We start from the raw sequence: 100,864 nt of genomic DNA on the forward strand, positions 1-100,864 counted from the left end.
GGCGCCACCGTCGCCGGCCGGATGGCCATCCCGACCAGCTGCCGCCGCTCGAGCCCGACCCCCAGGGCCGCCGCCCGGGCGGCCAGATCCGGCGGCGGTACGGCCTGACCGAGCAGCTGCGCGAGCAGCATCCGGTGCGTCTGCCGCTCCAGGCTGTCCCGGTCCCGGGCCACGAGCCGGTGCACTGCCAGCGCCGACGCGGCCCGCTCGGCGACCACCACGTGCCGGTGCGGTGGCGGGTCCGGCGAGAGCAGGACCAACCGTCCCCAGTCGGCGCCCTGCGCGCCGACCATGGTGACCAGCCAGCCGGCCTCCTCGTCGTACGCGGTCCGCTCCGGCGCGGCCACGGACCGGGACCGCTGCGCCCAGTCGGTCAGCAGCTCCGTGGGATCCCGGCCGGCCGCGTCGTACGCGAGCACCTCGTGCCCCAGCGTCTCCAGCACCACCGGCAGCCCGGAGATCCGGGCCACCTCGCGCAGCACCTCCGCCGGCTCCGCACCGGCCACAGTGAGCGAGGTGAACGTCTCGTGCACCTGCTCGGCCGCCCGCAGCTCGGCGAGCTGCGCGTCGACGATCAGGGCCACCACCGCCTCGGTGACGGACACGAACGGCGTCTCCTGCGCCAGCGTGATCAAGGGCAGCCGGTGCCGGTTGGCCGCCGCCACGAGCGCCTCCGGCAGCTGGTCGCTCCACCGCCGGACCAGCTCGATCACCAGCCCCGCCGCGTGGACCGCGGCCAGATCGTCCACGTACCGCGTCAGCGCCGCGGGCTCGTCGGGCAGCGCGATGCCGGTGGTGAGCACCAGCTCCCCGCCGCGCAGCAGGTGCGCGATGTCGGCCACCTCCGCCACGTGGACCCAGCGCACCCGGCCGTCCATGCCGGCCGAACCGGCCACCACCTGCGGCTTCGCGCGCCGGATCACCGGCAGGGCGATGGCTTCTGCGACGGAGGGATACATCGCTGCCTCCCAAGGTGGGAATGCACACAACGTAACGGCACGGCGACCACACCGGTACAGGTTGTCCATAGCGGTTGGACAACGATTCCCGCCACACTCGCCCTGGGGACGAGATACGGGAGGACGCCATGGCGCACCGCGAGCTGCTGGCCAGACACCGATCCGTGATGCCGAACTGGCTGGCGTTGTACTACGAGCAGCCCATCGAGATCGCCAGCGCGCAGGGCCGCCGGGTCACCGACCGCGAGGGGCGGACCTACCTCGACTTCTTCGCCGGCATCCTCACCAACGCCATCGGCTACGACGTGGCCGAGATCAGCGACGCCGTCCGGGCGCAGGTCGACACCGGCGTGCTGCACTCTTCCACCCTGTACCTGATCAAGTCGCAGGTCGAGCTCGCCGAGAAGATCGCGCAGCTGTCCGGCATCCCGGACGCCAAGGTGTTCTTCACCAACTCGGGCACCGAGGCGAACGAGACGGCGCTCATGCTCGCCACCCAGCACCGTCGCAGCGAACAGGTGCTCGCCCTGCGCAACTCGTACCACGGCCGCGCCTTCGCCACCATCGCGGTCACCGGCATCCGCGGCTGGTCGGCCAGCGCGCTCAGCCCGGTCAAGGTGAGCTGGGTGCACGGCGGCTACCGCTACCGCAGCCCGTTCCGGGAGCTGTCCGACGCGGACTACATCAGGGCCTGCGTCGCTGATCTGCGCGAGGTCATCGAGACGACCACGGCCGGCGACGTCGCCTGCATGATCGTCGAGCCGATCCAGGGGGTCGGCGGTTTCGCGACCCCGCCGGACGGGTTGTTCGGCGAGTTCAAGAAGGTGCTCGACGAGTACGGCATCCTGCTCGTCTCCGACGAGGTACAGACCGGCTGGGGCCGCACCGGCGAGCACTTCTGGGGCATCCAGGCGCACGGCGTCGTGCCCGATGCGATCACCTTCGCCAAGGGCCTGGGCAACGGCCTCGCGATCGGCGGCGTGATCGCCCGCGCCGACCTGATGGACTGCCTGCGGGCCAACTCGATCTCCACCTTCGGCGGCAACCCGCTGGCCACCGCCGGCGCACTGGCGTCGCTGACCTATCTGCTGGAGCACGACCTCCAGGCCAACGCCGCGCAACTCGGCGCCCGCCTGCTCGACGGCCTGCGCGCGGTCGCCGCGGCGCACCCGGTGCTCGGCGACGTACGCGGCAAGGGCCTGATGATCGCGCTGGAGTTCGTCGGACCCGACGGCGAACCCCACCCGGCGGCCGCGACCGCCCTGCTCGAGGAGACCCGAGCACGGGGCCTGCTCGTCGGCAAGGGCGGCCTGCACGGCAACGTCATCCGGCTGGCACCACCGATGACCCTGACCCGGGCCGAGGCGGAGGAGGCCCTGGAGATCCTCACCCAGTCGATCGAGGCGGTGGCCAAGGAGGTGCAGGCTCGATGAGGACCACCCACTGGATCGGCGGCAAGCCGTGGCACGGCGTCGCCGAGCGCACCGGGGACATCTACGACCCCGCCACCGGCCGGGTCGCCGGACAGGTCGACTTCGCCACGGCCGCGGTCGTCGACGAGGCGGTCGCCGCCGCCCGCGAGGCGTTCACCCGGTGGCGCAGCGCCTCCCTCGCCCAGCGGACCAGCGTGCTGTTCGCCTTCCGGGAACTGCTGAACGCCCGCCGGACCGACCTGGCCGCCATCATCACCGCCGAGCACGGCAAGGTGCTCTCCGACGCGGCGGGAGAGATCCAACGCGGACTGGAGAACGTCGAGTTCGCCTGCGGGATCCCGCAGCTGCTCAAGGGCGGATACAGCGAGAACGCCTCGACCCAGGTGGACGTGTACTCGATCCGGCAGCCACTCGGCGTGGTCGGGGTGATCTCCCCGTTCAACTTCCCGGCCATGGTGCCGCTGTGGTTCGTGCCGAACGCCATCGCCTGCGGCAACACGGTGGTGCTCAAGCCGAGCGAGAAGGACCCGTCCGCGGCGAACTTCCTGGCGGAGCTGCTCGCCGAGGCCGGGCTGCCGGACGGGGTGTGCAACGTGGTGCACGGCGACAAGGAGGCGGTCGACCGGATCCTCGAGCATCCGCAGGTCAAGGCCGTCTCGTTCGTCGGCTCCACCCCGATCGCCCGCTACGTCCACCAGACCGGCAGTCGGCACGGGAAGCGGGTACAGGCGCTCGGCGGCGCGAAGAACCACATGGTCGTGCTGCCCGACGCCGACCTCGACCTCGCCGCCGACGCTGCCGTCTCCGCCGGCTTCGGGTCGGCCGGCGAACGCTGCATGGCCATCTCCGCTGTCGTGGCCGTCGACCCGATCGGCGACGAACTCGTCGCCAAGATCAGCGAGCGGATGGCCGACCTGCACGTCGGCGACGGCCGCCGCCCCGGCTGCGAGATGGGACCCCTCGTCACCGGCGCCCACCGGGACCGGGTGACGGCGTACCTGGACGCCGGGCGGGCCGAGGGGGCGCAGCTCGTGGTCGACGGGCGGAGCCACCCGATCGACGGCGAGCCGGGCGGCTTCTGGCTCGGGCCGACCCTGTTCGACCACGTCGGCACCGACATGTCCGTCTACACCGACGAGATCTTCGGGCCGGTGCTGTCGGTGCTCCGGGTGCCCAGCTACGACGCGGCCGTCGAGCTGGTCAACGCCAACCCGTGGGGCAACGGCACCGCTATCTTCACCAACGACGGCGGCGCGGCCCGGCGCTATCAGAACGAGATCGAGGTCGGCATGGTCGGGGTGAACGTCCCGATCCCGGTCCCGGTGTCGTACTACTCCTTCGGCGGCTGGAAGGACTCCCTGTTCGGCGACGCCCACGCCTACGGACCGGAGGGGGTGAACTTCTTCGTCAGGTCCAAGGTGGTCACCAGCCGCTGGCCCGACCCCTCCCACGGCGGCGTCAACCTCGGCTTCCCGCAGAACCGCTGAGCGGTCCGACGGCCGGCGCGGCGGCGACCGGCCGTCAGGCCACCCCGAAACGGGCCGCGAACGCGCCGTGCACCGGCCCGCCGGCCCGGTCCAGCACCGCGAAGGTGACCTGGTCGAACCAGCCCGCCGCGTCGGCCAGGGCCAGCGCGAACGCGTCCGCCACCGTCGCCGGGTCGTTGCGGAACACGCCGCAGCCCCACGCGCCGAGCACCAACCGCCGGTGGCCGTACGTGGCGGCGACGGCCAGCACTCGACGGGCCCGGGTACGCAGCGCCGGCCCGACCCGCTCGGCGTCGGCGGGCTGGTTGCGCAGCAGCGCGCCGCGGTTGGGCGCGGCGGCGGTCAGGAACGACACCTCGTGGGCGGCATCGAGCAGCCGCCCCTTGTCGTCGCGGAACACCGGCACTCGGGGCGAGTGGATGACCCGGTCGCTGTAGAGCAGGTCCCGCTGCTCGCGATGGAAGTCGTAGAACTCGGGGACCACGGCCAGGCAGGGGAAGAGCGCCGACGCCCGGGCGACGCTCTCCTCCTGCGCCTGCGCCCCGGTGCGGAACCCGCCGCCCGGGTTCTTCGCCGAGGCGAACACCAGCGCGGCCACGTCCCCGGAAAAGGCGAGGCGCCGGGCGGCCAGCAGGGTGCTCTCCCCGGTCACCTCCACCGCCGGGGCGGCGCCACCGGTCGGCGGGGTGGGCGGCGGGTCGTCGGGCAGGTGCAGGCGGGTGCCGGCGACGGCGGCGCGTACCGGGCCGGTGAGCTCGACGGTCTCGCCGTGAGCGTTGACGTATCGGCCGGCGTCGAGGATCTCCAGGGTGTCGCGGGCGATGGCCCGCAGGCGCGTACTCATGATCCGCTGATTCTGCGGCAGCGGCCCGCGGCGCGGCGACCGGTTAACCGCTCGCCCCTCGTTCCTTGTTGTCGCCCTCCCTTCTGCGCGCTCACTCAGGATTGGGAAGTGCCGCGGCTGCGGGCGCGTTTGACGCTCGCGATCTCGCCCTTGATCGGCAACCAATAGAAGGGGATGAAGGCAGCAACCACGGCCACGCCGAGGAAGGGATGCAGTAGGCCCAGCACGATCCCCACGGCAATCCAGATGGGCGCCGGACGGAAGCGTCTACTGATCGCTCTCGCGCCGGCCGAGTCAGTCGTCTGAGCAAGCAGGCGGCGGCCGTGCCTCGCGTATTCCCAGATCACGTTGAACAGGATGGCCGCCACCTCGTAGGAGATTCCGTAGAAGACGACGGCGGTTCGCTCTCCGTGGCCGGACCTGAGCGCGCTGGCGAGGACGGCTGAGGCGAACGGTAGAAACGCGATTTGCATCAGCAGCAGCGTGTTGAACAGGAGCACCAGGCGGTCGGCGGAGCGGATGTGGTCGAACATGACGTGGTGGTTCACCCACATCTGCCCGATGAGCAGAAATGTGATGGCGTAGGTCAGGTACGAGGGCCAGAGCTTACCGAGGCCCTCCAGCAGGTGTTGAGTGTCCTCCGGAGGGCGGATCTCCAGGACGAGCAGGGTGACGGCGATGGCGATGACCCCGTCACTGAACATGACGACCCGCCGTGGGTCTCGCTCCGCACCGACTGGGTTACTGGACCGGGCTTCGTCCTCTGCGGTGGTGGGGGTGTCGCTGGTTGGGCGAAACCGGGGCATGAGCCCGCACCTAACGGGTCAGGCCGCGTACGTCGCGCAGCGACGGCAAGGCGAGACGGAACCCGGCGCACCCTTGGCCCTGCCCGCACAGATTTGGCCGTTTTCTCTTGCGAGCCATCTCGGACCTCCTCCTCGAGACTGGGACGCGGTGCCCAACCGGGCGGACTTTCCCGCCGGTGGCCGAAGCAAACGGCGTCTCGTCCCGCCCACGTGTAGGCGCTCGCCCGAGTGCCCTGCTCGCCTACCTTGCGGTTTCTGGCGGCGGCCGTCGGCGCCGGATGACGCTCGCCGCGCCATGGCCGATGGCAGCACGGCCAGCGGTGGAGGCAATCACCACTACTGATCCCCAGGTTGTTGTCCGGCTGGCAGGTGCTGGACGAGCTGGATCGGGTTGCCGTCCGGGTCGGCAGTCCAGGCGATCAACAGCCGGTCGAGCCAAACGTGCGGGGCGGCCAGCGCGGGCGCACCGTCGGCGGTGAGCTTCGCGTACGCGGCGGCGGTGTCGTCGGTCCAGAGCACGACCGCCGCGCGCTGACCCGACGGCACCGGGTCGAGGCCGTGGTCGTCGCGGGTGGACGCGACCGACGCGATGCCGATGCGGTAGCCGTCGAGGGTCAGGTCCACGTGGATCGGCTCGCCCTCGGCGGGCACCCGGAAGGTCTCGGTGAACCCGAGCCGGGTGTAGAAGGCGGCGGCGCGGGTGACGTCCTCGCTGAACAGGATTATCTGCGGCGTCCGGAACATCCGGGCACCCTAGCGTCAGTCCGGCAGGCGGGGCATCTCCAGGCCGGGATCCCGGCCGAGCAGCACGCCCCGGGTCAGCGCGGAGGACCCGAACCGGTCCCGGACCGCGTCCACCGCCGCGTCCAGCTCCGCGCCCGGGTCGCGGGTGAACGGCAGCGTCAGCTGCACGTGCCCGTTGTCGAGGTTGCCGACGGACACTCCGATCAGCGTGATGCCCCGGGCGTCGATCTCCGGCAGCGCCGCCCGCAGCAGCGCGCGGGCGGCCTCCAGCAGCGGTCGGGTCTGCGCGGTCGCCTTATCGATGGTGTGCGAGCGGGTCGCCCGGGTGTAGTCGGCGAAGCGCAGCCGCAGGGTGACGGTGCGGCCGGTGCGTCGGGCCGCGCGCATCCGCCCGGTCACCCGGTCGACCAGGCCGGCCAGCACGGCGTCGAGCTCGGCGGGGGAGTGCGGCTCCCGACCCAGCGCGTGCTGGGCGCCCATCGACGACCGTCGTCGCCCGACCTGCACGCGGCGGGGGTCGCGGTTGTGGGCGAGGGCGTGCAGGTGGTGGCCGGCGCCCCCGCCGAGCAGCGACACCAGGGCCGCCTCGCCCAGCCGCGCCACCTGCCCCACGGTACGGATGCCCCGCTCGCGCAGCTTCGCCGCGGTCACCGGGCCGACGCCCCACAGCCGCTCCACCGGCAGCGGATGCAGGAACGCCAGCTCCCGATCCGGCTGGACGACCAGCAGCCCGTCCGGCTTGGCCACCCCGCTGGCCACCTTGGCGAGGAACTTCGTCCGGGCCACGCCGACGGTGATCGGCAGGCCGACGCGCTCGCGTACCTCCCGGCGCAGCCGGACGGCGATGTCGGCGGGCGGCCCGACCAGCCGGCGCAGCCCGCCCACGTCCAGGAACGCCTCGTCGATGGAGAGCCCCTCCACCAGCGGGGTGGTCTGCCGGAAGATCTCGAACACCGCTCGGCTCGCCGCCGTGTAGGCGGACATCCGCGGCCGCACCACGATCGCCTCCGGGCACAGCCGCCGCGCCTGCCGCCCGCCCATCGCGCTGCGTACGCCGCGGGCCTTGGCCTCGTAGCTGGCTGCCAGCACCACCCCGCCGCCGACGATCACCGGCCGCCCGCGCAGCCGGGGGTCGTCGCGCTGCTCGACCGACGCGTAGAAGGCGTCCAGGTCGGCATGCAGGATGGTGGCCTCGCCCGACACGAACCCATGTTCGCACACGTGTTCGACAGTGCTGCGGTGAACTGCCGAAACGGCTCCCCTCAGCCGACCACGCCGGGGTGGGTTCAGCGGGGGTGCGTCACGGCAGCGCGAGCACGGCGGCGTGCCCGAGGTGGTCAGACGCCCATCGGCCGCCGGGGGTCTGCCGCTCGGTGCCGAACACCTCGCTGCTCAGCGGCGTGACCGCGCCCCTGACCAGGACCATGTCGATGCGGTGCTCGACGTCGCCGGCCGGTTGGTTCAGGTCGTCACCCAGCCCGGAGGTGTAGCCGGGGTCGCCCGGGTGCAGCACGGGCCAGGTGTCGATCATCCCGCCGGCCACCAGCGCGGCGTACGCGAGCCGGTTGTTCTCCTCGGGCAGTTCCGGTCCGGAGTTGAGGTCGCCGACCAGGATCAGCCGGCCGGAGGTGCGCAGCGGTCCCTGCAGCAGCTCCTGGGCCTGCAGCACGCGGACGCCTGGGTGGAACGCCTCCAGGTGGGTGTTGACGAACCGGTACGTCCGGCTGCCCTGCGCCACGTCCACCGCCGTCCAGCCGCGGGTGCTGGTGGCGCTGCTGTTGACCGGCGGAAGTGGGGTCACCAGGTTGTGCACGAAGTTCCCCGACGACGTCCCGGTCACCTTCACCCGGCCGCCGTGCCGCACCAGGATCACGTCGCGCATGGTGAGCCGGGCGTCCACGTTGTGCGGTGCCCCCGCCGGGGCCTCCAGATCCGCCTCGTTCTGCGCCACCGCCACGTCGTACGGGTGGCCGGAGCGGGCCAGTTCGGCCATCAGCAGGGCGAGGTAGTCGTAGCGGACCGTGGTGGCCGGCGCCGGGTCGCCGAGCGGCCCGGTGCGCCAGAGCGCCACCTCCTGCAGGCCGACCAGGTCGGGCTTGCGCTCCCGGATCTCCGCGGCGACCAGCCGGGCCCGGGCCGGGAAGTCCACCAGGTCGACGTGACTGAGCAGGGCCGCGTTCGCGGCCAGGAATCCGGGCAGGGTCGTCGCGGTCATCGACGGGGTGAGGTCGCCGCCGAGATAGAGGTTGCGGGTCAGCACCGTCACCTTGGGACCGGCCTGCGCGTGGGCCGGTGCCGGGAGGAGCCCCAGGCTGGCCGCCACGAGGGCGGCGGCGGTGACCAGCCGGGTCAGTCGGAAACGTGCTCTGCCGTCCATACGCCCCGGTCCTCTCTGCGGCGGATGATCCGCGTCGGGTGCCAGGGCGTACGGTAGCGCCGCGGTGACCATCGTGGACACCGCCGTTCGGGCGGTTCCGGCAGGTCCGAGGGCAGCGGCGAGGGGGCCGGACGACAAGGCCACCAGGGCACGGGTAGCAAACCGGCGGCCGCCCTGGTCCAGGGCGGCCGCCGGCCGTCGTGCTGCTGCGCGCGTCAGGGCACGGTGATGGCGAGCTTGCCCAGCGCGCCCGCGAAGTCGTCCAGTGCCTTGGGTACCTCGGCCAGGTCGTAGCGGCGGGTGACCGGGACCTGCAGCCGACCGGCCGTGACGTCCTCGGCGAGCCGGACGAGGGTCTCGGGGCTCGGGCTGCCCATGATCGAGGTGGCGGCCGGGTGCTGGTCCGGGCCGAAGCCGATGGTCGACGCGAGCCGCCCGTCGGAGGCGAGCAGCCCGGCGAGTTCGGTGCCGTCGCCGGCCAGGTGCACCACCGCGGACACCCCGTCGGGGGCGACCGCGCGGACCTGGGCAGTCAGGTCGCCGGTGTAGTCCACCACCTCGGCGGCACCCAGTTGCCGCACGAAGTCCGTGGCGGCGCCGGGGCGGGCGGTGGCGATGACCCGCGCGCCGGCCGCGGTGGCGTACTGGACGGCGAGCGCGCCGACGCCGCCGGTCGCGCCGGCGACCAGGACGGTGTCTCCCTGCCCGGGCGCGACGGCGTCCACCATGTCGACCGCGGTCGCGCCGGCCAGTCCGAGCGCGCCCGCGGTCGACGGGTCCAGGCCTGCGGGAAGGCGGGTGATGCCGAACTGGTCGCCGACCGCCACGTGCTCGGCCCACGAACCGTCACCCAGGTAGGACCGCATGACGACGCCGAACACCGGGTCGCCGACGCGGAAACGGGTCGCGCCGTCGCCGATCGCCGCGACCTCGCCGGCGAAGTCCTTGCCGAGCACGACCGGGTAGCGGTATTCGAGCATCCCGGTCATCATCCCGGCGGCCGCCTTCTTGTCGAAGCCGTTGACCGAGGACGCCCGGACCCGGACGAGCACCTCGCCCGGGCCCGGGCTGGGCTGGGGCAGGTCGTCGCGGAGACCGGGCCCCGCGCCCTCCTTGTCCAGGGTGATCGCCCGCATGCGCCGTTCCCTTCCGTCGCCACGGCCGGTCAGGCGCCCCTGGCGCGGGGGCGGGCGCCGCGGCGCGACAGCGAACTCGGTGCGTTCACGCCCGCCTCGTCGCTGACGCTGATGCCGAGCCGCTCGACCAGTTCGCCGCCAAGCCAACCCGTGAAGCCGGCCAGCACGATCCCCACGAAGCTGCAGGCCAGGGCCGCAGCGGGGGGTTCCCAGTTGGTCGCGGACAGCCGCAGGAACCAGCTCGCCGCGAACAGCAGCACCACCACCAGGTTGCCGAGGCCGTGGATCGCGCCGACCCGCTTTGCGCGGGTGCCGGACGGGATGGCCCGCCAGTCGATCAGACCGAAAACCGCGGCGAGCAAGCCCCCGATGATCCCAATGCCGATCGTGTACGCCGCTGAGATCTGGAAGCCGGTGCGATCGGTAATCAGGTAGAGAATGTCGAAGATCACCCCTGTGGCGAGCAGACCCAGCGGAAACACGATCAGGATGGGGTGGATCCCGTGCCCCATCGCCTTGGCGCGACTCTCCATGCCAGCCCTCCTGTCTGTGTAGGCGAGGCCGCATTCCCCGCCCACGCGGGGCTACACGTGCCGCGCGCACGGGGACCGACCGGTCAGGCCCGGCGCCGGTGGAGGGAGATGGCCTGCCGCGGGGGACGGCGGATCACGGCCAGCCGGTCCCCGCGGGCGCTGATCGAGGTCCGCCCGCCACGCCGGCGGCGCACCGTCAGGTCGACGGTGGCGCCCCCCACCTGTACGCCCTCCAGCCGCAGGTCGGGCAGCCACTCGGGCAGGTGCGGGTCCACGATGATCGTCCGCAGCGGTGCGACCGGGCGCAGCGCCAGCAGCGCCTGCACCAGCGCCACGATGGCGCTGGCCGACCAGGCCTGCGGCGCGCAGGAGTTCGGGTACACGCCGGGGTGCGGGTGATCGGGGTCGCGGGGGAGACCGCTGAGCGCCTCGGGCAGGCGGTGCTCCTCGAACAGTGCCGCCGCGGCGAACATTCCCTCGGCCAACCGGTGCAGGTGGTCCCAGCACCCGTACCGGGCCAGCCCCAGGCTGATCGTGCCGGCCTCCACCGGCCAGACGCTGCCCCGGTGGTAGCTGAACGGGTTGTACGCCGGGTGGTCCGCCGACAGCGTCCGCACCCCCCAGCCGCTGAACATGTCGGGCGCGAACAGCCGGTCCACCACCCGGACGGCGGCCCGGGTCGGCACGATGCCGGTGGTGAGCAGGTGCCCGTCGTTGGAGTTCGTCGACCGCACCGGCCGCCGGTCCGGCCCGAGCGCCATCGTGTAGCAGCCCCGGTCCGGCAGCCAGTACGCCTCGTGGAAGCGGCGCCGCAGCGCCCGAGCCCGGGACAGCAGCGCCGCGCCCCGGGCCGGATGGCCGGTCACGGTGAACACCGCCGCGGCGTGCCGCAGCGCCGCGTACCAGTAGCCCTGCAACTCGCTGGTCGCGATCGGGTTGGGCACCACCTTCCCGTCCTCGTCGACGATGGCGGTGTCCGAGTCCTTCCACCCCTGGTTCTTCAGCCCCGCCCGGGAGCGGCGGTGGTACTCGAGGAAGCCGTCGCCGTCCGGATCGCCGTACCGCTCGATCCAGTTCAGTGCCTGCCGGGCGGTCGGCAGCAGGTCCCGCACGGTGTCCAGGTCCCCGGTCCAGGCCAGGTACTGGCCGAGGAAGACCAGGAAGTCCGGTGCGGTCGACCAGTCGCCGTAGTAGCCGGTGAACGGGTCCAGGCCGAGCACCGAGACCGGACCCTGGCGGGCCTCGTGCAGCGGCTTGCCGGGTTCCTCGTCCCGCCAGTCGTCGAACCGCCGCCCGAGATGCTGGGCGTTGAGCCGCAGGCTGTCGGCCAGCATGGTCGGCCCGGCCAGCAGCGCCTGCCAGGAGGCGGTCATCGTGTCCCGGCCGAAGATCTCCTGGTACATGGGCAGCCCGGCCATCGGCGCGGTCGGCCCGGCCGGTTCGCCGAGCGGCAGCACGGCCAGCTCCTCCACCGCGTTCCGCCAGGCCGCTGCGACGTCGAAGTTGCTGCTGGTGAGCCCGGCGAATTCGTCCACCAGCCGGGCGCGGGCGCGGGCGGCGGCGTCGGGGGCACCGGTGAACGTGGCCGGGGGCGCGGGCAGCCGGACGCCGTCGAAGATCGGCTCCACGACCAGGTCCACCCGGGCACTGCCGCGCGGCGCCACCTCGACCTCGAGCGTGAACGCGCCGTCGGCGCACCGCACCGGGGTGTCGGCGTGGACCCCGACGGCGACCGCACGGTCGATGTCGTCACGCAGGTAGGTCAGGCGCAGCTCCTGCGTCGCGGCGTCCCAGTCCGCGCCGACGTCGCCGGTCTGCAGCCGGCGGCCTTTCTCCGCCTCGACGCTGTCGGCGAAGTCCGCCTCGACCCGGATCGTCAGTGTCATCCGCAGCGGCTGCTGGGCGTAGCTGACCACGGTGAGCCTGGTCCGCAGCCCCGGGCCGACGAACCGTTCCGTCAGCAGGTAGGCCGCCCGCGACGGCAGCTCCTCCCCGTCACCCAGCGCGGCGTACGACAGTTGGGCGTTGCCCAGCACGTTCGCGGCGCTGAACGGGATCGGCTCCCGGCCGTCGACCGTGACCCGCTCGACGCTGAGCACCCGGGTGTTGCGGGCGAAGAACCCCTGCGGGTCGGTGCCGGTGACCCGGCACCGTACGTCGGTGACCAGCGTGCTCCACCCACTCGCCACGTAGAGCAGGTCGGGCCGGACGCGGAGGTTGCGCACCCTGGTCATCGGGCACGCGGGTACCCCGTCACGTCCGGGGTACACCCGGCGGCCCTACGGCCGGATCCGCCCCTGGTGGCGGACGAGCAGCTCGACGGCGAGGGCGATCGCCACCGCCTCGACGGCGAGCAGGGTGAGCAGGATGAGCAGCTGGGTCGCGCCGGCCTGGAGCGGCCCCGCCCCGCCGAGCAGCACACCGACGAATGCGCCCGGCAGGGTGACCAGCCCGACCGTGCGGGTCTGGTCCAGCGCCGGGATGAGGGCCTGCCCGGCGGCCGGCCGGCAGATCTCCAGCGCGGCGTCGCGGGGGAGCAGGCCCAGGGCCAGCCCAGCCTCGTACTCGCCGTGCCGGGTGCGCAGCTCGTCGAGGGTCCGCCGGCCGGCAAGGCTCGTCGCGGTCATCGCGCCGCCGATCAGGATGCCTGCCGTCGGCAGCACCACCAGCGGCGTGGCGGGCAGGGCCCGGCTGCCCAGGAGTACGGCGAGACTCGGCACCACCCCGACCGCGATGGCCAGCGGCGCGACCCGACGCGGGCCCGCCGGACCGATCCGTCGGGCCGCGGTGAAGCTGGCGACCGCGTACATGAGCAGGATGAACGCCACGGTGCTCCACCAGGCCCGCAGCACCGCGACGATGACCAGCGAGACGGCGCCGAGCTGGACGGTGGCCCGGCCCGCCGCGGCCAGCACGGCTCGGGCCCGGCCGAGCCCGGATAGCCGCAGCACGGCGGCGCCGGCCAGGGTGAGCCCGGCGAGGGCGACCACCAGGGTCGGCCCGATCGGCACGGTGCCGCTGCTCACCGCCCCGCCGCTCATCGGCCGGCCTGGGGCTCGTCGCGGGGGAGGTCGTCAGCGCCGGCCACGTGATGATCGTATTCGGGCCACCCGGCCGGCGCACGTGACCGGCTCGCCGCCGGGCGGTGGCCCGACCTCCCGGCGGCGGGCTGGATCAGCGCGCGTCGGCCGGGGCAGGCCCGCGCGTTCGGTGCCGCCCGGTCAGGCCTGCGGCTGCGCGATGTTGACCATCCAGCCGATGCCGAACCGGTCCACGCACATGCCGAACTCGTCGCCCCACATCTGCTTCTCCAGCGGCACCGCGATGGTCCCGCCCTCGGCGAGCTGCTTCCAGTAGCCGCGCAGCTCGTCGGCGTCGTCGCCGCTCAGGCTGATCGAGATGTTGTTCCCGGGGCTGTATTCCATCTCCGGCGGGGTGTCGGAGGCCATCAGGGTGAACCCCCGGTCGGTCTCCAACATGGCGTGCATGACCTGGTCGGCCACCGCCGGATCCGGGTTGCCGAACTCGCCGAACGTGCTCAGCGTCAGGTTGCCGCCGAACACCTGCTGGTAGAACTCCATGGCCTGCCGCGCGTTGTCGCGGAAGCTGAGGTACGGGTTGAGCCGAGACGCCATTGTGCGACCCTCCTTCGTCCTTGACGAGGGTCATCGTCGCAGCCGGGTCCGACAGTGACAACAACACGTGCCGGGCGAGTCGGATCGAAACGGACGCGGTGGGGGTGGCGCCGTTGCCACCCCCACCGCTCTCCCCGCCGGCGCGTCAGTCCTCCTGGAAGGACTGCCGCACCACACCCCCCACCAGGGCGCACCAGGTGGTGGTGCTGACCTTGCCGTTCGGGTCCAGACCGTGCAGGTGCTGCAGGTCCTTCAGCGCCTTCTTGGTCACGTAGTCGTACTCGCCGGTGATCGCCACGTCGGCGTAGCCCTTGGAGTTGAGCATGAACTGCACCGCGCTCACCGGGATCCCGGTCGCGTCCTTGTCCAGCTCGGGCGCCAGGGTCTCCCAGGTCGGCGCGGTGAGGGTGGCGTCGATGTCGACCGGGATGCCGTTGCGGGCCTGCCAGTCCTGCACTGCGGCGACGGTGGCGGCGTCGAAGACGCCGTTGACCGGCACGGTGTAGCCGCGGAAGGTGAGCAGGTACTGGGCGACGCGGACCACCGGGCCGCCGACGAACCGCCAGATGTCCGGCCACCGGCGGGCCGGCACGTCGGCCAGGTGCGTGCCGAGCTTGGCGAAGACCCGGCGGCGCAGGGTGGGGAACTCCCGGTAGAACATCGCGCCGGGGCACAGCGTGGCCCGGAAGTCCCAGTGGCCGAAGATGTCGTGCGCGTGCAGGCCGTACTGCTGGCAGATGGTGGTGCAGAGCTTGACCAGCGAGTCGAGCAGTTCCTGCGGCGGCGTGTCGGTGACGTACGTGCCCTCGTTCTCGATGCCGATGGCCCGGCCGTTCTCGCCCGGACAGTGCGCCGAGATCATCTGCCGGTCGCCGGCCTGGAGCCGCTCCAGGCTGCCGTGCCGGCCCTCCAGGACGTGCCCGCCCCGGCTGACCGTGAAGTGCTGCCCGGTGTCCGACCACCGGTTGCCGTCCATGTGCAGGTCCTGGCAGTCACGGGCCAACTGCTTGGCGTGCTCCTCGGAGTAGTCCGTGACGTTCGGGAACGCCATGTGGTGCACGATGATCTTGTTGGTGGCGATGGCGCTGATCGACAGCGGGTCCGCCGGCGGGCGCGCGCCCCACTCGTCGCAGCTGATGATCCAGTCGAGGTTCGCGCCGGGCGCGGCCTGCGCGGCGGCCGGGAAGGCGAGTTCGCTCCCGACGACCGCGACCGCGGCGGCGCCGAATCCGGCCCGCAGCAGGGTACGGCGGTCGAGCTCAGGGTGGTTGAAATGCATGTCGTCTCCTCCGCGGCCGGGCAAGGACCAGGGCATGAAAAGGAACTTCAAGAGCCGCGCGTGGCACGGAGGATATTGCCAACGGTGTGCCTCGCGCTAGAGGTTGACGCCGACCAGAATCGATCCGCAGGCGACTGCGGACGGTCGAATGTGGGCCAGCCCGCGCAACTCGGGCGGGCACCGGAGCGGCGCGCACGGCTGCGCGCCGGTCCCCATCGGACCTCCCCGCCCGCCCGCGCCCCCGACCCTCGCCGACCACCGCCCGGGCCGGATCGTGTCGGGTGAACCGCGCGTCAGGTCGGCGGGCCTGCCGGTCGGACGGACCGTCAGGCTCCGCGGTGCCGGTGCCCGACCCCCAGGTCATCGCGGTTGGAAACGTTTTCGTAACGAGCTCTTGACCTGACCGTCGGATCAGGCGCAGACTCCCGGAAACGTTTACAGCAGGCAGGTGGAGGTGCAGGGCGTGGGTCGTAAACGTTTACCGGAGTCGGCCGACGGCCGGCCCACCGTCCACACCGTCGCCGCCCGCGCCGGTGTCTCCATCGCGTCCGCCTCCCGCGTGCTCAACGGCGTCGGCGGCAGCCCGGAGACCGTCCGCAAGGTCCGCGCGGCGGCGGCCGAGGTCGGGTACGTGCCCAACGCCATCGCCCGCTCGCTCCAGTCGCAGCGCACCGGCCTGGTCGCGCTCGCCGTCGAAGACATCGGCAACCCGGTCTACGTCGAGATGATGCGGGCCATCGAGTCGGTGGTCGCCGCCTCCGGTCGGCAACTGCTCGTGCACGCCACCGGCGGGCAGATCGCCAACGAGACCGCGCTGCTGCGCCGGCTCGCCCACCGCTACGTCGACGGGATGATCGTCTCGCCGATCCGGGTCACCGACGACCATCTCGCCGCCCTGGTGGACAGCCCGGTGCCGGTGGTCGTGGTCGGGCAGCTCGGCGCCGACGCGCCGGTGGACAACGTGCGCACCGACTCGCGTACCGGCGTGGCGCTGGCCGTCGACCACCTGGTCGCGGCCGGGCGGCGGCGGATCGGGTTCGTCAACGGCCCGCTCGACACCGTCCCTGGCGCCGCCCGCGACGCCGGCTTCCGGGCCGCCCTGGCCGCGCACGGCATCGACCTCGACGAGCGGCTCGTCGAGGTCGGCGACTTCCGGTACGCCGCCGGCCGCGCCGCCACCGAACGGCTGCTCGCCCGGGCCTGCCCCGACGCCCTGGTCTGCGCCAACGACCTGATCGCCGTCGGCGCCCTGCACGCCCTGCTCGCCGCCGGCCACCGCGTCCCGCAGGACGTCGCGCTGGTCGGCATGGACGACACCGAGCTGGCCCGGATGATGTTCCCGCAGCTGTCCAGCGTCTCCCTCGGCTCCGCCGAGCGTGGTCGGCGCGCCGCCGAACTGCTGCTGCAACGCATCGCCGACCCCACCCTGCCGCCCCGGCGGGAGCAGGTCGCGCCCAGCCTCGCCGTCCGCGCCTCCAGCGCCACGGTCGCCACGACCGGCGCGGAGCTGCCCGCGCCGCGTACCCCGGAGGTGACGGCATGACGACCCTGGCCGAACGTCCCGACGTCGCCCGCGGCGACGGGCCGCGCGTGGCCCGGTCCCGGTCCGACCGGCTGGGCATCTACCTGCTGCTGCTCCCGTCGCTGCTGCCGATCGTGGTGCTGTCGGTCTTCCCGCTGGTGCGGGGCATCTACCTGGGCTTCACCGACGCCCGCGCCGGACGCCACGTCGAGATCAGCTTCACCGGGCTGGCCAACTACCGGGAACTCCTCGGCGACGAGCTGTTCTGGAACTCGTTCAAGATCGGCCTGCTCTGGGCGGTCGGGGTGACCGTGCTGCAGTTCCTGCTCGCCCTCGGCCTGGCCCTGCTGCTCAACCAGCAACTGCGCTTCCGCGGCCTGGCCCGGGTGCTGGCCGTGGTGCCCTGGGCGATGCCGCCGGTCGTGGTCGGCATCCTGTGGAAGCTCGTCTACCACCCCGACGCCGGCCTGCTCAACGAGTTCTTCCACCGGGTCGGCGCCGACGCGCTGCGCACCAACTGGCTCGGCGACTTCAGCACCGCCCTGCCCGCGGTGATCCTGGTGGGCGTCTGGGCCGGCATGCCGCAGACCACCGTCGTACTCCTGGCGGGGTTGCAGGGCGTGCCGCGCGAGCTGCACGAGGCGGCCGCGGTCGACGGCGCCAGCACCTGGCACCGGTTCCGCAGCGTCACGCTGCCCGCGATCACCCCGGTGATCGTGGCGATCACCTCGCTCGACTTCATCTGGAACTTCAACTCGTTCGGCCTGGTCTACGTGCTCACCGCGGGCGGGCCGGGCGGCAAGACAATGCTGCCGATGCTCTTCGCCTACGAGGAGGCGTTCCGCTACGGCAACTACGGCTACGCCGCCGCCCTCGGCAACGTCATGGTCGTGATCATCGTCGCGCTGCTCGCGGTCTACCTGCGACGCCGACTGAGGGAGGCGAACTGACATGTTCGGAAAGCCGACCCGCACCGGGCGGGCCCTGCAGTACGTCGCGCTGACCGGCTACCTGATCTTCCTCGGGTTCCCGCTGGTCTGGTTGCTGTCCACCGCGTTCAAACCGCCCCGGGAACTGGTCCAGCTGCACCCCACGCTGATCCCCAGCAACCCGACCGTGCAGAACTTCGTGCAGGCCTTCACCGAGCAGCAGCTCGGCCGCGCCGCGCTGAACAGCCTCCAGGTGTCGCTCGCCTCGGCGGTGCTCACCGTGCTGGTCGCGCTGCCCGCCTCGTACGCCCTCGCCCGGTTCCGCACGAAGCTCGGCACCGTCGCGCTCGGCTGGGTGCTGCTGTCGCAGCTGTTCCCCTTCGTGCTGCTGATCATCCCGATCTTCCTGATCCTGCGGCAGGTCGGGCTGGCCAACACGCACGCCGGGCTGGTGCTGATCTACGTGGTCTGGGCGCTGCCGTTCGCCCTGTGGATGCTGCAGGGCTTCGTCCGCAACATCCCGCGCGACCTGGAAGAGGCCGCCGCCGTCGACGGCGCCAGCCGGCTGCAGGTGCTGCGCCGGGTGGTCTTCCCGCTGCTCGCGCCGGGCATCGTGGCGACCGCGCTGTTCTCCTTCATCTCCGCCTGGAACGAGTTCTTCTTCGCCCTGGTGCTGGTCAAGACGCCCGAGCTGGCGACCCTGCCGGTCGCGCTGGCCCGGTTCGTCGGCATCGAGGGCACCGCCCGGCTCGGCCCCCTGGCGGCCGGATCCCTGCTCGCCACCCTGCCCAGCCTGATCTTCTTCGCGTTCATGCAACGCCGGCTCTCGTCCGGGTCGCTCGCTGGCGCGGTCAAGGGCTGAACCGCATCCCCCACCCACCACCAAGGAGGAAACCCCCATGCACCGTCGTAGATTCGGCCGACTCGTCGCGGCCGCCGCGGTCGCGGCCGTCGGCCTCGGCTCCCTCACCGCGTGCGGTGACGGCGGCGGCGAGGACGACCCGTCGTCGTCCGGCCCGGTCAAGCTGCGCTTCCTGAGCCTGGCCTGGCAGAAGGAGTCGCTGCAGGCCAACAAGGACCTGGTCGCCAAGTGGAACAGCGAACACCCGGACATCCAGGTGGAGTACGTCCAGGGCGACTGGAACTCGATCCACGACCAGCTGGTCACCTCGTTCGAGGGCGGCGACGCCGCCGACATCGTGCACTACGAGGCCTCGGCGATCGGCGAGTTCAGCAAGCAGGGCTACCTGACCGACGTCTCCAAGCTGCTCAGCGACGACTTCAAGAGCCAGATCGATCCGGGCGTCTGGGACACCGTCACCTTCGACGGCAAGGTCACCGGCGTGCCGTTCCTGCTGGAGTCGCAGGTCGTCATCGCCAACAAGAAGCTGCTCGACGCCGCCGGCGTCGCCGTCCCGCCCGCCGACGGTGGCTGGACCTGGGACGAGTTCCAGGCCAACGCGCAGAAGCTCACCAAGCCCGGCCAGTACGGCGTGGCCTGGGCGCTCAAGTCGCCGACCAACCGGGTGATGAACCTGGCGCTGAACTACGACGGCAAGTTCTTCTACACCGACGGCGGCAAGACCGAGGTGAAGGTCGGCGACGCGGAGAAGGAGGTGCCGAAGCGGATCCACGACATGCTCTACACCACCAAGTCCGCCTCCCCGGAGGCGCTCGGCATGAGCGGCGCGGACACCCTGCCCGGCTTCTTCGGCGGCAAGTACGCCATGCTCCCCGGCTCGGTCTCGCTGCGCCAGCAGATGGTCGAGCAGGCCCCCGCCGGCTTCGAGTGGGTGACCCTCCCGCCGATCAAGGGGCTGTCCAGCAAGCAGGCCGCCAACCCGCAGACGCTGTCCATCTCCGAGGACAGCAAGCACAAGAAGCAGGCCGCGCAGTTCCTGGAGTGGTTCCTCAACCCGACCAACATGGCCACCCTTGCCAAGGGTGACTGGCTGGTGCCCACCGGCAAGCAGGCCAACCAGGAGCTGGTCAAGCTCACCGAGGGCAAGCAGGGCTGGGACGTCGCCGCCGACAGCGCCGCCGACCTGACCGTTGCCCCGTTCCAGAAGGCCGACGGCTACCCGGAGTGGAAGACCAAGTACGCCACCCCGGCGCTGCAGCAGTACTTCGCCAACAAGATCACCCTGGACCAGCTCGGCACGCAGCTGGTCGACGGGGGCAAGCAGGTGCTGAGGTAACCATGTCACTCTTGCTCGACAAGTCGGTCGGCTGCCTGGTCGGCGCCGCGGTGGGCGACGCCCTCGGCGGGGCCACCGAGACGGCCCTGCCGGAGCAGATCCGCGCCCGCTTCGGCGGCTGGGTCGAGGGGATCGTGCCCCCGTACCACGCCGACTGGGCCACCGCGCGGCCACTCGCGCCGTACCACAAGGGCGACGGGCACATCACCGACGACACGCTGATGACCCACGCCCTGGTCCGCGCGTACGCGGCCAAACGGGACCACCTCGACGCGTACGACGTGGTGGAACTGCTCGTTCCCGACCTGATCGAGCGGGTGGTGTACATCCCGGACCTGGAGCGGGAGGGGGTGACCTTCCACCGGCTGGCCGCGGCCGAACGGTGGTTGGTCACCCGCCTGCACCACGCGCACGCCGACCCCCGGGAGGCCGGCGTGGGCAACATCGTCAACTGCGGCGCCGCCATGTACATGGCCCCGGTCGGCATCGTCAACGCCGGCGACCCGGCGGGGGCGTACGCGGAGGCGGTGGAGCTCACCGGGGCGCACCAGCACAGCTACGGACGGGAGGCCGCGGCGGTGTTCGCCGCCGCGGTCGCCGCCGCCGCGGCACCCGGCGCGGGCGTCGACGACGTCATCGCCGCGGCCCTCGACCTGGCCCGCGACGGCACCCGCGCCGCCGTCGACGCGGTGGTCAAGGAGGCCCGCGGGCACGACGACTGGAAGGCCGCCATCCCCGCGCTGCGCGCCGCCGTCGCCCCCTACGACACGGTGGGGGAGGAGTACCGCAGCCCGGGCCTGGGCGCCCGCCGGCCCAGCCGGCTGCACGCCATCGAGGAACTGCCGGTGGCGCTGGGCATGCTGGTGGTGGCCCGCGGCGACTACCGGTCGGCGGTGCTCGGCTCGGTGAACTACGGCCGCGACGCCGACTCCACCGCCACCATGGCCGGCGCGATCGCCGGGGCGCTCGGCGGCGCGGCGGCCGTCCCGGCCGAGTGGTCGCAGGCGGTCGCCGCCGCGTCCCGCACCGACCTGGTCGAGCCCGCCCGGGTCCTCGCCCAGGTGGCCACCGAGGTCTTCGACCGCGACCGGGAGCGGTTCGCCCGCCGCGCCGAACGCTTCGGCGGGCTGGCATGACCGCTGCGGACGCGAGCGGCGGCGCGACGGCCGGCCCGGCGCGCGGGCTGCGGCTGACCTGGGTGCAGCCCGAGGACCTGCTGCCGCACGAGCTGGCCGCGAGCCGCGACGAGGGCCGCGACGTCACCGCCCTCGCCGACCGCTGGACGGCGGCCAGCGGCGACGTCACCGCCCCGGTCAGCGGAGCCTCACCCGTGCCGGCGTCACCGCGGCTGCGCGCCCTCGCCGTCGACCTGCTCGACGCCGCCGACGCGCTGCCCGGCCCCGGCACCGCGCACGAGCCCGACGACCTCGACGCGGTCCGCGCGACCTGGCCGAGCACCTGGCACCTGCCGACCAGCGTCGAGCGGGACCGGCTGCACGGCGCCTGGCTCGGCCGGGCGGCCGGCTGCCTGCTCGGCAAGCCGGTGGAGAAGATCCCCCGCCACGGGATCCGGGAGATCCTCACCGCCACCGGCCGTTGGCCGCTGCGCGGGTGGTTCACCGCGCAAGGGCTGCCGGCCGAGGTGGCCGACCGCTGGCCGTGGAACCGGCGCAGCGCCCCCACCAGCCTCGCCGAGAACATCGCCGGCATGCCCGAGGACGACGACCTCAACTTCGCGCTGCTCGCGCTGCGCATCCTGGAGACGTACGGGCCGGACTTCACCAGCGCCGACGTGGCCCAGGCCTGGCTGGACTGGCTGCCCGCCGGGCGGGTCTTCACCGCCGAACGGGTCGCCTACCGCAATCTGCTGCTCGGCCTCACCCCGCCGGCCACCGCCCGCCGGCACAACCCGTTCCGGGAGTGGATAGGCGCGCAGATCCGCACCGACGTGTACGGCTGGACCAACCCCGGCCGCCCCGACCGGGCCGCCGAGGCGGCCTGGCGGGACGCCGCCGTCAGCCACGTCCGGGCCGGGGCGTACGGGGCGATCTGGGTGGCCGCCCTCGCCGCGGCGGCACCGGTCGCCGCCAGCATCGACGAGGTGCTGGACGTGGGCGAGTCGGTGCTGCCCCCGGACAGCCGGTTCACCGCCGCGATCCGGGAGGCGCGCGCCCTCGGCGCCGGCACCGACGACTGGGAGAGCATCGTGGACACCCTCTACGCCCGGCACGGGCACCTGCACTGGGTGCACGTCCGCAACAACGCCGCCCTGGTCGCCGCGGCCCTCGCGTACGGGCGCGGCGAGCTGGAGCGGTCCATCTGCGCGGTCGTCTCCGGCGGCTGGGACACCGACTCGACCGGCGCCACCGTCGGGGCGGTCACCGGGGCGCTCAACGGCGCGTCCCGCCTGCCCGGGCGCTGGGTCGCCCCGTTGCGCAACCGGCTGGCCAGCAGCATCGCCGGCTTCGACGGCATCGGGTTCGACGAGCTGGCCGGCCGCACGCTCGCCCTGGCCCGGCGGGAGGCGCCGTGAGCGAGCGGAGCGAGCGAACCATCAGGCTCAGAAGCGGGGCGGCGGCGTGAGCGCACGGGTGATCGTGGTCGGCAGCGCCAACCTGGACCTGGTGGTGACCACACCGCAGCTGCCCAAGCCCGGCGAGACGGTGCTCGGTGACCACTTCCGCACCGTGCCCGGCGGCAAGGGCGCCAACCAGGCGGTCGCCGCCGCCCGGGCCGGCGCGGACTGCGCCTTCATCGGCGCGGTCGGCGCCGACGACTTCGGGGTGCAGCTGCGGGACAACCTGACCGCCGCCGGCGTGGACGTGCGCGGCCTGCGCACCGTCGACGGACCCTCCGGCGTCGCGCTGATCGCCGTCGACCACGCGGCGGAGAACTGCATCGTCGTCGCCCCCGGCGCTAACGCCGCCCTGACCGACCTGCACGCCGCCGACCGGGCGGCGGTCGGCGCGGCCGACGTGCTGCTGCTCCAGCTCGAGGTGCCGCTGGCGGCCGTCACCCAGGCCGCCGACCGGGCCCGCGCCGAGGCCACCACCGTGGTGCTCAACGCCGCCCCGGCCCGCCCGCTCCCCGACGACCTGCTCAACCTCGTCGACGTGCTGGTGGTCAACGAACACGAGGCGGCCGTCGTCGCCGGGATGTTCGTCGACGAGCCCGCCGCCCTGCTCGACGCGCTGGTGACGCTGGTGCCCCGGGTGGTGCTGACGCTCGGCGCCCGCGGCGCCGCCTACGCCGACCGGCACGGCACCCGCCTTCAGGTGCCCCCGCCGGCGATCGACGCGGTGGACACCACCGCGGCCGGCGACGCGTTCACCGGCGCCCTCGCGGTCGCCCTCGCCGAACGCGGCGGCACCCTCACCGCCACCACCGCGCCGGCCGTGCTGCGCTGGGCCTGCGCCGCCGGGGCGGCCTGCGCCCAACGTCCCGGCGCGTCCACCGCGCTGCCCGACCGGGCCGCCATCGACGCCCTGTACGCCGCGACCTACGGAGCGGAAGAGTGAACGAGCGTAGCGAGCGAACCAGCAAGCCCAGCACGGTCGAGCCGCCTGCCGGCGCCGACCGCGGGGCAGGCGGCGGCGTGAGCTTCAATCCGTACGTCCCGCGCCCCATCGACCGGCCCACTGAGGTGCCGCTCGGGGGGCACGCCGACCTGACCACCCTGGACGAGGCGAAGATCTTCGCCGCCCCGGAGGACCCGGCCGACTGGCCCGCCTGGCGCGACCAGCTCACCCGCTGGCGGGCCGACGCCCGGGCCCGGCTCGCCTACACCGGCGAGCACTACGACGAGATCAGCGGGGACTGCTTCACCGTCTGCCTCGCCTGGCTGTGGGACGAGACCCTCTACGACCACGACCGGGGCGTGTTCACCGTCGACGCGTTCCTCGACGCGGCCCGCCGCGACTTCGGCGGCTTCGACGGGGTGGTGCTCTGGCACGCGTACCCGGTGATCGGGCTGGACGCGCGCAACCAGTTCGACTGGTACCGGGACGTCCCCGAGCTGCCCGACGTGGTCCGCGCGTTCCAGGCCCACGGGGTGCGGGTGTTCGTCGACTACAACCCGTGGGACACCGGCACCCGACGGCAGCCCGGAACCGACGCGGAGGAGGTCGCCGCGCTGGCCGCCACCCTCGGCGTCGACGGGGTCTTCCTGGACACCCTCAAGGAGGGTGCCGGCGAGCTGCGCAAGACCCTCGACGCCGTCCGCCCCGGCCTGGTCCTCGAGGGCGAGAGCCGGGTGCCGTTGGCCCGGATCGCCGACCACGCCATGTCCTGGGCGCAGTGGTTCGCCGACTCCGACGTGCCCGGCGTGCTGCGGGCCAAGTGGTTCGAGCGGCGGCACGTCCTGCACCACACCCGCCGCTGGCACCGCAGCCACCTCGATGAGCTGCACTCCGCCTGGCTCAACGGCTGCGGCGTGCTGGTCTGGGAGAGCGTCTTCGGTGTCTGGGTCGGCTGGAACGACCGGGACAAGGCCGTGCTGCGCGCCATGCGGCGGGTGCAGGCCAGCCACGCGGCGTGGCTGCGGGCCGAGGACTGGGTCCCGCTCGCCGACCACCCCGGCACCGGCCAGGTGTACGCCTCCCGCTGGACCCGCGACGGCCGGCCGCTGTGGACGGTGGTCAACCGGGGCGCGGACCACGACGGCCCCTGGCTGCTCACCGACGCCCGGCCCGGCCGCTTCGTCGACCTGGTCACCGGCGCCGAGCTGACCGTCACCGAACTCGAGGACGGGCGGGTCGCCGTCGGCGGGCCGCTGCCCGCCGGGGCGATCGCCGCCGTGACCGCCACCGACACGCCCGTGCCGCGGCACGAGCCACCGACCGGTGACCCGTCCTTCCCGGCCCGCGCCGCCGTGCGCGCCCGCACCCCGTGGTCGCCCCTCGCGGCCCTGCCCGCCAGCATGGTCACCGTCGACGGCGGCCACCACGAGCTGACCGTCCGCCACCGGGTCCGGGAGACTGGCCTGTACGGCGAGGCGCCCTACGTCGACGAGTGGAAGCCGCTGCCGCCGCGCCTGCACCACACCGGCGCCCTGCGTCGCCCAGTCCGGCTCGGCCGCTTCGCCATCGACACCCACGAGGTCACCCACGGCCAGTACGCCCGCTTCCTCGCCGCCACCGGCTACCGGCCGGTCCGGCCGGAACGGTTCACCGCCGGGCAGGGACCCGCCGACGCCCCGGTCACCGGCGTCGACCTGGCCGACGCCCGGGCGTATGCCGACTGGGCCGGGCTGCGGCTGCCCACCGAGGACGAGTGGCAGGTCGCCGCCGAGGCGGGACTGCTCGCGCGCCGGGAACCGCTGGTGTGGAACCTGACCGAGAGCGAACACTCCGACGGGCGTACCCGGTTCGTCATCCTCAAGGGCGGCTGCGCGTACCGGGCGGAGGGCTCGGACTGGTACCTCGACGGCGGCCCGCAACCGCCCGAGGTGTCGGTGAAGCTGCTGCTCACCGGCGCCGGCCTCACCCGCTCCGACTCGATCGGCTTCCGCTGCGCCGCCGACCTGCCCGCCGAAGGAACCCACCGATGAGCAGACCCTGGCGCACCGGCGCCGTCCTCGTCGCCCTGCTGACCGCCGTCGGGCTCACCGGCCTGGCGCCCGAGACCGCCGTCGCGGCCAAGGATCCCGCCGGCACGCTCCGCACCGCCACCGCCCCCTCACCGGCCCTCGGCGGCAGCATCGACTACACCGTCTACCTCCCGTACGGCTACACCGACCCCGCGCAGGCCGCCACCCGCTACCCGGTGCTGTACCTGCTGCACGGGCGCGGCGACACCATGCAGGCGTGGACCCGGATCAAGGCGGACCTCGACCGGCTGATCGCCGACCGGCAGGTGCCACCGGTAATCGTCGTGCTGCCCGACGCACCGTGGAGCAGCCGCGGCAGCTGGTACGTCGACTCCGCGTACACCGGCGCCGACAACCCGGGCCGCCCCGTGGAGACCGCACTCACCCGCGACCTCGTCACCCACGTCGACGCCACCTACCGCACCGCCGCGCACCGGAACGCCCGGCTCATCGGCGGCTACTCGATGGGCGGCGCGGGCGCGCTGCGCTACGCCCTCGCCCACCAGGACCTCTTCGCCAACGCGCTGGTGCTCAGCCCCGCCGTCTACCAGCCGCTGCCGCCGGCCGACTCCTCGGCCCGCGAGTTAGGCGCCTTCGGCGACGGCGACCAGCTCTTCGCCGACGACGTCTACCGGCGGCTGAACTACCCGGCCCTGCTCCCCGGCGTCGACCCGGAGTCCCCGGTCCGGATGTTCCTCGCCGTCGGCGACGACGAATGGGCCAACCCGGACCCGGCCGACGCCGTCCACGACCTCGACTACGAGGCCGCCACCCTCTACAACACCATTCGGCGCACGGACGGCATCGCCGCCGAGTTCCGCGTCCTCGACGGGGGACACGACTGGGACGTCTGGCGCCCCGCCTTCGTCGCCGGCCTCACCCACCTCGCCGCCACCCTGAGCGTCACCCCGCCGGCCGGGCTGCCCGCCCCGCTGCACGGCACCGGCGGCGCGGACTGGGCCGGCGGGGTCGCCGCCCACCCCGACGGCGACGTCACCCTCGGCTACGCGGCGTCCGGCAGTATCGCCGGCCAGCCGTACGCCGGCGGCCTCGACGCCGTGGTCACCCGGCTCGCCGCCGACCGCACCACCGCCCGCTGGACCACCCAGTTCGGCACCGCCGCCAACGACCGGCTCTACGGGACGGTGCCGCTGTCCGACGGGAGTGTGCTCACCGCCGGCTACACCCGCGGCGACCTCGACGGCCGACACCCGGGCAGCCCGGCGGACGACGGGTTCGTGGCGAAGCTGACCGCCACCGGGCAGCGCGCCTGGCTCACCCAGGCCGGTGACCCGGCCAAGGCCGACCGCTTCTACGCCCTCGCCGCCGCCCCGGACGGTGGCGCGTACGTCGCCGGCTACACCAGCGGCGCGTTCGGCGGCACCAGCGCCGGAGACAAGGACGCCGTGCTCGCCCGGATCGCCCCGGACGGCACGCTCGCCTGGACCCGCCAGTTCGGCGGCCCCGGCGAGGACAAGGCGTACGCCGTCGCCGTCGGCCCCGACGGCGTCTACGTCGCCGGCGGCACCTCCGCCGCCCTGCCCGGCACCACCCCGCTCGGCGGCGCCGACGGCTGGCTCGCCCGGTTCACCCCCGACGGCACCCGCGACTGGCTCACGGTCGCCGGCGGCGACGGGGACGACCTGCTCGGCGGCGTCACCGTCACCGGCGCCGGCCAGATCGTGGCCACCGGCACCACCTCCGGCGACGTGCTGACCGTGGCGTACACCAGCAAGGGCGCGCAGCGCTGGCGGACGGTCACCGGCGGGCGCGGCGCGGACGCCGGCACCGACGTCCTGGCCCTGGCCGACGGCTCGCTCGCGGTGGTCGGCTTCACCGGCAGCACGCTCGGCGTGCCGGCCGGCGGGGCGGACGTGCTCACCCTGCGCCTCGACGCCCGGGGCCGGCAGCTCGCCGTCGCCCAGTACGGCACGGCCCGCGACGACGCGGCCGACCCATTCGGCGAGGAGAACGTCTACGCCACCCTGGCCCCCGACGGCCGGCTGCTGGTCAGCGGCCGCACCGCCGGCACGCCCACGGGCGGCGCCGCCCTCGGCAACGGCGACGTGTTCCTCGCCGCCGTCGACCCGGCGAAGGGAACACCATGACCGCGCCCGCCCCGCTGCACGGCATCAAGGTGGTCGACCTGGCCACCCTCTTCGCCGGCCCGCTCGCCGCCGCGTTCCTCGGCGACTTCGGCGCCGACGTGGTCAAGGTCGAGCACCCGGCCAAACCCGACCCGTCGCGCGGGCACGGCCCCGCCAAGGACGGCGTCGGCCTCTGGTGGAAGGTGCTCGGCCGCAACAAGCGGACCGTCACGCTCAACCTGTCGGATCCGCAGGGCGCGGAGCTGCTGCGCCGGCTGCTCGCCGACGCCGACGTGCTGGTGGAGAACTTCCGCCCGGGCACCCTGGAACGCTGGGGCCTCGGCCCGGACGAGCTGTACGCGGTCAACCCGCGCCTGGTGATCGCCCGGATCAGCGGCTTCGGCCAGGTCGGCCCGTACGCGCCCCGGCCCGGGTTCGGCACCCTCGCCGAGGCGATGAGCGGCTTCGCCGCCGCCACCGGGGAACCGGACGGGCCGCCCACCCTGCCCCCGTTCGGGCTGGCCGACTCGGTCACCGCGCTCGCCGCCGCGTACGCGGTCATGCTGGCCCTGCGCGGCCGCGACCTGACCGGCCGGGGCCAGGTGGTCGACCTGGCCATCATCGAACCGATCATGGCGATGCTCGGCCCGCAGATCACCTGGTACGACCAGCTCGGCTACGTGCAGCCCCGGCTCGGCAACCGGTCCAACAACAACGCCCCGCGCAACACCTACCGCTGCGCCGACGGCCGCTGGGTGGCCGTGTCCACCAGCGCGCAGAGCATCGCCGAGCGGGTCATGCGCCTCGTCGGCCGCCCCGAACTGGTCGACGAGCCCTGGTTCGCCACCGGCACCGGCCGGGCCGCGCACGCCGACGAACTCGACGCCGCACTCGGCGCCTGGGTGGCCCAGCGGGACCGGGACGAGGTGGTGGCCGCCTTCGAGGCGGCCCAGGCGGCCGTCGCGCCCGTCTACGACGTCCGCGACATCCTCACCGACCCGCAGTACGCGGCGCTCGGCACCGTCCTCACCGTCCCCGACGAGGAACTCGGCGAGGTACGGATGCAGAACGTCCCGTTCCGGATGTCGGCCACCCCCGGCGAGATCCGGCACGCCGGTCGACGCCACGGCCAGGACACCGACGAGGTGTTCCGGACGCTCGGCCTGACCGACGCGGAACTGGCCGCGCTGCGCGAGCGCGGGGTGATCTGATGCTGCTGACCTGGCTCTACGTGCCCGGGGACCGGCCGGACCGGTTCGCCAAGGCGGTCGCCTCCGGCGCCGACGCGGTCATCCTCGACCTGGAGGACGCCGTCGTCGCCGGTCGCAAAGCGTACGCCCGCGACGCCGTCGCCGAGTTCCTCACCGAACCGTCGCCGGTGCCGATCCAGGTCCGCGTCAACGAGCTGACCGGCCCGGACGTCGACGCCGACCTGGCCGCCGTCGCCGGCAGGCCGGGCCTGGCCGGGCTGCGCCTGCCCAAGGTGGAGTCCCCGGCGACCGTCGCGGCCGTCGCCGCCCGGGTCGACACCCCGCTGCACCCGCTGATCGAGTCCGCCGTCGGGCTGGAGTCCGCGTACCCGATCGCCGCCGCCCACCCGGCGGTGGCCTCGCTCGGCCTGGGCGAGGCCGACCTCCGCTCCGACCTGGGCGTCGCCGACGACGACGGCCTGCTCTGGGCCCGCGGCCGGATCGTCGTCGCGGCCCGCGCGGCCGGCCTGCCGCCGCCGGCCATGTCGGTGTACGCGAACGTCACCGACCTCGACGGGCTGGCCGCCTCCTGCGCGGTCGGCCGGCGGCTCGGCTTCCTCGGCCGGTCGGCCATCCACCCGCGACAGCTCCCGGTGATCGCCGCCGCGTTCCGCCCGGCCGAGCACGAGGTGGCCCGAGCCCGGGAACTGCTCACCGCCGTCGCCGAGGCGCAGACCCGCGACTCCGGCACCGTGGTGCTGCCCGACGGGCGGTTCGCCGACCGGGCGATGGTGGCCGCCGCCCGCCGGGTCGTCGACCTCGCCGCCCGCTACGCCACCTGACCGCCGGCGGGTGCCGGTACGAGATCGAACACGGCGAGCCCCGTGCTCGTGCCGTCGCCGGTACGGTGGCAGCCCCACGGTGCCCAGGTCCAGGCAGTCGCCGGACCGTCCAAGGTGGACCGTGCGGCACCTGCGAACCGAGATCCAGACGCGATCGAGGGGAGGCTCCCGGTGTCCATTGACGTTCACCCGGTTTCGGTGGGTACGGTGTACCGGATGATCACTCCCGCGCAGACGACGAACCGGCTGAACAAGGAGATCGGCGCCGTTGTGCGGCCGCTGGGCTTCCACGGCACTCGCGGGACCTGGTCGGTCGTCACGACCGGCGGCGTCGCACAGGTCAACGCCGGCCGGAGTGTGATGCGCAGCGTCGGCGGCGGCACGATCTTCGTCAACGTGAGCATCGGTGTGGTGCCGATTGCGTGGTGGGAGTACCTGAACTGGCGTGCCGCCCGCTGGGGCCAGCCTCCGATTCCGTTGGACAAGAAAGCTACGTCCTACCGGATCGGGTTCGTCGAGACCCGCCAATGCCCGGAGGGCAGTTACCACCACCTGCGCCTGGACCCTGACAAGTATCCGGCGACCGTGACGACGACTGAGGAGTTGGACCACGCTGCGGCGCTGCTGGTCGGTGCGGCCGACAAGCTCGCCCACACCGCGCTCGACCTGCTCCGGCCGGGCCGTTACCTCGAGGCGCTGCGCGGCATACCCGATTTCGGCGGCGCGATGTGGGAGCCGCTGGTGGTGCTGCTCGCCGAGGGCGGCCCGTCGGCCGAGCTTGATGCCGCGATCGAGGACATGCGTGCCGACTACGCCAACTACGGCTTCGGCCCACCCGACATGGAGGTCGAGTACGCCCGCCTGCGGGCCGCGGCGGCGGTGTGAGCGGCAAGGTCTGCGAGGAGACCAGCTAGTGCGGTAACCGCGGTGGCTGGGACTCTCTCGGCGGTGCGACTCACCCCTGCTTCTCCGCACGGGGCGTCCGGGTGAGCTGGTCGATGCGGCGGAGCCGGCCGTCCGGTGCCAGTTGGCCGAACATGTGGATCTCGGTGACGATGGCGCGGCCGCGTGCCTGCGCGTGCATGGTGTAGCGGGCCGCCACCCGGTCCCCGCAGACCAGCGCGTCGTGGATGTCGAGGTCGCACCCGGTCACCGTCCGGCGGGCCGGACGAGCGTGCGCCATCAGGCGATCCCGGTCGAGGTGCAGCCCGTCGGTGTACCAGGCGATGTCGGGGGTGTGGTAGCGGTCCATGACCACGCCTGGATCTTCGTCGCCGAAGGCCATCTCCCGCACGTACGACCGCAGGTAACCGGCCAGGTCTCGGCCCGGAACGGGGCCGGCTTCGCTCACCATGGGATCCTTCGATCGATTTATCTCTGACGTTCGTGTCAAGGCTAGGGGAGTTGGGTAGCCTTGACAACCGTGTCTGAGCAAAGTTCCCCCGAGCGGCGGCGACGCGTCCGCGCGGAGGCCCGGCGCAGCATCGCCGCGATCCTCGACGCCGCGATCCAGGTGCTCGGGGTACGGCCGCAGGCCACCGTGGAGGACATCGCCGCCGCGGCCGGGCTGTCCCGGCAGACCGTCTACGCGCACTTCCCGTCCCGCGACGCGCTCCTCACCGCCGTCTACCAGCGAATGACCGACGAGGTCCTCGCCGCCATGGACGCGGCGAAGCTCGACGAGGGGCCGGCGTCCGCCGCGCTGCGGCGCCTGCTGGCGGTGAGCTGGCGGACCGTCGACCGGTACCCGCCGCTTCCGGCGCCTCCCGGCGCGGCGGACGTCGAACTGCACCAACCGGTCTGCGACCGGCTCACCCGCCTGATCATTCGCGGCCAGCAAGCCGGCGAGTTCGACCCGGACGCGTCCCCGGACTGGCTCTTCGCCGCCACCGTCGCCCTCGGCCACGCCGGCTGGGCGGAGGTCACCGCCGGCCGGATGCCTGCCGACGAGGCGGCCGCCGCGGTGCAGGCCGCCGTCCTGCGGCTGTACGGCGCCGCCGGCTGATGGTCCGTAAGCCGACAGACGCGATCAGCGGATCCCGCCCGTCCGATGCCGCCCGTACGCTGGCGCGGCCGGCATGGGACAGGGGGAGTGGGATGGGTGATCGGCCACGGCTCGACCGGCGGAGTCTGCTCCTCGCCGCCGGCGGCCTCGCGGTCGCCGGGGTGGGGGTGCCCGTCGGCCTCGCCGCCACCTCCGCCACCACGCCGGGCAGCCCGAGTCGGGGCCGGCGTCCGATCAGCATGGCCATGCACATCCACGCCTCGTTCAGCGAGGGCATCGCCAGCTACGCCGCCCACCTCGACCAGGCCCGCCGCAACGACGTCGACGTCATCTGGTGGACCGACCACGACTTCCGCGTCGCCGCCCACGACCACCGGCGCACCGTCCACTTCGACGGCGTCGAGGAGGCCGAGGGCGGGCTCGCCTGGACCTGGCAGGCGTCCACCGAGGGCGGGCTCACCGCCTCCGCCGCCGACCACGTCGACCGCCCACGCAGCCCCGACGACCCCGGCAGGGCGCTGCGCCTCACCGCCACCGGCGACGGCATCCTCTGGTACACCGGCAAGGCGTGGAACTGGACGCACACCGGCAACATCTCGGACACCACGCTGCACCTCGACGTGCTGCCCGAGGCGTCCGGGCCGCAGGCGGCGCTGATCGTCGAGATCGCCCTCTCCCACCACCCGTCCGGCCCCGGCCGACCCGCCGGCCAACTCGTCCTGCGCTACCGCATCGGCGCCGGCCGGCGCGCGGCGCACACCACCGACGGGCTGTTCGGCACCGTCGACCTGCCTGCCAGGCCAGGGGAGTGGCAGCGGCACACCCTGCCCCTGCTGGCGGACGTCCGGCGACTCTGGCCCGGTCTGGTCGCCGGGGACAACTCGCTGCGCGGGCTACGCCTCGGGGTCAGCGTGCACGCCGGCGCGCAGGGCACGTTCGTCGTCGACCGGCTGGTCTTCGACCGCGCCCGCCGCGCCGGCCAGGCCGGCGAGGAGCTGCGCGCCGAGGTGCTGCGGGCGTACGAGGGGGCGTTCCCGGAGGTCACCCACCATCGGGCGTACGAGGTATCGCTGGTCCGGCACCTCAACTGGTTCGGCGGTGACCAGACGCTGCCGGAGTTCCCGTCGCCGCCGTACCGCGACAACGACTTGGCGAAGACCGAGCGGATGGTCGAGTTCCTGCACGCGCACGGCGGTGTGGTCTGCTGGAACCATCCGCTCGACGTGGAGCGGCGGGACTCGCTGGCGCGGCTGCTGGTGGACCGGAACGCGCTCGGCGTCGACCTGATCGAAATCGGTCGCGCGCCGCTGGACGATCACCTCTGGGCGTACGACGTGGCGGCCCGCAACGCGGTCCCGGTCACCGCGGTCGGGGTCACCGACGACCACGACGGCACCGACTGGCGGGCGGGGAAGGAGCGTCACCTCACGTACGTCTGGGCGTCCGCCACCGACCGGGACGCCCTGGTGGCGGCGCTGCGCGCCGGGCAGGCCTGGTTCACCGACCTGGCCCGTTACCGCGGTGCCCTCGACATCGAGGTCGGCGGCCGGACCGCGATGGGCGGCGTGCTGCTCACCGACGCCGCCGAGCTGACACTGCGCCTGCGTGCCAGCGACCTGCCGGCCGGCGGTTCGCTGGAGGTGGTCACCGGCACGGCGGACCTGGCCGGCCTCGCCGACCCGACCCCGGCGACCCGCACCAGCACGGTCCCTGCCCGCCAGCTCCGATCGGGCTGGCACGATCTGCGGGTCGAGCCGGGCGTCGGAGCGTACGTCCGCACCCAGGTCCGGGGGCGGGACGGGGCGATCGTCGGCGTCAGCAACCCGACCTGGCTGCTGCGCCAGGCGCCGCCGCGGGGCGTCCCCGCGGCCCGCCGCCTCCGGACCTGACTCAGGCCACGTCCACCGGGACCTTCTCCGCGCCGATGCGGCGGATCCGTTCGGTCCCCCACTCCCCGAGCGAGGCCAGCGCGGTGTTGAGGGTGACGCCGTGCTCGGTCAGGGAATATTCGACCTTCGGCGGGACCTCCCGGTACACCTCACGGTGCACGAGCCCGTCCTCCTCCATCTCCCGCAGATGCTGGATCAGCATCTTCTCGCTCACGCCGGGCAGCCCGCGCCGGAGTTCGGCGAACCGGCGGGTCCCGTGGTGGTGCAGCTCCCAGAGGATCAGGGCCTTCCACTTGCCGGACACCACATCCATCGCCGCGTCGATGCCGCACACGTAGGGGCCACGTCGCGCTGACGTTGCCATCCGCCCTCCTGCTTACCTAAAGGTAAGTACCTGACTAATTAGTCGGTACTGGCCAAACACTACCGGCAGCGGCAAGGTTCTTCCTGCACGACGAACACGAGGGAGTTCCCGAAACATGACGACGAACGACAGCGTCCAGGTGAGCGTGCTCGGGCTGGGCGCGATGGGTAGCGTGCTCGCCGCCACTCTGCTGAAGGCCGGACAACCGACGACGGTCTGGAACCGCTCAGCGGGAAAGGCGGACGGCCTCGTCGGGCTGGGGGCGCAGGCGTCAGCCACGGCGGGCGACGCGGTCCGGGCCAGCGGGCTGGTGATCGCCTGCCTGTTGGACCACGCGTCGGTCCACAAGGTGCTCGATCCGCTGACCGGAGACCTGGCCGGACGCACGTTGATCAACCTGACCACGACCTCACCGGAGCAGTCGCGCGAGCTGGCTGCCTGGGCCGCCGACGCCGGGATCGCCTTCCTGGACGGCGGCATCATGGCGGTGCCGTCCATGATCGGCCAGCCCGGGTCGTCGATCCTCTACAGCGGATCCGCCGACGTCTTCCACCGGTACCAGCCGCTGCTCGACGGGTGGGGCGCCAGCAGCTACCTGGGTGCGGACGCCGGGCTGGCGTCCCTGTACGACCTCGCCCTGCTCGCGGGCATGTACGTCATGTTCGCCGGGTTTCTGCACGGCGCCGCCATGGTCGCGCCGGCCGGTGTGACGGCGGGCGAGTTCGCCGCCCTGGCCGCACCCTGGCTCACCGCCATGACCGGCGCCTTCCACGGGTACGCCGCGGTCATCGACGGCGGGGACTACACGGTCGAAGGGAGGCAGAGTCTGGAATTCACCGCCCCCGCCCTCGGTGGCATCGTGGCCGCCAGCGCCGACCAGGGCATCAGCACAGAGGTGGTCGCCATGGTCCAGCGCCTCCTCGAACGGCAGGTCGACGCCGGCCACGGCAAGGAAGCCTTCGAACGAATCATCGAGAGCATCAGACTGCCGGCTTGATCCGTCGGTCGGCAGGTGACGCCGGGAGGTGGGGGTCCGGCGCCGGGTTTGCGTCCCGGTGATCCGCGGTATCCGTGGCCCATGCGTATCACCTCGTCAGTCCTGCACTCCTGGCCCGGGGCCCGGGGCCCGGGCCGTGCCGTGACACCGCGCCGGCAGGCCCGCCGTGCGGGGTGACTCCGCGGTCGACCAAGTGACCGCCGGGGCGTACCGGGTCCCCACCGACGCACCGGAGGCGGACGGAACCGCGGCCTGGGGCGCCACCACCCTGGTGCTGGTCCAGGTCCGGGCGGGCGGCGAGGTGGGCACCGGCTGGACGTACGCGGCGGCCGCCGCCGGCGAGCTGGTCAACGAACTGCTGGCCGGGGTGGTGACCGGGCGCGACGCGCTCGACGTCCCCGGCAGCTACCAGGCCATGCAGGCGGCGGTCCGCAACGTGGGCCGCCCCGGCGTCGCCGCCTACGCCATCTCCGCCGTCGACGTGGCGTTGTGGGACCTCAAGGCCCGCCTGCTCGGGATCCGCCTGGCCCGACTGCTCGGCCTGGTCCGGGAGGCGGTGCCGGTCTACGGCAGCGGCGGCTTCACCACCTACGACGAGGCGCAGCTGCGCGCCCAGTTCACCCACTGGGTGCACGAGCTGGGCATCCCGCGGGTGAAGATGAAGATCGGCGAGTCGTGGGGGACCCGCGTCGAGCGCGACCTGGCCCGGGTCGCCCGGGCGCGGGAGATCATCGGCCCGGACGCCGAGCTGTACGTCGACGCAAACGGTGGCTACCAGCGCAAACAGGCGATCCGGGTGGGGCGGGCGCTGGCCGACCAGGACGTACGGTGGTACGAGGAGCCGGTCTCCTCCGACGACCTGGCCGGCCTGCGGCAGGTGCGCGACGCCGTACTCCCCGACGTCGCCGCCGGGGAGTACGGCTACCACCTGCCCTACTTTGCCGCGATGGTCCGGGCGGGCGCGGTGGACTGCCTGCAGGCGGACGTCTCCCGGTGCGGCGGCATCACCGAGTGGCAACGGGTGGCCGCGGTGACCGCTGCGGACAACCTCCAGCTCTCCGGCCACTGCGCCCCGCACCTGCACCTCGACGTCGCCGCCGCGACGCCCAACTTGCGGCACCTGGAGTGGTTCCACGACCACGTCCGCATCGAGTCGATGTTCTTCCAGGGCACCGTCACGCCCGAGCCGGGCGGCCTGCTCCGGCCCGACCTCTCGGTGCCCGGGCACGGGCTGCGGTTCGACGAGTCCGCCGCGGCGTCGTACCGGATCGGGTGACGTCCGCCCGTCCGCACCCCGATCGGGCAGGACTGAACGGCGGCGGAACGGGTAGCCGCGGCGCCGGGAGGCGGGCGCCTCCGGGATCGAGGGGGACCATGGCAGTCGCCGCCATCGTCGCAGTGGTGATCGTCGTCGTGCTCGCGCTGATCGTGCTGTCGCTGAGCGTCCGGCTGGTGCAGCAGTACCAGCGCGGCGTGGTGTTCCGCTTCGGTCGCGTGCTGGAGCGGATCCGGCAGCCCGGTTTCCACCTGATCGTTCCGATCGCGGACCGGATGGTGCGGGTCAGCATGCAGACCACGGTGATTGGGGTGCCCGCGCAGGGTGTCATCACCCGCGACAACGTCACGCTCACCGTCGACGCGGTCGTCTACTACCGGGTGGTCGACCCGGTGAAGGTCCTGGTCAACGTGCGGGACTATCCCTCAGCCGTGCTCCAGGTGGCGCAGACCGCGCTGCGTTCGGTGATCGGCAAGGCCGACCTCGACACCCTGCTGCGCGACCGGGACAAGATCAACGCCGAGCTGAAGGCCGTCATCGACGCGCCCACCGAGAAGCCGTGGGGCCTGCTCATCGAGCGGGTCGAGGTCAAGGACGTGTCGCTGCCGGAGGGGATGAAGCGGTCGATGTCCCGGCAGGCCGAGGCGGAGCGGGAACGGCGGGCGCGGGTGATCGCCGCCGACGGCGAGTTCCAGGCTTCCCGCCGGCTCGCCGACGCCTCCCGGGCGATGGCGAACACGCCCGGGGCTTACCAGCTGCGCTTGCTGCAGACCGTGGTGGACGTGGCGGCGGAGAAGAACAGCACCCTGGTCATGCCGTTCCCGGTGGAGCTGCTGCAGTTCTTCCAGGAGTACGGGCGGCGGGGCCGCGAGCAGGTGGCCCAAGGCGGGTCGGGAGCGACCGAGCAGCCCCCGGCGCTCGGCCCGACCACGGAACGCGTCGCCGCGGCCGCCGAGGGGGACGGGCACCGGCCGCAGCCTTGACCGCGGACCGCCGCCGGTGGCCCCGCGCTGTCCCACCGGGGCCACCGGCAGGCGCGGGCCGGCCACCCCGGCTCCGCAGTCAGTCCAGCAGCGTGGGCAGGGGCAGCCCGGGCAGCAGCGGTGACAGGCTGGGCGAGGGCGGCGGCGGCAGCTTGGGCAGCGGCAGCAGTGGCTTGCCGGTGTCGCTCGCGGAGCCGCCCGGCGAGGTCGAGGTGGAGGTCGGTGGCCGGGACGGCTGGGGCTGCGGGGCCGGCGCGCCGGTGCCCGGGCGAGCGGCGGGGGTCGTCGGTCGGCCGCCGGGCGCGGGGGAGGTCGGCACCGCGGTCGGCCGGACTTCGGCCCGGACCGCGGTCAGCTCCCGCGTCAGGGCGTCGAGCCCGGCGCGCAGCCGGGCCACGATTGCCGGGTCGGTGATCTTCTCGAGGTCGCCGCGCGCCCGGTCGACGAGCTGCTGGGCCTCGTCGAAGCGGCCGTCGGCCAGCGCCGCGCGGGCCCGGTCGATGCTGTCCTCGATGTCCCGCACCTCGGCCTGCTGCGGATAGAGCAGCTTGGTCAGCGACCACAGCGGGCTGTCCGGCGCCGCGTTGCGGCTGCCGATCCCGAGCCCGGACCCCAGGGCGAGCAGCGCGACCGCGGCCGCCGCGAGGCGTACGGTCCAGGGGCGCGGTCGCCGGGTCCGGGCCGGACGTGCCGGCGGCGACGTGGGCTCGGCGGGCTCGGCGGTCGGCGCGGGCGGACGGATTTCGGCGGGAGCGCCGTCGACGACGTCGGCGTGCCAGGCGGCGAGCAGTGCGGCCAGTTCGTCGTCGGCCGGGGCCGGCTCACCCCGACCCAGCGCGTCGAGCAGCGCGTCGTCGCGGGCGAGGACCTCCAGGTCCATCGCCTCGCCGCCGCCCGGCGTCCGCCCGCTCATCCCGTCACCTCGCTCCGCTCGGCGCCGGTATGAGGCAATTCCGCGCTGAGCTGACGATTCGCTCGCTGCCGCTCGCTCATGCCGCCACCTCGTCCAGGGAACCTCCGGCAAGGGTACGGAGCCGGGCGAGGGCGCGGGACTGGGCCATCCGGACGGCGGCGGCCGTCATGCCGACGATCGTGCCCACCTCGTCGGCGGACAGGCCGACCGCGACGCGCAGCAGGATGATCTCGCGCTGGACGTCGGGCAGCCGGTCCAGCAGCGCGGACAGCCGCCGGGCCAGATCGCTCGCCATCGCCTGCTGCTCCGGCCCGGGCGCGGCGTCGGGCTGCTCCAGCGGTGCGTCGGTGGGCGTGACCGCCGAATCCCGGATTGCCGCGCGTTGCGCGTCGGCCACCTTGTGCGCGGCGATCCCGTAGACGAACGCGGCGAAGGGGGCGCCCTGTTCGCGGTAGCGGGGAAGGGCGCGCAGCACCGCCACGCACACCTCCTGGGCGACGTCGTCGGCGGTGGTGTACGCCCCGCCGACCCGGCCCAGCCGGGCCCGACAGTATCGGACCAGGCCGGGGCGCACGTCGGTGAGCAGCGTCGCGGTGGCCGCCGGGTCGCCCGCGGCGGCCCGGCGGACGAGTTCTGGCTGCTGGATCACTGTCATCTCGGTCGCGACGCACCTTCGTTACCGGCGGGTTACCGGCACGGTATCGAGCATCGCTCAAATTTCCTAGCTCACGGTTTGTGACGAAGACGCACCGGAAAGAAGTTGTTGCGTTCTCCACTGTCGCGCCGATGTGTCAGGCAGCGACAGAGAGGGGAGGGATCAGTGGGCGTCGAGGTGGCCGTGCAGGGGCTGACCAAGTCGTTCGGCGGCCAGCCGGTCTGGTCGGACATCACGCTGAACCTGCCCGCCGGGGAGATCTCCGTCCTGCTGGGACCCTCCGGCACCGGGAAGTCCGTGTTCCTCAAGACGCTGGTCGGGCTGCTGCGACCCGACCGGGGCTCCATCCTGATCGAGGGCAGGGACCTGCCGCGGCTGTCCGAACGCGACCTGTACGAGGTGCGCAAGCTGTTCGGCGTGCTGTTCCAGGACGGCGCCCTGTTCGGCTCGATGAACATCTACGACAACGTGGCGTTCCCCCTGCGCGAGCACACCCGCAAGTCCGAGTCGCAGATCCGCGCCGTCGTCAGCGAGAAGCTGGAGATGGTGGGCCTGGTCGGGGCGGAGAAGAAGCTGCCCGGCGAGATCTCCGGCGGCATGCGCAAGCGGGCCGGCCTGGCCCGGGCGCTCGTCCTCGACCCGCAGATCATCCTCTTCGACGAGCCGGACTCCGGGCTGGACCCGGTGCGCACCGCCTACCTCAACCAGCTCATCATCGACCTCAACCAGAGCACCGACGCGACCTTCCTGATCGTCACCCACGACATCAACACGGCCCGCACGGTGCCCGACAACATCGGCCTGATCTACCACGGGCACCTGGCCATGTTCGGGCCGCGGGAGATGCTGCTGTCCAGCACCGAGCCGGTGGTCCGGCAGTTCCTCAACGCCCAGCGGATCGGCCCGATCGGCATGGCGGAGGAGAAGGACGCCGACGAACTGGCCGCCGAGGCGGAGTCCGGGGTGGAGCTGCCGCCGCTGCCGCCCATTCCGCTGCAGCTGCCGCCCTCGGACGGGCTACCCCGCCGCGCCGAACGCCGACCCGGCCAGTGGTGCCGTGAGCACGGCGTCACCCCGCCCCCGGGTTCCTTCGAGGGCCGCCGCTGGGACGAGGACCGACCCACCATCGAGCTGGGCCGGCACCTCGCCGCCGACGAGCGGCACCGGGAGGTGGCCGGATGAGCGAGCGAATCAGCGGGCTCGGTGCGCCTTGGCCTCATGCCGATGCCGACCGAAGGGAGGCGGTGGCATGAGCGCCCCGGTGACCGCCGTCCGCCGCTCCGGCGAGTTCTTCGCGTTCTGCCTGGACACCCTGCGCGGGCTCGGCCGGCGGCCGGTGCAGGTACGCGAGTTCGTCCAGCAGGCCTGGTTCATCAGCTCGGTGTCGATCCTGCCGGCCGCCCTGGTCTCCATCCCGTTCGGCGCGGTCATCGCCCTCCAGCTCGGCTCGCTGGTCCGCCAGCTCGGCGCGCAGTCGTTCACCGGCGCCGCCTCGGTGCTCGCCGTGGTCCGCGAGGCCGGCCCGATCGTCACCGCCCTGATCATCGCCGGCGCCGGCGGCTCGGCGATCTGCGCCGATTTGGGCTCGCGCAAGATCCGCGAGGAGCTGGACGCGATGCAGGTGCTTGGCATCGACCCGATCCAGCGCCTCGTCGTGCCCCGGGTGCTCGCCTCGATGCTGGTCGCCGTGCTCCTCAACGGGCTGGTCAGTGTCGTCGGCGTGACCGGCGGCTACGCGTTCAACGTCCTGCTCCAGGGCGGCACCCCCGGGGCGTACCTGGCCAGCTTCCAGGCGCTCGGGCAGCTACCCGACCTGCTGGTCGGCGAGGTCAAGGCGGTGCTGTTCGGGGCCGCCGCGGCGCTGGTCGCCTCCTACAAGGGGATGACCGCCAAGGGCGGCCCGAAGGGCGTCGGCGACGCGGTCAACCAGAGCGTGGTCATCACCTTCATGCTGCTGTTCGCGCTGAACTTCATCGTCACGGCCGTGTACTTCCAGGTCGTACCGCAGAAGGGAAGCTGACGTGGCCGTGCTGCGCTACCTGGACGACCTCGGCGGGCAGCTCGCCTTCTACCTGCGCGCCTTCGCCTGGACGCCGCGCACGGTGAGCCGCTACAAGCGCGAGGTGGTCCGGCTGCTGGCCGAGGTCAGCTTCGGCACCGGCGCGCTCGCCGTGCTCGGCGGCACCGTCGGCGTGATCTGCTTCCTCACCTTCTTCACCGGCACCGAGGTCGGGCTCCAGGGCTACCAGGCGCTCGACCAGATCGGCAGCAGCGCCTTCACCGGATTCGTCTCGGCCTACTTCAACACCCGGGAGATCTCGCCGCTGGTGGCGGCGCTGGCCCTGTCCGCCACCGTCGGCTGCGGGTTCACCGCCCAACTCGGTGCGATGCGGATCTCCGAGGAGGTCGACGCGCTCGAGGTGATGGGCGTGCCCTCACTGCCGTTCCTGGTCACCACCCGGATGATCGCCGGCTTCATCGCGGTCATCCCGCTGTACGTGATCGGCCTGCTCTCCAGCTACCTCGCCACCCGCACCATCGCGGTCGTCTACTTCGACCAGTCCGCCGGCACCTACGACTACTACTTCCACCTCTTCCTGCCGCCAGAGGACGTGCTCTGGTCCTTCGGCAAGGTGCTGGTGTTCAGCGTGATCGTGGTGCTGGTCCACTGCTGGTACGGCTACACCGCCAAGGGCGGGCCGGCGGGCGTGGGCATCGCCGTCGGGCGAGCCGTCCGGTTGGCCATCGTCGCGGTCAACGTCGTCGACTTCTTCCTGTCGCTGGCCATCTGGGGCGCCACGACCACGGTGCGGATCGCGGGGTGAACATGAGACATCGCGTCCTCGGCATCGTCTTCATCGCCGTGCTGGCCGTGGCGCTGACCGCCTCGGTGCTGCAGTACCGCAAGGCGTTCACCCCGGTCGACTGGGTCACCCTGCACGCCGACCGCGCCGGCCTGCAACTCCTCGAGGGCGCCGACGTCAAGGTACGCGGCGTCGTGGTCGGGGAGGTCCGTTCGATCCGCAGCGACGGTGACGGCGCCGTCATCCGGCTGGCCCTCGACCCCGCCACCACCGACCGCATCCCCGCCGACGTGACCGCTCGGCTGCTGCCCAAGACCCTCTTCGGCGAGCGGTACGTCGAACTCGTTCCACCGTCCGCCGGGAGCGCCGCGCCGATTCGCGACGGCGCGGTCATCAGCCAGGACCGCAGCCGCACCGCGGTGGAGCTGGAACGGGTGCTCGACCAGGCGTTGCCGCTGCTGCAGGCCATCCGCCCCGACCAGCTCGCCGCCACCCTCGGCGCGATCTCCACCGCGCTGGAGGGACGCGGCGACCGGCTCGGGGCGAACCTCGCCCGGCTCGACGCCTACCTGCGCCAGCTCAACCCCGAGCTACCCACCATCGCCGAGGACGTCCGCAAGCTCGCCGTCGTGCTGGACAGCTACGACGCCGCGCTGCCGGACCTGCTCTCCCTGCTGCGCGACGTCACCGTCACCGCCGGCACGGTCACCGACCAGCGGACCCAGCTGGCCGCGTTGCTCGCCGACACCACCGACACCGCGGACGTCACCCGGACCTTCCTCGACCGCCACGGCGACCAGCTCATCCGGCTCGGGCAGGTCAGCCGCCCGGTGCTGGAGCTGTTCGCCACCTACGCCCCCGAGTACCCGTGCCTGGTCGACGGGCTGGTCGCCCTGCAGCCCCGGGTCGAGCAGGCCTTCTCCGGCGGGCGGATGCGCATCACCCTCGAGGTGACCCGCGACGGTGGCCCGTACGAGCGGGGCCGCGACGAACCGGTCTACGCCGCCCACGACGGCCCCGACTGCCGGGGCCTGCCCGACCCGCACGTGCCCGCGCCCGAGGTGCCCGTCGCCGACGGATACGACCACGGTGGCACCCGGAGCCGTCCGCTCCTGCCGGTCGGCGTCGCGGGCGTACCGGCCGGGGCGGCGCCCGCCCCGGCCGCGATGGGGCGGGCCGGCACCAGTGAGGAGAGCGCGCTGGTCAAGCCTCTCGTCGGCGGGCTGACCGGCACCCCACCGGTGGAGGTGCCCGACATCGCGGTCCTGCTCTGGGGGCCGCTGCTGCGCGGAGCGGTGGTGAACGCACGATGACCGGGAAGACGACCTCCTCGCTGGTCAAGCTGGTGATCTTCGCCGTGGTGACGCTGCTGGCCACCGCGCTGCTCGCGCAGACCCTGGGCGCGTTCCCGCCCGACGGCGTCACCTACCGGGCGCGGTTCACCGACGTCACCGGGCTGCTGCCCGGCGACGACGTCCGGATCGCCGGCGTCCGGGTCGGCAAGGTCAGCGACATCGCGGTGGTCGACGACACGGTCGCCGAGGTGACGTTCACCGTGGACCGCGACGTGCCGGTGGCGACCAGCGTCCGCGCCAAGATCCGGTACCGGAACCTGGTCGGCCAGCGGTACGTCGCGCTGACCGAGGGACCGGGCGACGGCCGCCCGCTGCGCGCCGACGGCCTCATCCCGCTCGCGCAGACCACCCCCGCGCTGGACCTGACCGTCCTGTTCAACGGATTCCGGCCACTGTTCACCGCGCTGAACCCGGAGGATGTCAACAAGCTCGCCTACGAGATCATCCAGGTCCTGCAGGGCGAGGGCGGCACCGTCGCGAGCCTGCTGCAACGCACCGCCTCGCTGACCAACACCCTCGCCGACCGGGACGCGGTCATCGGTCGGGTGGTCACCAACCTCAACAGCGTCCTCGGGACGCTGGCGAGCCGGGACCGGGAACTGGACCAGAGCATCGCCCAGTTGCAGCAGTTCATCTCCGGCCTGTCCGCCGACCGCACCCCGATCGGCGACGCGCTGGCCAACCTCGGCGAGCTGACCAGCACCACCTCCTCGCTGCTGCAGGATGTGCGGCCGCCGCTGGCCGCCGACGTGCGCGCCCTGAACGAGTTGGCCGGCACGCTGGACCGCAACTCCGCCGTCATCGACGGCACCCTGGGCCGGCTGCCCCAGCGCTACGCGTCGCTGACCCGGGTGGCGTCCTACGGCTCCTGGTTCAACTACTACCTCTGCGACTTCGACGGGCGGGTGGCCGTCGCCGGGCAGGCGCCGCTCAACCCGGCCACCGTCAACGCCACCGCGGCCCGCTGCGCCACCGGAGGCAGCCGATGAAACCCTTCCGTGAACGCAATCCCGTGGTCGTCGGCGCGGTCGGGCTAGCCGTGATCCTCGCCGCCCTGCTCGGCGCCTTCCAGTTCGACCGGCTGGCCGCACTCACCGGTCGGGGCTACCAGGCCGCCTTCCACGACGCCAGCGGCCTCGCCACCGGCAACGAGGTCCGGGTGGCCGGCGTCCGGGTCGGCGTGGTGACCGGAGTGGACCTGGCCCACGGCACCCAGCCGTACGTGCGGGTGCGCTTCCGGGTCGACGACGACGGCGTACGGCTCGGCCGGGACACCGGCGCCACCATCCGCATCAAGACGGTGCTCGGGCAGAAGTACCTCGCCCTGTCCCCGGCCGGCCCCGGGAAGCTGCCCGAGGGCGCCCAGATCCCCCTGGACCGCACCGCCGCGCCGTTCGACGTGGTGCAGGCCGTCACCGGGCTCGCCGACACCCTCGACAAGGTGGACACCGATCAGCTCGCGAAGGCGTTCACCACGCTGTCGGAGACCTTCGCCGACACCCCGGCCAGCGTCAGCACCTCGCTGACCGGGTTGTCCCGGCTGTCGCGCACCGTCGCCAGCCGGGACGCCGAACTGCGTACGCTGCTCGCCCGGGCCCGGGAGGTCACCGGCGTGCTCGCGCAGCGCGACGAGGAGTTCCGCAAGCTCGTCGCCGACGGCGAGAAGCTGCTCGCCGAGGTCAGCCGCCGCCGCGACGCCATCCACCAGCTTCTGGTCGGCACCGACGAGCTCGCCACCCAGCTCTCCGGGCTGGTCGCCGACAACCGCGCCCAACTCGAACCAGCCCTGCGCAAGCTGCGCGACGTGGTCGCCGTCCTGCAACGCAACCGCGACGACCTGGAGCAGACCATCCGGCGGATGGGACCGTTCGTCACCACCTTCGCCAACGTGGTCGGCAACGGCCGGTGGTTCGACTCGTACGTCGACGGTCTGCTCCAGCCGTACCTGCCCTCGACGGGAGGACGCTGATGCCCGGTCCGATCCAGCGCTGGCGGCGTCCCCTGGCCGCCGCCACCGTGCTGCTGACCGCCGTTGCCGTCGGTGTCGTGCTGTGGCGCCATGAGGCACCCCAGCGGCGGGTGGTCGCCTATTTCACCAGGGCGGTGGGCGTCTATCCCGGCTCCGACGTGCGGGTGCTCGGCGTCCGCGTCGGTGAGGTCGAGTCCGTCACCCCCCAGGGTCGCACCGTCCGCGTCGAGATGCGCTACGACCCCGAGGTGGACATCCCGGCCGACGCGCAGGCGGTGATCGTTCCGCCCAGCGTGGTCAGCGACCGGTACGTGCAGCTCACGCCGGCCTTCACCGGCGGCCCCGTACTCGCCGACGGGGCCGAGATCACGCTCGCGCGGACCGCGGCCCCGATGGAGATCGACGACATCTACCAGGCGCTGGACGAGTTCAACCGCACCCTCGGCCCGGAGGGCGCCAACGCCGACGGCGCCCTGTCCGGCCTGGTGGCCACCGGCCGGGCCAATCTGGAGGGCAACGGCACCAACCTGCACGACACCCTCGACGGCCTCTCCCGCGCGCTGACCACCCTCTCCGACGGCCGCGGCGACCTGTTCGGCTCGGTGGCAAACCTGCAACGCTTCACCACCGCACTGGCCCGTAGCGACCAGCAGGTCCGCGGCTTCAACCAGCAGCTCGCGGACGTGGCCGGGCAGCTCGCGGGGGAGAAGGAGGAACTGGCCGCCGCGCTGCGCAACCTCGCGGCCGCGTTGGCCGAGGTGACCACGTTCGTGAAGCAGAACCGAGCGGCGCTGACCGACAACGTCGCCGGGCTGGCCGACGTCACCCGCGTCCTGGTCCGCCAGCAGCAGGCGCTCATCGACATCCTCGACGTGACGCCGCTCGCCGTGAGCAACCTCAGCCTCGCCTACAACCCGCGCTCCGGCACCCTCGACACCCGCGACAACGCCCTGGGCCCCTACGACCCGGCCACGTTCGTCTGCTCCCTGATGGCGGGCCAGCTCCCCGCCTCCGAGGTGCCGGCGAAGTGCACCGCCCTGGCGCAGACGCTGCACTCCCGCGGCCTGCCCATGACCGACCAGCTGCGCAAGCTGATCAAGCTGCCGCCCGGCGCCCCGGCGACCGGCGGGTCCTCACCGGGAAACCCTCCAATCAGCTCCCCCGGTGCGCCGATCCCCGACGAGGCGCCGGGCGGCCTCCCCACCACCACGAGCGACCCCACGCTCGGCGGCATCCTGCGAGGGCCGGCATGAGCGAGCGTCAGCGAGCGAATCGTCAGCACAGCGCGGTGGTGCCTCATGACGGCACGGAGCGAAGCGGAGTGCAGGCATGAGCGAGCGTCAGCGAGCGAGTCATCAAAGCAGCAGACTGCTCCGCCTGCTGACCGGCGCGCTCGCGGTGGCCCTGCTGCCCGCCGGCTGCGGCCTCCCCGAGGTCGCCGACCTGCCGTTGCCCGGCGGCAAGCCGGCCGGCGGTGGCTACACGGTCACCGCCGAGTTCACCGACGTGCTCGACCTCGTGCCGCAGGCCGCCGTGAAGGTCGACGACGTCACCGTCGGCAGTGTGGAGAAGATCTCCCTGTCCGGCTGGCACGCCCGGGTCCGGCTGCGCATCGACCGCGGGGTGCGGCTGCCCGCCAACGCCACCGCGGCCGTACGCCAGAGCAGCCTGCTCGGCGAGAAGTACGTGACCGTGGCGCCGCCGCCCACCGAGCCGGCCCGCGGCCAGCTGGCCGACGGCGACCTCATCCCGCTGTCCCGCACCACCCGCGGCACGGAGGTGGAGGAGGTCCTCGCCGCCCTCGGCCTGCTGCTCAACGGCGGTGGCCTGGCCCAACTCCGGACCATCAACCAGGAACTGGCCAAAGCCCTCGACGGTCGCGAGCCCGTGCTCCGAGACACCCTGCAGCAGCTCGACACCTTCATCGGCGGCCTGGACCGGCAGAAGACGGACATCGTCCGCGCCATCGAGGCGCTCGACCGGCTGACCGGCCGGCTCAACCGGCAACGGCAGGTCGTCGGCGATGCCCTCGACTCCCTCGCTCCCGGTCTGACCGTGCTGGCCGAGCAGCGCGAGCAGCTCACCAAGGCGCTGACCGCCCTCGGGGAACTCGGCAAGGTCGGCACGCGGGTGGTCAACCGCAGCCGGCAGGACACCGTGGCCAGCGTACGGGCGCTGCAGCCGATCCTCGAGCAGCTCGCCCGGGCCGGCGACAACCTGCCGAAGTCGCTGGAGTTCATGCTGACGTACCCGTTCCCGCCCAACGTGGAGGGCGCGATCGTCGGCGACTTCGTCAACCTGGCGATCACCGCGGACCTGGACGCGGCCAACATCCTGTCCAACCTGGTCGCCGCCGCGCCGGCACTGGCCCGGCCGGCCACCCGGCCGACCGTTCCCGCCGCGCCTCGGCCGCCCGCCACCGGCGGTTCCCCGGCCCTCCCGGGCGGCCTCCCCGGCCTGCCCGCCCTCCCCGGCCTCCCCGAGCTACCGCTGACCAAGTGCCTGCCGGATCTGAAGAACTTCCCGGCGACCTGGACCCCACCCAAGGAGTGCGGGCTGCCGGAGGGCTGCCTCCTGCTCAAACCCGGCTCTACGGTGCCCATCGGCGGGCTGCTCGTGCCCACGGGGATCGTGCCGGCCGGCACGGCGTTCCCCGCCGGCACGAAACTGCCGCCCGACACCGTGCTGACGGCCGACTGCGTGCTGCCGCTGACCGGCGCCATCACCGGCCAGATCGGCGGCCTGACCGACATCCTGGGAGGAGGGCTGATCCCGTGATCGGACGCACGGCGAAACTGCAGGTCCTCGCCTTCCTCCTGGTGAGCGCGCTCGGCATCGGCTACGTCGGGATCCGCTACGTCGGCATCGGGGACCGGCTGCTCGGCAACGGCTACGTCGTCCACGTCGACCTCGCCCGGGCCGGTGGCATCTTCGCCAACGCCCCCGTCACCTACCGTGGCGTACCCGTCGGCCGGGTCACCGGCGTCCACCTGCGCTCCGACGGCGTGCGCGCCGACCTGCGGATCGACCGCGGGGTACGAGTGCCCGACGCGCTGCGCGCCGTCGTCACTCAACGCTCCGCGGTCGGCGAGCAGTACCTCGACCTGCGGCCCGAACGCGACGGGGGCCCCTTCCTCGCCGACGGGGCGGTGATCCCGGTCGACCGCACCGGCGTCCCACTCGCCCCGGAGACGCTGCTGACCAACCTCGACGCCCTGGTCCGCTCGGTCAACCCGGACGACCTGACCGTGCTGATCACCGAACTCGGCACCGCCTTCGAAGGCAACGAGCAGGCCCTGGCCCGGATCCTCGACGCGGGCGACGCGCTGCTCGCCGACGCCGACGCCCGGCTGCCCGAGACGCTGGCGCTGATCCGCGACGGCCGGACCGTGCTCACCACCCAGGCGGAGTCCGCCGAGGCGCTGCGCCGGTGGTCGGCGGGGCTCGCCGAGCTGGCCGCCACCCTCCGCGCCGCCGACCCCGACCTGCGGCGGCTGCTCGCGAACGGGCCGCCGGCCGGTGCCGAGTTGCGGGCGCTGCTCCGCGGGCTGGACCCGACCATCGGCACCCTGCTCGGCAACCTGGTCACCGTCAACGGGATCGCCGCCCGTCGGCTGCCCGGCATCGAACAGCTGCTGGTGGAATACCCGGTCGTCGTGGCGGGCGGCTTCACCGTCACCCCGGGCGACGGCACCGCGCACCTCGGGCTCGTGCTCAACGTGAGCGATCCGCCGTCCTGCGTCTACCGGGGAGGCAGCACCCGGTGCAGCGGCAAGGAACGCGCGTCGGGGGCGAGCGTACGCGGAGCCCAGAACGCGCCGCGACCGTCCGGCCGGGAGCCGGCGCCACCGCCCGACCAGGGGGCGAACGCCGGCTACGACCCGGCGACCGGACTGGTGCTCGGCTCCGACGGGCGACCGCTGCAGTTCGGCGGGACCGGCGGCCAGTACCGGACGGCCGGTGACCAGTCCTGGAAACAGCTGTTGCTCGCCGGGTTGACCCCGTGACCGGCGTACCGGAGGAGGTGGCGGTGACCAGCCGCAGGAACACCACGCTGAAAGTCATCAAGGGAGCCCTGGCCGGTGGCCCCGCCCCGGCGCGCCGCCGCCTGGTCAGCCGTCCCGTGCCCCAGTCGGCCGAGCCGATCGAAGAGGTCCTGGAACGCCTGGACCAGGAGCCGGTCGAGGACCCCGCCGAGGCCGCCGGCCTGACCGTCGTCGGCGATCCCGCACAGCTCGAAGACCCGCCCGAGACCGACGGGAAGCCGACCGACGCCGACGCCGGGTCCGAGGCCGGCAGCGACACCCCGGCCACGCCGGACCGCGGTCGACGGGCCGATGCCGGGACGAGGGCGGAGCGACGGGACGCCGACCCCGCACCGGGCACGCCGGGCCGCGGCCGGGCGCTGACCGCGCTGCTCGTCGTGTTGCTCGCCGCCGCCCTCGCCGGCGCCGCCGTCTACGGCCACCGCTGGTACGTCGACCGGGCCACCGACCAGGCCCGCAGCGACGCCGTCGCCGCCGCCCGGCAGGCCGCCGTCAACTTCGTCTCGGTCAGCGCCGCCAGCGTCGACCGGGACCTGCAGCGGGTCATCGCCGGGGCGACCGGCGACTTCAAGGACGAGTTCACCCGGGGCCAGGCGCAGGTCCGCGCGGCGGTGGTGGAGAACAAGGTCCACTCGCAGGGCACCGTGCTGCGCGCCGGACTGGTCTCCGGGGACCGCCGGCACGCCGTGGTGCTGGTGGCGGTCGACGCCACGGTGAAGAACGTGAAGGCACCCGACGGGCGGCCGTCGCACTACCGGATCCAGCTCGACCTCGTCCGGGACAAGGACTCGGGCGACTGGCTGGTGGCCAAGCTCCAGTTCGTCGGCTGACCGGAGGAGGAGAGCCCGATGCGTGTTCCGATCGCCCTGCGCCGCCTGCCGCGGCTGCGCCCCGTGCCCGTCCTGGTCGTCGCGATCGTCCTGGTGGCGGCGGTGGCGCTCGCCGCCTGGTACGGCGACCGCCGCGCCGGCCAGCGCGACCAGGCCGTACGCCAGGCCCTGGCCACCGCACCCGCCGCGGCCAAGGCCCTCTTCTCGTACGACTACCGGACCTTCGACGAGAGCATCGCCAACGGCCGCACCTTCGCCACCGGCGGGTTCGCTGACGAGTACGCGCAGACCACCGCCGCGCTCAAGCCGACCGCCACGAAACAGCAGGCGGTGGTGCTGGCCGAGGTCTCCGCCACCGGCGTGGTCAGCGCCGACACCGACCGGGTGGAGCTGCTGCTCTACCTCAACCAGTACCGGCGCAACGTGACCACCGCGGGGGAGAAGGTCGACCAGAACCGGGTCGTGCTCACCATGGTCCCGGTCGACGGGGAGTGGAAGGTCGTCAAGGCCACCGCCATCTGACCGGCGGGCTCGCGTGACGATCCCGCTGTCGGCGGGGCTGTCCGCGTTTTCCGCCCGGGCGCTCCGGGTACGTCCTCACGGGACTGAGACCTGACCCAGATCCGTGGAGGCCCTTCGATGAGAGACAACTTCGGCGACGCGGTGGGAGACGCGTTCCGTTCGGTGATGCTGTTCCTGCCCAAGGCGGTCGCCTTCATCGCCATCCTGGTGGTGGGCTGGCTGGTCGCCAAGGCGGTGCTGAAGCTCGTGGACAAGGTCCTCGAGCGGGTGCACTTCGACCGGGCCGTCGAGCGCGGCGGCATCAAGTCGGCCCTGGCCCGCTCGAAGTACGACGCCAGCGACATCGTCGCCAGGCTGGCCTACTACGCCGTGCTGCTGGTTACCCTCCAGCTCGCGTTCGGCATCTGGGGCCCGAACCCGATCTCGGACCTTATCCACGGCGTGGTGGCGTGGCTGCCCAAGGCGTTCGTCGCCATCGTGATCGTGGTGGTGGCCGCGGCTATCGCCAAGGCGGTGAAGGACATCGTCTCCGGCGCCCTCGGCGGCCTCTCCTACGGCCGGGTGCTCGCCACCATCGCCTCGGTGTTCATCCTCGGCCTGGGCGTGATCGCCGCGCTCAACCAGATCGGCGTCGCCACCACGGTGACCACTCCGGTGCTGATCGCCGTCCTCGCCACGATCGGCGGCATCCTGGTCGTCGGGGTCGGCGGCGGTCTAGTCCGGCCGATGCAGAGCCGCTGGGAGCACTGGCTGGCCCGCGCCGAGGAGGAGCGCCGGACCATCGCCGAGCACGCCCGGGCGTACCAGGCCGGGCGGCGGGACGTCGACGCGCAGCTGGGCAGCCCGTACGCCGAGGCGGAGCTGACCCAGCCGGTCGCCCCGCACGGCGCGGCGGAGCCCACCCAGCCCATGCCGCGCGCCGGCACGGCGGCCACGCCGCGGCAGCCCGCGGCCGAGCAGGCGGTGGACAACGAGGCGACGATGGTCATCCCGCAGGCGGACGTGCAGAAGTTCCGCCGCTGACCACCCGCGTCGTGACCGGGGTGGGGCCTAGCCGGGTCCCACCCCGGTTCCGCGTGCGACGGGGCGGCGCAGCGGACCGGCGGCGACTACCATCGGCGCATGACCTGGCGATGTTGATCCCATCCTGAGGGCCGAGGCCGCGGGCCGCCGCGGACACCGCACGTCCGGTGTCCGTCACGTCCCCGTGGGAAGGCCTCCATGCTCATCGTCTCCGCGCGCCGCTCCGGCGCCCGCCCGTTGGCGGCGACGCTCTACGCGTACGCGTTCCTCACCGACCTCGTCCTGCTCTACCCGGTGTACGCGCTGCTCTTCGCCGACACCGGCCTGTCGGTCGGGCAGATCTCCTCGCTGTTCGTCATCTGGTCGGCCACCGGCATCCTGCTGGAGGTGCCCTCCGGCGCCTGGGCCGACGCGGTCTCCCGGCGGCTGCTGCTCTGCCTCGCGCCGCTGCTGCCCGCCGCCGGCTTCGCCCTCTGGGTGCTGGTCCCGTCCTACCCGGCGTTCGCCGCTGGCTTCCTGCTCTGGGGTGCGGGCGGGGCGCTGCGCTCCGGCGCCCTGGAGGCGCTGGTCTTCACCGAGCTGGAGCGGCTCGACGACACCGGCCGGTACGCCCGCCTCATGGGCCGGGCGAAGACCGCCGAGATCCTCGGTGTGCTCGCCGCGATGGGCCTCGCCGCCCCGGTCCTCGCCCTCGGCGGCTACCCGGCCGTCGGCGCGGCCAGCGTCGCCGCCTGCCTGCTCGCCGCGGCCGTCGCGATCCGCTTCCCGGAGCATCGCACGGCCGGCGGTGCCGTCCCGGTCGACGACGGGTCGGGCGATGCCGACCCGGGGTTTCTGGCGAGCCTGCGCGACGGGCTGGCCGAGGCCCGCGCCGACCGATCCGTGCGGGCCGCGTTGCTGCTGGTCCCGGCCGTCGCCGCGATCTGGGGCGCGCTGGAGGAGTACGCGCCGCTGCTGGCCCGGGACACCGGTGTCGCGCTGGACCGGGTGCCGCTGCTGCTCGTACTGGTCTGGGCGGGGACGACCCTCGGCGGGCTGCTGACGCCGGTGGGGGAGCGGCTGACCAGCCGCGGGTACGCGGCCCTGCTCGTGGTCGCGGCGCTGGCCCTGGCCGCCGGTGCCCTGTCCCGCCACCCCGCCGGGTTCGTGCTGATCGGGGGCGCGTTCGGCGCGTTCCAGCTCGCCACGGTGCTCGCCGACGTCCGGCTGCAGTCCCGGATCACCGGGCCGAGCCGGGCGACGGTCACCTCCGTCGCGGGGATGGCCACCGACCTGAGCATCATCGCGGTCTACGCCGGCTACGGCGCGATCGCCACCGTCGCCGGCAATGCGGTGGCGTTCGCGGTGGCCCTGGTGCCGTACCTGGTGGTGGCGCTCTGGCTGGTCGCCCGCCGGACCTGACCGTCCGGGCGGGGGCCGGATGGCCCGGTCCCCGCCCGTGCCCGTCCGGGCGGGATGGGTCGAGATCGGGCATCGGGATGTGGGAAACGGGCGGGTCAAAAGAGCGTTTTGCCGGATGCGACACGATCTCCGCTGCCCGTTCGGGCCACGTTCCGGGCAGAAAACTCAACTATTTACCCGAGATGTGACCGTCGTCACGCCCGTTTGGCGGTGTTAGAAACAGAGGCACGAGCGGGCGGGAGGTGCCAGATGGACGCAGCGCAACGCAGGCACCACATCCTCACCTTGGCCCGCCATCATGGCGAGGTCGACGTGCAGAAGCTGGCAGCCGACCTGGGCGTCGCACCCGAGACCATCCGGCGCGACCTGAGCCTGCTGGCCCAGCACGGCCTGGTGCGGCGCACCCACGGTGGCGCGTACCCGGTGGAGACGGCCCGCTTCGAGACCACCCTGGAGACCCGCACCACGCGGATGGTGGCGGAGAAGCGGCGGATCGCCGCCGCCGCGGTCGAACATCTCGGCGACGCGGAGTCGATCTTCATCGACGAGGGCTACACCCCGCAGTTGATCGCCGAGGCGCTACCCACCCACCGGCCGCTGACCGTGGTCACCGCCTCACTGCACACCGCCGCGGCGCTGGCCCACTCACCCACCGTCACGGTCCTCCTGCTCGGTGGCCGGGTCCGCGGCCGTACGCTCGCCACCGTCGACCACTGGGCCACCGCCATGCTCGCCGGCTTCGTCATCGACCTCGCCTTCGTCGGCGCGAACGGGATCTCCCGGGAACACGGGCTGACCACGCCCGACCCGGCCGTGGCCGCGGTCAAGGCGCAGGCGGTCGGGGTGGCTCGGCGGGTCGTCTTCGCCGGCGTGCACACCAAGTTCGGCGGCCACAGCTTCTGCCGCTTCGCCGATGTCCCCGACGTCGACACCATCGTCACGGACACCGCGCTGCCGGCGTCCGAGGCACACCGCTACTCGTTGCTCGGCCCCGTGGTGCTGCGCGTCTGAGCGCCCGGCCGACCCACCTCCACCACCACCACCATCCCACCACCCACGGAGGTCCACTGTGTCCAGAACCCGGTCTCCTCGCCGATGGCACGGCGCGTTCGCGGCCGCCGTCGCGGCCGGCCTGACGCTGACCGCCTGCTCCGGAGCCGGCGGCGGCTCCTCATCCGAAGGCGGCGGCAAGACCATCACCGTGCTGATGGTCGGCAACCCGCAGATGGAGGACCTGGCGAAGGTCACCGCCGACAACTTCACCAAGCAGACCGGGATCGCCGTGCGGTTCACGATCCTGCCGGAGAACGAACTGCGCGACAAGGTCACCCAGGACGTCGCCACCCAGGGCGGACAGTACGACGTGGCGACGATCGGCGCGTACGAGGCACCGATCTGGGCCAAAAACGGGTGGTTGCACGAACTGAGCTCGTACGCCGACGCCGACGGCGGCTATGACGAGGGTGACCTGCTCAAGCCGATGGTCGCCTCACTCTCCGGCGAGGACGGCAAGCTCTACGCGGCGCCGTTCTACGGCGAGTCGTCCTTCCTCATGTACAACAAGGAGCTCTTCGCGGCCAAGGGCCTGACCATGCCGCAGCGGCCGACCTGGCAGCAGGTGGCGCAGTTCGCCGCGAAACTGGACGACAAGAAGGCCGGCGTCGCCGGCATCTGCCTGCGCGGCCTGCCCGGCTGGGGTGAGCTCTTCGCCCCGCTGACCACCGTCGTCAACACCTTCGGCGGCACCTGGTTCGAGAAGGACTGGACGCCGAAGGTGAACGCGCCCGAGTTCACCCGGGCGACGAAGTTCTACGTCGACCTGATCCGCGCCCACGGCGAGGCGGGCGCCCCGCAGGCCGGCTTCACCGAGTGCCTGAACACCTTCGGCCAGGGCAAGGCGGCGATGTGGTACGACGCCACCTCCGCCGCGGGCACGCTGGAGGACAAGAGCGCGAGCAAGGTCGCCGGCAAGGTCGGCTACGCGTACGCGCCGGTCGACCGGACGAAGTCGTCGGGCTGGCTGTGGGCCTGGGCGCTGGCGATGCCGAAGACCACCAAGAACGCCGACGCCGCCTGGAAGTTCATTTCCTGGGCCACCGGCAAGGAGTACGAGAAGCTGATCGGCTCCTCGCTCGGCTGGTCCCGGGTGCCGGCCGGCAAACGCCAGTCCACCTACGAGATCCCGGAGTACCGGCAGTCCGCCGCCGCCTTCGCCGACCTCACCCTGAAGTCGATCCAGGAGGCCGACCCGGTCAATCCCGGCCTGCAGCCCCGCCCCGCGCTCGGGGTGCAGTTCGTCGGCATCCCCGAATTCGCCGACCTCGGCACCAAGGTCTCGCAGGAGGTCTCCGCCGCCATCGCCGGCAGCACCACCGTCGAGAAGGCGCTCGCCGACGGCCAGCGACTGGCCGAGGACGTCGCCAAGGAATACCGGTAGCCGCCATCCGGGGCCGGTCGACCGCCGACCGGCCCCGGCCCTGTCCCGAGGTGGTTCCATGACCCAGACCGTCACCGCCGGCCCGGGCGCGGCACGCCGGCACACTGTCCGACCTGTCCCCGCCGCCGCGCGGCAGCGCTGGACCCGCCGCGCCCCGCTGCTGCCCGCCCTGATCTTCGCCATCGTGGTGACCCAGATCCCGTTCCTGGTCACCCTCTACCTGTCGACCCTGGACTGGAACGCGCTGCGACCCGGCCGCCGCGCGTTCGTCGGCCTCGCCAACTACGGCCAGGTCCTCACCGACGGGCGGCTGCGCGCCGCCCTGCTGAACACGGTGGTGCTCACCGCCGCCTCCGTCGTCATCTCGGTGCTGCTCGGCCTCGGCCTGGCCATCCTGCTGGATCGCCGGTTCCCCGGCCGCGGCGTCGTCCGTACCCTGCTCATCACCCCGTTCCTGGTGATGCCCATGGCCGCGGCGCTGCTCTGGAAGCACGCCATCTACAACCCGTCGTACGGCCTGATCAACGGTGTCGTGGGCGGCAGCACCGACTGGGTGTCCCGGTATCCGATGCTGTCGGTGGTCACCACCCTGGTCTGGCAGTGGACCCCGTTCATGATGCTGATCATCCTGGCCGGGCTGCAGAGCCAGTCGCTGGAGACCCTGGAGGCCGCCCGCGTCGACGGGGCCGGGCCGTGGCAGACCTTCACCCGCATCACCCTGCCCTACCTGCGCCCCTACCTGGAACTGGGCGCCCTGCTCGGCTCCATCTACCTGGTGCAGACCTTCGACGCCGTCTTCACCATCACCCAGGGCGGTCCCGGCACCGCCACCACCAACCTGCCGTACGAGATCTACCTGACCACCTTCCGCAAGTTCGAGTACGGCGAGGCCGCCGCGGCCGGCGTCGTGGTGGTGATCGGCACGATCATCGTCGCCACCTTCGCGCTGCGAGTGATCTCCAGCCTGTTCCGGATGGAGGACACGCGATGACGACGACACCCACCCGACGCGCCTCCCGGCCGACAGGCCCGGCCCGGCGGACCAGCGGCGTACGCGGGGCGGCCTGGACGGTGCTGGCCTGGCTCGCCGGATTGCTGTTCTTCCTGCCGGTGCTGTGGATGGTGCTCACCGGGTTCAAGCGGGAGGTCGACGCGGCCAGCAACCCGCCGGCCTGGTTGTTCACCCCTGTGCTCGACGGCTACCGGCAGGTCTTCGACCGGGACCTCACGCCGTACCTGCTCAACTCGTTGATGGCCAGCCTGCTGTCCACCCTGCTGGTGCTGCTGCTGGCCACTCCCGCGGCGTACGCCTTGTCGATCCGGCCGGTCGCCAAATGGCGCGACGTGCTGTTCTTCTTCATCAGCACCAAGATGCTGCCGGCCGTCGCCGCGCTGCTGCCGATCTACCTGCTGGTCAAGCAGTTCGGCATGCTCGACAACATCTGGACCATGATCCTCCTCTACACGTCGATGAACCTGCCGCTCGCGGTGTGGATGATGCGCTCGTTCCTGCTGGAGGTCCCGTCGGCGCTGATCGAAGCGGCGGCGATGGACGGGGCCAGCCTGACCGTCACGATCCGGCGGATCCTCCTGCCGATCGTCGCGCCGGGCCTGGCCGCCACCGCGCTGATCTGCTTCATCTTCAGCTGGAACGAGTTCTTCTTCGCGGTCAACCTCACCGCGACCCGCGCCGGCACCTCACCGATCTTCCTGGTCGGTTTCATCACCTCCGAAGGGCTGTTCCTCGCCCGGCTCTGCGCGGCCGCGACCATCGTGTCGCTGCCGGTCGTGCTGGCCGGCTGGATCGCCCAGAAGCAGCTCGTCCGAGGACTCTCCATGGGGGCGGTCAAATGAAGGCAGCGGTCATCGTCACGCCGGGACAGATCTCGCTGGAATCCGTGCCGGATCCCACGCCGGGGCCACGGGACGTGGTCGTCGAGGTCGCCGGGTGCGGGATCTGCGGCACGGACCTGCACATCATGGACGGCGAGTTCGCGCCCGCGTACCCGATCGTGCCCGGGCACGAGTTCGCCGGCACGGTGGTCGCCACCGGGCGGGACGTCACCGAGGTGCGCCCGGGCGACGCGGTCGCCGTCGACCCGTCGCTGCACTGCGGCGAGTGCTACCAGTGCCGGCGAGGCCGGGGCAACCTCTGCGAACGCTGGGCCGCCATCGGCGTCACCGTCTCCGGCGGCGCCGCCGAGTACGCGGTGGCGCCGGTGCGGAACTGCTTCCCGCTCCCCGAGGCCATCGCGCCGGCGGACGCCGCGCTGATCGAACCGCTCTCCTGCGCGGTACGCGGCTTCGACGTGCTGCCCCGCCGGCTCGCCGACCACTACCTGATCTACGGCGCCGGCACCATGGGCCTGATGATGCTGGAGCTGGCGAAGCGGTGCGGCGCGGCGAGCGTCAGCGTGGTGGACCCGAACCCGGACCGGCTCGCCACCGCGGTGCGGTTGGGCTGCTCGGCCAGTGGCGCGAGCGCCGACGAGCTGCTCCGCCCCCGAGGGTGGGACGTCGTGATCGACTGCACGGGCGTGCGGGCGGCGATCGACGACGGGCTGAGCCGGGTCGCCCCGGCCGGGACGTTCCTCCAGTTCGGCGTCTCCGAGTACCGCACCCGGGCGGCGGTCGAGCCGTACCGGATCTACAACCAGGAGATCACCATCACCGGCTCGATGGCGGTGCTGCACAGTTTCGAACGGGCCGGAGAGCTGTTCGCCGCCGGCGTGCTCGACCCGGAGGTGTTCATCAGCCACCGCTTCCCGCTCGACCGGTACGCCGAGGCGATGGCCCAGTTCCGGGCCGGCGTGGGCCGCAAGATCCAGGTCACGGGCCCGAGGGCGACGCCGACGGCCGGACTGACAAATCAGGTGTTAACGGTTGATGAGCCGCCTTCCGGTCTACGGTGAACGGGGAGGCGGCCAGCGGCCGTGCGGGCCGGGCCGGGTGGACCTCGGGAGGCGATACCGGTGACGATGGAAGCCGAGCGCACCTTGCGCGAGGACGAGATCAGCCAGCTCAGTGAACTCGCCGCCCAGCTACGGGTGGACTCGATCCGCTGCAGCACCCAGGCCGGCTCCGGGCACCCCACCTCCAGCCTGTCCGCCGCCGACCTGATGGCGGTGCTGATCGCCCGGCACCTGCGCTACGACTGGGTGAACGCCGGCAATCGCGCCAACGACCACCTGATCTTCTCCAAGGGCCACGCCTCCCCGCTGCTGTACGCGGTCCTCAAGGCGGTCGGCGCGATCAGCGACCAGGAACTGATGGACACCTACCGGCAGCTCGGGTCGCGCCTGCAGGGCCACCCCACCCCGGCCCTGCCCTGGGTGGACGTCGCCACCGGTTCGCTCGGCCAGGGCCTGCCGGTCGGCGTCGGCATCGCGCTGGCCGGCCAGTACCTCGACCAGCTGCCGTTCCACGTCTGGGTGCTCTGCGGCGACAGCGAGACCGCCGAGGGCTCGATCTGGGAGGCCCTGGACAAGGCGAGCCACTACGGGCTGCGCAACCTCACCGCGATCGTGGACGTGAACCGGTTCGGGCAGCGGGGGCCGACCGAGCTGGAGTGGGACCTGGACACCTACCGGCGGCGGGTCGAGGCGTTCGGCTGCCACCCGATCGTCGTCGACGGGCACGACCTCGCCGCGATCGACGAGGCGTTCGGCCGGGCCCGGCAGGCCACCGGCCCGACGGTGGTGCTCGCCCGCACGGTCAAGGGCAAGGGTGTGGCCGAGGTCGAGAACAAGCCGGGGTGGCACGGCAAGCCCCTGAAACCCGACATGGCCGAGCGGGCCGTCCAAGCGCTCGGCGGCGTCCGGCAGATCCGCGTCACCGGCCCGAAGCCCGAGCCCGCCAAGCCCGCCGCCAAGCCCGAAGCCAAACCGCCGGAACTTCCCCGCTACGACAAGGGAGCGAAGGTGGCCACCCGGAACGCGTACGGTGACGCGCTGCGCGCGCTCGGCTCGCGGCCGGACGTGGTCGCCCTCGACGGCGAGGTGAGCGACTCCACCCGGGCCGACAAGTTCGGCGAGGCGTACCCCGACCGGTTCTTCGAGATGTTCATCTCCGAACAGCAACTGGTCGCCGCCGCGGTCGGCCTGCAGGTACGCGGCTACCGTCCGTTCGCCGCGACCTTCGCGGCGTTCCTGTCCCGCGCCTACGACTTCATCCGGATGGCCGCCATCTCCCGGGCCGACATCGCGTTGTCCGGCTCCCACGCCGGGGTGGAGATCGGGGCGGACGGCCCCTCGCAGATGGGGCTGGAGGACCTGGCCGCCCTGCGCGCCGTGCAGGGCTCGACCGTCCTCTATCCCAGTGACGCCGTGTCCTGTGCCGCCCTCGTCGCCCAGATGGTCGACCGGAAGGGCATCTGCTATCTGCGCACCACCCGCGGGAAGTACCCGGTGCTCTACGACAACGGCGACGAGTTCCCCGTCGGGGGCAGCAAACTGCTCCGCGGCGGTGGCGACGTCGCGCTGATCGGCGCCGGGGTCACGGTGCACAACTGCCTCGCCGCCGCCGACGAACTGGCGCGCGAGGGGATCGACGCCCGGGTCATCGACCTCTACTCGGTCAAGCCACTGGACCGGCAGCGGCTGCTCGACGCGGTCCGGGACACCGCAGGCCGGCTGGTCGTGGTCGAGGACCACTACCCGGAGGGCGGGCTCGGGTCGGCGGTGCTCGAGTCGCTGGCCGACCTCGCCGGACCGGTGCGGGTGAACCACCTGGCGGTACGCGGGCTGCCCACCTCCGGGACGTCGACCCAGCTGATGGACCAGGCAGGGATCGGGGTGACCGCCATCGTCTCGGCGGCGCGCGCCCTGGCCTGACGGCCGCAGCCGCACCGACCCCGTCGTTTCACCCCCGCCGGCGCGGGTACCCGCAGGTCCGGTCCGAGAGGGGGTCCAGGTGAACTACACGGAGTTCATCCAGTCGGTGGCCGCGAAACCGAAGGCGCCGACGCAGGCCGAGCCGATCGCGCGTGCCACGCTCGTGACGCTGGCGGAACGGATCACCGGCGGGCAGGCGCAGGACCTCGCCTCCCAGCTTCCCGAGGAACTGCGGTCGTGCGTCGACAAGCCCGACGAGCACCCCGAGCCGTTCGGGCTGACGGAGTTCCTCGAGCGGGTGCAGAACCGGGCCGGGGTGGACCGGCAGGCGGCGACCGACGGGGCGCGCGCCGTGCTGGACACCCTGCGGGAGAAGATCAGCGCGAAGGAGTACGGGGACGTCGTCGACCAGCTGCCGCAGGAGTTCTGGCAGCTGACCGGGCCGTCGGTCAACCGGTTCGAAACCCGCCGGGTCGGCACCTAGGCGGGCCGGCCGGAGCGGGGTTACCCCTGCAGCCGGATCTCCGCCGACTCGCGGTCGCTGCGCAGCCCCTTCCAGGAGGGGTGGCGCAGCCGGCGGTCGGGCGTCCAGGAACGGAAGGTGACGTCCCCGACCAGGGCCGGGTCGACCCAGACGGCGTGGCGGGCGTGCTCGCGCGGCACGGGGGAGTCGAACGGCGAGTCCGGCCGGCTCAACGGCTTCAGGCGCTGCTGCAGGTCGCGCAGCACGGTCTGGGTGAAGCCCGTGCCGACATGGCCGATGTAGACCAGCTTGTCGGCCGCGTCGTACATGCCGAGCAGCAGGGAGCCGATGGTGCCGGCCCGCCGGCCGGACCCCGGCTTCCAGCCGCCCACGATCACCTCCACCGTGTCGTTGAGCGGCACCTTCACCCAGGCCGGCGCCCGCCGGCCGGGCTGGTACGGCGCGCCCAGCTGCTTGGCAACGACCCCTTCCAGGCCGAGTTCGGCCGCCGCCGTGGCCAGGTCCCGGCCGGCCTCGCCGGTCCAGTACGGCGGCGTGTCGACACTGTCGCCGCTGAGCCCCAACTCCTCCAGCGCCGCCCGGCGCTCGGTGTACGGCAGGGCGGTGAGGTCCCGTCCGTCCAGGTACAGGAGATCGAACAGGTACAGCCGTACCGGGGTCGCCTCGACCAGCGCGGCGGCCGGCGCCCGCACGTGCATCCGATGCTGCAGCGCCGAGAAGCTGGGCCGCCTGTGGCCGTCGAGGGCCACGATCTCCCCGTCGAGTACCGCCCGCCGCCCGGCCAGCAGCCGTGCCAGCTCGCCCAGCTCCGGATACGCCCGGGTGACGTCCCGGTCGTTGCGGCTGAGCAGCCGGAACCCGTCGTCGACGTAGGCGATCGCGCGGACCCCGTCCCACTTGAACTCGTAGCCCCAACCGGACCCGGTGGGCAGCGCGCCACTGGAGGCCAGCATCGGCGGCACGAGCTTCGGCATCCGGGCACCCACGCCTCGATCATGGCCAACTCCGCGCCCGGGCAACGCCGGTTTCCGGCCTTTCGTCCGGGGACCGGACCGGCATCGTTTGTGGCTGGCAGCCGCGGGTAGCCACGCGGTGTCCGGGACGGGAAGGACGGGGCATGGCTGAGCTGGAGTTCTTCGAGAAGGTGGCCGCGGGGGCCCAGGTCCCGGCGGAGACGGCGCGCGCGCTGACCGAGGCCACCCTGCGGACCCTCGCGGAGCGGATCAGCGGCGGTGAGGCGGCCGACCTGGCCGACCACGTGGCGCACGAGCTGCGCCCGCTCCTGGCCCGGGCCCGCCCCGAGGAGCCGGAGGCGTTCGGGTACGACGAGTTCCTGCGGCGGGTGGCGGAGCGCGCGGGGGTGGCACCCGAGGTCGCCGAGCAGGGCGCGCGGGCCGTCCTGCGGACCCTGGACCCGGTGGTCGGGCACCAGCAGTTCACCCAGGCGTTGTCGCAGCTGCCGGCGGAGATCCGCGGCCTGGCCCAGCCGGTGCCGCGCGGGCGCTGACCGGCCCTGGCCTACGCGACCTGCCGCTGGTCCCGGCGGCCACCCGTGACCGCCGGGTCAGCCGGGTCAGCCGGGCAGGTGCAGGAACGACCACTGGTGGCCGTCGGGGTCCCGGAACCCGCGCATGTACATGTACCCGAGGTCCTGGCCCGGTCCGAGCGACTGCCCGCCCGCGACGACCGCCAGGTCGACCAGCTCGTCGACGCGTTCCCGCCGGTCGACACCGAGGCCGACGATGACCTCCCGGCTGGTCTCGGGGTTGCACACCGCGGTCCCGGCGAACGCGGCGAAGGCCGCCGGGGTGTGCAGGATCAGGTGGGTGCTGTCGCCGAGGGTGAGTTGGGCGCTCTCCCCGCCCGGCGGCCGGGGCCCGGCGGTGAAGCCGAGGGCGGCGAAGAACTCGACCGCCCGGTCCAGGTCGCGTACCGGCAGGTTGACGAAGGTTCCGCTGCTCATCGGGCCTCCTCCGGCGACTCCAGGAGCTGTTTGAGGGCGGCCAGCCGGTCCCGCCAGTACGCCCTGAGCCGGTCGGCCTCGTCGGCGTCGGCCAGCTTCTCGTGCAGGACGGCCACCCGCGCCTTGGCCTCGCCGACCGGGGTGAAGCCGACGGCGATCCGGGTGGGCCCGTCCGCCCAGTCCGCCCGGAAGGTCTTCGGTGCGGTGGCGGTCCGGACCCGGACCGGCGCGTCGGGCAGCCACCGCCCGCGCACCGTCTCGTCGGCGAACGCGGCGAACAGCACCGCCACCGGCACCGCCACGGTTCGGCTGCCGGTGGCCTCGAAGCCGCCGCCCCGTCGCTGCCCCGGCTCGCGCAGCCCGCGGGCCTGCTCGTATCCGACGGTGATGGTCTGCGCCCACCAGCCGGGCACGTCGTGCGCCGTGACCAGCCAGCGGGCGATCTCGGTGTGGCCGTGGTCGGCGGCGCCCCACTCGTCGAGCAGCCGGAACCAGGCGTCCCAGTCGCGTCCGGTCCGCTCGCGCAGCAGCGCGTCCGAGATCCGGTCCCGCTGCCCCCGGCCGGCGGCGGCCGGGGCGGGCTCGGGCGTGCCGGCCGGCGTGATGGCCGGGGCGTCGGTGGTGGCCTTGGCGAGCAGCTGGCGGCGGGCGGTCGTGTAGCTCTCGCCGGTCTTCGCCATCCGGGCTCGCACCCGGGTCTTGAACGACTTCTGAGTCGTCATCACATGCTCCCTCGACGGCGCGGTCGTAGGGACTCACGCTCCCGTCGACCTCGCCGCACCGGAGTGCATGTGGCGTGTCGATGTGGGCCAGTCGGCACCGCGCCCCGAGGACCCGAGGTCCCCTTTGCCTCCGCGAGGCCGGCGGCGTGAGCACCGGGAAGGAGGTGAGGCGCGGGACTGCGCCGGCGCCAGTCTACGCCTCGACCGGCCCGCCCTGGGGGAGGTCGGGCTCAGGAACCCGCGACGGGTTCGGCGGCCTGCTCCCACATCGACTTCATCTCGTCGAACGCCTGCTCCATGATCTGCACCATGGCCCGGCGGGCCTGCTCGCCGTCGCGCCGCTGGATCGCCTGGGCCACGTCGGCGTGCAACTGCAACGCCTGCTCGTCCGGGTAGTGCGGCATCAGGTGGTAGTGGTGCCGGCCGGTCAGCACCTCGGCGACGATCTGCTGCAGTTTCACGAACATCTCGTTGCCGGAGGCGGCCAGCACCTGCCGGTGGAACTCGATGTCCAGGCTGAGGAAGCGGGCCTCGTCGCCGGCCTTCCCGGCGGCCCACATCTTGGCGGCGAGCCCGACCAGTTCGCTCGCTTCGTCGTGATCGATCCGGCTGGCGGCGAGCCAGGCGGCGTGCGGCTCGATCGCGGTCCGCAGCTCGGTGATCGAGCGCATCTGCGCCATCCGGCCGGCCGAGGCGAGCCGCCAGCGGATCACCTGCGGATCGAAGACGTTCCACGCCTCGGCGGGGCGGATCAGGACCCCGACCCGGCGGCGGGTCTCGATGAGCCCCATCGACGCGAGCACCCGCAGCACCTCGCGGATCACCGAGCGGGAGACCGCGTACCGGTCGACGAGATCGTCGATGTTCAGGACAGAGCCGGCGGGCACCTCGCCCCCGCAGATGGCGGTGCCGAGGTGGTCGAGAACGCGCGCGTGCAGCCCGGCCTCGGCAGGGGCCTGCTGAACGGGGGCGACCCCTGGGGAGGAGTGATCCACGCGACGGAGCATATCAGTTCGAACTCAACCCTTGAATAAGTCAGCTTTATCGGCCTAGCATCCGGTCGTTAAGCAGACGTTACAGCGTTGTGGCGCTCTTCCCCCGGGGCGGCGACCACGAGAAATGGAGAGATGACGTGCGACGTCGATCGATAATCGGTACGTCTCTGGCCGTGGTTGCCGCCATGGGCCTGTCCGCCTGCGGCGGCGGTGGTGGCGACGACAGCGGCGCGTCCAAGACGGTCCGGGTGACCCTGGCGAACCACGTCTGGACGGAGAACATCAAGGCGGCCCTGCCCGAGTTCGAGAAGCAGACCGGCCTCAAGGTCGAGATCACCCAGCTCGGCGAGGACCAGCTCTCCGACCAGTACAACGTCAAGCTCAACGCCGGCTCGTCCGACATCGACGTGATGATGTACCGCCCCCTGCAGGAGGGGAAGCTCTTCGCCAAGAACAAGTACCTCGCCGACCTGTCGGACCAGGTCAAGTCGAACAAGGACTGGGACTTCAGCGACTTCCAGTCCGGCCCGGTGGAGGCCACCTCGTACGAGGGCAAGCCGGTGGGTGTCCCGATCATCACCGAGCAGGAGGTCCTGTACTACCGCAAGGACCTGCTCGCCAAGGCCGGCCTGACCGCCCCGCCGAAGACCCTCGACGAGCTCAAGACCGCGGCCGCCAAGATCAAGGCCAGCGAGCCCGGCGTCGCCGGCTTCGTCGCCCGCACCGGCAAGTCGCCCGCGGTCACCCAGTTCTCCAGCTTCCTGTACAGCTTCGGCGGTGACTTCGTCGACGGCAGCGGCAAGGCCGCCGTCAACAGCGACGCCGCCAAGCAGGCGTACGCGCTCTACGGCGGGCTGATCAAGGACTCCGGCCCGGCCAACGTCAGCACCGACATGAGCTGGCCCGAGGCGATGGCCATCTTCACCCAGGGCAAGGCCGCCTTCTACACCGAGGCCGACTCGCTCTACAAGAACGCCACCGACCCGGCCAAGTCCAAGGTGGCCGACAAGGTCGGCTTCGCGCCGTTCCCGGCCGGCCCGGCCGGCTCCAAGCCGTACAACATCCCCTCCTGGGCGCTGGGCGTCAACGACAGTTCCAAGAACAAGAGCAACGCCTGGAAGTTCATCGAGTGGGCGACCGGCAAGGAGCAGACGCTCGCCCAGCAGAAGTCCGGCGTGCCGGGCGCCCGTACCTCCGTCTGGACCAACCCGGAGGGCACCGCGACCTACCCGAAGGACCTGGTCGAGGCCATCGCGGCCAGCACCAAGGACGGCGTGGGCCACGACCGGCCGCTGGTGGTGAAGGTCGCCCAGGCCCGCGAGATCGTCGGCCAGCCGATCGTCGACGCCATCGCCGGCAAGGACGTCGCCGCCGCCGCCGACACGGCCAACGAGGCGTTCCAGAAGTTCCTGGACGACGAGGCCAAGTAAGCCGAGCGCGGGGTGGTGGAGCCGGGCGGCTCCACCACCCCGCCACCCCGTCCGGTCCGCCCACCCCGGAGATCTCATGGCAACCGTCACCCCCACCGAGGCGCCCCGCCGCGCCACGGCCATCCCCGACACGCCCGGCTGGGCGCGTTGGGCCAACGACCACCGCAAGTGGCTCTTCGCCGCGCCGGCGATGATCTTCGTCGCCGCGCTGATCGTGTTCCCACTGGCCTGGACCGGGTACCTCAGCCTCACCGACGCCGAGGGGTCGGTCCGCGCCGAGAGCGAGTTCGTGGGCTTCCAGAACTACCTCGACGTCCTCTCGGACACCGAGCGGTTCTGGCCGGCCGTCGGACGGACCGCCACCTTCACCCTCGTCGCGCTGCTGTTCGAGGTCGTCCTCGGCATGGCGATCGCGCTGCTGCTCTGGCGCCCGTTCCGCGGCCAGAAGTGGGTCCGGGTCGCCATCCTCATGCCGCTGGTCGCCACCCCGGTCGCGGTCGGCATGATGTGGCGGCTCATCTTCGACCCGAACATCGGCCTGGCCAACCAGCTGCTCGGCTGGGTGGGTATCGGCCCGCAGCCGTGGCTCGCCGGCCAGCACTCTGCGCTGCCCACCACCATCTTCATCGACGTCTGGCAGTGGACGCCGATGGTCGTGCTGATCCTGCTCGCCGGACTGACCTCGCTGTCCGAGGAGCCGCAGGAGGCGGCCCGGATCGACGGCGCCAGCACCTGGCAGCGGTTCCGGCACGTCACCCTGCCGCTGCTGATGCCCACGGTGATCGTGGCGATCCTGCTGCGCGGCATCGACGCGCTGAAGACCTTCGACATCCTCTACGCCACCAAGGGCCGCGGCGGCGGTTCCTTCCACGAGGTGGAGACCCTCAACGTGTACGCCTACGGGCTGAGCTTCGACTACAACGAGTACGGCGTCTCCTCCACCGTCCTCATCCTCTTCTTCCTGATCATCATCGGGGCGATGTGGGCCCTGACCGCGCGGCGCAAGGAGGCCAAGCGATGAAGGCTGGTCCCGCGTACCGGGTCTTCCGGGTGGTGGCGCTCGCCGTCGTGGTGCTGGCGTTGATCGCCCCGCTGCTCTGGATGGTCGCCGCCTCGTTCAAGACCAACGTCGACATCTACGACACCGCCAAGGCGCTGGTCTTCTCGCCCACCCTGGACAACTACACCAACGTGCTCAAGCAGGCGCACTACGCCCAGTTCATCGGCAACAGCCTCTGGGTGGCGTTCGCCGCCACCGTGCTGTCGCTGATCCTCGGCGTGCCGGCCGCGTACTCGATGAGCCGGTTCAACATGAAGAAGTCCGCGCTGGTGGTGCTGATGGCCCGGGTCATCCCCGGCGTCTCGCTGCTGGTGCCCTGGTACTACGTCTTCTCCAACCTGCAGATGGTCGGCGGCTTCACCGTGCTGATCCTCAGCCACATGTTCGTGTCGCTGCCGCTGATCGTCTACATCATGATGGGCTTCTTCGACAGCCTGCCCGACGAGCTGGAAGAGGCGGCGCTGGTCGACGGGCTGACCAACATCGGCGCGTTCCGCCGGATCACCCTGCCGCTGTCCGTGCCGGGCATCGCCACCGCCGGGATCCTGTCCTTCATCTTCTCCTGGAACAACTTCATGTTCGCCCTGGTGCTCTCCGGCGCGGACACCAAGACCCTGCCGGTGGCGATCTTCGACTTCGTCGGCTACGCCAGCATCGACTGGGGCGGCCTGATGGCCGCGGCCACCGTGGTCACCCTGCCGATCATGGTGATCGCCCTGTTCGTGCAGAAGTACGTGGTCTCCGGCCTCACCGCCGGCGCGACGAAGGGCTGAGCACCATGACCACCATCGCCCGCATCGAGACCTTCCTGGTCGCACCCCGCTGGCTCTTCGTCCGCGTCGAGACCGAAAGCGGGATCGTCGGCTGGGGCGAGGCCACCTGCGAGGGGCGCTCCGAGACGGTCCGCGCCGCCGTCGACCAGCTCGCCGAGCTGCTGATCGGCCGGGACGCGCTGCGCATCGAGGACCACTGGCAGGTGCTGACCAAGGGGTCGTTCTACCGGGGCGGGCCGATCCTGGCCAGCGCGGTGGCCGGCCTCGACCAGGCGCTCTGGGACATCGCCGGCAAGCACTACGGCGCCCCGGTGCACCAGCTGCTCGGCGGCCCGGTCCGGGACCGGATCCGGGTGTACGGCTGGGTCGGCGGGGACGAGCCCAGCGAGGTCCGCGACCAGATCAGCGCCGCCGTCGAAACGGGCCTCACCGCGGTCAAGATGAACGCCTCCGGCAAGATGAGCCCGGTCGCCTCGGTGGCCGAACTGGACGGGGTGGTGGCCCGGGTGGCCGCCGCCCGGGAGGTGCTCGGCGACGACCGGGACGTGGCCATCGACTTCCACGGCCGGTTCACGCTGGCCAGCGCCCGCCGGGTCGCCCCGCTGCTGGAGCCGTACCGGCCCTTCTTCCTGGAGGAACCGGTCGTCCCGGAGAACTCCCACCTCATCGGCGACTTCGTCCGGTCGACCACCACCCCGGTGTCGACGGGGGAGCGGCTCTACAGCCGGCAGGAGTTCCTGCCCGTCTTCCAGGCCGGCATCGCCGTCGCCCAGCCGGACCTCTCGCACGCCGGTGGCATCACCGAGGTCCGCAAGATCGCCGCGCTGGCCGAGGTGTACGACGTGCAGCTCGCCCCGCACTGCCCGCTCGGTCCGATCGCCCTGGCGGCATGCCTGCAGGTCGGCTTCGCCACGCCGAACTACCTGATCCAGGAGCAGAGCATCGGCATCCACTACAACCTCGGCGCCGAGGTGCTCGACTACTGCCTCGACAAGAAGCCGCTGACCTTTGTGGACGGATACGTCGAACGACTCACCGCGCCCGGACTGGGCATCGAGATCGACGAGCAGGCCGTCCGCGCCGCCGACCGGCGCGGCCACGCCTGGCGCAGCCCGATGTGGCGGCACCGGGACGGCTCCTACGCGGAATGGTGACCAGATGACCCTCGACCTCACCGCCGAACTCGCCGGCACCCGACTGCTGGCGGTCATCCGAGGCACCGACACCGCCGCCGCCATCGCCACCGGCACCACCCTGCTCGCTGAGGGCGTACGCGTGGTGGAGGTGGCGCTGACCACCCCCGGCGCGCTCGACGCCATCGCGGCGATCCGGGCCGCCGCCCCGGCCGGCTCGCTGGTCGGCGCCGGCACGGTGCTCACCCCGGCCGCCGTGGCCGACGTCGCCGCCGCCGGCGCCCAGTTCGTCGTCACCCCGGCCGTCGTCGACTCCATCGGCGCGGCGGCCCGCCGGGGACTCCCGGTCGCCGCCGGGGCGCTCACCCCGACCGAGGCATACACGGCGATCCAGCAGGGCGCGGCCGTGGTGAAGCTCTTCCCGGCGTCGCTCGGCGGGCCGGCGTACCTGAAGGCGCTGCGGGACCCGTTCCCGGACATCCCGTTTGTCGCGGTGGGCGGGGTGGGCCTGGCCGACCTGCCCGGCTACCTCGCCGCGGGGGCGATCGCCGTCGGCGTCGGCGGCCCGCTGGTCGGCGACGCGGCCTCCGGCGGCGACCTCGACGCCCTGCGCGAGCGGGCCCGCTCCTACCTCGCCGCCGTCTCATGACCGCAGCCGACCTGGACCCCCCGCGCGAGCGGGACCCGCGCCCACCTGGCCGCCACCTGACCGGCGTCGACCTGCTCACCTTCGGCGAGGCGCTCGTCTCGCTGCGGTCGACCGGACCGCTCGCGGCCGGCGGCGCGCTCACCCCGCACCTGGCCGGGGCGGAGTCCAACGTGGCCGTCGCGGTGGCCCGGCTCGGCCACCGCGCCGCCTTCGCCGGCCGGGTCAGCGACGACGAGCTGGGCGGGTTCCTGCTGCGGCAGCTGCGCGCCGAGGGGGTCGACGTGGCGCACGTGACCCGCGACCCCCAGCGCCCCGCCGGGCTGATGTTTCTGGAACGGCGCACCGCCGACCTGGCCCGGGTGATCTACCAGCGGGCCGGTTCGGCCGGGGCCGCGCTGCGCGTCGACGACCTGCGCCCGGCCCTCGCGGCCGGTACCCGGGTGCTGCACCTGACCGGGATCACCCCGGCGCTGTCCGACCACGCCCGGGAGGCCACGACGTGGGCGGCGCAGGCCGCCGCCCAGGCCGGCGCGCTGGTCTGCCTCGACGTCAACCACCGGGCGAAGCTGTGGAGCCGGGACGCCGCCCGGGCGGTGCTCACCCCGCTCGCCGGCCACGCCTCGGTGGTCGTGGCCTCCGCCGACGAGCTGGACCTGGTCGGCGCGCCGGGGGCGGACGAGCAGACCCTGGTCGCCGGGCTGCTGGACCGGGGCGTGTCGACCGTGCTGGTGAAGCTCGGCGGCGACGGCGCTCGCGCGTACACCCGGGACGTCTGCCGGCACGCGGCGGCCCTGCCCGTGACGGCGGTGGACACGGTCGGCGCGGGGGACGCCTTCACCGCCGGCTACCTCTCCGGCCACCTGGACGGACTCGACCTGGCCGGGCGGCTGCGCCGCGCGGTCACCCTCGGCGCCTTCGCCGTCGCCGGGCACGGCGACTGGGAGGCCCTGCCGCGTCGCGACGAGCTGTCCCTCCTGGACGGCCTGCAGCCCGGCAGCACCCTTCGCTGAACCCACCCCGAGAAAGGCACCCGCGTGAAGATCGTCGCAGCGGACGTCATCGTCTCCAGCCCCGACCGCAACTTCGTCACCCTCAAGATCACCACGGACGAGGGGCTGACCGGGCTGGGGGACGGCACCCTCAACGGGCGCGAACTCTCCGTCGCGTCCTACCTGGCCGACCACGTCGTCCCCCTGCTGATCGGGCGGGACCCGCACCGGATCGAGGACATCTGGCAGTTCCTCTACCGGTCGGCCTACTGGCGGCGAGGCCCGGTCACCATGGCCGCCATCGCCGCCGTGGACGTCGCGCTCTGGGACATCAAGGCCAAGGCCGCCGGGATGCCGCTCTACCAGCTCCTCGGTGGCGCGTCCCGGACCGGGATCATGGCGTACGGGCACGCCTCCGGGCGGGACCTGCCGGAGCTGTTCGACTCGATCCGCCGGCACCTCGAGCTGGGCTACCGGTCGATCCGGGTGCAGACCTCGGTGCCCGGCATCAACGCCGTCTACGGGGTGGCCGCCCAGCCCAGCATCGACGGCAAGCGCTACGACTACGAGCCGGCGCAGCGCACCCCGCTGCCCGCCGAGGAGGACTGGGACACCCGCGCCTACCTGCGCCACCTGCCCGGGGTGTTCGAGGCGGTACGCAACGAGTTCGGCCCCGAGCTGCCGCTGCTGCACGACGGGCACCACCGGATGACCCCGATCCAGGCCGCCAAGCTCGGCAAGGCCCTCGAACCGTACGACCTGTTCTGGCTGGAGGACTGCACCCCGGCGGAGAACCAGGAGGCGCTGCGGCTGGTCCGCCAGCACACCACCACCCCGCTGGCCATCGGCGAGATCTTCAACACCGTCTGGGACTACCAGACGCTGATCCGGGAACAGCTGATCGACTACGTGCGCTCCGCCGTCACCCACACCGGCGGCATCACGGCCATGCGCAAGCTGCTCGACTACGCCGCCCAGTACCAGATCAAGTCGGGCATCCACGGCCCCACCGACATCTCGCCGGTCGGCATGGCCGCAGCCCTGCACCTGGACCTGGCCATCCACAACTTCGGCATCCAGGAGTACATGCAGCACGGGGCGCTCACCAACGAGGTGTTCCGCCAGTCGTTCAGCTTCACCGACGGATACCTGCACCCCGGGGAGCAGCCCGGCCTCGGCGTGGAACTCGACGAGGAGGCCGCCGCCCGGTTCCCGTACCAGCCGGCGTACCTGCCGTTCAACCGGCTCAAGGACGGCACCGTCCATGACTGGTGAGCGGCGGGCCACCCGGCACATCGTGGTGATGGGCGTGTCCGGGGCGGGCAAGACGACGGTGGCCCGGGGGATCAGCGAGCTGACCGGGCTGCGGTTCGCCGAGGCGGACGAGTTCCACTCGGCGGCCAACGTGGCGCAGATGCGCGCCGGCATCCCGCTGGAGGACGCGCAGCGCTGGCCGTGGCTGCGAGCCCTGGCCGCCTGGATGGCCGAGCGGCACGCCGAAGGGGTGTCCACGATCCTGACCTGCTCGGCGCTGAAACGCTCCTACCGCGACGTGCTGCGGCAGGGGCCCCCGGACGTGGAGTTCCTCCACCTGGACGGCACGGCGGAGCTGATCCGGGACCGGCTGGACCGGCGGGTCGGGCACTACATGCCGGCCAGTCTGCTCGACTCCCAGCGGGCGATCCTGGAGCCCCTGGAGCCGGACGAGTCCGGGGTGGTGCTGGAGGTGAGCGCCACGCCGGACGAGCTGGTCGCCACCGCGATCAGCCGGCTCGGCCTGTCCCTGCTGAACACCCCGGTCGCCGGGCGCTGACCGGGCCGGCCCGGGCGTGCCGTCCGGGCCGGCCGCGGCGGCCCGCTCAGTCGGGCAGCGCGTCGAGGTAGACCCAGCGGCCGTCCTCCCGGACGAAGCGGCTGTGCTCGTCCACCGAGCCCGGGCGGCCCGCCTCGCGGTAGTGGGCACGGAACCGGACCGTGCCGGCGGTGTCGAAGAGGCCGCCCCGGTCGACGCCGAGGACCTCCAGCCGGGTCCACCGCTGCCCCGGATCCAGCCGCAGCCGCCCCGGCCGGGTGCTGGAGTGCCAGCTGCGCAGCAGGTAGTCGGCGTCCCCCACGGCGAAGGCGCTGTAGCGCGAGCGCATCAACGCCTCGGCGGTCGCTGCCGTCGACGCGCCCTGGTGGATCGGGCCGCAACAGTCCGCGTACGGCAGGCCGGAGCCGCACGGACAGGATCCGGTCGGATCGGCCGCGCTCCGGCGGCCAGTGCGCTTCGCCACCCGGCCATTCTCGTCGACCGGTCAGCGGGGCGCGCGAGTCGCCCTGCCCACCGGCTTGCGGTCGGGCGTGCTCGCCCTGTTCCGTTTGGCGAACGACGCCATCGTGGTGGCCTTCTTCGCCGCCTTCGCCGGGGTCCGCGCCTCGGCGGTGGTGCGGGTCAGCGACGCCTCCGTCGCCCGCTTGGCCGGCGCCTTCGCGGCGACCTTCTTCGTCGTGGCCTTCTTCGCCGGCGCCTTCTTGGCGGTGGCCTTGGTGGCCGGCGCCTTCGTGGCCGGCGCCTTCGTGGCGGGCGCCTTCGTGGCCGGTGCCTTCCTGGTCCGGGCCGGGGTCGCCGTGGCAGCGGTGGCCTTCTTCCGGGCGGCCCGGGCCGTCGTCGGGGTGGGCTTGCCACCCGGAGTCTTCGCCTGGGTGGCCGCGGTGGCCCGCTTCGCGACGGTCGCGGCCTTCTTCGCCGCGGCCTTGTTCGGCATCGGGGCCTTCCGCGCGCCGGTGGCCTTCCGGGCGCTGCTGGGCCTGGTCGCCGCCTGGGCCATCGCTCCTCCTCGCCATCCGCCGCGGCCGGACCGGTGCTGGCGTCGTCCGGCGTCGTCGGGCCGATCAGCCCGCCTGGCGCGCGTGTCTTCCCGCCGCGTCGGTGCTCAAACACCGGGCGTGTTGCCGCGCCGTAGTGCAATGACGGCATGGGCAGTGACATCGAGGAACGCCTCGCCGCGGCGGCCGAGGCGATGCGCGAGCACGACCTGGCCGGGGAGCGGATGCGGGAGCTGGCGGTCCGGATCGCGGCGGCGCGGGCCGCCGTCGCCGCGCTGAGCGAGCGGCTCGACGCCGAACAGGCCGACGTCGACCGGCTGGCGGGGCTGACCGTGAGCCGGGTGGTCGCCGCGCTGCGCGGCGTCCGTGACGACGCGCTGGCGCGGGAACGCGCCGAGGTCGACGCTGCCCGGCTGCGGCTCGCCGAGGCCGAACGACTGCTCGCCGTCCTGCGCGACGAGTCCGCGCGCACGCAGGCCCGGCGGCGGCGCCTCGCCACCTCCCGGGGAGAGTACGCGGCCCTGCTCCACGAGCGGGAGCGCCTGCTGACCGACTCCGACGACCCGCGCCGGTCGCGCCTGCTGGAGCTCGCTGAACTGCGTGGCCGGCTGACGGTGGAGCACCGCGAGCTGACCGACGCGGTGCGTGCGGCCCGGAACGCCGAGTCGGCCCTGCACCACCTGCGCGAGCTGCTGAGCCGTGCCTCGGACTGGTCGACGTACGACGCGCTGGGCGGGGGCCTGGTCACGAGCATGGTCAAGCACGACATCCTCGACGAGGCGGCCGAGGCGTCCGCCCAGGTGGACCGGGCCCTCGCGGTGCTGCGGACCGAGCTGGTCGAGGTGCCCGGCGCGACCCCGCCGGCGCCCGGCGTCGCCGTCGACGGCCTGACCCGGTTCACCGACGTGTGGCTGGACAACGTGGTGACCGACGTCCTCGTGCAGCGGCGGGTCGCGCGGTCCGTCGAAGAGGTAGCCCGGTCGCTGGGCGAGGTGGCGTCGCTGCGCCGGCTGCTTGAGCTGCGGGTCGCCGACCTGGGCGCCCGACTGACCGCCCTGGAGGCGGAACGCGCCACGCTGCTGCGACCGGCGTGACGCGGAATTGGCCCAATGATCGGCGGGTGGATCGGCTCTCCAGATGGGCCGCTTCCCGCCGTACGGTCGGCTTGTATCCGCTTCACCGAAGGGACCGAGACGACGATGACGACCGCCGACATGTGGTTCGACCCGCGCTGCCCGTGGGCGTGGAACGCCTCCCGCTGGCTGCTGGAGGTCGAGCGGGTACGCGACGTGCGGGTCCGCTTCAACGTGATGAGCCTGGCCGTGCTCAACGAGGGGCGCGAAGGGCTGGAGGAGTGGTACCGCGAGTGGCTGAAGCCGGGCATGGGCCCCGTCCGGGTGACGGTCGCCGCGGAGCAGAAGTTCGGCACCGAGGTGCTGCGCGACCTGTACACGGCGCTGGGCAACCGGATCCACCACGAGCGGGCCCCGATCGGCCGGGAGCTGTACGTGGCGGCGCTGACCGAGGTGGGCCTGCCCGTCGAGCTGGCCGACGCCGCCGACTCCACCGAGCACGACGCGGCCCTGCTGGCCAGCCACCACGCCGGGCTGGCGCCGGTCGGTGAGGACCTGGGCACCCCGACCATCCACGTCACCGGCCCCGACGGACGGGTGAACGCGTTCTTCGGGCCGGTGGTGGCGCCGATCCCGCGCGGCGAGGACGCCGGCCGGCTCTGGGACGGCGTGCTGCTGGTCTCCGGCACCGACGGCTTCTTCGAGCTGAAGCGGGCGCGGACCCGCCGGCCGATCGAGGACTGAGCCGGGCCCGGTCGCCATGGTCCGGGGTGATCAGGCCGGCGGCAGCTCCACGGGCAGCGGCACCGGCCGTTTGGCCACCCGATCGTCGCCGGACGAGCGGCCGCGCAGGTGCCGCGCCAGCCAGGGGAGCAGGTGCCGCCGGGTCCAGGCCAGCTCGGCGCGCACCACCTCGTGGCGGGGGCGAGGGACTGCCGCCGGCAGCGGATGCGACCACGAGTCGTCGTAGCTGGGCAGCCCGGCCGTGTACGCCAGCGCGGCCGCGATCCGTTCGTGGCCGGCCGGATTGGCGTGCAACCGGTCGTCGCTCCACAGTCGCGGGTCCGAGGCGACCGGGAACGCGCCGAGGTCGAGCAGGGTGGCTCCGGTCGCGGCGGTGACCGCGCGGACCGCCGCGTTGAGCGCCACCACCCGGCCGCGCAACGGCCGGGCGAGCGGCATCACGGACGCCGGGTCGGGCAGGGTGAAGGTGAGCACGGTGGCGCCCTGGTCGACCAGGGCCCGCTGCATCGCGCCGACGTCCTCCGCGACCCGGTCCGCGTCGAACGACGGTCGCAGCACGTCGTTCATCCCCGCCACCACGGTCGCCAGGTCGGGGGCCAGCGCGAGGGCCGCCGGCAGCTGCTCGGCGCGGATCCGCCCGGTGGTCCGGCCCCGGATGGCGAGGTTGGCGTACTCCAGGCCGCCCTGCGCCCGGGCCACCGCGAGGGCGAACCGGTCCGCCCAGCCCCGGTAGCCGCCGGCGCCGTCCGGGTCGTCCAGCCCCTCCGTGGTGCTGTCACCGATCGCCACGTACCGCCGCCACATCACGAGCGCCAGCTTACGAGCCGCGCGGCCGTCCCTCACCGGACGGACGCGCGGCGGCCCGCCGCGCCGAACTGCTCGACCAGGAACCGTCCGGCCTCGACAAACCGTGCCCGGTCAGAGCCAGCCGGAGCGGCGGAACAGCCGGTACAGGGTGAACGCGGCCAGGGCCATCACCAGCAGGGCGCCCGGGTAGCCGTACCGCCAGCCGAGCTCGGGCATGTGGGCGAAGTTCATGCCGTAGATGCCGGCCACCGCGGTCTGCGTCGCGGCGATGGCCGCCCATGCGGCGATCTTGCGCATGTCGTTGTTCTGGTCCACGGTGAGCTTCGCCAGCCGGGCCTGCAGAAGCGAGTTGAGCAGATCGTCATACGTGCCGATCCGGTCCACCGCCCGGGTCAGCTGGCCCTCCACGTCGGCGAACCAGCGGTGCAGCGCCGGCGGCGGGCCGTCCCGCTGCTCCAGCAGGGCGCGCAGCGGCGCCGGCAACGGCAGGACCGCCCGCTTGAACTCCACCACCTCCCGTTTGAGCTGGTAGATGTGCTGGATGTCGGCGTCGCGGTCGCGGGCGAAGACGCGTTCCTCCACCCGCTCCAGGTCCCGCTCCAGGTGCGCGGCGACCTCCAGGTAGAGGTCGACCATCCGGGCGCAGACCGCGTACGCGACCGCCCATGGCCCCTCGGCCAGCACGCCCGGCCGGCGCTGGATGTCCTCTCGTACCGCGGTGAGGGCGCCCGCCGCGCCGTGCCGCACGGTGATCACGAACCGGTCGCCGAGGAACACCATCACGTCCCCGGTGTCGATCACCTCGGAGGTGTCGGTCAGCTCGGCGTGCTCGACGTAGCCGGCCGTGCGCAGCACCAGCAGCGTCACCGCGCCGTGCCGTTGCACGGTGGGGCGGTGCCCGTCGGCGAGGGCCTGCGCGACGCTCAGTTCGTCCAGCCCGAAGGTGTGCCCGACCGCGGCCATCACGGCGGCCCCCGGATCGTGCAGGCCCAGCCAGGCGAACGACCGGCGGGTGCGGCGGACCCGGGCGTACGCGTCGGCGTAGTGTGGGCGGCCCGGCTCCCGCCGGCCGGACACGTAGACCGCGCAGTCCACCACCGCGTCCGGATTGGACCGCGGCGCCCGCACCGCCGCTTCCGTTCCGCGTCCCAGCAGGCGGGCGAGCAGGGTGGGGATCAGTCGACCACTCCGCCGGGTCCGCGCCGTCGACCCGTCCACCGCGCACCTCCTTCGGCAACTCCAGTTCGGCGGTGCCGCGCCGCGACCTGGAGCCGCCGGCCGCCGGGAACTGACGGCCTACCGTACGGCGTGCGGACGGGCCTGCGGTGTCCGGGCCTGCATCAGCGGGTGGCGATGGCGAAGACAAGGTTGGGGTGGCCGGTGAGACCTAGTGCTGGCTTCCGCCCAGGCCGGTCATAGCTTGATCAGACGGCGTCCATCGCTTTCCGGCGGGACAGTTCGGCCGAACGTGCAATCGCCATGAACGTCATTCTGGGCTCAGATATGAGTCTCACTCTTTGTTCTGCCGGAATCACTCTGGGCCACCTCGCGCGGAGGAGTGCTTCATTCACACCGAGAGGTCGCTGATGACAAACACAAGTGACCCTGTGGCGGCAGGGTTCTGGGTGGAAGCCCGCTTGCCCAGCGGCCGGACCGTCATGGTGCGCAGCATGGACCAGGCGGGCGGCGCCGGTGACGAAGACGAGGGGATCGTTCAGGATGTGCGGTATCGCTCCATCGACTTCAAGGTCTTCACAGCGACCCTGAACGAGATCGGCGAACTCGTCAGCAGCGCAATACGCCCGCTTGCGCCCCATGAGGCGGAGGTCGAACTGGGCCTCGGTTTCAATGCGAGTACGGGTCAACTGCTCGTGCTCTTCGGCACGGCCGCGGCCCAGTCGTCAATGAAAGTCAATCTGCGCTGGCGCTTCGCGCCGGAGGTGGACCATGACCAAGAAGCTTGAGGATCTCGTCCGGCAGGCCACCGTTCCGCTGACGGACGCGGCCGGGCAGCTCCGCGGCACGGCGTTCTTCATCGCTCCTGGGCTTGCCGTCACCGCCGCGCACGTCGTACACGGTGTACTCGATCGGAAGGTGTTCGCCCCCGATCGTCGTGGGATTCAGCGCGCACTGGTGGCGCGGGATCTGCACCCGCCGGCGGTTGCCCCCGGCGTCGAGCCGTATCCCCTTCCCGATCTGGCTGTTCTGGACGCCACACCGGGCCACTTCGAGGACATGCCGTGCGTGTCCCTGGCCCGGCCGGGCTCGACCAGGGAGTTGCTCGCGTTCGGGTACAGCAGGTCGATAGATCCCCGGGCCGATTTCGCCCCGGACCTCGCGCGTCTTGATTTTGAAGGGGTCCTCCGCATCCAGGGGGTGGAGGTCCTCCTGGTCAAGCAGGCGATCGTGAACCCGGGCATGAGCGGTGGGCCGGTGCTGGACCTCGAGGTCGGCGGCATCGTCGGATACGTCAAGGCCAGCCGAGGCGCCGGAAAGCCTTACGGCGCCTACGTCGTCGCCATGTCCGAGTTGCAGCGCTACGAACATTCCGCGTGGGGACAGAGCGAACTTCACCACCGGGTCAACACGACCTGGCGCGCGACGATGGCGGGCGACTTCGACGGACCGGACCCGGTCGCCGCGACGCGCGCTGTCGCTGAGGCGGTGATCCGGGAGGCGGAACCCCGTCGCGACGCACTGCCCGACGGAGTCGACGCGGCGGCGCTGCATCAGACCATCTGGCTTCGCCACCGTTTCCCCATCCCGAGCAAGCCAGGCAAGAGTGTGGCCGGGGTGTCGTTCCGGCAGCGCTGGCGCAGCCAACGGCCGCTGTCCGGGCTGACTGTGGTGTCGGGGGATCCGGGGTTTGGCAAGTCGTGGCTGCTTGCCTTCCAGGCATCCGAGGTGGCCCGCCAGGCGCTGCGCCACTTGGCCGAGGGTGGCTCGGTCGATGAGTGTGTCATTCCCGCCCGCCTGACCTGTGCCGCGCTCGGTGCCGAGACGATAGCCGGTGCCGATCTTCCCAGCCTCGCTCGGGCGCTGGTCGCAGCGAGCCTGTCGGGCGGACTGGCGGAGAAGGACGACGAGCGGGGCTACGTCGCCGCGGTCGAGCGCGCCTTGGCGGACGGCCGCATGCTGGTGTGTGTCGACGGTCTCGACGAGATGCCCGCGGGCCATCGGCCGCGGTTGAAGAGGAACCTTCTCACGCTGCTTTCGCTGAACAACGCGGTGCTGATGTCCTCGCGGCCGGCGGCGCTGCCGATCATCGAGGAGATCGCGGTCGGCAACCGGGAGGACTTTGAACTGGTGGGGTTCACCTCTCGGGAGACGGTCAACTTTGTTCGGGCCTGGTTGCGGGATCGACCCCAGTCTGCCGATTCGCTCCTCGCGGCCTTCGCCGACCGGAGCGAACTGGCGCAGCTGGCCCAGGTGCCGCTGCTGCTGTCGTTCCTGTGCCGGCTGGCCGATCCGGTCCAGCGTCGAAACTACCGTCGGGCAACCCTTCCCCAGCTGTACCACGACGTCGCGCGGCATCTGCTGTCGGGCCGCTGGCATGGTGACCGGACGCCGGCGGAGACCGAAGCGATGCCTGATCCGGTGCTGCGTATGCGCGTGCTCGCCGATGTGATCGGCCAGCTGCAGGACGCCTGGCGAGGTGGCGGTGAGGACATCGCCAAGGCTGACCTGCGCGCCGCAATCCGCCGACACCCGGAATACGAGGCGGTAGCTGCGACGGCGGCGGTGCGGATGGCCGCCAACACGTCGGCCCCGCGCAGCTCGGCCAGCGACGCGGTCGAGCCGGTGCTCTGGGAGCTTCTCTACGACGGCATACTGGTGGAGGCGACTGACGTCCCACTGCGCCCGACCGTGCGCTTCATCCACCCGATTCTCCGGGAAATGGTGCTCGCCACGTACTTCGTCGGCCTACCACCGAACGACCAGCTCGCCTGCATCGACCGGCATCGGTGGCTCGACGCCAGTTGGACGCGGGTTGTCGTCGCGTCGGCTGGCCTCGTGGCCGATCCAGCGGCCCTCGTCGCCCACATCCTGTCGGTGGCGGGTGATCCCTGGGTGACCCAACGCACTCTGGCTGCCCAGGTGATCGCCGAGGCACCCGACTACCGGGACGAGGAGACCGCGCAGGCAGCCCTTGACGCCATCCTGGCGGGCACCGGTTCGCCGCTGGTCTTCGAGCGGCGGCGGGCGATGGCCGCGTTGGGGATCCTGCTTCGTTCGCCGTGCCGTACCCTTCGTGCATGGGCGCACGGACGGCTGGACGACGCCGGCGACGACTCGGAAGGCCACCCGCACCGCCACGGTGACGTCGAGTCGGCGATCATCAGCGAGGCTGTCGTCAGCCTCATCGAGGCGCGGGACGGCAACGCTGTCCGAGCCGCCCGCCCCCTGGTGGCCGCTCCGGACTGCCCGCCGAACATCCGCTTCCGCCTTGTTGCCGGTCTGATCGCACTGAACACCCGGGAGGCCACGGAGATCGTCCTTGGGTTGCTGGAACGACCGTCGGCCGCCCGCGAGGATCTCGCCGCGTTCCTCTCCGCCCTGCAACCACACTCGCATGTGGCGGTCACGGCGGCGATCCGGCTCCTGCGCAACCGCCAGATTCGCACAGACGCACGCGTCCAGGTCGGGCGGGCGCTGCTCGAGTGCGGTCCGACGGGCGTCGAGGGGGTGCGGGAGGTTGCCGACGACCGAACCATGAACTGGAGCATCAGGTGTCGTCTCTACGCGGAGATGCTGCGTGCCGCCGTGCCCGAGGTGACGCCGCAGGCGCTGCATCTGCTTGCCAGCCCCTACCCGCGGCATCGAGACCGGGCCGACCTGACCCTGGCGCTGCTCGAGGACGGCGCTACCGAGGCGATTCCCGAAGCTGCCCTGTCACTGAGCAACCCCTTCGTGCACTGGACCGTGCGGGAGGCGCTGGCGAGGGCGCTGGCCCGCCAGGGGCAGGCCGGACGGGAACTGCTGATCGCGCAGCTGAACCACAGTGCCATCGACCTCGCCCTGAAGGTCCGCCATATCTGCGCGCTGGTCGAGGTGCGTGACCGCCACGGCGGCGACGCGGCGCTGCGGCTGCACATCGATCGCGGCGTTGAGCCGTGGATCCGGATCCGCCTGGCGGAGACGCTGTTGCGACACAGCGCCGGACTGGCCGACGAAGAGGCTCTCATCGAACTCGCCACCCGCGAGGATGAGCCCCTGCAGTCCCGCTTGGACCTGGTGGCCGAGATGGCTCGGCACGGGCTCCCCTCGGCCGAAATGGTGCTGATGAGCCTCGTTCGGGACCGGAACGAAAGCTTTCTGTCGTGGCCGGAAACCTTCACGCGACTGGCGGAGGCGGGCAGCGCGGGGCACCGGTGCCTTGAGGCGGTGGCCCAGAGCGCGGAACTCGACTGGGCCCTGCGATGCGAGGCGCTGCTGTGCCTCGGCAAGGTCCTCGGCGGTGCCGCCTGGTCGGCCACCAGCGAGGACGTGGTGGCCGAGATGCCGGAGATGTGGCGCAACCGCCTGACACTCGGCCTGGCCCGCGCCGGCTTCGCCCCCGACGTCGATGCATTTGACCTCCTGGCCCGCCGCCAGCACGGCGGTTATCCGATCATTTTCGAGTTTCTGCAGCGCGCGTCCGTTGACCGCAGCGTCGTCGATCGGCTGCTGGCGACCGCTTGCGACCTTCAGGACCGGGGCCGGATCGAGGAGGAGTCGTCGGCTCTTCCGTCCATCGCCATCAACAAGGAACTGCTGACCGAACTCAGCCTCACCTTCCGGTCGGAGGCGGAGGCGCGCCAACAAGCTGAGTGGTTCTACGACACCATGGAGATGCGAGTCGGCATGCGGCTCGCCCAGCTGATGCTGGACGAGCAGCGTGAGGAGTTCGAGACATACATCGACGCCAACGACGAGGTGGGTGCCCTCGACTTCCTGGAGACGTCATTCCCCGAGTACCGACTGCTGGTTCGGGAGGTCTTCGCGGAGCTGAAGGATGAGGTACGGGCTGGCCTCCTCAGGCCGCCGCAGCCCGATCCGGGTCCCGACGCCAGGGTGCTGACGAGCATCTCGAAGGTGGCATCGGTCCTTTCCGAGTGGGTCAGCATAGCCCACGGTCGGCGCTGGACGGAGTGGCTGGAGTTCGCGGCTAAGAACAGCGGCATAATCGGCTCAGATCTCGCACTGCGCGTCCTTGAGGTCAGCGTCGCGATGGATCCTGAATGGGGACTGCACGAGGCGGCGCTCTGGACCGCCAGCCGCATCGCGCAGGGCGAGTCGAACAACGCGGTCCTGGAGGACGCGTCCGCGATGATCGACTGGCTGAAGGGCCGGTTCGAACAGGAGGATTTCAGCGGACTCTACTTCGGTGGTGCGTACGCAACCCGACGGTACCCTCAGCACGAGTTCAGCTGGTGGTACGCGGCTGTCGGGGTGCAGCAGCAGGGCAGCCACCGGTTGGCGGTGGAACTGGTACGGCGGGCGGGGGAGACTCGACCACCGGGTGAGCGCGAGGACGGCGCAACCATCCTCGAACACTTTCAGCTCAAGCTCGGCTGGAGCGATGAGCTCGCTGAGTCCTTCCGCGCCGCGTACATCCAGGGCCTGCGGGAACGCTCACTTGCCGACCATGAGCGGGCGGTCGAGGAGGAACCGGACTCGGCGCAGAACCATTTCAACCTCGGTATTGCTCTACAGCAGGCCGGACGCCACGACGAGGCGGTCGATGCGTACCGCCGAGCCGTCGCCCTCGACCCCCGCGTCGCCACCCGTCACCGTGCCCTGGCCGGTGCGCTGGACGCGGCGGGCCGTTCCGCCGATGCCCTGGAGGTGATCGCGGGTGCCCTGGCGATGGATCCGGCCGATCCGGTCTCGCACGCGATCCACGGGGTCATCCTCAGCCGCCTAGGCCGCGACGAGGACGCGCTCCTGGCCCTCCGGGAGGCGCACCGGCTGTCGCCCTCGAATCCGCTCTATCTGGCGGACCTCGGCCTCGTGCTGCGCCGGCTCCGGCGCTTTGACGAGGCCGTGCAGGCGTCTCGGCAAGCGGTGGACCTCAAGCCCCACGACGCGGGCCGCCGACGCACCCTTGCGGAGTCGCTCGACGCCGCCGGTCGGTATGAGGAGGCACTGCACCAGATCACCACTGCACTCCAGCTCGACCCGGTCGACGACCAGACCCACGGCGTGCATGGCTTTGTCCTCGGGCACCTGGATCGGCACGAGGAGGCACTCGCCGCCTTCCGGGAGGCACACCGGCTGGCGCCGGACAACCCCTTCCATCTCGTCAACCTCGGACTTCAGCTGCAGGTCGTGCGCCGCCACGACGAGGCGATCGCCCTGGGCCTGGCGGCGATTGCGCGGTCGCCGGAGGCGCCGGTGGGCTACCGGGTGCTCGCGGAGGCGCTTCGCGTCTCCGGCCGCTTCGAGGAGGCGGCGGTCGCGATCGCCAGCGGAATCGAACGTGATCCCAACGACTTCCGGTCGCACTGCGTCGCTGCACTCGTGTTCAACGGCTCGGGCCGGTACACAGACTGCCTCGACGCACTGACCAGAGCGGAGGAGATCAATCCGGCGTCGAGCCTGATCCGGGCCAACCGAGGCGAGTCGCTTTTGCTGTGCGGACGGCTGGACGAGGCGGCAGCAGAACTTCGCGAGGCGATCCGCCTGGGAGCCCCGAATTCAATCGAGGCCGATGTCCTGTTGGCCATCGCGGTGCACAACAGTGACCCCGACGAGAGTGGCGCACTGGCGAGGCAGGCGCTCAGCCACCGAACCGAAACGTCGATCACGCCCTTCCGCCACGCCGAGTTCCGTGCCATAGCCTTCGTGCTGATCGGTGATCCTGACGCGGCGATCGCGGAACTGCGTGCCGCGGCACCGCTCCGTCAGGTGTCCGACGTGCTGCAGACGCCGCTTTACGAACAGCTACGGGCGATCGCGCCAGACCTTGTCGACGGTTTGTTGACGGCGTGGCCGAACGATGTCCCGCCCGAAGCTGGCCCGCCGCCTGCTCCGGATCCCGGCGCAGGTACGGCACCACAAGAACGTCCCGCGAATCCCTGAGTCTCCGATCGGCCGCGCGCTCGCTCGTCCCGCTGCCGATCTGGTTCAGCGGGTGGCGGTGGCGAAGACGACGATGTTGTCCGGGTAGCTGCCGGTCCGCGGGTTGAACCGGCCGCCGCAGGTGATCAGGCGCAGCCGCGCGTCCGCGCCACCGCCGTAGACCCGGTGGGTGGGGAAGTGGTCCTTCGGGTAAGCCCCGACACCGTCCACGGTGAACGCGGCGACCCGTCCGTCGGCGCGGGTGACCCGGACGGTGTCGCCGGGACGGAGCCGACCCAGGTCGAAGAAGACCGCCGGACCGTCCTGCGTGTCGACGTGCCCGACGATGACCGCGTTGCCGGCCTCGCCCGGCGTGGGGCCGGGACGGTACCAGCCGGTGATCTCGGGGTGGTCCAGCGGCGGTACCTCCAGCGCGCCGTCGTCGTCGGTGGCGACCGGGACGATGCCGGCGTCGACGCCGATGCGGGGGATGGCGATGCGGACCGGTTCGGAGCGGGGGAGCACCGGCCCGGGTGGACCGGAGCGTTCGGCGGACGGGGCCACTGCGGTGCCGGGCTGCGGTGGCCGGAGGGACGTGGTCCCGAGACCGGCGGCGACCATGCCGGTGCCGGTGGCTCCGGCGATGGTGACCACGGCGACGATGGCGGCGGTCCGGGCCTTCGACGGCCCTTCCCCAGGGCTGGTGTGCGGCGACAGGTCCCACCTCCGGTTCGACGTGGGCGTGATGCCCGCGCCGGTTGTCGCCCGGCGCGGGCACCCTTGCTCAGGGATGGTGTGGCGCGACCGTCAGGCCGCGGTGCCGACCCGCCGTCGGCGGCGCACCAGCACGTACGCTCCGCCGGCGACCGCCGCGGCGGCCAGCGCACCGCCGGCGACGAGCACTCCGGTGTCGCCGTCCTTGCCGCCGGCACCCGCCGGGGCGCCGCCGACCGGCGTGGCTCCGATCGCGATGACGGTGAAGGTGGCCGTGCCACCGTTGCTGCCGTTGCCGCAGGTGGTGGTCACCGTGTACGTGCCGAGGGTGAACCCGGCGGTGAAGAGTTCCGCGCTCAGCCCGCCGCCGGCCGCGGCCGTGGTGGACCGGACGTTCTCGTCCCGGTTGGGCCCGGTGACGCGGAAGATCGCGTCACCGTCCTTCGGGTTGCACTCCGTCGTGGTGAGCACGACCGTCCCGCCGACCGGGGTGGTGGCGGGCGACACCGTGGTGTCCGCGAGCGCGGCGGCCGGCATCACGAGTGTGCCGAGGCCCACGCCGATCGCCGCCGATCCGAGGATTCTCTGTGCCTTCATCCGCGTCTTCCCTCACTCTTCGTCCGCTGACTGCGTGGGACGTCGTTCGGGTGGCCAACTCCGTGACTAGCACCGGTGTGGCCAACACTAGGAGGGTTGCGACGGTCACTCGGCGTAAATGAGAAATCCTCGTTGCCGTCACGTGTCCTCCCTCCCGCCGGAGAGCGGCGGACATGCCCGCCCAGCCGCGCCCGGATCGCCCGCACGTCACGGCCACTTCGCGTCGCTTGTCCCGTTCGGGCTGCGCCTGATCGGCACCGGTTCCCCCCCGGTGCCGGTGTCCCGAGTGCCGGAAATGCCGCCAGGTCCCGGCCGGGCGATACCGCTCGTCGTTCGGGACGGACCGCTCGCCGCACCCCGCCGACCGCTCCCGGCTGCTGTGCCGTCGCTCAGGTCGCCCGGGTGAGCGCGAGAACTACAGTCGGCAGGGGCACCACCGGATAGATGGCCACACATATCGCGGTGAGGAGCGAGCCGATGACCAGTCGCGCCGGCGTCGAGGTCACCGGCCCTGTCCGCCCCCGCCACGAGCAGATCCGCACCCCCGAGGCGCTGGCCTTCCTCGCCGAGTCGCACCGCGCGTTCGACCCGCGCCGGCGGGACCTGCTGGACCGACGCCGCCGCGCCGCCGAGCCGGTCGCGGTCGCCGACGACTTCGCCGACTTCCGCACCGTGCCGGCGTACGAACGGATGCCCTGACCGAGGACCCACGCGACGCGGAGGTGGGCGATGAGCACGACCACGACGGACATCGGGGCTCTCGCCGCCGCCCTGCGGGCCGCGATCGGCGCCGACCGGGTGATCAGCGACCGGCAGGAACTGCGCACCTACGAGTGCGACGGGCTGGCGCAGTACAAGGTGGTCCCGGCCCTCGTCGCGCTGCCCGCCGACGCCGCGCAGTGCGCCACGGTGGTGCGGGCCTGCGTCGCCGCCGGCGCGCCGTTCGTCGCCCGCGGCTCGGGCACCGGGCTGTCCGGCGGGGCGCTGCCGCACGCCGACGGCGTCCTCGTGGTCACCTCCCAGATGCGCGACATCGTCGAGGTCGCGCCCGAGGACGAACGGGCCGTGGTGCAGCCCGGCGTGATCAACCTGGCGATCAGCGGGGCCGCGAACCCGCACGGCTACTACTACGCGCCCGACCCGTCCAGCCAGCAGATCTGCTCCATCGGCGGCAACGTCGCGGAGAACTCCGGCGGCGCGCACTGCCTCAAGTACGGCTTCACCACCCACCACGTCACCGGCGTCGAACTGGTCACGCCGGACGGCGAGCGGGTACGCCTCGGCGGCCGCACCCCGGACACCCCCGGCTACGACCTGCTCGGCGCGTTCGTCGGCTCCGAGGGCACCCTCGGCATCGCCACCGAGGTCACCGTGCGGCTGACCCGGCTGCCCGAGACGGTACGGACGTTGCTCGCCGCGTTCGGGACCACCGACCAGGCCGGCGCGGCCACCTCGGCGATCATCGCGGCCGGGGTGGTTCCGGCGGCGGTGGAGATGATGGACGCGCTGGCCATCTCGGCGGCCGAGGCGGCCGTGCACTGTGGGTACCCCGAGGGCGCCGGGGCGGTGCTCATCGTCGAGCTGGACGGCCCGGCGCCCGAGGTGGACGCCCAGTTCGCCCAGGTGGAGGCGCTGTGCCGGGAGAACCGGGCATTCGAGATCCGGATCGCCGCCGACGACGCCGAGCGGGCACTGTTCTGGAAGGGCCGCAAGTCCGCGTTCGCCGCCGTCGGCCGGATCAGCCCCGACTACATCGTCCAGGACGGGGTGATCCCGCGGACCGCCCTGCCCGAGGTGCTGCGCCGCATCGGCGAGCTGTCCGCCGAACGCGGCATCCGGGTGGCGAACGTGTTCCACGCCGGCGACGGCAACCTGCACCCCCTGGTCCTCTTCGACGCCGCCGCCGACGGGCAGGCCGAACGCGCCGAGGAGGTCTCCGGCGCGATCCTCGACCTCTGCGTGGCCCACGGCGGCTCGATCACCGGCGAGCACGGTGTCGGCATGGACAAGGCGAAGTTCATGCCACGCATGTTCACCGCCGACGACCTGGACACCATGCACCTGCTGCGCTGCGCCTTCGACCCGGCCGGGCTGGCCAACCCCGGCAAGGTCTTCCCGACGCCCCGGCTCTGCGGGGAGATACCCGGCCGCCGCAAGGGTGTCCACCCGGCCCAGGCGGCCGGCCTGGCGGAGGTGTTCTGATGCCCGCCGACCGGACCCTCGACCAGCTCCGGGCGGCGTGCCGCAGCGCCGACCCGGTGCGCGCGGCGGGGGAGGGCGACCACATCGCCGGCGTGCCCGCCCGCTACGTCGCCGCGCCCCGCGACACCGCCGAGGCCGCCGCGCTGCTGCGCGCCGCCGCCGACCTCGACCTGGCGGTGACCTTCCGGGGCGGCGGCACCCGACAGGACTGGGGCAGCCCGCCCCGCCGCCTCGACCTGATCCTCGACACCACCGCCCTGGCCGGCGTCGTCGAACACGCCGCCGGTGACCTGATCACCGTGGTCCGCGCCGGCACCCGCCTCGACGCACTGGCGCCCGTCCTGGCCGGCGCCGGGCAGCAACTCGCCCTGGACGCGCCGCTGCCCGGCGGCACGGTCGGCGGCGCGGTCGCCACCAACGCGGCAGGGCCGCGCCGGCTGCTCTACGGCACTCCGCGCGACCTGCTCATCGGCGTCACCCTGGTCCGCGCCGACGGCGTGGTGGCGCACGCCGGCGGCAAGGTGGTCAAGAACGTCGCCGGCTACGACCTGGGCAAGCTGGTCACCGGGGCGTACGGCACGCTGGGGCTGATCACCGAGTGCGCGTTCCGGCTGCACCCGCTGCCCGCGGCGGTCGCCTACGTCGCCCGGACCGTCGATGACGTCGCCGAGGCGGGCCGGCTCGCCGCCGCCGTACGCGGGGCGCAGCTCGTGCCGGCCGCGCTGGAGGTGGACGCCCCGGTCACCGGCCCCGCCACGGTGACCGTGCTGGTGGAGGGCACCCCGGCCGGGGTGGCCGCCCGGGCCGACGCCGCCCGCCGGCTGCTCGGCGCCGACGCCACCGTGGCCGACCGACCCGGCGCCGACTGGGGGCGCCTGCCGTGGCGGCCCGGGGACACCGGGCTGAAGCTGACCGCCGCGCTGTCCGGCGTACCCCGGCTGCTCGCCGATGCCCGGGCGGCGGCCGAGCGGCACGGGCTGCCGCTGGCGCTGCGCGGCTCGGCCGGCGTCGGCGTCCTGTACGCCGGCCTGCCCGGCACGGCCGACCCGGCGCGGGTCGCCGCGCTGGTCGACACGCTGCGGGCGGCCACCGCCGCCGCGGCCGGGCACACGATCGTGCTCACCGCGCCCGCGGCCGTGCGGCAGCGGGTCGACCTGTGGGGCCCGGTCGACGGCCTGGCGCTGATGCGCCGGGTCAAGCAGCGCTTCGACCCGGACGCCCGGCTGGCGCCCGGCCGGTTCGTGGGAGGCATCTGATGTCCGTCCCCCAGCAGCCCGCTGACTCCCCGCCCACCTCGCCCGGCAGCGGTCACGCCGCCGACGGCCCGCACGACGTGCTCGCCGCGGCCGCCCGGACGCCCGGGGCGGGCGCCTTCGACGCGTACCACCCGCCCGCCGCGGAACTGATCGCCGACTGCGTCCACTGCGGCTTCTGCCTGCCCACCTGCCCCACCTACGTGCTGTGGGGCGAGGAGATGGACTCGCCGCGCGGACGCATCCACCTGATGAAGCAGGGCCTGGAGGGCGAGCCGCTGACCGACTCCATGGCCACCCACTTCGACCGCTGCCTCGGTTGCATGTCCTGTGTCACCGCCTGCCCCTCCGGGGTGCGCTACGACCGGCTCATCGAGGCCACCCGGCAGCAGGTGGAACGCCGGCACCCCCGCGGCCCGCGGGACCGCGCCCGGCGGGCGGCCGTGTTCGCCCTCTTCCCCCACCCCAGGCGACTGCGGCTGCTGCGGGGGCCGCTGCGCGCGTACCGGGCCAGCGGGCTGCGCCGGCTGCTCCAGCGGACCGGGCTGCTGGCCCGGCTGGCGCCCACCCTCGCGGCGCTGGACGCCCTCAGCCCGCCACTGCGCCGGCCACCGCGGCTACCCGCCCGGCTGCCCGCCGTCGGCACCCGCCGGGCCGTGGTCGGCATGCTCACCGGCTGCGTGCAGAGCGCGTTCTTCCCCGAGGTCAACGCCGCCACCGCCCGGGTGCTCGCCGCCGAGGGCTGCGACGTGGTGATCCTGCCCGACCGGCAGGGCTGCTGCGGCGCGCTCAGCGTGCACAACGGACGCGACGCGGAGGCCCGCCGGTTCGCCCGGCGGCTGCTCGACACGTTCGCCGCCGCCGGCATCGACTACTTCGTGGTCAACGCGGCCGGCTGCGGCTCCACCCTCAAGGAGTACGGGGAGCTGCTCCGCGACGACCCGCGCTACGCCGCGCTCGCCGCCGACTTCGCCGCCAAGGCACGCGACCTGTCCGAACTCCTCGACGAGCTGGGCCCGGTCGCGCCCCGGCACCCGCTGCCGGTGACCGTCGCCTACCACGACGCCTGCCACCTGGCCCACGCGCAAGGGGTGCGCGACCAGCCCCGCCGGCTGCTGCGCGGCATCCCCGGGCTGGAGCTGCGGGAGATCGCCGACCCGGAGCTGTGCTGCGGCTCGGCGGGCGTGTGGAACGTGCTCCACCCCGGGCCGGCCGCCGAACTCGGCGACCGCAAGGCCCGCACCGTGCTGGCCACCGGGGCGCGGCTGCTCGTCACCGCCAACCCCGGTTGCCTGATGCAGGTCGCCGCCTCGGTGACCCGCGCCGGCGGCCAGCTCGCGCTGGCCCACACCGCCCAGGTCCTCGACGCGTCGATCCACCACCGACACGTCGAGGAGTTGCTGCACGGAAGGGCCCCTTCTTGACGCGTCCCGCCGAGGAGGGGCCCGCTCTTGACGCTCACCACCGTCCCAGAAGCGTTGAGGTGACCCATGTTCGACCAGTTCACCGTCGTCACCGACCCGGTCGGTGACTCCGTCGCGCTCTCGGCCATCTTCGCGGTCCTGCCGCTGCTCACCCTCTTCGTCCTGCTCGGCGTGCTCAAGCTGCGCGCCTGGCTGGCCGGGCTGATCTCCCTCGCCGTGGCGCTGGTCGTGGCGGTCGCCGTCTACGCCATGCCAGTCGGGCAGGCGCTGCTGTCGGCGACCGAGGGCGCCGCGTTCGGCTTCTTCCCGATCCTCTGGATCGTCATCAACGCGATCTGGGTCTACAACCTGACCGTCGAGAGCGGACACTTCGACGTGCTGCGCCGCTCCTTCGAGCGGGTCAGCCCGGACATGCGGGTGCAGGCCATCATCATCGCGTTCTGCTTCGGCGCGCTGCTGGAGGCCCTGGCCGGCTTCGGCACCCCGGTGGCGATCACCGTGGTGATGCTGATGGCGCTCGGCTTCCGTCCGATCCACGCCGCCTCGGTGTCGCTGCTGGCCAACACCGCGCCGGTCGCGTTCGGCGCGCTCGCCACCCCGATCGTCACCCTGGCCAGCGTCAGCAGCGGCGCCAACGACGACACCCGGCTCACCGTCGACACCCTCGGCGCGATGGTCGGCCGGCAGACCCCGCTGCTCGCGGTGGTCGTACCGCTGATGCTGGTCGCCCTGGTCGACGGGCGGCGCGGCGTCCGGCAGACCTGGCCCGCCGCGCTGGTCGCCGGACTCAGCTTCGGCCTGGCCCAGTTCGTCGCGGCGAACTACATCTCGGTGCCCCTGACCGACATCGTCGCCGCGCTGGTCTCGGCCGCCGCCGTGGTGCTGCTGGTCCGCGTCTGGCGCCCGCAGACCCCGGCCGATCTGGGCCGCGCGCCGGCCACCGTGCCCGCCGCCCGTGGCCCCGCCGAGGCCGAGCCGGCCGGTCCCGGCCCGGTCCGCGCCGGTCACGCCGCGGGTACGAGCACCGCCGCGCCTGGGCTGGCCGGCTCCGGCGGACAGACCCCACCAAGGGACCCGTGGATCGACGAGAACGCACCCGCCGGCCGACACCGCGCGGACGACCAGGACCTCCCGCCGCGCCCGGCGGACCCGCTCCCGGCCGCCGGCCCCCGGCTCGCCGACACCCCCGTCGAGGTGGCCCGGGCGTACGCGCCCTACCTGATCATCATCGCGATCTTCTCGATCGCCAACCTCGGCCCGGTCAAGTCGGCCCTGGCCGGCGAACCGTGGACGGTCAAGTTCGCCTGGCCCGGCCTGGACATCCTCGGCGGCAACGGCAAGGCGCTCTCCTCGACCACCTTCACCCTCAACTGGCTGCCCGCCGCGGGCACGTTGATGATCCTCGCCGGCGTCCTCACCGCCCTGGTGCTGCGGGTCTCCGCCGGCCGGGCGCTGCGCGCCTACGGGCGCACCTACGCCGAACTGCGCTACGCCATCGTCACCGTGATGGCGGTGCTCGCCCTCGCGTACGTGATGAACCAGTCCGGGCAGACCAACACCCTCGGCGCCTTCCTCGCCGCGGCCGGCGGGGCGTTCGTCTTCCTCTCGGCGATCCTCGGCTGGATCGGCGTGGCGGTGACCGGCTCGGACACCTCGGCCAACGCGCTGTTCGGCGCGTTGCAGGTGCAGACCGCGGCGCGCGCCGGACTGGACCCGGTGCTGCTGGCCGCGGCCAACTCCTCCGGCGGGGTGCTCGGCAAGATGATCAGCCCGCAGAACCTGGCGATCGCCGCCGGCGCGGTCGGCATGGCCGGCCGGGAAGGGGAGATCTTCCGGAAGGTGTTCGGCTGGAGCCTGGTGCTGCTGCTGTTCATGTGCGTGCTGGTCGCGTTGCAGGGCTCCCCGGTCCTCGACTGGATGGTGCCCTGACCGAACGCGGGTCCGGGCGGCGGTCCCCGCGCCCGGACCCGCACCGCCCGGCGGTTGACCGGTTCGGCCGCGTAGCCCGGCCGCCCCTGGATAGCGTCAGGTCACGGGCGGGGCGGTGCCTGCCACGGCGGTCCGGAGGGGCGGGTGGAGTCGGCGAGCGGCCCGCGGGAGCGGACCGGGGCGTTCTGGGCCGGGCCGCTGCCCGAGGCGCTGCGGGCGATCCGGGCCGGCGACCAGGGACACACCCAGGCCGAGGCCGGCCGGCTGCTGCGCGAGCACGGACCCAACCAGGTCGAGGTGGGCCGCCGGCGGGGATGGCGGCTGCTGCTGACCCAGTTCACCAGCCCGATCATCCTGATCCTGCTCGCCGCGACGGTGCTGTCGATGGCCCTCGGCGACCTCACCGACGGAGTGATCATCCTGGCCATCATCGTGGCCAGCGGCGGGCTGGGATTCTGGCAGGAACGCGCCGCCGGACGCGCCGTCGACGCCCTCCAGGCGCGGGTGCGGGTACGGGCGGAGGTGATCCGCGACGGCCGGGAGGTGACCGTCCCGGTGCCCGAGGTCGTCGTCGGTGACCTGGTGGTGCTGCGCGCCGGGGACGTGGTGCCGGCGGACTGCCGGTTGATCGACGCCCAACGGTTGCAGGTGGACCAGTCGGCGCTGACCGGCGAGGCGTTCCCGGTGGAGAAGACGCCGGGGGAGACCCCGGCGGACGCCGACCTGGCCCGGCGGACCAACGCCCTGTGGATGGGTACGCACGCGGTCAGCGGCACCGGGCGGGCCGTGGTGATGCGCACCGGCCGGGACACCGCCTTCGCCGGGGTGGCCGGCCGGGTAGCCGCCCGTCCGGCCGCCACCGGCTTCCAGCGCGGCCTGACCCGCTTCGGGCTGCTGCTGGTCCGCATCATGGTGGTGCTGCTCGTGGCGATCTTCGTGGCGAACCTGGTGCTGGGCCGCCCGATCATCGACTCCCTGCTGTTCTCCCTGGCGCTGGCCGTCGGGCTGACCCCCCAGATGCTGCCGGCGATCGTCGCGGTGAGCCTGTCCGCGGGGGCCCGGATGATGGCCGCCGAGCGGGTCATCGTGAAACGGCTCGAGGCCATCGAGGACTTCGGCGCCATGACCGTGCTGCTGACCGACAAGACCGGCACGCTGACCACCGGGACGGTCACCCTCACCGGCAGCCTCGACGTCCGCGGCCGGCCCGACGACGAGGTGGGCCGCCTCGCCCGGCTCAACGCCGGCCTGCAACGCGGCTTCCACAACCCGATGGACACCGCGATCATGCACGGCCGGCCGGCCGCCGACGAGCACCGCAGGATCGCCGAGGTCCCCTACGACTTCACCCGGCGGCGGCTGTCCGTGCTGGTCCAGGATCACGACACCCGTAAGTTGATCACCAAGGGTGCGCTGTCATCCGTGCTCGACGTGTGCGCCACGGCCCGGACCGACCACGGGCTCGTGCCGCTCGACGAGGTCCGCGACGAGGTGCAGCGGCGGTTCACCGAACTCAGCGCCCGGGGCCACCGGGTCCTCGGCGTCGCCGTGCGACCCCGACCCGACGCGACCACCGCCACCCCGGCCGACGAGACCGGGATGACCCTCGTCGGGCTGCTCGCCTTCCAGGACCCGCCCAAGCCCGACGCTGCGTCGGCCATCGGCCGGCTGGCCCGCATGGGCATCTCCGTACGCCTGATCACCGGCGACAACCGGCACGCCGCCCGCCACATCGCCCGGGAGGTCGGCCTCGCCGGTGAGCCCATGCTCGGCGCCGACATCGCCGCCTGCCCGGACGCCGACCTGGCCGCCCGGGTCGCCGACACCGCCGTCTTCGCCGAGGTCGACCCCACCCAGAAGGAACGCGTCCTGGCCGCGCTGCGGGCCCGCGGCGCCGTGGTCGGGTTCATCGGCGACGGCATCAACGACTCGCCCGCCTTGCACGCCGCCGACGTCGGCATCTCCGTGGACACCGCCGTCGACGTCGCCAAGCAGGCCGCCGCGATCGTCCTGCTCGAGAAGAGCCTGGACGTGGTGGCCGACGGCGTCCGGCTGGGCCGGCGCACCTTCACCAACACCCTCAAGTACATCCGGGTCAACACCAGCGCCTCGTTCGGCAACGTGGTCAGCATGAGCGTGGCCACCCTGGTCCTGCCGTTCCTGCCGCTGCTGCCGCGTCAGGTCCTGCTGCTGAACTTCCTCTCCGACATCCCGTACACCACCGTCTCCACCGACCACGCCGAACCGGAGCAGTTGCAACACCCACGGGCCGTCGACGTCCGCGCGATCCGCCACTTCATGCTGGTGTACGGCCCCATCAGCATCGCCTTCGACCTCGTCGCCCTGGCCGTCCTGCACTGGTGGTGGCACATCTCCACCGACGTCTTCCGGACCGCCTGGTTCATCCAGTTCACCGTCACCGAGATCATCGTGCTGATGGTGCTGCGCACCAACCGGGCCTTCCTGCGCAGCCGCCCGTCCGCCACCCTGCTCGGCACCGGCGCGCTGCTCGCCGCGGTCACCGTGGCCCTGCCGTACAGCCCGCTCGCCCGGCCCCTCGGACTCGCCCCGCCACCGGTCCCGGTGCTCGTCACCCTCGCCGTGCTCGGCGTCGCGTACGTCGCCGTCAACGAACTCACCAAACGCCGGATCCCGCCCGACCACCTGGTCACCAACTCGCGGTCCGGGGGCTGAGCCGCGCGTTCCCAACGGCCCTACCGGGTCCTGGTCCCGATGCTGGTCCGCACCGCCAGCCGGTGAATCTGCTGCCGGCCGGTCGAGGGTGCCGCGACGGGGATGGGCACCCCGACCGGCCGGGCGTCCGCCCGGTCAGCTGGCCGGGACCGCCTCCGGCAGGGGCGCGCCGGTCTCCAGCAGGCTCTTCAGGCTGGCCAGCAGTTCCGGCCAGCCGCCGCTGCCGTCGAGCTGGCCGCTGATCGCCCGGTGCATCTCACTGTCGGGGGAGAAGTCGTCGTGGGTCACGGTCAGCCGGACCGCTTCGCCGTGCGGTACCAGGTCGAAGGTCACCTTCGACCGCCGTTCCCGGAGGCGTTCGGTGAGCTCCTCGTCGGACCAGCCGAAGTGGGCCGCGTGCTCGGGCTGGAAGCTGTGCCAGCTGTAGGACAGCCGCCGGTACGGCTCGGCCACCAGCACCCGCTGGCCGATGTCCTTCGGCTCCGCGTCCGGCGCGTCCTGCCAGAGCACCGGCGACCCGACCCGCCAGTCGGAGACCAGCGCGACTCCGCCCCAGTAGCGGCGGGTGAACTCCGGCTCGATCAGCGCCCGCCAGAGCCGCTCCGGCGTGGTCCGGATGTAGGTGGTGTAGACGAACGTGGGGTTCTCCATGGGCTCCCGCTCCAATGCTGTCTGCAGGTCGGCGAGGGCACGCGCGCGTTCCCGGTGGTAGCGGCCGATCCAGCGGTCGGCGACGGCGTTGATCGGGGCCGCGTTGAGGTGGTGCAGCTTCTCGCGCCCCCGTCGCGTCGTGGTCACCAGCCCGGCCGCCTCCAGCACCGCGAGGTGCTTGCTCACCGACTGCCGGGTCATGTCGAGCCCGGCGCATAGTTCGCGCAGGCTCTGCCCGTTGCGGACGTTGAGGCTGTCGAGCAGCCGACGGCGGCTCGGATCCGCCAGCGCCCGGAACACCTCGTCCACCGCTCACCCACCCTCGATAAAGGCAGCCAAAAGGTTGCCTTTCCTCACCATAGGCAGCCGGATGGCTGCCTGTCCAGCGCGCCGGGCGCACTGCCAGCCGAGGGCTAGCCTCCTAGGATGCCTTAGCGGGTGTGACACCCGGGATGATGCTGCGATCGGCGTCGTAGCAGCGTCAGCGACCCGGGAGACCAAACGCCACCGTGGCGGACAAGCCGAAGGATCGCGACGACCGGATCAACCTCGGTGATCACGCCTCCGGGTAGCCCGCCCCGGTCCCCGGGGCGAGCCCGGAGTCAGCGCTCCGGAACGGGAGCGTCCAGCAGGCCGTCGCGCACCTCGCGACCGGCGAGCGGCTGTTCCAGCCGGATCCGGACCGACCGGGTCTCGCCGAGATCGCTGCCCGACCACGACCAGCGCGAGGGCGGACGCATCGAGACGTGCAGGACGACCGTGCCGGCGTCCTCCCGCGCGGTCGCCCGGTGCAGCACGAAGTCGGGGTGGGTCTCGACGAGCGCGACGATCACGTGGGGATCGGCGGTGCGGTCGTACGCCTGGACGGGCACCCCCTCGGAGGCCGGCCGGAGCAGATCGCGGGCCACCGGCACCGCCCCGATCGCGAGCACGGCGAGGAGCACGAGGGCCCCGGCCCGAGGTCGCCGCCACCGCTTCATCGCCGCCTCCTAGGGGAGCAGTCCGGCCCGGCGGGCCGCGACCACGACTTCCAACCGGGTGTGCGCGCCCAGCTTGCGCATCGCCGAGCGCAGGTAGCTCTTCACGGTCTCCGGGCGCAGCCCGAGTTGCCCGGCAACGTCGGTGTTGGTGCAGCCCAGCGCCACACAGGCCAGCACGTCGGTCTCCCGGGGCGACAGCGCCACCGCCGGGGTGTCGAGCCGGCGGGCGGCGTGGGCGAGCCGGTCGGCCACCGCGTCGAGCCGGTCGCGCAGTTCCGGGTCGTCGATCCGGCGCAGCAGTCCGCGCAGTTCGGCGTGCGCCTGCCGGACCTGCTCCCACTCCGGTCCGGCCGGATCGCGGTCGGGCCGGGGCGGGGCGGCCGGCAGGGTGGCCAGCGCCGTGCGGGCGGCGTCCCGGTCGGCGAGGCGGCGTTCCAGGTCCCGGCCGATGTCCATGGCGGCAGCGACCAGGCGGTCGCCGAGGGGCAGCCGTTGGCGTACCGCGCCGTAGAGGACGGCGCGCACCTCGCGGCGTACCACCACGGGCACGGCCACCACCGAGCGCAGCCCTTCGGCGGAGACCGGTACGTCGTACTCGTGGCTGATCGAGCGGGCCGCCGGGTAGTCGTCGACCCGCAGCGGCAGGCCCAGCGCGAGGGCCTTCCCGCCCAGCCCGGCGCCGGCGGTGATGGCCAGCCCGCGCAGCGCCGCCGTGGTGGTGCCGGCCAGCTCGGTGATCGTCATCCGGGGCGGCCCGCCGGGCTGCACCAGCCCGCCGAAGGCGACCGGCAGCCCGGTGCCGCGGCGCAGGGTCAGCAGGGCGCCGCGGACCTGGTCGGCGTCGTCGCGCGGATACAGCTTCGCCACTGTCGCCACCTCCCCGGCTCCACCGGGTGGTCCCGCCACCCCCATCCGGGGGTAGTGAGACGTATGTCACCCGACTGAGGATCAGCCTACTGCGCGCGGCGGCGTCCCCTCGCCGCACGTTCGGGCGTGAAGGGAGGACACCCCATGGCCACCACCGGCACCGACGCCTTCCGCGCGGCGCGCGATCTGCTGCTCGCGCACCGCGAGGACCCCGACACCGCGTACGCGACATTCCGCTGGCCACGACTGGACGAGTTCAACTGGGCGCTGGACTGGTTCGACGTGCTCGCCGCGGACAACGACGACACCGCACTCTGGATCGTCGAGGCCGACGGGGGAGAGGGCCGCTGGTCGTACGCGGAGCTGTCCCGCCGCTCGAACCGGGTGGCGAGCTGGCTGCGCGCCCGGGGCGTGCGGGCCGGGGACCGGCTGATCCTCATGCTGGGCAACCAGCTCGAACTCTGGGAGACGATCCTGGCGGCGATCAAGCTGCGCGCCGTGATCATCCCGGCGACGCCGCTGCTGGGCCCGGCGGACCTGGCCGACCGGCTGGTGCGCGGCGCCGCCCGGCACGTGGTGGTTGGCGCCGAGCACACCGGCAAGTTCACCGCGCTGCCCGGCGACTACACGCGGATCGCGGTCGGCGCACCGGTCGACGGCTGGCACGCCTACGCCGACGCGTACGACGCGTCGGACGTGTTCTTGCCCGACGGGGTGACCCGGGTGGACGATCCGTTGCTGCTCTACTTCACCTCCGGCACCACCGCGCGGCCGAAGCTGGTCGAGCACACCCACGCGTCGTACCCGGTGGGGCACCTGTCGACCATGTACTGGATCGGGCTGCGCCCCGGCGACGTGCACCTGAACATCTCCTCGCCGGGGTGGGCCAAGCACGCCTGGAGCAGCGTGTTCGCGCCGTGGAACGCGGGTGCCACGGTCTTCGTCTACAACTACTCCCGCTTCGACCCGGCCGGGCTGATGGCGGCGATGGACCGGTGCGGGGTGACCAGCTTCTGCGCGCCGCCGACCGTGTGGCGGATGCTGATCCAGGCCGACCTGACCCAGCTGCGGACCCCGCCGCGCAGCGTGGTCGGTGCCGGGGAGCCGCTGAATCCGGAGGTGATCGAGCAGGTCGAGGCGGCCTGGCGGGTCACCGTCCGGGACGGGTACGGGCAGACGGAGACCACCGCGCAGATCGGCAACCCGCCCGGGCAGCCGGTGCGACCGGGCTCGATGGGGCGTCCGCTGCCCGGGTACGTGGTGACTCTGGTCGACCCGGTGACCGGCGAGCCCGGGGACGACGGGGAGGTCTGCCTCGACCTGGCGGACCGGCCGACCGCGCTGATGGTCGGCTACCACGGCGACGAGGAGTTGACCGCCACCGCGATGCGGGACGGCTACTACCACACCGGGGACATCGCCTCCCGGGACGCCGACGGCTATCTGACGTACGTGGGACGCACCGACGACGTGTTCAAGGCCTCGGACTACCGGGTGTCGCCGTTCGAGCTGGAGAGTGTGCTGCTGGAGCACGAAGCGGTGGCGGAGGCGGCGGTGGTGCCGTCGCCGGACCCGGTGCGGCTGGCGGTGCCGAAGGCGTACGTGGTGCTGGCCGAGGGGTGGGGTGCGGACGAGAAGACCGCGGCGGCGATCTTCGCGCACTCGCGGGAGCGGCTGGCGCCGTACCTGCGGGTGCGCCGGTTGGAGTTCGCCGAGCTGCCGAAGACCATCTCGGGGAAGATCCGCCGCACCGAGCTGCGCGCCGCCGAGCGGGACAAGTACGCCGGGGCCGAGGCGCGGCCGGCCGGCGAGTACCGCGAGGAGGACTTCCGGTGAGTCTCCCGTCGTATGCGAGCGGGGTCTCCGACGCCCCACTGCTCGGTGACACCATCGGCGCGAACCTGGCCCGCGCGGTCGAGGCGTACCCAAAGCGGGAGGCGCTGGTCGACTGCCCGAGTGGCCGGCGGTGGACGTACGCCGAATTCGGCGCCGCGGTGGGTGAGCTGGCCCGCGGCCTGCTCACGGCGGGGGTGGGCAAGGGCGACCGGGTCGGCATCTGGGCGCCGAACTGCCCGGAGTGGGTCCTCGTCCAGTACGCGACGGCGACCACCGGCGCGATCATGGTGAACATCAACCCGGCCTACCGGCGGCACGAGCTGGAGTACGTGCTCAACCAGTCCGGGGTGGGCCTGCTGGTCTCGTCGCCGGGCTACAAGACCAGCGACTACCGGGGCATGGTGGAGGCGGTCCGGGAGGACTGCCCGGGGCTGCGCCGGGTCGTCTACCTGGGCGAGCCGAGCTGGGACGACCTGGTGGCCGGTGGGGCATCGGTGCCGGCGGACCGGCTGGCCGCGCGGGCGGCGGAGTTGAGCTGCGACGACCCGATCAACATCCAGTACACCTCGGGCACCACCGGGTTCCCGAAGGGCGCGACGCTGTCGCACCACAACATCCTCAACAACGGCTACTTCGTGGGGGAGCTGGTCCGCTACACGGAGGCGGACCGGATCTGCCTGCCGGTGCCGTTCTATCACTGTTTCGGCATGGTGATGGGGAACCTGGCGGCCACCAGCCACGGCGCCTGCATGATCATCCCGGCGCCGACCTTCGACCCGGCCGCGACGCTGCGCGCGGTCGCGACCGAGCGGGCCACCTCGTTGTACGGGGTGCCGACGATGTTCATCGCCGAGTTGGGCCTGCCCGACTTCGCCTCCTACGACCTGTCGTCGCTGCGGACCGGCATCATGGCCGGCTCGCCGTGCCCGGTGGAGGTGATGAAGCGGGTCATCACCGACATGCAGATGGCCGAGGTGGCCATCTGCTACGGCATGACCGAGACGTCGCCGGTGTCCACTCAGACCCGGCACGACGACGACCTGGACCGGCGGACCGCCACGGTGGGGCGGGTGCTGCCGCACGTGGAGGTGAAGGTGGTCGACCCGGCGACGGGGGTGACCGTGCCGTGCGGCGAGCCGGGGGAGCTGTGCACCCGGGGCTACTCGGTGATGCTGGGCTACTGGGACGAGCCGGAGAAGACCGCCGAGGCGATCGACGCGGCGCGCTGGATGCACACCGGCGACCTGGCGGTGATGCGCGACGACGGTTACCTGACCATCGTCGGCCGGATCAAGGACATGATCATCCGGGGCGGGGAGAACGTCTACCCGCGCGAGATCGAGGAGTTCCTCTACCGGCATCCGAAGATCGCCGACGTGCAGGTGGTCGGCGTCCCCGACGAGCGGTACGGCGAGGAGGTCCTGGCCTGTGTGATCCTGCGCGACGGGTACGACAACCTGACCGTCGAGGAGGTGGCCGAGTTCTGCCGGGACCGGCTCGCCCACTACAAGGTGCCCCGGTACGTGCGGGTGATGGACGCCTTCCCGATGACGGTCAGCGGCAAAGTCCGCAAGGTCGAGCTGCGGCGCCTCGGGGTCGCCGGGTGACCGGCACGCCGGTCACTCCCCGGTGCGTCCGTCGATCAGCTCGCGGACGACATCGAGGTGACCGGCGTGCCGGGCGTACTCCTGCAGCACGTGGAAGAGGATCGTTGCGAGGGTTGGCCGGTTGGCCTCGTCGGTGAACCGGCCGCCCAGCGCGGCGGGGGTGGCCAGCGGGGTCGCTTCGACGATCTCCCGGGTCCGTGTCCCGCCTCGGCGCAGCGCGGCCGTCAGGTCGGCGAGCGTCTCGTCCGGGGCGACGTGCCAGCGGTCGTCGGCCCGGTCGCCCCACGGATCCGGCACCGGCTCGCCGAGGAACCCCCAGACCAGCCAGCGCCGCTCCATGTAGATCAGGTGCTTCACCAGCTCGGCCGGCGTCCAGCCGGAGGGCACCCGGGCGGTCCGGGCCTGCGCGTCGGTCAGCCCGGCGAGCCGGTCGGCGACGGTGTCCCGGTAGTAGTCGAGATAGGTGAGGAAGAGGGCGGGCACGTCCGACGACGGGCCGGGCTCGGGGAACGGTACGCGCATGCCCGGCAGTATGCCCGCCGATCGTC

Annotated in this window: 90 protein-coding genes (1 of these 90 only partly in view); 60 read left to right on the forward strand and 30 right to left on the reverse strand. The window is 72.8% G+C overall.

From position 1 onward, the window contains the following. Positions 1-959: the 5' portion of a PucR family transcriptional regulator gene (locus tag ACY34I_RS12675; RefSeq protein ID WP_462754997.1), read on the reverse strand. It extends 646 nt beyond the left edge of the window; only the first 959 of its 1,605 coding nucleotides appear in the window; it begins with the start codon at positions 957-959; its stop codon lies beyond the left edge, outside the window. A gap of 128 nt (positions 960-1,087) precedes the next feature. On the opposite strand from ACY34I_RS12675, the gene ACY34I_RS12680 reads away from it, so the two are divergent. Both ACY34I_RS12680 and ACY34I_RS12685 read left to right on the forward strand, forming a co-directional pair. Continuing rightward, positions 1,088-2,392 carry an aspartate aminotransferase family protein gene (locus tag ACY34I_RS12680; RefSeq protein WP_462754999.1) on the forward strand — a complete coding sequence of 435 codons (1,305 nt, stop codon included), beginning with the start codon at positions 1,088-1,090 and terminating at the stop codon, positions 2,390-2,392. Beyond that, positions 2,389-3,879 (forward strand): CoA-acylating methylmalonate-semialdehyde dehydrogenase, encoded by a 1,491-nt coding sequence (locus ACY34I_RS12685; RefSeq protein WP_462755001.1) that lies wholly within the window; start codon positions 2,389-2,391, stop codon positions 3,877-3,879. Before ACY34I_RS12680 ends, ACY34I_RS12685 begins: the two co-directional genes overlap by 4 nt. A gap of 34 nt (positions 3,880-3,913) precedes the next feature. Here ACY34I_RS12685 and ACY34I_RS12690 read toward each other — a convergent pair whose 3' ends face one another. The 11 genes from ACY34I_RS12690 to ACY34I_RS12740 all read right to left on the reverse strand — a co-directional run bounded on the left by ACY34I_RS12690 (position 3,914) and on the right by ACY34I_RS12740 (position 15,233). After that, positions 3,914-4,723, reverse strand: a complete 810-nt coding sequence (locus ACY34I_RS12690) for a TIGR02452 family protein (RefSeq protein WP_462755003.1) — start codon at positions 4,721-4,723, stop codon at positions 3,914-3,916. A gap of 95 nt (positions 4,724-4,818) precedes the next feature. Beyond that, positions 4,819-5,427 (reverse strand): TMEM175 family protein, encoded by a 609-nt coding sequence (locus tag ACY34I_RS12695; RefSeq protein WP_222870455.1) that lies wholly within the window; start codon positions 5,425-5,427, stop codon positions 4,819-4,821. Positions 5,428-5,865: 438 nt separating this feature from the next. Further along, entirely contained in the window at positions 5,866-6,273 is a 408-nt protein-coding gene (locus ACY34I_RS12700) for a VOC family protein (RefSeq protein WP_462755005.1), read from the reverse strand. Between the two features lie 15 nt (positions 6,274-6,288). Further along, entirely contained in the window at positions 6,289-7,476 is a 1,188-nt protein-coding gene (dinB, locus tag ACY34I_RS12705) for a DNA polymerase IV (protein WP_462755007.1), read from the reverse strand. Between the two features lie 97 nt (positions 7,477-7,573). Next, positions 7,574-8,650: an endonuclease/exonuclease/phosphatase family protein gene (locus ACY34I_RS12710; protein ID WP_462755009.1), complete on the reverse strand. Its 1,077-nt coding sequence runs from the start codon at positions 8,648-8,650 to the stop codon at positions 7,574-7,576. A 215-nt stretch (positions 8,651-8,865) separates the two neighbouring features. Continuing rightward, complete coding sequence (locus tag ACY34I_RS12715) at positions 8,866-9,786, reverse strand: NADP-dependent oxidoreductase (protein WP_462755010.1); 921 nt, start codon at positions 9,784-9,786, stop codon at positions 8,866-8,868. Positions 9,787-9,815: 29 nt separating this feature from the next. Beyond that, a complete protein-coding gene (locus tag ACY34I_RS12720) occupies positions 9,816-10,319 on the reverse strand; it encodes a DUF2231 domain-containing protein (protein WP_462755011.1) in 504 nt (167 codons plus the stop codon). An 83-nt stretch (positions 10,320-10,402) separates the two neighbouring features. Continuing rightward, positions 10,403-12,553, reverse strand: coding sequence for an amylo-alpha-1,6-glucosidase (locus ACY34I_RS12725; RefSeq protein WP_462755012.1), 2,151 nt, complete (start codon positions 12,551-12,553; stop codon positions 10,403-10,405). A 45-nt stretch (positions 12,554-12,598) separates the two neighbouring features. Next, positions 12,599-13,345 (reverse strand): ABC transporter permease, encoded by a 747-nt coding sequence (locus ACY34I_RS12730; protein WP_462755013.1) that lies wholly within the window; start codon positions 13,343-13,345, stop codon positions 12,599-12,601. A gap of 195 nt (positions 13,346-13,540) precedes the next feature. Beyond that, positions 13,541-13,954 carry a VOC family protein gene (locus tag ACY34I_RS12735; protein WP_462755014.1) on the reverse strand — a complete coding sequence of 138 codons (414 nt, stop codon included), beginning with the start codon at positions 13,952-13,954 and terminating at the stop codon, positions 13,541-13,543. A gap of 145 nt (positions 13,955-14,099) precedes the next feature. Next, positions 14,100-15,233: a peptidoglycan recognition protein family protein gene (locus ACY34I_RS12740; protein ID WP_462755015.1), complete on the reverse strand. Its 1,134-nt coding sequence runs from the start codon at positions 15,231-15,233 to the stop codon at positions 14,100-14,102. 463 nt (positions 15,234-15,696) lie between these two features. On the opposite strand from ACY34I_RS12740, the gene ACY34I_RS12745 reads away from it, so the two are divergent. Genes ACY34I_RS12745 through ACY34I_RS12800 form a run of 12 tightly spaced genes read left to right on the forward strand, consistent with a single transcriptional unit; the run spans position 15,697 to position 30,473 of the window. Next, positions 15,697-16,776 carry a LacI family DNA-binding transcriptional regulator gene (locus ACY34I_RS12745; RefSeq protein ID WP_462755016.1) on the forward strand — a complete coding sequence of 360 codons (1,080 nt, stop codon included), beginning with the start codon at positions 15,697-15,699 and terminating at the stop codon, positions 16,774-16,776. Continuing rightward, the gene (locus ACY34I_RS12750) at positions 16,773-17,705 is read left to right on the forward strand and encodes a carbohydrate ABC transporter permease (protein WP_462755017.1); all 933 of its coding nucleotides are present in this window, start codon (positions 16,773-16,775) and stop codon (positions 17,703-17,705) included. The genes ACY34I_RS12745 and ACY34I_RS12750 overlap by 4 nt, the downstream gene beginning before the upstream one ends. A 1-nt stretch (position 17,706) precedes the next feature. Further along, on the forward strand, positions 17,707-18,546 hold the full coding sequence (locus tag ACY34I_RS12755; RefSeq protein ID WP_462755019.1) for a carbohydrate ABC transporter permease: 840 nt from the start codon (positions 17,707-17,709) through the stop codon (positions 18,544-18,546). 37 nt (positions 18,547-18,583) lie between these two features. Further along, positions 18,584-19,882: an ABC transporter substrate-binding protein gene (locus ACY34I_RS12760; RefSeq protein ID WP_462755020.1), complete on the forward strand. Its 1,299-nt coding sequence runs from the start codon at positions 18,584-18,586 to the stop codon at positions 19,880-19,882. Between the two features lie 2 nt (positions 19,883-19,884). Then, positions 19,885-21,018, forward strand: a complete 1,134-nt coding sequence (locus tag ACY34I_RS12765) for an ADP-ribosylglycohydrolase family protein (RefSeq protein ID WP_462755021.1) — start codon at positions 19,885-19,887, stop codon at positions 21,016-21,018. Continuing rightward, entirely contained in the window at positions 21,015-22,415 is a 1,401-nt protein-coding gene (locus ACY34I_RS12770; protein ID WP_462755023.1) for an ADP-ribosylglycohydrolase family protein, read from the forward strand. The genes ACY34I_RS12765 and ACY34I_RS12770 overlap by 4 nt, the downstream gene beginning before the upstream one ends. A gap of 46 nt (positions 22,416-22,461) precedes the next feature. Then, positions 22,462-23,400: a ribokinase gene (locus ACY34I_RS12775; protein WP_462755025.1), complete on the forward strand. Its 939-nt coding sequence runs from the start codon at positions 22,462-22,464 to the stop codon at positions 23,398-23,400. Further along, positions 23,397-25,430: a formylglycine-generating enzyme family protein gene (locus ACY34I_RS12780; protein ID WP_462755027.1), complete on the forward strand. Its 2,034-nt coding sequence runs from the start codon at positions 23,397-23,399 to the stop codon at positions 25,428-25,430. The genes ACY34I_RS12775 and ACY34I_RS12780 overlap by 4 nt, the downstream gene beginning before the upstream one ends. Continuing rightward, complete coding sequence (locus ACY34I_RS12785; protein ID WP_462755029.1) at positions 25,427-27,577, forward strand: alpha/beta hydrolase-fold protein; 2,151 nt, start codon at positions 25,427-25,429, stop codon at positions 27,575-27,577. Before ACY34I_RS12780 ends, ACY34I_RS12785 begins: the two co-directional genes overlap by 4 nt. Further along, complete coding sequence (locus tag ACY34I_RS12790; RefSeq protein ID WP_462755030.1) at positions 27,574-28,767, forward strand: CaiB/BaiF CoA transferase family protein; 1,194 nt, start codon at positions 27,574-27,576, stop codon at positions 28,765-28,767. Before ACY34I_RS12785 ends, ACY34I_RS12790 begins: the two co-directional genes overlap by 4 nt. Continuing rightward, positions 28,767-29,588, forward strand: a complete 822-nt coding sequence (locus ACY34I_RS12795; protein ID WP_462755031.1) for an HpcH/HpaI aldolase/citrate lyase family protein — start codon at positions 28,767-28,769, stop codon at positions 29,586-29,588. The genes ACY34I_RS12790 and ACY34I_RS12795 overlap by 1 nt, the downstream gene beginning before the upstream one ends. 42 nt (positions 29,589-29,630) lie before the next feature. Then, positions 29,631-30,473 carry a hypothetical protein gene (locus ACY34I_RS12800; protein WP_462755032.1) on the forward strand — a complete coding sequence of 281 codons (843 nt, stop codon included), beginning with the start codon at positions 29,631-29,633 and terminating at the stop codon, positions 30,471-30,473. A gap of 70 nt (positions 30,474-30,543) precedes the next feature. On the opposite strand, the gene ACY34I_RS12805 is transcribed toward ACY34I_RS12800, so the two are convergent. Further along, the gene (locus tag ACY34I_RS12805) at positions 30,544-30,939 is read right to left on the reverse strand and encodes a nuclear transport factor 2 family protein (RefSeq protein ID WP_462755033.1); all 396 of its coding nucleotides are present in this window, start codon (positions 30,937-30,939) and stop codon (positions 30,544-30,546) included. A gap of 72 nt (positions 30,940-31,011) precedes the next feature. Between ACY34I_RS12805 and ACY34I_RS12810 the strand changes: the two genes are divergently transcribed. Further along, positions 31,012-31,593, forward strand: a complete 582-nt coding sequence (locus ACY34I_RS12810; protein WP_462755035.1) for a TetR/AcrR family transcriptional regulator — start codon at positions 31,012-31,014, stop codon at positions 31,591-31,593. A gap of 92 nt (positions 31,594-31,685) precedes the next feature. After that, positions 31,686-33,482: a hypothetical protein gene (locus tag ACY34I_RS12815; protein ID WP_462755037.1), complete on the forward strand. Its 1,797-nt coding sequence runs from the start codon at positions 31,686-31,688 to the stop codon at positions 33,480-33,482. Position 33,483: 1 nt separating this feature from the next. On the opposite strand, the gene ACY34I_RS12820 is transcribed toward ACY34I_RS12815, so the two are convergent. Beyond that, on the reverse strand, positions 33,484-33,846 hold the full coding sequence (locus ACY34I_RS12820) for a winged helix-turn-helix transcriptional regulator (RefSeq protein WP_462755039.1): 363 nt from the start codon (positions 33,844-33,846) through the stop codon (positions 33,484-33,486). A 115-nt stretch (positions 33,847-33,961) separates the two neighbouring features. Between ACY34I_RS12820 and ACY34I_RS12825 the strand changes: the two genes are divergently transcribed. From ACY34I_RS12825 to ACY34I_RS12835, 3 genes are all read left to right on the forward strand, one after another. Further along, entirely contained in the window at positions 33,962-34,843 is an 882-nt protein-coding gene (locus ACY34I_RS12825) for an NAD(P)-dependent oxidoreductase (RefSeq protein ID WP_462755040.1), read from the forward strand. Between the two features lie 166 nt (positions 34,844-35,009). Then, positions 35,010-36,119, forward strand: a complete 1,110-nt coding sequence (locus ACY34I_RS12830; RefSeq protein WP_462755041.1) for an enolase C-terminal domain-like protein — start codon at positions 35,010-35,012, stop codon at positions 36,117-36,119. 98 nt (positions 36,120-36,217) lie between these two features. Continuing rightward, positions 36,218-37,102 carry an SPFH domain-containing protein gene (locus ACY34I_RS12835; RefSeq protein ID WP_462755042.1) on the forward strand — a complete coding sequence of 295 codons (885 nt, stop codon included), beginning with the start codon at positions 36,218-36,220 and terminating at the stop codon, positions 37,100-37,102. Positions 37,103-37,181: 79 nt separating this feature from the next. Here the strand turns inward: ACY34I_RS12835 and ACY34I_RS12840 are convergent, their stop codons facing one another. Then, complete coding sequence (locus ACY34I_RS12840) at positions 37,182-38,015, reverse strand: anti-sigma-D factor RsdA (RefSeq protein WP_462755043.1); 834 nt, start codon at positions 38,013-38,015, stop codon at positions 37,182-37,184. Positions 38,016-38,091: 76 nt separating this feature from the next. Further along, positions 38,092-38,670, reverse strand: coding sequence for an RNA polymerase sigma factor ShbA (gene shbA / locus ACY34I_RS12845; protein ID WP_462755045.1), 579 nt, complete (start codon positions 38,668-38,670; stop codon positions 38,092-38,094). Positions 38,671-38,835: 165 nt separating this feature from the next. Here shbA and ACY34I_RS12850 point away from each other — a divergent pair, with 165 nt between their 5' ends. The 20 genes from ACY34I_RS12850 to ACY34I_RS12945 all read left to right on the forward strand — a co-directional run bounded on the left by ACY34I_RS12850 (position 38,836) and on the right by ACY34I_RS12945 (position 60,373). Continuing rightward, on the forward strand, positions 38,836-39,852 hold the full coding sequence (locus ACY34I_RS12850; RefSeq protein WP_462755047.1) for an ABC transporter ATP-binding protein: 1,017 nt from the start codon (positions 38,836-38,838) through the stop codon (positions 39,850-39,852). A gap of 67 nt (positions 39,853-39,919) precedes the next feature. Beyond that, complete coding sequence (locus ACY34I_RS12855) at positions 39,920-40,690, forward strand: MlaE family ABC transporter permease (protein ID WP_148795560.1); 771 nt, start codon at positions 39,920-39,922, stop codon at positions 40,688-40,690. 1 nt (position 40,691) lies between these two features. Then, positions 40,692-41,495: an MlaE family ABC transporter permease gene (locus ACY34I_RS12860; RefSeq protein ID WP_148795562.1), complete on the forward strand. Its 804-nt coding sequence runs from the start codon at positions 40,692-40,694 to the stop codon at positions 41,493-41,495. A gap of 2 nt (positions 41,496-41,497) precedes the next feature. Beyond that, entirely contained in the window at positions 41,498-42,787 is a 1,290-nt protein-coding gene (locus ACY34I_RS12865; protein ID WP_462755048.1) for an MCE family protein, read from the forward strand. Next, positions 42,784-43,818 (forward strand): MCE family protein, encoded by a 1,035-nt coding sequence (locus ACY34I_RS12870; protein ID WP_462755049.1) that lies wholly within the window; start codon positions 42,784-42,786, stop codon positions 43,816-43,818. The genes ACY34I_RS12865 and ACY34I_RS12870 overlap by 4 nt, the downstream gene beginning before the upstream one ends. Next, positions 43,815-44,798: an MCE family protein gene (locus ACY34I_RS12875; RefSeq protein WP_148795568.1), complete on the forward strand. Its 984-nt coding sequence runs from the start codon at positions 43,815-43,817 to the stop codon at positions 44,796-44,798. The genes ACY34I_RS12870 and ACY34I_RS12875 overlap by 4 nt, the downstream gene beginning before the upstream one ends. After that, positions 44,798-46,051: an MCE family protein gene (locus ACY34I_RS12880; protein ID WP_462755051.1), complete on the forward strand. Its 1,254-nt coding sequence runs from the start codon at positions 44,798-44,800 to the stop codon at positions 46,049-46,051. Before ACY34I_RS12875 ends, ACY34I_RS12880 begins: the two co-directional genes overlap by 1 nt. A 76-nt stretch (positions 46,052-46,127) precedes the next feature. After that, positions 46,128-47,576 carry an MCE family protein gene (locus ACY34I_RS12885; protein ID WP_462755052.1) on the forward strand — a complete coding sequence of 483 codons (1,449 nt, stop codon included), beginning with the start codon at positions 46,128-46,130 and terminating at the stop codon, positions 47,574-47,576. Further along, positions 47,573-48,805 (forward strand): MCE family protein, encoded by a 1,233-nt coding sequence (locus ACY34I_RS12890; protein ID WP_462755054.1) that lies wholly within the window; start codon positions 47,573-47,575, stop codon positions 48,803-48,805. The genes ACY34I_RS12885 and ACY34I_RS12890 overlap by 4 nt, the downstream gene beginning before the upstream one ends. 23 nt (positions 48,806-48,828) lie before the next feature. Next, positions 48,829-49,674: a hypothetical protein gene (locus tag ACY34I_RS12895; RefSeq protein ID WP_462755055.1), complete on the forward strand. Its 846-nt coding sequence runs from the start codon at positions 48,829-48,831 to the stop codon at positions 49,672-49,674. Between the two features lie 18 nt (positions 49,675-49,692). After that, positions 49,693-50,196: a hypothetical protein gene (locus ACY34I_RS12900; RefSeq protein ID WP_462755056.1), complete on the forward strand. Its 504-nt coding sequence runs from the start codon at positions 49,693-49,695 to the stop codon at positions 50,194-50,196. A gap of 117 nt (positions 50,197-50,313) precedes the next feature. Then, entirely contained in the window at positions 50,314-51,219 is a 906-nt protein-coding gene (locus ACY34I_RS12905) for a mechanosensitive ion channel family protein (protein WP_462755057.1), read from the forward strand. Between the two features lie 198 nt (positions 51,220-51,417). Then, entirely contained in the window at positions 51,418-52,620 is a 1,203-nt protein-coding gene (locus ACY34I_RS12910) for an MFS transporter (RefSeq protein WP_462755058.1), read from the forward strand. A gap of 249 nt (positions 52,621-52,869) precedes the next feature. Continuing rightward, positions 52,870-53,631 carry a DeoR/GlpR family DNA-binding transcription regulator gene (locus tag ACY34I_RS12915; protein ID WP_462755059.1) on the forward strand — a complete coding sequence of 254 codons (762 nt, stop codon included), beginning with the start codon at positions 52,870-52,872 and terminating at the stop codon, positions 53,629-53,631. A 58-nt stretch (positions 53,632-53,689) separates the two neighbouring features. Then, a complete protein-coding gene (locus tag ACY34I_RS12920) occupies positions 53,690-55,057 on the forward strand; it encodes an ABC transporter substrate-binding protein (protein ID WP_462755060.1) in 1,368 nt (455 codons plus the stop codon). Positions 55,058-55,115: 58 nt separating this feature from the next. Further along, positions 55,116-56,048 (forward strand): carbohydrate ABC transporter permease, encoded by a 933-nt coding sequence (locus tag ACY34I_RS12925; protein ID WP_462755061.1) that lies wholly within the window; start codon positions 55,116-55,118, stop codon positions 56,046-56,048. Then, on the forward strand, positions 56,045-56,911 hold the full coding sequence (locus tag ACY34I_RS12930; protein ID WP_462755062.1) for a carbohydrate ABC transporter permease: 867 nt from the start codon (positions 56,045-56,047) through the stop codon (positions 56,909-56,911). The genes ACY34I_RS12925 and ACY34I_RS12930 overlap by 4 nt, the downstream gene beginning before the upstream one ends. Next, entirely contained in the window at positions 56,908-57,969 is a 1,062-nt protein-coding gene (locus ACY34I_RS12935) for a zinc-dependent alcohol dehydrogenase family protein (protein ID WP_462755063.1), read from the forward strand. The genes ACY34I_RS12930 and ACY34I_RS12935 overlap by 4 nt, the downstream gene beginning before the upstream one ends. Positions 57,970-58,035: 66 nt before the next feature. Then, positions 58,036-59,889 carry a transketolase gene (locus ACY34I_RS12940; RefSeq protein ID WP_462755135.1) on the forward strand — a complete coding sequence of 618 codons (1,854 nt, stop codon included), beginning with the start codon at positions 58,036-58,038 and terminating at the stop codon, positions 59,887-59,889. Between the two features lie 79 nt (positions 59,890-59,968). Continuing rightward, a complete protein-coding gene (locus ACY34I_RS12945; protein WP_462755065.1) occupies positions 59,969-60,373 on the forward strand; it encodes a DUF2267 domain-containing protein in 405 nt (134 codons plus the stop codon). 20 nt (positions 60,374-60,393) lie between these two features. Here ACY34I_RS12945 and ligD read toward each other — a convergent pair whose 3' ends face one another. Next, positions 60,394-61,359: a non-homologous end-joining DNA ligase gene (ligD, locus tag ACY34I_RS12950; protein WP_462755067.1), complete on the reverse strand. Its 966-nt coding sequence runs from the start codon at positions 61,357-61,359 to the stop codon at positions 60,394-60,396. 131 nt (positions 61,360-61,490) lie between these two features. On the opposite strand from ligD, the gene ACY34I_RS12955 reads away from it, so the two are divergent. Further along, positions 61,491-61,880: a DUF2267 domain-containing protein gene (locus ACY34I_RS12955; protein WP_462755069.1), complete on the forward strand. Its 390-nt coding sequence runs from the start codon at positions 61,491-61,493 to the stop codon at positions 61,878-61,880. Positions 61,881-61,946: 66 nt separating this feature from the next. Here ACY34I_RS12955 and ACY34I_RS12960 read toward each other — a convergent pair whose 3' ends face one another. From ACY34I_RS12960 to ACY34I_RS12970, 3 genes are all read right to left on the reverse strand, one after another. After that, positions 61,947-62,336, reverse strand: a complete 390-nt coding sequence (locus tag ACY34I_RS12960; protein WP_462755071.1) for a VOC family protein — start codon at positions 62,334-62,336, stop codon at positions 61,947-61,949. Continuing rightward, positions 62,333-63,058, reverse strand: a complete 726-nt coding sequence (locus tag ACY34I_RS12965; RefSeq protein WP_462755073.1) for a hypothetical protein — start codon at positions 63,056-63,058, stop codon at positions 62,333-62,335. Before ACY34I_RS12965 ends, ACY34I_RS12960 begins: the two co-directional genes overlap by 4 nt. A gap of 230 nt (positions 63,059-63,288) precedes the next feature. Continuing rightward, entirely contained in the window at positions 63,289-64,053 is a 765-nt protein-coding gene (locus ACY34I_RS12970) for a FadR/GntR family transcriptional regulator (protein WP_462755075.1), read from the reverse strand. A gap of 185 nt (positions 64,054-64,238) precedes the next feature. Between ACY34I_RS12970 and ACY34I_RS12975 the strand changes: the two genes are divergently transcribed. The 8 genes from ACY34I_RS12975 (at position 64,239) to ACY34I_RS13010 (ending at position 71,900) form a co-directional block, all read left to right on the forward strand. Then, positions 64,239-65,483: an ABC transporter substrate-binding protein gene (locus tag ACY34I_RS12975; protein ID WP_462755077.1), complete on the forward strand. Its 1,245-nt coding sequence runs from the start codon at positions 64,239-64,241 to the stop codon at positions 65,481-65,483. A gap of 76 nt (positions 65,484-65,559) precedes the next feature. Next, positions 65,560-66,504 (forward strand): carbohydrate ABC transporter permease, encoded by a 945-nt coding sequence (locus ACY34I_RS12980; RefSeq protein WP_148795602.1) that lies wholly within the window; start codon positions 65,560-65,562, stop codon positions 66,502-66,504. Continuing rightward, entirely contained in the window at positions 66,501-67,316 is an 816-nt protein-coding gene (locus ACY34I_RS12985) for a carbohydrate ABC transporter permease (RefSeq protein WP_462755079.1), read from the forward strand. The genes ACY34I_RS12980 and ACY34I_RS12985 overlap by 4 nt, the downstream gene beginning before the upstream one ends. Positions 67,317-67,321: 5 nt before the next feature. Then, entirely contained in the window at positions 67,322-68,470 is a 1,149-nt protein-coding gene (gene dgoD / locus ACY34I_RS12990; protein ID WP_462755081.1) for a galactonate dehydratase, read from the forward strand. Positions 68,471-68,474: 4 nt separating this feature from the next. Further along, positions 68,475-69,098, forward strand: coding sequence for a bifunctional 4-hydroxy-2-oxoglutarate aldolase/2-dehydro-3-deoxy-phosphogluconate aldolase (locus tag ACY34I_RS12995; RefSeq protein ID WP_462755083.1), 624 nt, complete (start codon positions 68,475-68,477; stop codon positions 69,096-69,098). Beyond that, positions 69,095-70,108 (forward strand): sugar kinase, encoded by a 1,014-nt coding sequence (locus ACY34I_RS13000; RefSeq protein ID WP_462755085.1) that lies wholly within the window; start codon positions 69,095-69,097, stop codon positions 70,106-70,108. The genes ACY34I_RS12995 and ACY34I_RS13000 overlap by 4 nt, the downstream gene beginning before the upstream one ends. Before the next feature lie 24 nt (positions 70,109-70,132). After that, positions 70,133-71,362, forward strand: a complete 1,230-nt coding sequence (gene manD / locus ACY34I_RS13005; RefSeq protein WP_462755087.1) for a D-mannonate dehydratase ManD — start codon at positions 70,133-70,135, stop codon at positions 71,360-71,362. Further along, the gene (locus ACY34I_RS13010; RefSeq protein WP_462755089.1) at positions 71,352-71,900 is read left to right on the forward strand and encodes a gluconokinase; all 549 of its coding nucleotides are present in this window, start codon (positions 71,352-71,354) and stop codon (positions 71,898-71,900) included. The genes manD and ACY34I_RS13010 overlap by 11 nt, the downstream gene beginning before the upstream one ends. A gap of 46 nt (positions 71,901-71,946) precedes the next feature. Here the strand turns inward: ACY34I_RS13010 and ACY34I_RS13015 are convergent, their stop codons facing one another. Together ACY34I_RS13015 and ACY34I_RS13020 are read right to left on the reverse strand one after the other, a co-directional pair. Further along, a complete protein-coding gene (locus ACY34I_RS13015; protein WP_462755091.1) occupies positions 71,947-72,363 on the reverse strand; it encodes a YchJ family protein in 417 nt (138 codons plus the stop codon). Positions 72,364-72,384: 21 nt separating this feature from the next. Beyond that, entirely contained in the window at positions 72,385-72,897 is a 513-nt protein-coding gene (locus ACY34I_RS13020) for a hypothetical protein (RefSeq protein WP_462755093.1), read from the reverse strand. A 147-nt stretch (positions 72,898-73,044) separates the two neighbouring features. Here ACY34I_RS13020 and ACY34I_RS13025 point away from each other — a divergent pair, with 147 nt between their 5' ends. Together ACY34I_RS13025 and ACY34I_RS13030 are read left to right on the forward strand one after the other, a co-directional pair. After that, positions 73,045-73,989: a hypothetical protein gene (locus ACY34I_RS13025; protein WP_462755095.1), complete on the forward strand. Its 945-nt coding sequence runs from the start codon at positions 73,045-73,047 to the stop codon at positions 73,987-73,989. A 105-nt stretch (positions 73,990-74,094) separates the two neighbouring features. Further along, on the forward strand, positions 74,095-74,712 hold the full coding sequence (locus tag ACY34I_RS13030; protein WP_462755097.1) for a mycothiol-dependent nitroreductase Rv2466c family protein: 618 nt from the start codon (positions 74,095-74,097) through the stop codon (positions 74,710-74,712). 30 nt (positions 74,713-74,742) lie between these two features. On the opposite strand, the gene ACY34I_RS13035 is transcribed toward ACY34I_RS13030, so the two are convergent. Then, positions 74,743-75,516, reverse strand: coding sequence for an SGNH/GDSL hydrolase family protein (locus ACY34I_RS13035; protein WP_462755137.1), 774 nt, complete (start codon positions 75,514-75,516; stop codon positions 74,743-74,745). A gap of 114 nt (positions 75,517-75,630) precedes the next feature. Then, positions 75,631-76,737: a magnesium and cobalt transport protein CorA gene (locus ACY34I_RS13040; protein ID WP_462755099.1), complete on the reverse strand. Its 1,107-nt coding sequence runs from the start codon at positions 76,735-76,737 to the stop codon at positions 75,631-75,633. A gap of 389 nt (positions 76,738-77,126) precedes the next feature. Between ACY34I_RS13040 and ACY34I_RS13045 the strand changes: the two genes are divergently transcribed. Together ACY34I_RS13045 and ACY34I_RS13050 are read left to right on the forward strand one after the other, a co-directional pair. Next, on the forward strand, positions 77,127-77,483 hold the full coding sequence (locus tag ACY34I_RS13045; RefSeq protein ID WP_462755101.1) for a CU044_2847 family protein: 357 nt from the start codon (positions 77,127-77,129) through the stop codon (positions 77,481-77,483). After that, the gene (locus tag ACY34I_RS13050) at positions 77,467-83,583 is read left to right on the forward strand and encodes a tetratricopeptide repeat protein (RefSeq protein WP_462755103.1); all 6,117 of its coding nucleotides are present in this window, start codon (positions 77,467-77,469) and stop codon (positions 83,581-83,583) included. Before ACY34I_RS13045 ends, ACY34I_RS13050 begins: the two co-directional genes overlap by 17 nt. 45 nt (positions 83,584-83,628) lie before the next feature. On the opposite strand, the gene ACY34I_RS13055 is transcribed toward ACY34I_RS13050, so the two are convergent. Together ACY34I_RS13055 and ACY34I_RS13060 are read right to left on the reverse strand one after the other, a co-directional pair. Beyond that, positions 83,629-84,183, reverse strand: a complete 555-nt coding sequence (locus ACY34I_RS13055; RefSeq protein WP_148795760.1) for a class F sortase — start codon at positions 84,181-84,183, stop codon at positions 83,629-83,631. A gap of 186 nt (positions 84,184-84,369) precedes the next feature. Then, positions 84,370-84,873, reverse strand: coding sequence for a hypothetical protein (locus ACY34I_RS13060; protein WP_462755105.1), 504 nt, complete (start codon positions 84,871-84,873; stop codon positions 84,370-84,372). Positions 84,874-85,350: 477 nt separating this feature from the next. Here ACY34I_RS13060 and ACY34I_RS13065 point away from each other — a divergent pair, with 477 nt between their 5' ends. The 6 genes from ACY34I_RS13065 to mgtA all read left to right on the forward strand — a co-directional run bounded on the left by ACY34I_RS13065 (position 85,351) and on the right by mgtA (position 94,375). Continuing rightward, entirely contained in the window at positions 85,351-85,572 is a 222-nt protein-coding gene (locus tag ACY34I_RS13065) for a hypothetical protein (protein WP_462755107.1), read from the forward strand. A 30-nt stretch (positions 85,573-85,602) separates the two neighbouring features. After that, positions 85,603-87,075, forward strand: coding sequence for an FAD-linked oxidase C-terminal domain-containing protein (locus ACY34I_RS13070; protein WP_462755109.1), 1,473 nt, complete (start codon positions 85,603-85,605; stop codon positions 87,073-87,075). Beyond that, positions 87,075-88,331, forward strand: coding sequence for an FAD-binding oxidoreductase (locus tag ACY34I_RS13075; RefSeq protein ID WP_462755111.1), 1,257 nt, complete (start codon positions 87,075-87,077; stop codon positions 88,329-88,331). The genes ACY34I_RS13070 and ACY34I_RS13075 overlap by 1 nt, the downstream gene beginning before the upstream one ends. Continuing rightward, positions 88,331-89,752 (forward strand): (Fe-S)-binding protein, encoded by a 1,422-nt coding sequence (locus ACY34I_RS13080; RefSeq protein WP_462755113.1) that lies wholly within the window; start codon positions 88,331-88,333, stop codon positions 89,750-89,752. Before ACY34I_RS13075 ends, ACY34I_RS13080 begins: the two co-directional genes overlap by 1 nt. A gap of 66 nt (positions 89,753-89,818) precedes the next feature. After that, entirely contained in the window at positions 89,819-91,681 is a 1,863-nt protein-coding gene (locus ACY34I_RS13085; RefSeq protein ID WP_462755115.1) for an L-lactate permease, read from the forward strand. A gap of 144 nt (positions 91,682-91,825) precedes the next feature. Beyond that, complete coding sequence (mgtA, locus tag ACY34I_RS13090) at positions 91,826-94,375, forward strand: magnesium-translocating P-type ATPase (RefSeq protein WP_462755117.1); 2,550 nt, start codon at positions 91,826-91,828, stop codon at positions 94,373-94,375. Positions 94,376-94,510: 135 nt separating this feature from the next. Here mgtA and ACY34I_RS13095 read toward each other — a convergent pair whose 3' ends face one another. From ACY34I_RS13095 to ACY34I_RS13105, 3 genes are all read right to left on the reverse strand, one after another. Further along, complete coding sequence (locus tag ACY34I_RS13095) at positions 94,511-95,335, reverse strand: ArsR/SmtB family transcription factor (RefSeq protein WP_462755119.1); 825 nt, start codon at positions 95,333-95,335, stop codon at positions 94,511-94,513. Between the two features lie 293 nt (positions 95,336-95,628). Continuing rightward, the gene (locus ACY34I_RS13100; protein ID WP_462755121.1) at positions 95,629-96,006 is read right to left on the reverse strand and encodes a hypothetical protein; all 378 of its coding nucleotides are present in this window, start codon (positions 96,004-96,006) and stop codon (positions 95,629-95,631) included. A 9-nt stretch (positions 96,007-96,015) separates the two neighbouring features. After that, positions 96,016-96,873 (reverse strand): helix-turn-helix transcriptional regulator, encoded by an 858-nt coding sequence (locus ACY34I_RS13105; protein ID WP_462755123.1) that lies wholly within the window; start codon positions 96,871-96,873, stop codon positions 96,016-96,018. A gap of 144 nt (positions 96,874-97,017) precedes the next feature. On the opposite strand from ACY34I_RS13105, the gene ACY34I_RS13110 reads away from it, so the two are divergent. Both ACY34I_RS13110 and ACY34I_RS13115 read left to right on the forward strand, forming a co-directional pair. Further along, positions 97,018-98,709 (forward strand): AMP-binding protein, encoded by a 1,692-nt coding sequence (locus tag ACY34I_RS13110; RefSeq protein WP_462755125.1) that lies wholly within the window; start codon positions 97,018-97,020, stop codon positions 98,707-98,709. After that, positions 98,706-100,316 (forward strand): AMP-binding protein, encoded by a 1,611-nt coding sequence (locus tag ACY34I_RS13115; protein WP_462755127.1) that lies wholly within the window; start codon positions 98,706-98,708, stop codon positions 100,314-100,316. Before ACY34I_RS13110 ends, ACY34I_RS13115 begins: the two co-directional genes overlap by 4 nt. A 12-nt stretch (positions 100,317-100,328) precedes the next feature. On the opposite strand, the gene ACY34I_RS13120 is transcribed toward ACY34I_RS13115, so the two are convergent. Continuing rightward, the coding region (locus ACY34I_RS13120; RefSeq protein WP_462755129.1) for a DinB family protein at positions 100,329-100,864 on the reverse strand (536 nt) is incomplete at its 5' end.

Source organism: Micromonospora sp. RTBAU3-60 (assembly GCF_054963695.1).

Excerpts from the sequence above, each read along its gene's own strand:
- ACY34I_RS12795 (WP_462755031.1), top strand. The coding sequence starts at position 28,767 with ATGCTGCTGACCTGGCTCTACGTGCCCGGGGACCGGCCGGACCGGTTC.
- ACY34I_RS12825 (WP_462755040.1), top strand. The coding sequence starts at position 33,962 with ATGACGACGAACGACAGCGTCCAGGTGAGCGTGCTCGGGCTGGGCGCG.
- ACY34I_RS12980 (WP_148795602.1), top strand. The coding sequence starts at position 65,560 with ATGGCAACCGTCACCCCCACCGAGGCGCCCCGCCGCGCCACGGCCATC.
- ACY34I_RS13065 (WP_462755107.1), top strand. The coding sequence starts at position 85,351 with ATGACCAGTCGCGCCGGCGTCGAGGTCACCGGCCCTGTCCGCCCCCGC.
- ACY34I_RS12925 (WP_462755061.1), top strand. The coding sequence starts at position 55,116 with ATGACCCAGACCGTCACCGCCGGCCCGGGCGCGGCACGCCGGCACACT.
- ACY34I_RS12685 (WP_462755001.1), top strand. The coding sequence starts at position 2,389 with ATGAGGACCACCCACTGGATCGGCGGCAAGCCGTGGCACGGCGTCGCC.
- ACY34I_RS12695 (WP_222870455.1), bottom strand. The coding sequence starts at position 5,427 with ATGTTCAGTGACGGGGTCATCGCCATCGCCGTCACCCTGCTCGTCCTG.
- ACY34I_RS13020 (WP_462755093.1), bottom strand. The coding sequence starts at position 72,897 with ATGGCCCAGGCGGCGACCAGGCCCAGCAGCGCCCGGAAGGCCACCGGC.
- ACY34I_RS12985 (WP_462755079.1), top strand. The coding sequence starts at position 66,501 with ATGAAGGCTGGTCCCGCGTACCGGGTCTTCCGGGTGGTGGCGCTCGCC.
- ACY34I_RS12835 (WP_462755042.1), top strand. The coding sequence starts at position 36,218 with ATGGCAGTCGCCGCCATCGTCGCAGTGGTGATCGTCGTCGTGCTCGCG.
- ACY34I_RS13075 (WP_462755111.1), top strand. The coding sequence starts at position 87,075 with ATGCCCGCCGACCGGACCCTCGACCAGCTCCGGGCGGCGTGCCGCAGC.
- ACY34I_RS13000 (WP_462755085.1), top strand. The coding sequence starts at position 69,095 with ATGACCGCAGCCGACCTGGACCCCCCGCGCGAGCGGGACCCGCGCCCA.
- ACY34I_RS12975 (WP_462755077.1), top strand. The coding sequence starts at position 64,239 with ATGGGCCTGTCCGCCTGCGGCGGCGGTGGTGGCGACGACAGCGGCGCG.
- ACY34I_RS12740 (WP_462755015.1), bottom strand. The coding sequence starts at position 15,233 with ATGCATTTCAACCACCCTGAGCTCGACCGCCGTACCCTGCTGCGGGCC.
- ACY34I_RS12915 (WP_462755059.1), top strand. The coding sequence starts at position 52,870 with ATGGACGCAGCGCAACGCAGGCACCACATCCTCACCTTGGCCCGCCAT.
- ACY34I_RS12700 (WP_462755005.1), bottom strand. The coding sequence starts at position 6,273 with ATGTTCCGGACGCCGCAGATAATCCTGTTCAGCGAGGACGTCACCCGC.
- ACY34I_RS12760 (WP_462755020.1), top strand. The coding sequence starts at position 18,584 with ATGCACCGTCGTAGATTCGGCCGACTCGTCGCGGCCGCCGCGGTCGCG.
- ACY34I_RS12750 (WP_462755017.1), top strand. The coding sequence starts at position 16,773 with ATGACGACCCTGGCCGAACGTCCCGACGTCGCCCGCGGCGACGGGCCG.
- ACY34I_RS12765 (WP_462755021.1), top strand. The coding sequence starts at position 19,885 with ATGTCACTCTTGCTCGACAAGTCGGTCGGCTGCCTGGTCGGCGCCGCG.
- ACY34I_RS12955 (WP_462755069.1), top strand. The coding sequence starts at position 61,491 with ATGGCTGAGCTGGAGTTCTTCGAGAAGGTGGCCGCGGGGGCCCAGGTC.
- ACY34I_RS12680 (WP_462754999.1), top strand. The coding sequence starts at position 1,088 with ATGGCGCACCGCGAGCTGCTGGCCAGACACCGATCCGTGATGCCGAAC.
- ACY34I_RS13100 (WP_462755121.1), bottom strand. The coding sequence starts at position 96,006 with ATGAAGCGGTGGCGGCGACCTCGGGCCGGGGCCCTCGTGCTCCTCGCC.
- ACY34I_RS12940 (WP_462755135.1), top strand. The coding sequence starts at position 58,036 with ATGGAAGCCGAGCGCACCTTGCGCGAGGACGAGATCAGCCAGCTCAGT.
- ACY34I_RS13035 (WP_462755137.1), bottom strand. The coding sequence starts at position 75,516 with ATGTGGCGGCGGTACGTGGCGATCGGTGACAGCACCACGGAGGGGCTG.
- ACY34I_RS12720 (WP_462755011.1), bottom strand. The coding sequence starts at position 10,319 with ATGGAGAGTCGCGCCAAGGCGATGGGGCACGGGATCCACCCCATCCTG.
- ACY34I_RS12880 (WP_462755051.1), top strand. The coding sequence starts at position 44,798 with ATGCCCGGTCCGATCCAGCGCTGGCGGCGTCCCCTGGCCGCCGCCACC.
- ACY34I_RS13055 (WP_148795760.1), bottom strand. The coding sequence starts at position 84,183 with ATGGTCGCCGCCGGTCTCGGGACCACGTCCCTCCGGCCACCGCAGCCC.
- ACY34I_RS13070 (WP_462755109.1), top strand. The coding sequence starts at position 85,603 with ATGAGCACGACCACGACGGACATCGGGGCTCTCGCCGCCGCCCTGCGG.
- ACY34I_RS13030 (WP_462755097.1), top strand. The coding sequence starts at position 74,095 with ATGACGACCGCCGACATGTGGTTCGACCCGCGCTGCCCGTGGGCGTGG.
- ACY34I_RS12710 (WP_462755009.1), bottom strand. The coding sequence starts at position 8,650 with ATGGACGGCAGAGCACGTTTCCGACTGACCCGGCTGGTCACCGCCGCC.
- ACY34I_RS12815 (WP_462755037.1), top strand. The coding sequence starts at position 31,686 with ATGGGTGATCGGCCACGGCTCGACCGGCGGAGTCTGCTCCTCGCCGCC.
- ACY34I_RS12735 (WP_462755014.1), bottom strand. The coding sequence starts at position 13,954 with ATGGCGTCTCGGCTCAACCCGTACCTCAGCTTCCGCGACAACGCGCGG.
- ACY34I_RS12900 (WP_462755056.1), top strand. The coding sequence starts at position 49,693 with ATGCGTGTTCCGATCGCCCTGCGCCGCCTGCCGCGGCTGCGCCCCGTG.
- ACY34I_RS12725 (WP_462755012.1), bottom strand. The coding sequence starts at position 12,553 with ATGACCAGGGTGCGCAACCTCCGCGTCCGGCCCGACCTGCTCTACGTG.
- ACY34I_RS12715 (WP_462755010.1), bottom strand. The coding sequence starts at position 9,786 with ATGCGGGCGATCACCCTGGACAAGGAGGGCGCGGGGCCCGGTCTCCGC.
- ACY34I_RS12935 (WP_462755063.1), top strand. The coding sequence starts at position 56,908 with ATGAAGGCAGCGGTCATCGTCACGCCGGGACAGATCTCGCTGGAATCC.
- ACY34I_RS12870 (WP_462755049.1), top strand. The coding sequence starts at position 42,784 with ATGACCGGGAAGACGACCTCCTCGCTGGTCAAGCTGGTGATCTTCGCC.
- ACY34I_RS12690 (WP_462755003.1), bottom strand. The coding sequence starts at position 4,723 with ATGAGTACGCGCCTGCGGGCCATCGCCCGCGACACCCTGGAGATCCTC.
- ACY34I_RS12865 (WP_462755048.1), top strand. The coding sequence starts at position 41,498 with ATGAGACATCGCGTCCTCGGCATCGTCTTCATCGCCGTGCTGGCCGTG.
- ACY34I_RS12930 (WP_462755062.1), top strand. The coding sequence starts at position 56,045 with ATGACGACGACACCCACCCGACGCGCCTCCCGGCCGACAGGCCCGGCC.
- ACY34I_RS12875 (WP_148795568.1), top strand. The coding sequence starts at position 43,815 with ATGAAACCCTTCCGTGAACGCAATCCCGTGGTCGTCGGCGCGGTCGGG.
- ACY34I_RS12770 (WP_462755023.1), top strand. The coding sequence starts at position 21,015 with ATGACCGCTGCGGACGCGAGCGGCGGCGCGACGGCCGGCCCGGCGCGC.
- ACY34I_RS12905 (WP_462755057.1), top strand. The coding sequence starts at position 50,314 with ATGAGAGACAACTTCGGCGACGCGGTGGGAGACGCGTTCCGTTCGGTG.
- ACY34I_RS12840 (WP_462755043.1), bottom strand. The coding sequence starts at position 38,015 with ATGAGCGGGCGGACGCCGGGCGGCGGCGAGGCGATGGACCTGGAGGTC.
- ACY34I_RS12885 (WP_462755052.1), top strand. The coding sequence starts at position 46,128 with ATGAGCGAGCGTCAGCGAGCGAGTCATCAAAGCAGCAGACTGCTCCGC.
- ACY34I_RS13060 (WP_462755105.1), bottom strand. The coding sequence starts at position 84,873 with ATGAAGGCACAGAGAATCCTCGGATCGGCGGCGATCGGCGTGGGCCTC.
- ACY34I_RS13025 (WP_462755095.1), top strand. The coding sequence starts at position 73,045 with ATGGGCAGTGACATCGAGGAACGCCTCGCCGCGGCGGCCGAGGCGATG.
- ACY34I_RS12960 (WP_462755071.1), bottom strand. The coding sequence starts at position 62,336 with ATGAGCAGCGGAACCTTCGTCAACCTGCCGGTACGCGACCTGGACCGG.
- ACY34I_RS12785 (WP_462755029.1), top strand. The coding sequence starts at position 25,427 with ATGAGCAGACCCTGGCGCACCGGCGCCGTCCTCGTCGCCCTGCTGACC.
- dgoD (WP_462755081.1), top strand. The coding sequence starts at position 67,322 with ATGACCACCATCGCCCGCATCGAGACCTTCCTGGTCGCACCCCGCTGG.
- ACY34I_RS13010 (WP_462755089.1), top strand. The coding sequence starts at position 71,352 with ATGACTGGTGAGCGGCGGGCCACCCGGCACATCGTGGTGATGGGCGTG.
- ACY34I_RS12995 (WP_462755083.1), top strand. The coding sequence starts at position 68,475 with ATGACCCTCGACCTCACCGCCGAACTCGCCGGCACCCGACTGCTGGCG.
- ACY34I_RS12855 (WP_148795560.1), top strand. The coding sequence starts at position 39,920 with ATGAGCGCCCCGGTGACCGCCGTCCGCCGCTCCGGCGAGTTCTTCGCG.
- ACY34I_RS13085 (WP_462755115.1), top strand. The coding sequence starts at position 89,819 with ATGTTCGACCAGTTCACCGTCGTCACCGACCCGGTCGGTGACTCCGTC.
- ACY34I_RS13080 (WP_462755113.1), top strand. The coding sequence starts at position 88,331 with ATGTCCGTCCCCCAGCAGCCCGCTGACTCCCCGCCCACCTCGCCCGGC.
- ACY34I_RS12965 (WP_462755073.1), bottom strand. The coding sequence starts at position 63,058 with ATGACGACTCAGAAGTCGTTCAAGACCCGGGTGCGAGCCCGGATGGCG.
- ACY34I_RS12790 (WP_462755030.1), top strand. The coding sequence starts at position 27,574 with ATGACCGCGCCCGCCCCGCTGCACGGCATCAAGGTGGTCGACCTGGCC.
- shbA (WP_462755045.1), bottom strand. The coding sequence starts at position 38,670 with ATGACAGTGATCCAGCAGCCAGAACTCGTCCGCCGGGCCGCCGCGGGC.
- ACY34I_RS12910 (WP_462755058.1), top strand. The coding sequence starts at position 51,418 with ATGCTCATCGTCTCCGCGCGCCGCTCCGGCGCCCGCCCGTTGGCGGCG.
- ACY34I_RS12755 (WP_462755019.1), top strand. The coding sequence starts at position 17,707 with ATGTTCGGAAAGCCGACCCGCACCGGGCGGGCCCTGCAGTACGTCGCG.
- ACY34I_RS12820 (WP_462755039.1), bottom strand. The coding sequence starts at position 33,846 with ATGGCAACGTCAGCGCGACGTGGCCCCTACGTGTGCGGCATCGACGCG.
- ACY34I_RS13050 (WP_462755103.1), top strand. The coding sequence starts at position 77,467 with ATGACCAAGAAGCTTGAGGATCTCGTCCGGCAGGCCACCGTTCCGCTG.
- ACY34I_RS13110 (WP_462755125.1), top strand. The coding sequence starts at position 97,018 with ATGGCCACCACCGGCACCGACGCCTTCCGCGCGGCGCGCGATCTGCTG.